Here is a 115011-nt window from a genome sequence, read left to right on the forward strand (position 1 = left end):
CAGCCCAGCGTCTGCGTGTCGAGCTGCGGCACGCCGTAGTCGAAGCGCGTGTACGACAGGCCGTGGCCGAACGGATACAGCGCGGCGTGGGTGACCTCGCGCCAGCGCGTCTGGAAGAAGCGCGGCGTGCCTGGCACGTTGGGACGGCCGCTGGCGGGATGGTTATAGAAGTACGGCTGCTGGCCGGCGTCCTGCGGGAAACTCACCGGCAGGCGCGCGGACGGGTTGTAGTCGCCAAACACCACGTCGGCGATCGCCGGGCCGGTCTGCGTGCCGAGGAACCAGCCCACCAGGATCGCCTGCGCATCGCGCATCGCACCATCCAGCGCCAGCGCGCGGCCGTTGCGCAGCACCACGACGACCGGCGTGCCGGTGGCGGCGACCGCCTCGGCCAGCGCCTGCTGCGCGGCGGGCAGCACGATCTGCGTGCGCGACTGCGCCTCGCCGGAAAACTCGTGCGGTTCGCCCACGGCGAGCAGCACCACATCGGCCGCGCGCGCGGCGGCGACCGCAGCGTCGATGCCGCCCTCAAGCGCTTCTTCGATGCCGCTACCCGGCACCACGACCAGTGCGGACGGATCGTCCAGCGCGGCGCGTACGCCGGTCTCCACGGCCACCATGCGCGAGGCGTCGCCGAAGATGTTCCAGCAACCGCCGAGGTTGGCGGTGTCCTGCGCGAACGGCCCGATCAGCGCGATGCGCTGGCCGGCCTTCTTCAGCGGCAGCAGGTCGCCGTCGTTCTTCAGCAGCACGATGGAGCGGCGCGCGCAGTCGCGGGCCAGCGCATCGTGCGCCGGGATGTGCGACTGGTCGGCTTCACGCTCGGCATCGAGGCAGCGGTAGGGATCGTCGAACAGGCCGATGGCGGCCTTCACGTGCAGCACGCGGCGCACGGCTTCGTCGACCTCGTCCATGCTCAGCCGGCCTTCGGCGACCAGCGTTGCGACATGGCCGGCGTAGATGCCGCTCTGCAGGCTCATGTCGAGACCGGCGGAGAGCGCTTTCTGCGCAGCATCGGCTTCGTCGCTGGCGTAGCCGTGCGCGATCAGTTCCAGATCGGAGGTGTAGTCGGAGACGACGAAGCCTTCGAACTTCCACTCGCCGCGCAGGATGTCGGTCAGCAGCTCGCGGTTGGCCGAAGCCGGCACGCCATTGATGTCGTTGAACGAACTCATCAGCGTCAGCGCGCCGGCGTCGATGGCGGCCTTGAACGGCGGCAGGTGCACGTCGCGCAGCGTCTGCGGCGCCATGTCCACGAAGTTGTAGTCCAGGCCCGCGGAGATCGCGCCATAGGCGGCGAAGTGCTTTGGGGTGGTCAACAGCGAATCGGCGGCCGTGAGGTCCTGGCCCTGGAAGCCGCGCACGCGGGCAGCGGCGAATTCGCAGGACAGATGGACGTCTTCGCCGGAGGTCTCCGCCACGCGGCCCCAGCGCTGGTCGCGCGCGATGTCGACCATCGGCGCGAACGTCCAGTGGATGCCGGTCGCGGTGGCTTCCTTCGCGGTGGCGCGCGCGGTGCGCTCGGCGAGGTCGGGTTCGAAGCTGGCGGCTTCGCCCAGCGGGATCGGGAACACCGTGCGCATGCCGTGGATCACGTCGGCGCCCAGCAGCAGCGGGATGCCAAGCCGGCTCTCCTCCACTGCGATGCGCTGCGCCTCGCGGCCTTCCGCCGCGCCCACGCCGTTGAACAGCGCGCCGACCCGCCCACTGCGGATCTGCTCGCGTACCTGCTCGGCATCGCGCGCGAAGGTCTCCGGATTGACCTCGAAGGCGAACGGCCGCAGCGCATCGGCGAAGGCGCCGAGCTGGCCGATCTTTTCCTCCAGCGTCATCCCGGCGATCAGGCCCTCGATCCTTCGCTGATGCGGCATGTAAACGATCCTCCCGGGAACGCGGGTATTACGGGGCAGTCATTATGAAAACGTTTACAGTCACGGTCAAACCCGCCCGAACTCCACCTCGCCCATCGTCCTGGGACCCGCGCCGGCGGTCATCCGGCCATGCCCGAATGGCGCAGCAGCGCGTCGATCCGCGGGGCACGACCGCGGAAGGCGCGGAAGTTCTCCGCCGCGCCGCGACTGCCTCCGCGTGCCAGTACTTCACGACGGAAACGCGCACCGGTGCCGGCGACCTCGGCGGGCGCTTCCTCGAAGGCCGCATAGGCGTCTGCGCTGAGCACCTCGGCCCACTTGTAGCTGTAGTACCCCGCCCCGTAGCCCCCGGCGAAGATATGGCTGAACTGGTGCGGGAAGCGGTTGAACTCGGGCGGGAAGTTCACCGCCACCTCGGCGCGCACGCGGTCCAGCAGCGCCAGCACGCTGTCGGCGGCGGGATCGAAGCCACTGTGCAGCTGCATGTCGAACAGGCCGAATTCGAGCTGGCGCACCGTGGTCATGCCGCTCTGGTAGTTCTTGGCCGCCACCATCCGGTCGAACAGGGCGCGCGGCAGCGGTTCGCCGGTGTCGACATGCGCGGTCATCGCCTGCACGCGCGCCCACTCCCAGCAGAAGTTCTCCATGAACTGGCTGGGCAGTTCCACCGCATCCCATTCCACGCCGCTGATGCCGGCCACACCCAGTTCACCGACCTGCGTCAGCAACTGGTGCAGGCCGTGGCCCATCTCGTGGAACAGCGTCGTCACGTCGCTGTGGCTGAAGGTGGCCGGCTTGCCGTCCATGCCTTTGCCGAAATTGCAGACCAGATAGACCAGCGGCGTCTGCGTACCGCGCGCGGTGTCGCGGCGGTTGCGGCAGTCGTCCATCCAGGCACCGCCGCGCTTGCCTTCGCGCGCGTACAGGTCGAGGTAGAACTGCCCGACCAGCGCGCCGTCGCCATCCACCAGGCGGTAGAAGCGCACGTCGGGATGCCACGTCGGCGCCGCGTCCTGCTCCACGCGCAGGCCGTAGAGATCGCCGATCACGCCGAACAGGCCCGTCAGCACCGCCGGCTCGGTGAAGTACTGCTTCACGTCCTGGGCGGAGAAGCTGTAACGCGCCTGCTTGAGCTTTTCACTGGCGTAGGCGAGATCCCAGGCTTCGAGCGTTTCCAGGCCGAGCTGTTCGCGGGCGAAGGCTTCCAGTTCCGCGCGGTCGCGCTGCGCATGCGGCCTGGCGCGCGCGGCGAGATCGCGCAGGAACGCCAGCACCTCGTCCGGCGTGTCGGCCATCTTGGTGGCCAGCGAATACTCCGCGTAGCTGGCGAAGCCGAGCAGCGTGGCGAGCTCGGCACGCAGCGCGAGGATGCGGTCGATCAGCGCGGAGTTGTCGAGCGCCTCATTGTCGGCGAGTTCGGACGCGCGCACCGCGTTGGCGTGGTACAGCGTCTCGCGCAGCGCGCGGTCGTCCGCGTACGTCTGCACCGGCAGGTAGCACGGCATTTGCAGGGTGAACTTCCAGCCCGGCTCGTCGTCGGTCTTGGCCGCGGCTCGCGCCGCCGACACCACGTCGGCCGGCAGGCCACCGAGATGCTGCTTGTCCTTGATCCAGAACTCGCATTCGTCGGTCGCGTCGAGCACGTTCTGCGAGAACTTCGCCGAGAGTCCGGCGAGTTCCTCCTTCACCGCGGCGAAGCGCGACTTCTGTTCGTCCGGCAACTCGGCACCGCCAAGGCGGAAATCGCGCAGCGCGTTGTCCAGCACCTTGCGGCGCGCGTCGTCGTACTGCGCCGCCTCGGGCGCATCGGCCAGCGCACGGTACTGGCGGTACAGCGCGAGGTTCTGCCCCAGCGCGCTCCAGAAGCGCGTCACCTTCGGCAGCTGCGCGTTGTAGGCAGCACGGAGCGCCGGCGTGTTCGCCACGGCCTCCAGGTGGGCGACCTGATTCCAGCCCCGCGCCAGTCGCTCGGTGGCATCGTCCAGCGGCACGACGAAGCCATCCCACGTGACCGGTGCGACGGCTTCTGCCGCCTTCACCGCTGCCTCGGCTTCCGCCAGCAGTTGATCGATGGCGGGCGCGATGTGCTCGGGGCGGATCGCGTCGAAACGCGGCAGGCCGGAGAAGTCGAGCAGCGGATTGGTCATGGGGCGCCTCGTTGAAAAAAGGGGTTCAGTTCGGCCGGTCGGCCTGGGCCAGCGCGGGCAGCCCGTGCCCGGCGACCGCCGTGGCGATGGCGTCGTCGCTTTCCACGATGGGGATGCCGCGCCGCAGATACCAGTCCCGGTTGTAGTAGCTGTGCGCATAGCGTTCACCGCTGTCGCACAGGATGCTGACGATGGAGCCGGCCTGTCCTTCCTCGCGCATGCGCGTGGCCGCCGCCAGGATGCCGACGAAATTGGTGCCGGTCGAGCCGCCTACCCGCCGCCCCAGTATCGCGCTCACATGCCGCATGGCGCCCAAACTGAGCGCATCCGGGACCTTCACCATCGCATCGATGCAGGCCGGGATGAAGCTGGGCTCGCAGTGTGGACGCCCGATGCCCTCGATGACGGAGCCTCGCGAACAGGTCAGCGTGGTGTCTTCGCAGCCGTCGCAGGCGCCCCGGAACCGGTCGAAGAACACCGAATGCTCCGGATCCGCGCACAGCACGCGCGTCGGATGCCGGCGGTAACGCACATAGCGTCCCAGGGTGGCGCTGGTACCGCCGGTGCCCGGACTGCAGACGATCCACGTCGGCACCGGATGCGGCTCGGCCTCCATCTGCTTGAAGATGGATTCGGCGATGTTGTTGTTCGCGCGCCAGTCGGTGGCGCGCTCCGCGTAGGTGAACTGGTCCATGAAATGGCCCCCGCTCTCCTGCGCCAGACGCCGGGAGACCTCATTGATCTCCGCCGCCTGCTCGACGAGATGGCAGCGCCCACCCTGGAACTGGATCGCGGCGATCTTGTCCGGCGACGTCGACGACGGCATCACCGCGATGAAGGGCAATCCGAGCAGGCGCGCGAAATAGGCTTCGGACACCGCGGTGGACCCGCTGGACGCCTCGATGACCGGCGCCCCCTCGCGCAGCCAGCCGTTCGCCAGCGCGTACAGGAACAGCGAACGCGCGAGCCGGTGCTTCAGGCTGCCGGTCGGGTGGCTGGATTCGTCTTTGAGGTAGACGTCGATGCCGGGAAAGCCGGGCAGCGGCAGCGGGATCAGGTGGGTGTCCGCGGACCGGTTGTAGTCCGCTTCGATGCGCTGGATCGCCTGCGCCGTCCAGTCACGCGCTGCCGTGGTCACGCCGCTTCCTTTTCCGCACCGCCTGGATCCGGCGCCGAGTGCGTCAGTTTAGCAAGCCGCGACCGAGCCGACGCCTTCCATGTCGCTGGCAATGCGGACGGGGACGCGCTGTCGCGTCCCCGTCCGATGCATCACGAACGATCCCGGTCGATCAGCTGGTTGTACTGGCGGACCATCTCATCGAACTGGCTGGCATCACCGCCCGCCTTGATCTGCCGGTAAGTGCCGAGCAGCGACATCATGTCTTCGTAGGCACCCATTTCTTCATACTGCTGCTCGCCATCGGCCTTCGCGTCGAGCTGCGCCTTGATGCTGGTCGCGCTGTCCTCGATCTGCTTGGCCAAGGCATCGGCCTGCGCCATCTTGCCTGCGTCCTTGAAGTCGGAGGCCTTCTCAAACAGCGCTAGCAGGTCATTGGCCGCGTAGGTGCCCTGCTTGATGTCGACCCAGACGGTATCGCCGTCGGCCTTCAGGCGGGCCAGCACCTTGGTCCGGTTGGCGCGCTCGATCGCGTCCAGTTCGTCGGAAAGCGCATCGAAATCACGGTTGAGCTGCGTCCAGCGCTGGACGAACTCCGGCTCCATCGCCTTGCCCTTCGCCAGGTTGTCCTCGAGATACTTCTTCGAGTCGATGTAGCCATCGAGATCCGTGGCCTGCTTGAAGAGCGCTTCACCGTTGGCCACCATCCGCTTGACGACGTCGTCGACCTTCGCGGTATCCGCACCGCCAGACAGCGCGAGCCCCTTCTTCAAGTTGCCGAGGCTGTTGCGCAGCATGCTGGTATTCAAGTAGACGACCAGCCGGGTATCGGCGCCGACCGACGTCATGCCCGCGATGTTCTGCGCCTTGTACGCCTCCAGCAGATTGTCCAGGCCCTTGGTGCTGCCATAGAACATGCCCACCATGTCGTTGTAGGCCTTGGTATAGGCGTTGATCTTCTCCGCACCCTGCTGGTCTGCATCGGGCGCGTCGACGCTGGCGTTGTCGCCTACGACTGCCGCGCCCCTGTCCGTGCCAGTCCCCGTCTTGCCGCACGCAGCCAACGCCATTGCCGTGACGACGGCCACGGCCAACACTTTCCTAGCACTCATCCTTTGCTCCTTGACGTGTAGATCTACCGACGCATCGTGTCCGCTGCATCGCACTCGACATCGCACCTGCGTTAACCGGCGAAAATGTGAACCGAGATAGCCGGATAACCATGCACAGGCTACCCGTTTATCACGAAGGGGAATGCAGGATTGCCGGCCCATATGCATCACATTAGCGGCCTTCCGAGCCGCGTGGGCGCGAACGAACCAGCGCCTGCTCGACAGCGCAGTACACATGCCGGATCCCACCCGTGTCTCGACAGCAGCCTGACGAACCATCGTCACGCGTTATCGGCAATGCGAACCGTCGTGACGGCATTGATACGGAACGACTGGCGAGTTGTCGCATGGCACAGCTAGTGCGTCGTCGCTTGGAATCGTATTCCTGGCCAACACGCATCGGGTGCGTCCTGGCATCTGGATGCGTGATGCGTGATGGAGTCCAAGTGGTGGGCCGTGAAGGATTCGAACCTTCGACCAAAAGATTAAAAGTCTTCTGCTCTACCGACTGAGCTAACGGCCCGGAAACGCATCCCGGCCTTGCACCGGGACGCGCATTCTACCCCAACGCTCGTGATGGGGCGAAGCCCGCGCGATCAGGCGTAGCGCGTGGGATCCACAACACCGGCATCGGCGAAGCCGGCGGCCCGCAGCCGGCAGGCATCGCAATGCCCGCAGGCGCGGCCCTGTTCGTCTGCCTGGTAGCAGGAGACGGTCTGTCCGAAATCGACGCCCAGGCGCACGCCTTCGCGCACGATGTCGGCCTTGCTCATGCGCAGCAACGGCGCCTGGATGCGCAGCCCTGCGCCTTCCACTCCGGCCTTGGTCGCCAGATTGGCGAGCGTCTCGAAGGCCTCGATGAACTCGGGACGACAATCGGGATAGCCGGAATAGTCGACGGCGTTGACGCCACAGAAGATGTCGTTGGCGCCCAGCACTTCGGCCCAACCCAGCGCGACCGACAGCATGATGGTGTTGCGCGCCGGCACGTAGGTCACCGGGATGCCTGGCCCGCCGGCCTCCGGCACGTCGATGTCGTCCGTCAGCGCGGAGCCGCCGATGCTGCGCAGGTCCACGTGCACGGTCTTGTGCGCGGCGGCGCCGAGCGTGGTGGCGACGCGCGCGGCAGCATCGAGTTCGGAGGTGTGGCGTTGGCCATAGCGCACGCTGAGTGCGTGCACGGCGAAGCCCTGCTCGCGGGCGATGGCGACGACGACGGCGGAGTCCATGCCTCCGGACAGGAGGACGACGGCGTTCTTCATGGGGCGATGGTTCGTGGGGTGAGGGGTAGGCTACCGCAGGCGCCAGGTCAGCGGCCCGGCTCGTCGTTCCACAGCAGCTTGTGCAGCTGCATCTGGAAGCGCACCGGCAGGCGGTCCTCGACGATCCAGTCCGCCAGGTCGCGCGGCGACAGTTCGGATTTGCTGGGCGAGAACAGCACGTCGCAGCGTTCGGCCAGGCGGTGCTCGGCGAGCATGCCGCGCGCCCACTCGTAGTCGGCACGGCCGCACAGGACGAACTTCACCTGGTCGCGCGCGGTGAGCAACGGCAGGTTCTCCAGCCGATTTCTGGACACTTCATTCGAGCCGGGCGTCTTCAGATCGACCACGCGCGACACGCGCGGATCGACATCGGCGATATCGAGCGCGCCGGAGGTTTCCAGCGACACATCGAAACCGGCGTCGCACAGCTTCCGCAGCAGCACCACGCTGCGCTTCTGCGACAGCGGTTCGCCGCCGGTGACGCAGACGTGGCGGACACCCTGGCGGGCGACTTCGGCGACGATGTCGTCGATCTCACGCCACTCGCCACCGTGGAAGGCGTAGGCGGTGTCGCAATACTGGCAGCGCAGCGGGCAGCCGGTCAGGCGGACGAAGACCGTGGGCCAGCCGACCGCATTCGCCTCGCCCTGCAGGGACAGGAAGATCTCGGTGATCTTGAGGCGTTCCAGTGGGGACTGGACGATCTCGCTGGGGCGGGCGGCGTCATTCATGGGGTGCGCATGATACGCCCTGGCGGCCCGGCGTCTCCGCCAGGCGTGCCGGACGTGGCCGGCTCAGCGCAGGCGGCCGAGCTGGATGGCGCGCAGACGGTCGTCGGCCGTGCGGGCGACGTCGGTGCCGGGATACTTGGCGATGACCTCGCCCAGGGTGCGCTCGGCTTCGGGCAGCTTGCCCAGTCCGTAGTCGCACAGGCCGATCTTCAGCAGGGCGCCGGGCGCCTTGTCATGGGTCGGGTATTGCGCCAGCAGCGCGCGGAACTGCTCCGCGGCCAGTGCGTAATTCTGGGTGACGTAATAGCTTTCGCCCAGCCAGTAGAGCGCGTTGGGCGCGTACACGCCACTGGGGTACAGCTGGAGGAAGCTGGTGAACAGCTGCGCCGCATCGGCGTATTCGCCCGCCTTCAACCGGTCGAAGGCGACGTTGTAGGCGGTGCGTTCGTCGCCCGTGGCGGACAACGCACCCATGTCGCCATGGACGCTGGGCGAGCGCTCGGCCGTGGCGGCCACAACGGGCGCCGGCGTGGTGGCCGGCGCGGCGACAGGGGCAGCATTGCCAAGCGGCGGACTGGCGGGCGCCGTACCGACCGGGGCTGGCGTCGCGCCGCCTTCAAGGCGGTTGAGACGACCATCCAGGTCGAGGTACTGGTCGCGGCCACGCTGCTTGAGCTGCTCGTTCTCGTTCTGCAGCTGCTCCAGCTGGGCACGCAGCTCACGCAGCTCCGCTTCCTGCTGGGAGACCTTGTTGAGCAGGTCGAGGTTCTGCTGCGGATTGTTGGCCTTCGCTTCCAGCGCCGCCACGCGGTCAGCCAGGCTGACGCGCTGCGCGTACGCGGGAGCGGCGACCACGAGGGCCGCCGCCAGGACCAGCAGATACGTCTTCTTCGCGATCATCGTGACGGCGACGGCTTACTTCGCCGTGTAGACGATCTCGACGCGACGGTTCTGCGACCAGGAAGCCTCGTCCGACCCCGTGGCAACCGGACGCTCTTCGCCGTAGCTGACCACGGTCAGCTGGCTGGCCGAACCGCCGCTCGCCTGCAGGGCCGAATTCACGGCATTGCCGCGACGCTCGCCCAGACCCAGGTTGTACTCGCGGCTGCCGCGCTCGTCAGCATGGCCTTCCAGCGTGATGCGCGAGGACGGACGGTCACGCAGGTACTTGGCGTGGCAACCCATGATGGCCTGGAACTCCGGCTTCAGGGAATCCTGATCCAGATCGAAGTACACCACGCGCTGGCGCAGGCAGGCATCGGTGTCGAGGTCGTTCGGACCGTACACGCCCGACGTGGTCGGGGTGGTCGGGGTGGTGGGCGTCGTCGTGGCGGTGTCGGTCGGCGCTTCCGGCTTGGTGCTCTTGGTCTTGCAGCCAGCCAGCACGGCGACGGACATCATGGAGAGCAGCAGAACACGGGTGGTGTTGTTCATGGTCATTCCTTGCGTCGTTGAACGGGGGATCGGTGGATCAGGGGGTCACATTGTAGACGTAAAATTAACGAGCAGTGCGGTAGGGCGACCACGCCGGCTCGCGAACGTCCGCATTGGCGACGACCAGACGCTGGCGCACGCGCGCATCGGCCGAGACCGCATACAGCACGCCCCGCCCGCCTTCGCGCGCGGCGTACAGCACCATGCTGGCGTTGGGAGCGAAGCTCGGCGACTCATCCAGCGAACCGGGCGACAGCGAGGACCAGCGGGCGCCGCCCAGGCTGCTGTCCATCAGCGCAATGCGGTAATTGTTGCCGCCGCCCTGCACCACCGCGATCTTCTTGCCGTCGTAGGACATGCTCGCGGTCGCGTTGTAGTTGCCTTCGAACGTCACCCGGCTGGCGCTGCCGCCGGCGGCCGGCACGCGGTAGATCTGCGGGCGACCGCCACGATCCGAGGTGAAGTAGATGCTGCCGCCATCCGGACTCCACACCGGCTCGGTGTCGATCGCCGAGGTCGTGGTCAGCTGGCGCAGCGAGCGGCTGCCCAGGTCCATGACGTAGATTTCGGGGTTGCCGCTGCGCGACAGCGTCAGCGCCAACTGGCGGCCGTCCGGTGAGAACGAGGGGGCGCCATTGATGCCGCGGAAGCTCGCCACCTTCTCGCGTGCGCCGGTCGAGATGTCCTGGAGGTAGATCGCCGAGTTACCGCTCTCGAAGCTGACGTAGGCCAGCTTGCGGCCATCCGGGCTCCACGACGGCGACAGCAGTGGCTCGGCCGAACGCACCACGGTCTGCGGATTGAAGCCATCCGAGTCCGCCACCATCAGCGCGTAGCGCGTCGCCTTGCCGGTGCCGGCGGCGGTGATGTACGCGATGCGGGTCCAGAACGCGCCGCGCACGCCCAGGATCTTTTCGTAGATCGCGTCCGCCATCTGGTGGGCGACATCACGCAGGGAGTTCGAACGTGCGGTCATCGCCAGGCCGAGCATGCGCTCCTGCTTGGCGACATCGAACAGTTCGTACTCCACCCGGTAGCTCCCGTCGCCGGCATCGGCGACGCGCCCGACGACCAGGTAGTCCTGGCGCAGCGCACGCCACGTGGGGTACTGGATCTCGCCACCGCGGGTCGGGCGCTCGGTGATGCGCGCTTCCGGCAGCGTGCGGAATGCACCGGAGCGCTCCAGGTCCGCACGGACCACGGCCGACACGTCGGTCGGCGGGGCGACAGCGCTGCCTTGGTAGGGCATCGGGACCACGGTGATCGGCAGCGCGGAAGCGTTGCCGCCGATGATGTCGATCTCCAGACCCTGTTGCTGGGCAGCCGCCAGCATGGGCAGCAGGGAGAGGGCGAACAGGGCGAACCAGCGCAGCGGTTTCTTCATGGGCGGGAACTACTCGCGGTTGGGCGGAGCGGCAAAGGGATACCAGCCCCGGCGTGAACGTTTTAACAATTGTGAACGACATCCGCCGAAATGCGGCGTGAAGTCAGCGATCCCGAGCCTCGAAATTGAGGGTCAGGGTCCTGGCGAACACCGACTCGAAGCCCCGATACGGCAACGGCCGCGCCTTGAGTACCGCGCGCTCGATCGAGTCCTGCCCAGCCGGGTCCATCGCGCAACCCGGCTGCACCTCGGCGCTGACGACGTCGCCCCCGGGCAGCTGGCGGATCACCACGCGGCAGCGCGTACCGACGGGCACCGACTCCGGCCGCGTCCATTGGCGAAGGACCGCCTCCTGGATCGCGGCGGCGTAGCGGCCGCGCAGATCCTCGTCGGTACCGCCCGCGCCCGCCGGACCCTGCGCTGGCGCAGGGGTGGACGCTGCTGCGCTGGCCGCCTGGCGCGACCGCGCATCCGCGAGCTGGCGCAGTTTCTGTTCGGCGAGCTGGGCTTCGCGTGCCGCCTGGGCGCGCTGGCGGCGGATCTCTTCCAGACGCTTCTTGTCGGCTTCCGCCTTCTGCTGCGCCTCGGCGGCCACACGCTTCTGCTGATCCGCTTCCTGCTGTGCCGCCAACCGGCGCTGCTGCTCGGCCTGCTCCTGGCGCTTGCGCTCGGTGAGGTCGATCTGCTCCTGTCGGCGCTTGGCTTCCTGCTCCTGAAGCGCCTTCTCCTGCGAGATCGCATCACGGCGCGCTTCGTCCTGGTCCACGTCGTCGGGCACCGGCACGCGCTCCTGGGCATTGGCCTGGCGCTCGACCGGCGCATCCTGCGGCGCCGGTTCGGGGATCGGCTGCGGCGGCGGGATGGTGTCTTCCGGTGCAGGGTCCTGCACGGGCTCGGGCATTGGCGCCGGCTGGAAGTCGAGGGCGCGCTCGACGGCGCGCTGGTCGCTGGCGGATACGTCCAGCGTCGCTTCCATCGCCTGTGAGCCAGCGGCGTTGAGTCGATCCCTGTCCCACTTGAAGTAGGGCGACACCAGCAACAGTGCGAGCAGCAGCACGTGCAGGCCGACGGCCCATGCCACCGCCCGGCCCAGCCCCTCTTCATGCGGGGGCTGCTGGCGCTGGAGCACCTCAGCGTGCATTGCCACCCGCGTTGGTCATCAGGCTGACATTGCTGACCTTGGCCCGGCGCAGCACGTCCATGGCATCGAGCACCTTCTGGTACGGCGCGTCACCCTCGGCGGCAACCATGATGCGAAGCTCGCTGCCCTGTTCGGCGCGGATCGCCGCGACCTGCGCCTCGAGCGCGGCCGCATCCAGTACGTCAGGCTGCTTGGCGTCTGGCAGCTTCAGGCCATAACGTCCATCCGGATAGGCGATGACGATGACAGGCTCGTCGCGGGTCTCCACCGCCTTCGCGTTGGACGACGGCAGCTTCACGTCCACGCTCAGCGTGAGCAGGGGCGCGGTCACCATGAAGATGATCAGCAGCACCAGCATCACGTCGATGTAGGGCACGACGTTGATCTCGGACTTCAGCTTGCGCCGCTTGCGATGGATGATGCTTCCGGCCATGGCGTGCCCCGCTTACTCGCCGGAGTTCTGGCGCTGGAGGATCGAGCTGAACTCCTCGGCGAAGCTCTCATAGCGAACCGCCAGACGCTCGACGCGCGTGGTGAAGCGGTTGTAGGCCCACACCGCAGGAATCGCGACGAACAGGCCGATCGCGGTGGCGAAGAGCGCCTCTGAAATGCCCGGTGCGACGGCGGCGATACCCGCCTGCTCGCCGCTGTTGAGCATGTCGTGCATGGTGACCATGATGCCGAACACGGTACCGACCAGGCCCACGTAGGGCGCGGTGGAGCCGATGTTGGCCAGCAGTTCCAGGTTGCGCTCGAGCTGGTCGACTTCGCGCGTATAGGTCACGCGCATGGCGCGCTGCGCGCCTTCGAGTTGGGCCCGGCCGTCGAGGCCACGCTTGTCGCGCAGGCGGGTGAATTCGCGGAAGCCGGCTTCGAAGATCGCCTCCAGGCCCGTGACCACGCGGTTGCGGTCGGCGGCACCGGCGTACAGCTTGTGCAGTTCGGCGCCGGACCAGAAGCGGCCTTCGAACTCGTCGGCGTCGCGATTGGCGAGCTTGAACACCCGCGCCTTGCGGAAAATGATCACCCAGCTGATCACCGATCCGGCCAGCAGCAGCAGCACGATCAACTTGACCGGCAGGCTCGCCTTGAGCATCAGGTCGATGTAGTTGATGCCGCTCTGCACGGTCGCGGCAGTGGCCTCGGCGGCGGCAGCGGCGGTCTCGGGCGGCAATGCCTCGACCACGGTGTCCTGGAAGGCCAGCAGCGTTGCGATCATCCGTCGTTCCTCGATTCTCGGTTCGTGTTGCGTGTCGGGTTACAGCGGCCGGCCCGGGGTTTCGAGCCGACGGAACGCCTGATACAACGCCTCGGGCAGCCCAACGGGCCTGAATCCCGACGCGGTCAGCGCCGCGACCTTCACCTCGGCGGTCAGCAAGATCTCGCCATTCCGTTCGATGGACTGCGCGAAGACCACGCTGGCCCGCTTGCACTGGTGGATGTGCGCGCTGACCTGAAGCAGATCGTCCAGCCGTGCGGGGCGCAGGAAATCCAGGCGCATCGAACGGACGGCGAACACCAGGTCATGGGTCTGGCGCAGTCGCTCCTGGGCGTAGCCGCGGGCCCGTAACCACTCGGTGCGGGTCCGCTCCAGGAATGCCACGTACTGCGCGTGGTACACCACGCCACCGGCGTCGGTATCTTCCCAATAGACGCGTGTCGGAAAGATGAATGGAGCCGCATCCACGGCGATCGTCGGGGAATCAGTCGTCAAAGCATACGCTCCCGCACGTTGTCGTGCATACCAACCTGTGACCGACCGCAATCAGAAAAGCTCGGCCGACGCATCGCTCGCGTCGGGTGCCCTGCCCTTCGGCGCCAGCCCGAGGTGCAGATAGGCCTTGCGGGTGGCCATGCGGCCGCGGGCGGTACGGATCAGGAAGCCCTGCTGGATCAGATAGGGCTCGATGACATCCTCCAGCGTGCCACGCTCCTCGCTGAGTGCGGCCGCCAGCGACTCCACGCCCACCGGGCCGCCATCGAAGCTGTCGATGATGGTCCGTAGCATGCGGCGGTCGAGTTCGTCGAAACCTTCCGGATCCACCTTCAGCATCTGCATGGCCGCCTGCGCCACCCCCATGTCGATATGGCCGTCCGCCTTGACCTGGGCGTAGTCGCGCACGCGCCGCAGCAACCGGTTGGCGATGCGCGGCGTGCCGCGTGCACGGCGGGCGATCTCGGCAGCGCCTTCCGGCACGCAGTCCATGCCGAGGATGCGGGCCGAGCGCTGCACGATGCGGGTGAGCTCCTCGGGCGAGTAGAACTCCAGTCGCTGCACGATGCCGAAGCGGTCGCGCAGCGGCGCGGTCAGCAGGCCGGCGCGCGTGGTGGCGCCGATCAGGGTGAACGGCGGCAGGTCGAGCTTGATCGAGCGCGCGGCCGGACCTTCGCCGATCATGATGTCGATCTGGAAATCCTCCATCGCCGGGTACAGCACTTCCTCGACCACGGGCGACAGGCGATGGATCTCGTCGACGAACAACACATCGTGCGGCTGCAGGTTGGTCAGCAGCGCCGCCAGGTCACCGGCCTTCTCGATCACCGGGCCGGAGGTCACGCGCAGGTTCACGCCCAGTTCGTTGGCGATGACATGGCTCAGCGTGGTCTTGCCCAGTCCCGGCGGCCCGAAGATCAGCACATGGTCGAGCGCCTCGCCGCGCCCCTTCGCCGCCTGGATGTAGATGTCCAGCTGCTCGCGGACCGGCTTCTGGCCCAGGTACTCGTCCAGCCGCTTGGGGCGGATGCTGGCCTCGATGGCGTCGTCTTCGCGGGTGGCGGACGAGTCGATGATGCGGTCGGCGGTCATGGCGGCATTATGACGGACGGATCCGGCCTGCGGCCGCGACATCAAGCCTCGACGGCGACTTTGGTCCGAGCTCCGCGCGTCAATCGCAGGTAGGACACGTGCCACAGCCACTCCAGCGGCCCGCGCTTCGCGCGCCGCTGCCAGACATGGGCGAACAGCATCACGCAGGCCGCCACCAGCGCGTAGACGGCGATGGTGGCCGGCACCGCCCAGGCGTCCGGGACGCGTCGCGCCAGGCCCAGCCCCCAGTCGTAGCAGAGCGCCGATGCGATGAGGTTCTGCAGCACGTAACCACTCAGTGCCATGCGCCCGACTTCGGCGAACCGCCGCCCGATGACACCCGGTTGCGGACGACGGTGGAAGGCCTCGGCCACCGCGGCGAGCAAACCCATGGCCACCAGCGGTGCGGTGCCGTAGCGGCCCGCCATGATGCCGGCATCGCCGCCAAAGACACCCAGCGCCATGTCGATCGGCCACGCCACGCCCAGTCCCGCCGCCATCAAGCATCGGCGCAACGATGCGCCGCGAGCCTCGAACACGCCCGCCTCCAGCAGCCGTGCGCCGAGCAGGAACAGGGCCACGCTCATCGGCGCGATGAAGATCATCTCCTCGCGGAATAGCCAGACGTGCTCGATGCGCGACAGCACCATGTCCCACCATCCCGAGGGTGCGGCGGCGGACGTGCCGGTCGACAGCTCACCGCCCAGGAAGGCCAGCGCAAGCACGACCAGCCCCAGCATCATCAGGTGCATGCCGGCAGCGACCACCAGCCACACCGCCCTGCCGCGCGCACCCGCCTTCAGCAGGAAGGCGACGACCACCGAGGTCAGCGCGTAACCCATCAGCACATCGAACTCGACGACGAACAGGTAGTTCAGTACGCCATCGACGAACAGCAGCGCGGCGCGCACCAGATACGGTCCGGGCCAGCGGATGCCCGCCGCGATCGCGGATCGCTGCTGCAGGGCGATGCCCATGCCGAACATCAGCGCCAAAAGGCCGAGGAACTTGCCCTGCGTCAGCTGCTGCAGCGCGAGTACGCCCCAATGCATGCCATCCGACTGGCCCCAGCCGGTATCGAGATAGCCCAGCAGGCCGCCCGGATACATGAAGATCCAGATGTTGGTGCCCAGCGTGCCGAGGATGGCGATGCCCCGCAGCACGTCGAGTACGGTGAGGCGGTCCTGCGATGGCATCCGGCGTCCCTGCGTGGGGTCGTCCGAGTGTACGGCACCCCCCGCACCGCGCCGTGCGGTCAGATCTCGACCTGCGCGCCCAGTTCGACCAACCGGTTACCCGGGATGCGGAAGAAGCCCGTCGCCGGCGCGGCATTGCGATGCATGGCGGCGAACAGCTTGTCGCGCCAGATCGGCATGCCGCCGTGGCGCGCGGCCACGATGGTTTCGCGGCTGGCGAAATACGTGGTTTCCATCGGGTCGAAATAGACGCCGCCCTGGTCGCAGGAACCCATCAGCGCCTGTGGCACGTCCGGCGTCTCGGCGAAACCGTAGCTGATCAGCACGCGATAGAAGTCGTCGCCGATGGGCTCGATCTTCAGCCGCTTCTTCTTCGGCGCGTAAGGCACCGTCAGCGTCTCGACGGTAAGGAACACGTTGCGCTCGTGCAGCACCTTGTTGTGCTTGAGGTTGTGCAGCATCGCGTGCGGCACCACGCCCTTGTCGGCGGTCAGGAAGATCGCCGTGCCCGGCACGCGTACCGGCGGCGCCAGCATCAAGCCGGGCAGGAACGTATCCAGGCGGATGCCCTCCTTCTGCACTTCACCATGCAGCAGCTCGCGGCCACGGCGCCAGGTACGCATCATGGTGAAGGCGGAAATGCCGATGAACAGCGGCACCCACGCGCCGATGCCCGTGACCAGCTTGGCGCCGTTGGCGAACAGGAAGGCCAGGTCGATGACCAGGAAGACACCACACAACGGCAGCACCCACTTGCGCGAGTCCGGCCAGCGCGTATACGCCACGATCGCCAGCAGCAACGTGTCGATCAGCATCGTGCCGGTCACCGACAGGCCGTAGGCGGTGGCCAGCGCGCCGGAACTCTGGAAACTCAGCACCAGCACGATCACTGCGAGGTACAGCATCCAGTTGATCGACGGCACGTAGATCTGGCCGATGGTGTCCTTGGAGGTGTATTTGATGTGCAGGCGCGGCAGGTAGCCCAGCTGGATGGCCTGGCGCGTCACCGAGAACGCGCCGGTGATGACGGCCTGCGAAGCGACCGCCGCGGCGGTCGTCGCCAACACCAGCATCGGGATCTGCGCCCAGCCCGGGATCGACATGTAGAACGGATTCGCCACCGCCTCGGGATGGCGCAGCAGCACGGCGCCCTGGCCGTAGTAGTTCAACACCAGCGCCGGCAGCACGAAAGCAAACCAGCCCCAACGGATCGGCCGCTTGCCGAAATGGCCCATGTCGGCGTACAGCGCTTCGCCACCGGTCACGGTCAGCACCACCGCGCCGAGGATCAACACCGCGTGCCAGTCGTGGGTCACGAAGAAATGCCACGCCCAGTACGGATTCAGCGCCGCCAGCACCGACGGGTTGTGCGCGATGTTGTAGATGCCGAAGCCGGCCAGCACGATGAACCAGGTGATCATCACCGGGCCGAACGCCTTGCCGACCTTCGCCGTGCCGAAACGTTGCACCGCGAACAGGCCGGTCAGGATGACCAGGCTGATCGGCATCACCCATTGCTTGAAGACCGGCGATACCACTTCCAGGCCTTCCACCGCACCCAGCACGGTGATCGGCGGCGTGATCATGCCGTCGCCGAAGAACAGCGCCGCGCCGAAGATGCCGAGGATGCCGACCGTGTAGCTCATCCGCGAGCCCTTGGCCAGGCTGCGCTGCGCCAGCGCGGTCAACGCCATGATGCCGCCCTCGCCATCGTTGTCGGCGCGCATGATGACGATGACGTACTTCAGCGTCACCACCAGCAACAGCGACCAGAAACCCAGCGACAGGAGTCCGCGCACCGTGTCCGGGTCCGGCGTCAGCCCGAAATGCGGGTGGAACATCTCCTTGATCGTGTAGAGCGGACTGGTGCCGATGTCGCCGAACACCACGCCGACCGCACCGGCGACCAGGGCGACCATGCCCGCCTGCGAATGACCGTGCTGCCCGCTGTTGCCGGCATCGGCGTGGGAAGAAGATGGGGTGGACATGGCGGCCGGAAGGGTAGCGCTGTGGAAGTGAAGGGATGCTCTAGGCCGACGATCAGCGCAGCGCGGCCTGCAGGGCCTTGCGGATGATCATCGCCGCATCGTCGCCAGGGGCGGTGGCGTCGCGCGCCATCCGCGTGGCTTCGGCCGGCTTGTAGCCCAGCTGCTGCAGGGCGATGGTCGCTTCGGACTGCGGATCGACCGGCAAGGCGCTGATACCGCCCACGCCCGTCGCCATCAGGTCCGCGGCGCGATCGCGCAGCTCCACCACCATGCGCTCGGCGGTCTTCTTGCCGATACCGGGAATGCGCGTCAGCGCGGTGATGTCGCCGGCCTGCACCATGCGCGCGAACTCGTCCACGCTGGCGCCGGACAGCACCGCCAGCGCGATCTTCGCGCCGATGCCGGTGACCTTCTGCACGTCGCGGAACAGCCTGCGCTCGCCTTCGCGCAGGAAGCCGTACAGCGACACACTGTCTTCCTTCTGCGCGTAGTGGGTGAACAGCAGCACTTCGCGACCGACGTCCGGCAGGTCGTAGAAGGTGCTCATCGGCGCTTCCAGCTCGTAGCCCACGCCACCGACGTCGATCACCAGCCAGGGCGGCGACTTGTACGCCAGGATGCCGCGCAGACGTCCGATCATTTCCTGCTCCAGGCCAGTTGCGAACTCACGCCCAGCCGCTTGGCGGTGGCGCGTACGTGTGCGTGGGTGATGGCCACGGCCAGCGCGTCGGCGGCGTCGGCCTGCAGCTTGCCCTGCAGGTTCAGCATCAGGCCGACCATGTGCTGGATCTGCGCCTTTTCTGCGCTGCCGCGACCGACCACGGCCAGCTTCACTTCCGTGGCCGCGTATTCGTGCACCGGCAGGTCGCGCAGGACGACCGCGCTGATGGCGGCGCCGCGCGCCTGTCCCAGCTTCAGTGCCGAATCCGGATTGCGTGCCATGAAGACTTTTTCGATGGCCACTTCATCCGGCTGCCACGTGGTGATCGCATCACCCAGCCCATCCAGCAGCCTTCGCAGCCGCTGCGGAAAGTCATCGGCACCCAGCAGCACCAGCGGTGCATGGTAGACGTGCGTGGTCTTGCCGGCGGCATCGACATCGATGATGCCAATGCCGGTGCGCTGCGAACCGGGGTCGATGCCGAGGATGCGGGTCACTCGGTCAGCCCCATCGATTCGGCGGGGATCCACTTGTTGAAGAAACCCTCGGTGCGGTAGAACTGCATAAAGCTCCCGGATGATCCGGACGCATCACTTACGCTGCCGCTCACCGTCAACTGGGCGTCGGCGCAATCCGACCATTGACCACGGAAGATGGTCTGCAGGCGAATCCTTGAGACGGCCTTGTTGCTGACTAAACGCTCGGGTATGCCCAACTGCGCCAACCAAGACTCCTCGCTCGTGCGCTCAATGCGCACGAGATAGTTCTCGCCATGGGGGAGGATGCGAGTCTCCCACCCATCAGGAATGGACGTGACCCCTCCGATGCCCATGCAGGTGAATTCGAGTTCGACCTTGCTGATGACTGCGTTCTTCGAAGAGTAGTCGCTGAAATCCGGCAAACGCAGCTGCCCTCCTCGATCCAGGATCTCGCCATGCACCGTGCCGGTTAACAGCAGGAGCAAGATCGACAGTCCGGCTGCCCAGGTTTTCTTAGACGTAAGCATCCGCGCCCAGGTCGGCGTTGGAATAAACGTCCTGCACGTCGTCCAGGTCTTCCAGCATGTCCAGCAGCTTCTTCACCTGCAGGGCGGTGTCGCCCTCCACGCTGATGTCGTTGTCGGCGCGGTAGGTGGTCTCGGCATGGTCCGGCGCCAGGCCGGCGGCGGTCATGGCGTCCTTCACGGACTGGAACGCATCGGGCGAAGTAACCACGTCGATCGAGCCGTCGTCCGGGTAGACGACGATGTCGTCGGCTCCCGCCTCGATCGCGGCTTCCGTGATCTTCTCTTCGTCGGCGCCGGGCGCGTAGCTCAGCACGCCCAGGCGCTTGAACATGAAGGCCACCGAGCCCTCGGTGCCCATGTTGCCACCGTGCTTGCCGAAGGCGTGGCGCACCTCGGCCACCGTGCGCACGCGGTTGTCGGTCAGGCAGTCGACGATCACGGCGACGCCGCCGGGCGCATAGCCTTCGTAGCGGATCTCCTCGAAGACCACGCCTTCCAGTTCACCGGTCGCCTTCTTGATGGCGCGCTCGATGACGTCCTTCGACATGTTGGCGGACAGGCCCTTGTCGACGGCGACGCGCAGGCGCGGGTTGTTGGCGGGATCACCACCGCCGGCCCGGGCCGCCACGCCGATCTCGCGGATGATCTTGGTGAAGATCTTGCCGCGCTTGGCGTCGGTGGCGTTCTTGCGGGCTTCGATGGAAGGGCCTCTGCCCATGGTGACGTCCGGAGTGCACTGACAAGGGCGCGGATTATACGCGTCCCGTGCGGACGTCAGTCCCGCTCATCGAAACGCCCGTCGCGCAGGAAGCGGGCGGCCTGGCGGGCGGCGGCGGCGGAGAACACCAGGCCGGTGTGGCTGGCCGGCACCACGCAGTGGGCGGCCAGCCCGGGCAGGCGTGTCTCGGCCAACCCGACCGTGCCGTCCGATTCGCCATCGAAGCGCGCGATCAGGCGGCCGATGCCGCGGGCGACATTGCCCGCGACCATGCCGACCGGCGTCCGCCCTTGCCAGTCGGGGCAACCGGCCTGCAGCAGCGCGCCACTGCGCCCCAACACGGGCGCGGTCCATCGGCGTTGTCCCAGGTTGCGCGCCGCACGACTGCCGCGCAGGGGCGACCCGAGGCAGACGGCGCGCTGCACCGGCAGGTCGGGCGCACGGCGAAGCGCTTCCAGCACGATCATGCCGCCCAGGCTGTGGCCGACCAGATGCACCGGCGGGCCGCCTCGCAAACGTTCGACAAGTACGGCGATGGCAGGCTCGGGACCGCCGACGATGCTCGGATAACCGAAGACATCGACCTCGAAGCCCTCATCGCGCAAACGCCGTGCCAGCGGCATCAACCATGACTTTGCATTCCAGATGCCATGCACCAGCACGATGCGCGTCGCGGGTTTCGTGGAGTCGTCCATGTCGCCAGTGTCGGCCAGGCGGGCCACTCCCGCCAACCGCCGCCGCAGATGCGCCCGCGGCGCAGGTTCGCCCCGGCGCCGCGCCGGTGTTGCACACTGGGGCACCGCCCATGGCACGCATGTACTGGTCACTTCTACCATGATGGGAAAATGCTTTACCGCCGCGTGGTGGTTCCTCGCCTGCCTGTCATCTGCCGCAGCCGAGGAACCGGCTGCAAACACCCACGCCGCCGCCGACGATGGTCCCTACATCATCCAGCTCACCCCGCGCCGCTACGAGGCGCTGTGGGTCTGCGACGGCAAGGTCGAGCGCGAGGAACACCGCACGCGACGCAAGACCATCACGATCGCGCCGCGCTGTGGCTACGAACGGCCCGCGGTGCTGCCGGCGCATCTTGCCGATGCCGAATCCGTGCCGTACGACGGTGGCCGCATCGTGGCGCTGTCCGACATCCACGGCCAGTACGCGTTGATGGTGAAGCTGCTCCGCGCGCACCGCGTGATCGACGGCAACGACGACTGGGCACTGGGGCGCGACCACCTGGTCATCACCGGCGACGTGTTCGACCGTGGCGACAAGGTCAACGAGGTGTTCTGGCTGTTGTTCCAGCTGCAGCAGCAGGCGGATGCCGCCGGCGGCGCCGTGCACTTCCTGCTCGGCAACCACGAAACCATGGTGCTGTACGACGACCTGCGCTACGTCAACCCGAAGTACGTCGAGGTCGCGCGCCTGCTCGGACGCCCGTACTCCGCACTATACGGCGCCGACACCGTGATCGGCGGCTGGCTGCGCACGCGGCCTGTGATGTTGAAGCTGGGCGACACGCTGTTCCTGCATGGCGGCATCGCGCCGGAGAATCTCGACCTGGTCACCGGCATCCACGCCACCAACGCCGCGTATCGCGGCTCGCTCGGCACCGCCAAGGACACGGTGAAGGCGGACCCGGCGACCTCGCGTCTCTACGACGGCAAGCGCAGTCCGATCTGGTACCGCGGCTATTTCAACGGCGAACTCGCCACGCCGGACGTGCAGACGCTGGTCGACCGTCTGGGCCTGGCGCGCATCGTCGTCGGGCACACGACGATGGACGAAGTGGTGAGCTTCCACGATGGCCGCATCATCGCCATCGACAGCGGCATCAAGCGCGGCGAATCCGGGCAGCTGCTCTTCATCGAGAACGGCAGGCTCACGCGTGGCCTGCTGGACGGCACGCGCGAAGCGCTGCCGGAGCGCCAGGTGGCACCCGCGGACAACGACTGATGGGCTACGCCGCCGCGTGCTGCCGTTTCCACTCGCGCGGCGACACGCCGCTGTGCGCCTTGAAAGCGCGCGACAGCGCCGCTTCGCTGCCGTAGCCCACGTCCGACGCCACCACCTTCAATGGCTTGCCGTGCCGTAGCGCCTGTTGCGCCAGGCCCACGCGCCAGCCCTGCAGGTACTGGCCCGGCGTGATGCCGAGCGCTTCGCGGAAATGCGTCGCGAACACGCTGCGCGACATGCCGGCGACGCGCGCCAGTTCCTCCAGCGTCCAGTCCTTCGCCGGCGCTTCATGCATCGCCACGATCGCGTTGCGCAGGCGCGGATGCGACAGCCCTGCCAGCATGCCGCCCTTCACCTCGCCGGTTTCCATCACCTGGCGCAGCACCTGGATCATCACCACCTCGAACAGGCGGTTGACCAGCGCCGCGCGCCCGCAACGCTGGGTGAAGGCTTCTTCGAACAGCAGTGCCAGCACGTCCTGCGCACCATGGAGACTGGTCAGCGGCACGCAGACCACATCGGGCAACGCCGCGCTGATCGGGTTCTGTGCACCCCCCTCGAACCGCAGGCTGGCGCAGGCCATCTCGGCGCCTTGCACCTCGTCGCTGACGAAACGGTGCGTCATCGCACGCGGATAGAGCAGCAGGCTGGGCGTGTCGATGCGCAGCGACGTCGTGCCATGGAACACCTCCAGCGGTCCGCGCTGGATCAGGTGCAACTGGCCAATGCCGGGCTCGGCCTCCAGCGTGTTGACGCCACACAACGCACCGGCATGGAACATATGCGCGCTCACGGAGAAGCGCTCCAGCAGGACGGCAAGCCGATCGACCATGACGGAACTTCCGATCAAGTTTTCAGGATTCTACATCACCATTCGTATCGCACAGCGGCGCAAAGTACACCTCACCGGACGGCCACCCGCCGGGCCACCACCCCACTCTCCAAGGAAACCGCCATGTCCATCGAAAAGATCCTCTACACCGCCACCGCCACCGCCACCGGCGGTCGTGAAGGCCAGGCCACCTCGTCCGACGGCGTGCTGGACGTCAAGCTGACCACCCCGCGCGAGCTGGGCGGCGCCGGCGGCGACGGCACCAACCCGGAGCAGCTGTTCGCCGCGGGTTATTCGGCCTGCTTCCTGGGCGCACTGAAGTTCGTCGCCGGCAAGCAGCAGGTCGCCCTGCCGGACTCCACCACCGTCACCGGCAAGGTCGGCATCGGCCAGATCCCGACCGGCTTCGGCATCCAGGCCGAACTGACCATCGCCGCCCCGGGCGTGAACCGCGAGCAGCTGCAGGCCCTCGTCGACGCCGCCCACATCGTCTGCCCGTACTCCAACGCCACGCGCGGCAACATCGACGTGACGCTGGTGCTCGCCGACTGACCTCTTTCCTGACCCACCACCTTTCGCAGGAACCGAACCCATGAACGCTGTCACCCGCACCATCGCCGCCACGCTGCTGGCCGTCGCCACCCAGGCCAGCTTCGCCGCGCAGCCCACCACCGCCCCGGTCGCCGTCGAACGCACCGCCAGCACACTGACCACCGCCGACGGCGTGCAGCTCTACTACAAGGACTGGGGCCCGAAGAACGGCCCGGTCGTCACCTTCAGCCACGGCTGGCCGCTGTCCTCGGACAGCTGGGAATCGCAGATGATCTTCCTGGCCTCGAAGGGCTACCGCGTGGTCGCCCATGACCGCCGCGGCCATGGCCGCTCGAGCCAGCCGTGGGACGGCAACGACATGGATCACTACGCCGACGACCTGGCCACCGTGATCAACACGCTGAACCTGAAGGACGTGACCCTGGTCGGCTTCTCCACCGGCGGTGGCGAAGTGGCGCGCTACATCGGCCGCCACGGCACCAGCCGTGTCAAGAAGGCCGTGCTGATCAGCGCCGTGCCGCCGCTGATGCTGAAGACCGCCAACAACCCGGGCGGCCTGCCGATCGAAGTCTTCGACGGCATCCGCAAGGGCTCGCTGGACAACCGCGCGCAGCTCTACAAGGACATCGCCTCGGGCCCGTTCTACGGCTACAACCGCCCCGGTGCGAAGCCCTCGCAGGGCCTGATCGACAGCTGGTGGGCGCAGGGCATGCAGGCCGGCCACAAGAACACGTACGACTCGATCGCCGCGTTCTCCGCCACCGACTTCCGCGCCGACCTGAAGAAGTTCGACATCCCCACCCTCGTCATCCACGGCGACGACGACCAGATCGTCCCCATCGACGCCGCCGGCAAGGCCTCCGCCGCGCAGATCAAGAACGCCAAGCTGATCGTCTATCCCGGCGCTCCGCACGGACTGACCGACACCCACAAGGATCGCGTCAACCAGGACCTGCTCGACTTCCTGCAGAAGTAAAGCCAGAGCCGCACAAACAGCAACGGCCGCATCAGCGGCCGTTTGCTTTTGTTCTGGCTTGTCCCGATGCGCCAGCGAGCCCACCAGACCCGGAGGGCGGCGGAAAAGGATGTCCGCCGTTTTCCGCCTCGCCAGGATGGCGAGTCGGAAAATCCCGATAGCCATCAAATCATGGGATTGCTTCGTCGGGGATTGGCCTTTCTTTTGGTGACTTTTCTTTGGCCAGACAAAGAAAAGTTACCCGCTGGCCCGAAGGGCAAGCGGAACGCTCCTATCAGTCAGACATCGACAGAAGCCGCACGCCTCAGGATGAACTCGTCGTCCAGCGTCTTCCCCACCGCAAACTTGTACCCACCAACGCGCGCGAACCCCTGCCGTTCATAGAACCGCTGCGCGCCAAAATTCTCCGACCACACCCCGATCCACAGCGTCCGCGGCCCATCCCTCAACAGCCAGCGCTCCACCTCGGCGAACAGCTTCCCGCCCCAGCCGCCATTCTGGTGCGACGCGAGCACGTACAACCGCTTCAGCTCGCCATCGCCCTGCACCACGTCCACGTGCGGCAACCCGCACGGCCCGGCCGCCGCATGGCCCACGGCCACGCCATCATCTTCCAGGAACCACACCGCGTAATCCGGGTGCGCGAGGATGACGCGCTGTTTGTCGACGTCATAGGCATCGGCGAGGAAAGCCGAGAGGTCCTCGGCCGGATACAGATGCCCGAAGGTTTCGATGAAGGTACGCGACGCCAGGTCCGACAGGACCATGGCGTCATCGACGGTGGCGCGACGGATCCGCACGCTTACGCGTCCTCTTCTTCCTCGTCGTCTTCCTCGTCCGCCTCGTCTTGCTCGTCGGCGTCCTCGTCTTCTTCCTCTTCGTACTCTTCTTCGTCTTCTTCTTCGTAATCGTCCTCGCCGAAGTCCTCGCCATCCCAGCGGCCCTGGCCATCCGGCAGGAAGGTCACCGCCATCGACGTCGGCGACGTACCCACGCGCACCAGCCAGCCACCGAACACGCGCGCGCGTTCCGTCACCAGGCCCGCATCGGCGCCTTCATTGCCCAGGCGTTCCCACTCCAGCGAAAAAGCATGTTCCGTCATTGCGTGGTTCTCTCTCAGTCTTTCTTCGGACGTACTTGAATGTGGACTTCCGCCAGCTGCTCGTCCGGGATCGGCGACGGCGCACCGGTCATCAGGCACTGCGCGCTGGTGGTCTTCGGGAACGGGATGACGTCACGGATCGACTCGGTGCCCGCCATCAGTGCGGCGATGCGGTCGATGCCGAACGCGATGCCGCCGTGCGGCGGTGCGCCGAAGCGCAGCGCATCGAGCAGGAAGCCGAACTTGGCTTCCGCCTCTTCCGCACCGATGCCGAGCAGCTCGAACACCGCGCTCTGCATGTCGGGGCGGTGGATACGGATCGAACCACCGCCGATCTCGTTGCCGTTCAACACCATGTCGTAACCGCGCGACACCGCCGTCTTGGCATTGGCGCGCAGGTCGCCGATGTCGTCGACCGCGGGCGCGGTGAAGGGATGATGCAGGGCGACGTAGCGCTGCGCTTCGTCGTCGTACTCGAACATCGGGAAATCGGTGACCCACAGCGGCGTCCAGCCGTCCTGGACGAGGCCGAAGTCCTTGCCGGCCTTCAGGCGCAGCGCGCCCATGAAGTCGGAGACCTTGTTGTAGCTGCCGGCACCGAAGAACACGATGTCGCCGGTGCCGGCGCCCACATGCTTCAGCAGCGCAGCGAACGCGTCCTCGGCGAAGAACTTCTGGATCGGCGAGCTGATCGCGCCGGCCTCATCGATCTTGATGTAGGCCAGCCCCTTCGCGCCGTACTTGGCGGCGTGGGCGGCGTACTCGTCGATCTGCTTGCGGCTCAGCGATGCACCGCCGGGGATGCGCAGCGCGGCGACGCGGCCGTCAGGATCGTTGGCGGCACCGGTGAACACCGCGAACTCGCTGGCCTTCACCAGCTCCGCCACGTCGACCAGTTCCAGCGCGATGCGCAGGTCCGGCTTGTCCGAGCCGTAGCGACGCATCGCCTCGGCCCAGGTCATGCGCGGGAACGGGTTGGCCAGTTCCACGTCCATCACCTCCTTGAAGATGTCGCGGATCATGCCCTCGACGGCGTCCTGCACGTCGCGCTCGCGCACGAAGGCGAACTCCATGTCGAGCTGGGTGAACTCCAGCTGGCGGTCGGCGCGCAGGGCTTCGTCGCGGAAGCAGCGCGCGATCTGGTAGTAGCGGTCGAAGCCGGCCACCATCAGGATCTGCTTGAACAGCTGCGGCGACTGCGGCAGCGCGTAGAACTCGCCCGGGTGCATGCGCGCCGGCACCAGGAAGTCGCGCGCGCCTTCCGGCGTGGCCTTGGTGAGGATCGGCGTTTCGATGTCCTGGAAACCACGCGCATCCAGCCAGCGGCGCAATGCCTGCACCAACCGGATGCGGGTGCGCTGCTTGCGCTGCATGTCGGCGCTGCGCAGGTCCAGGTAACGGTACTTGAGGCGCGTTTCCTCGCCGGGGTTCTCGTGGTGGTGGAACGGCAGCGGTTCGGCCTTGTTGAGCACGGTGATGCTGGTGGCGATCACTTCCACCTGGCCGGTACGGATCTTGGTGTTGACAGCCTCACGCGCACGCACGACGCCCTCGACCTGCAGCACGTCCTCGTACCCCAGCGACGCGGCGACCTTGAACACCTCGGCGTTGGACGGATCCACCGTCACCTGCACGATGCCCTCGTGGTCGCGCAGGTCGATGAAGCAGACGCCGCCGAGATTGCGGGCGACGTCGGTCCAGCCGCAGAGGGTCACGGTCTGGCCGATCATGGCCTCGTCGACGAGGCCGCAGAAATGGGTACGCATGGGAACTCCAGAGGGTCGTCCGGACGGTGCCGGAAGGGGTACGACGACCATCGGCCGTCCTAGTCCGCTAGTTTACCCGGTCCCCCGGCCGGCCTCCGCCCAGGATTAACATTCGCGGCGTATGCTGGCGCCTCCCCAGGAGGGTGCCACCATGAAGAAGCCGTTGTTGCAGTCGGTGCTCGTACTGTTGCTGGCCTTCGTGGCCGGCAGCGCCGTCGCCCAGGTCGGTACGCGGGCCTACGCTCCCGAGAACCTGCGCACGCTGTCGGTGCAGGACCAGACGCGGGTGATCAGCCTGGAGTATTCCGAGCAGTCCCGCGGTCGCCGCATTCCGGACGACCAGCTGCGGTTCTACCTCGACCAGGTCAACCGATCCAACTGGACCTTCAGCCAGATCAAGCAGGACATCGCCCAGTCGCTCGGCGGCAACAATGGCGGCTGGAACCCCGATCCGCCGCCGGTCAGCGGACAGACCTTCCTCTGCGAAAGCAAGAGTGGCGACGCCAAACGTTGCACGCCACCGTGGCGCGGCCCGTCGCGGCTGGTGCGGCAGCTCTCGAACAGCCGCTGCATCGAGAACACCACCTGGAATTCGCAGGACGGACTGATCACGGTCTGGAAGGGCTGCCGGGGCGAATTCGCCGCCGCCACTTCGTCGTCGACCGGCACGATCCGCTGCGAAAGCACGGATGGACGCGGCCGCACCTGCCGCACGCCGTGGAGCGGCCATTCGCGCCTGACCCGGCAACTGTCCAGCGCGGGCTGCGTCGAAGGCCGGAGCTGGCAGTCGCAGCAGGGCCAGGTCTACGTGGGCAATGGCTGTCGTGCCGAGTTCGCCGCCCGCGACGGTGGCTGGAGCGGCGGCAACAGTGGCTACAGCGTTACCTGCAACAGCGAGGACAACCGCCGCAGGAGCTGCGCCTACGACGCCCGCCAGGGCCGTCCGATCCTGCTGCAGCAGGTGTCCAACACCAGCTGCCGCGAAGGCTACAACTGGGGCTACGCCGGCAACCAGGTGTGGGTGGACCGCGGTTGCCGGGGCCGTTTCGGACCGCGCTGAACGCCGCGATCAACCCTCGTCGTCGGCGCCCCAGGGCGCCGGCGGCAACGCGACCGGCGTGGTGAGATCGAACTCCACCCGGAACAGCCGTCCGCTCGGCCGGCTCAGCTCGTAGACGAACGTCTTCGCCGGCACCAGCTCCATCGCCCAGGTGTTGGTCACCGACGCCGCCAGTCCTTCGCGCTCGAACATCGCGATCGACTCCGCATCCACCGGGAACGCCTGTCGCTGCGTCGTGCCCGCCTCAGCGGTGTCGCCGCCGTACATCGTCACCGCGTCCGGGCTGCCGTCCTCATGGCGATGGTCGTGCTTGAGCCGCAGACCGCTCGCCGTGCGCGTGAGGACCCACGTGCGCGAATGGTCGTCGCCGACATGGAAGGGAATGCGGATCTCGCGCAGTGCGTCGTCACAGCCGCGCACATGCATCACCAGCGGCTTGCCCTCGAACGGATCGGGCGTGGTCGATGCGGGCTGGTTGGCGGTGATGCGACCGGCGTAGGCCTTGCCGCAATGCTGCGCCAGCGACGCGAGGAACGTGTCGGCCGGCGTTGGCGCGGTCGCGATCGCGGGCGGTACAGCCACGCCGGTGACGATGAACGCCACAAGCGCGATGAGGGTCTTCTTCATGGCATCCCTTCGTTGCAGGAAGGGAAGCACCTTACACCGCCGACCTCAGGACGAGGACGTCGAGGGCGGCGTCGCCGGTTTGGTTTCCGTCTTCGCGGGCGCGCTTTCGGTCTTCGCCGGTGCCGTCTCGGCGGGCTTGGAGTCGCTGGATGGCTTCGCGGCTTCGCCACCGTCAGCGAGGTTGCGCTTCTTGTCGCCGTCCTTCTTGAAGTCGGTCTCGTACCAGCCGCTGCCGGCCAGGCGGAACGACGGCGCGGTCAACTGCCGTTTCACCGCCTGCGCGCTGCACGCCGGGCAGGTATCGGGATCCGGGTCGGACAGCTTCTGCAGGCGGTCGAAACTGTGGCCACAGTGGGTGCATTCGAAAGCGTAGATGGGCATGGCGGGCGATCAGGCAACGGATTGAACGTGGGGTGTTGTGGGGATGACAGGCGCGCGGATCAAGCCTCGTCGTACAACGACGACCACGCTTCCTCGGCCTTGGCGAGCTGCTGTTGCAGCGCTTCGCGATCGCGGCCAAGGCGGGCGGCGAGGTCGGCATCGGCGTAGCTGTCCGGGTCCGCGAGCTGCGCATCCACGTCGGCCAGCCTGCCTTCCAGCTCGGCGACCTTGGCTTCCGCGGCGGCCAGCTTCACCGGATTCACCTTGCGCGCAGGGGCTGGCGCGGTCTTCGGTGCCGGCGCCGGTTCGCTGCGCAGCGGTTTGCTGCCCTGCGCGGAGGCGCGCGTGCGCAGCCAGGCGGCGTATTCGTCGAGGTCGCCGTCGAACGGCTCGACCACGCCGTCGGCCACGCGCCAGAACGTGTCGCAGACCAGGCCGATCAGGTGGCGGTCGTGCGACACCATGACGATGGCGCCGTCGAAATCGCTGAGCGCTTCGGCCAGGGCTTCGCGCATTTCGAGGTCGAGGTGGTTGGTCGGTTCGTCGAGCAACAGCACGTTCGGCTGCTGCCACGCGATCAGGGCCAGCGCGAGACGTGCACGCTCGCCACCGGAGAAGCCGTCGACCGGCTCGAACGCGCGGTCACCGGGGAAGTTCCACTTGCCCAGGAAGTCGCGGAAGGACTGGTTGCTCGCGTCCGGCGAGAGGTCGCGGAAATGGTCCATCGGCGACTGGCCCTCATGCAGCGACTCCACCGTGTGCTGCGCGAAGTAGCCGATGCGCAGATCCGGATGGGCCATGCGATCACCCTCCATCACCGCCAGTTCGCCCACCAGCGTCTTCACCAGCGTGGTCTTGCCGGCGCCGTTGGGGCCGAGCAGGCCGATGCGCTGTCCCGCTTCCAGGCCGAAGCCGACGTTGTGCAGGATCGTCGCACCGGGACCGTAGCCGGCTTCGACATGGTTCAACCGGATCAGCGAGAACGGCAGCTTGGCCGGCTCGGCGAACTCGATGCGGAATTCGCGCTCGGCGCGTACCGCCTCGGTACCGGCGAGCTTGGCCAGGCGCTTCATGCGGCTCTGCGCCTGCGCCGCCTTCGAGGCCTTGGCCTTGAAGCGGTCGATGAAGCTCTGCAGGTGCGCGCGTTCGGCCTGTTCCTTCTCGTGCGCGATCTGCTGCTGGCGCAACTGTTCGGCGCGCTGGCGTTCGAAGTCGGTGTAGCCGCCGGTATAGAGCTTGGCGCCACCGCCGTGCAGGTGCAGCGTATGCGTGGCGACGTTGTCGAGGAACTCGCGGTCGTGCGAGATCAGCAGCAGCGTGCCGGGATACTTCAGCAACCACTGCTCCAGCCAGAGCACCGCGTCCATGTCGAGGTGGTTGGTGGGCTCGTCGAGCAGCAGCAGGTCGCTGGGCATCATCAGCGCGCGCGCCAGGTTCAGGCGCACGCGCCAGCCGCCGGAGAACGACGACACCGCGCGATGGTGCGTATCGGCCGGGAAGCCCAGGCCGTGCAGCAGCTTGCCTGCGCGCGCTTCGGCGTCGTAGGCACCGAGTTCGGCCATCCGCTGGTGCGCGTTGGCGACCGCTTCCCAGTCTTCGCGCGCGCTGGCATCGGCTTCGGCCTGCAGCACCGCGGCGACCTCGGTATCGCCACCGAGCACGAACGTCAGGGCCGGATCGGGCAGCGACGGGGTTTCCTGCGCCACGCTGGCGATGCGCACCTTGCCGGGCAGGTCGAGGTCGCCCTTGTCGGCTTCCAGTTCGCCCTGGACGGCGGCGAACAGGCTGGATTTGCCCGCGCCGTTGCGACCGACCACGCCCACGCGATAGCCGGCGTGCAGGGTCAGGTCGACGTTGGACAGCAGCAGGCGCTCGCCGCGGCGGAGCGCGAAATTACGAAGGGCAATCAAGAAACAACCTACGGGGATTTGGGGGGACGCGGCCGCGTAGTTTATCGATAGCGCACCTGCTCACACTTGTTAACAAAGCATTGACATGCCCTTTCCACCCCTGTAACCAGAACAGGTAGCACCTAAGTCCATGGTTTCAAAGGAAACTTTGCAAGCCCTGATTCACTTGAAGTCGCACTTCGCTGTCCTTCCCGGAGCTCCCCAATGACCCGCACGCTGTCGCCCCTGACCCTCGCCATCAGCCTGGCCCTGGTCGCCCCCACCACGTTCGCGCAGGCATCGGCCCCCGCCGAGGCCCGCACGCTGGACACCCTGATCGTCACCGGCACCCGCGTCTCCGACCGCACGGTCGCCGAGTCCCAGTCGCCCATCGACATCATCACGCCGGAGGCCCTGCAGGCCACTGGCACCACCGAACTGGCCACCGCCCTCGCGCGCGCCCTGCCCTCGCTGAACTTCCCGCGCCCGGCCGTGACCGACGGCACCAGCGGCGTGCGACCGGCGCAGCTGCGCGGCCTGTCGCCCGACCAGGTGCTGATCCTGGTCAACGGCAAGCGCCGCCACATCTCGGCGCTGGTCAACGTCAACGGCAGCATCGGCCGCGGTTCGTCGGCGGTGGACCTCAACGCGATCCCGGTGTCGGCGATCGAGCGCGTGGAAGTGCTGCGCGACGGCGCGTCCGCGCAGTACGGTTCCGACGCCATCGCCGGTGTGGTCAACATCGTGCTGAAGGGTTCCGGCAAGGGCGGCAGCCTGGTCGTGGATGCCGGCGGTTACTCCGCCGGTGACGGCCGCAGCACCCAGCTGTCCGGCGACACCGGCGTGTCCTTCGGCGATGGCCGCGGCTTCGTGCACGTCGCGGGCCAGCTGACCCAGCAGGACGAAACCGACCGCGCCGGTCCTTACCAGGGCACGGCGCCGAATACCGGCAACAATCCGGCCATCGGCCGCGTCGCCTTCGTCTATGGCGACCCGAAGGTGGACGCCGGTGCCGTGTCGGCGAACGCCGGCTTCGCGTTCAGCGACAACGTCAGCGCCTACGCCACCGCCATCGCCAGCAACCGCGACATCACTTCGTTCGCCTTCTTCCGCTCGATCGGCCACAACGCGCTGGTGCCGCAGGTGTATCCGAACGGCTACGTGCCGGAGATCAACCAGCTCTCGCAGGACCGCTCGCTGGTGGCCGGCGTGAAGGGCGACACCGAAAGCGGCTGGAAGTGGGACGTCAGCTACAACTACGGCTACAACAACCTGAAGTTCTATACCCAGAACAGCGTCAACTACAGCCTGGGCGCGAACAGCCCGCGTCGTTTCTACGACGGCGCGCTGGAGTACACCCAGAACCTGTTGAACGCCGACATCAGCAAGCCGCTGGAGATCGGCCTGGCGTATCCGGCCACGCTGTCGTTCGGTGCCGAGTACCGCGAAGAGAAGTGGAACCAGTCGCCGGGCGAGCTGAACTCGTATACGGGCAGCGGCGCGCAGGGGTTCGGCGGCTTCACGCCCGCCAACGCCGTGCACTCCAGCCGTGACAGCTACGCCGCCTATGCGGGCCTGGAAGCCGACCTGACCGAGAAATTCTCGGCCGGCATCGCCGGGCGCTACGAGGACTATTCCGACTTCGGCAGCGAAGTGTCGGGCAAGCTGTCCGCGCGCTATGCCTTCACCGATGCGGTGGCGCTGCGCGCGACGGTGGCCAGCGGCTTCCGCGCGCCCGCGCTGGCGCAGCAGAACTACCAGGTGGTGACCTCCCAGTACAACGCCACGCTGGACCGTTTCTTCGAATCGGGCACGTTCCCCGCCACCGGCCCCGTCGCGCAGGCGCTGGGCGCGGAAGCGCTGACGGCGGAAACCTCGCTGTCGTACGGCCTGGGCCTGGTGCTGCAGCCGGTGGATCGCCTGTACGTCACCATCGATGCGTACCAGATCGATATCGATGACCGCGTCGTGCTGTCCTCCAACCTGCTGCTGGGCGGCAACGCGGCGGCCCAGGCCCTGCTGGCCAGCCTGGGCGTCAACGGCGTCACCAGCGCGCGCTACTTCACCAATGCGGCCGATACCCGCACGCGCGGCGTCGACGTCATCGCGCAATACACGGTGCCGTTCGAGAACAGCAGCCTCGACCTGACTGCCGGCTACAACTACAACAAGACCGAGATCCAGCGCATCGCACCGAATCCGCCGGAGCTGACGGCACTCGGCGCCAACCTGTGGCGCATCGGCCGCGACGAACAGGGCCGCATCGAGGAAGGCTACCCGCGCGACAAGGCCACGCTGACCGCGGCCTGGAAACTGGCGCACTGGGGCTTCACCTTCGGCGCCACCCGGTACGGCGAATTCACCACCCGCGTCAGCGAAACCGGCAATCCGGCCAACGACCAGACCTATGGCGCGACGTGGATCCTGGATGCATCGACCAGCTATCGCCCGAGCGAGAACTGGACGCTGACGCTGGGTGCGGACAACCTGCTGGACAAGTATCCGGACCGCACCATCTTCCCGAACTCGAACAGCGGCCAGTTCCCCTACAGCAGCCAGTCGCCGGGCGGCTTCAATGGTGCGTATGTCTACGGTCGCATCGCGTACACGTGGTAGGACGCCTCGACGCTTGACGGCCCCGGAACGCCCCGCCCCGTGCGGGGCGTTTCCGTTTCGGCGATGCCGGAATGCGGGGGCTCCGTCGACGCGCAAGCACGGCGCGCGTTTGCCGCAGGGCGTCCGCATCGGCGACACTCGACCCTCATGCAGAGGAAAAACACCCGTCGATGCACAACGACACCGACCTGATCAACCTCATCGCGGTGGGCCTGGCCCTGGCCTTCGTGCTTGGGGCGATCGCCCACAAGCTGCGCTTTTCGCCGCTGGTCGGTTACCTCGTTGCAGGCATCTTCGTCGGTCCGTTCACCCCCGGCTTCGTCGCCGACCAGGAACTCGCCACCCAGCTGTCCGAACTGGGCGTGATGCTGCTGATGTTCGGCGTAGGCCTGCACTTCTCGCTGGAAGACCTGCTGGAAGTGAAGGCGATCGCCATCCCGGGCGCGATCGTGCAGATCGTGGTCGCCACCGGCCTGGGCTGGGCGCTGGCCTGGGGCATGGGCTGGACCCCGCTCAACGGCTTCGTGTTCGGCCTGGCGCTGTCGGTGGCGAGTACGGTGGTGCTGCTGCGCGCGATGGAGGAACGGCGCCTGCTGGAAACCAAGCGCGGCCGCATCGCGGTGGGTTGGCTGATCGTCGAAGACCTGGTGATGGTGCTGGCGCTGGTGATGCTGCCGGTACTGGCGTCCACCTTCGGCCCGGACAACGGCGGCGAGAAGGCGACCTTCGGCCGCTTCGCCGTGGAGATCGCCTGGACCTTCATCAAACTGGGCGCATTCGTGGCCTTCATGCTGATCGTGGGCCGGCGGGCGATCCCGTGGACGCTGGAGAAGATCGCGGCGACCGGTTCTCGCGAACTGTTCACCCTCTCGGTGCTGGCCATCGCGCTGGGCGTGGCCTTCGGCTCCGCGATGCTGTTCGGCGTGTCGTTCGCGCTGGGCGCGTTCTTCGCCGGCATGCTGCTGAACGAGTCGGAGCTGAGCCACAAGGCCGCGAACGACTCGCTGCCGCTGCGCGACGCGTTCGCGGTGCTGTTCTTCGTCTCGGTGGGCATGCTGTTCAACCCGGCGATCGTGGTGGCGCATCCGTGGCAGGTGCTGGCCACGTTCGGCATCATCGTGATCGGCAAGTCGGTGGCGGCGTACTACATCGTCAAGGCGTTCAAGCACCCCACCGGCACCGCGCTGACGATCTCGGTCAGCCTGGCGCAGATCGGCGAGTTCTCCTTCATCCTGGCCGCGCTCGGTGTGGCGCTGAAGATCCTGCCGCCGGAAGGGCGCGACCTGATCCTGGCCGGTTCACTGCTGTCGATCATCGCCAATCCGTTCCTGTTCACCTGGCTGGACCACTGGCAGAAGAAGCAGGAGGCGCTGGCACCGGTGCCGCTGGAGCCGGAAGTTCCGCCAGGCCCGTCGCTGGACGTCACCGACCACGCCATCATCATCGGTTACGGCCGCGTGGGCAGCGAACTGGCGCGTGTGCTGCGCGACCGTGGCGTGCCCCTGATCGTCATCGACGACAACGGCGACCACGTCGCCCGCGCGCACGACGCCGGCATCCCGGCGATCCGTGGCAGTGCGGCGGCCGACCGCGTGCTGGCCGAAGCGCACCCCGAGCGCGCCAAGATCGCCGTGCTGGCGATTCCGCAACCGCTCGAGGCAGGCGAAGCACTGGCCAAACTGCGCGCGATCAACCCGGGCCTGACGCTGCTCGCCCGTGCGCACAGCGAGGGCGAGGTGAAGCACCTGCTCGGACACGGCGCCGATGGCGCGGTGCTGGCCGAGCGCGAACTGGCGTTCTCGCTGGCGGAGATGGTGATGTCCACGCCGCCCTACCGCCCGCAGCGCACACCGGCTTGATCCCCTGATTCAGTCGCGGGCGGCCGGCGCTTCGGCCACCACTTCCGCCAGCACCTCGGCCAGCGGCCGCGGCGCGCCATAGAGATAGCCCTGCACGCGGTGCACGCCCAGGCGACGCAGGCAGAACTCCGTATCTTCGTCCTCGACGAACTCGGCCACCGTGGTCGCGCCGAACGCTTTCGCCACCGCCACCGACGCCTGCACGACGGCGTAATCCTTGCCGAGCTGCGCGACGTTGCGGACGAACGAACCGTCGATCTTGATCACGTCGACCGGCAATTCCCGCAGGCGCGCGAAGCTCTGCATGCCGGTGCCGAAATCATCGATGGCGATGTGGCAACCCAGCGCGCGCAGGTCGGCCAGCAGGTGGCTGGCCGCCGCGGTATTGGAGATGGCGGCGGTCTCGGTGACCTCGAAGCACAGCGCGCTCATCGGCAATGGCGATCCCGCCAGCAACGTGCGCAGTTCAACCTGGAAACTCATCGAGGCCAGGCTTTGGCCGGTGAGGTTGACCGCGATCTCGCGACAGTGCGGGATCGCAGCGGGCGACTTTCGCAGCAGCCGGAACAGCGCGCGCATGACCGCAAGGTCGAGTTCGGCGCCGCGGCCGGCCGCTTCGAGCGGCGCCATGAACCGTGCGGGCGACATGATCTCGCCCTTCTCGTCCAGCAGCCGGCACAGCACTTCGCCCGCCAGCTCGCGCGGCTCGTGGTGCATGTCGGGCAACAGGTCGCGGATCGGCTGGAAGTACAGCGCCACGCGCTCGCTGCGCAGGCTGGCCAGCGCCTCGGTCGCGTCGTGCAACTGGCGGCGGTGCGTGCGCCGCACCTGGGTGTCACCGATGTCGCTGTAGCGCGGCCGCAATTCGCCATGCTGGCGCGCCTCGAACGCCAGGTGCGAGGCCGTCAGCACGGCACCGTCGACCACACTCGCATGGGTCCCGTTGAAGGCGGCAACGCCAAGGTACGGCAGCAGCCTGATCGGCTCGCCACCGACATCGATTTCCGCGTGCTCCACGCGCGCCATCACGCGCTCCCACAGGTCGGCGTCGCGCCGGGGCCGGGGCAGCAGCGCGAACTGGCCCGTGCCCACGTAGAACGTCTCGACCAGGTCATCCAATCGCCGCGCCGTGGCGTTCATCGCCTGTGCCTGCGTATCCAGGCCGAAGCCGGCCACCAGCGTGTCGGTCTGGTCTAGCAGCAGGTAGCCCAGCTCCGCACGCTGCATGGGCCGCGCCACGCGTTCGCGCAATGCCTTGAGGTTGGGCAGCCCGGTCACCTGGTCGCGCAGCGTTTCTTCCGACAGCTGTCCGGCCAGCGCGGAGCGGTCGCGGTTGGTCAGCCACAGGTAGAGCATCGCCAGCAGCAGGATGTTCATCTCCACCGTGATGTGCAGCAGGTTGAAGAAGCCCACCGGGGTGTTGGCGTATTCGGCCGTGCCCGCCACCATGCCGATCAGCAGCAGCAGGGTCAGCGACAGCGACAGCATGGCCCAGCGCGGCGGCAGCCGCAGCATGCACCAGGCCAGCACGACCAGCACGGCGAACCGGTAGTCCATCAGCACCGGCCCGGTCAGCAGGATGGCCAACCCGTTGAAGGCGTGCCGCACCTGCACGGCGGCCCACAGGCTGACCGCCAGGCCCAGGCCCAATGCCACCGGCCACAGCCAATGCGTGGCCACATCGGAACGCGGTGACGGCGTCGCGCGCTCCTGCCAGCCGATCACCAGGGGCAGGGTCACGACCGCGACACCGAACTGCTTGGCGAAGAACATCTGGAAGGCCGTGCTCGTTGCGCCTGCCGGCGAGGTCACCAGCACGATGCTGAGCCCCAGCAGCGCCAACACCAGGGGGTAAAGCAACAGGCCGATCGCGGCGAACCGCAGCAGGTCGCTGCGTTGCAGGCGTGCGCCCGAGGCGCGTGGCCACCCCATCCAGCGCGCGCACGCCATGGTCCATGCGTACTGGAGCAGATAACCCGACACGCCCCATGCCAGCATCACGGTGGGGCGCCCGCCATCGAACAGGTACGTCTGCCGGAACATCCAGCCTGCGCACGCCAACGCGAAGCAACCGGCGACCACGCGCCAGTCGCGCACCAGCATCGCGATGGCCAGCAGCAGGCCGGTATGCAGGTGGATCAGCGAGGCGTCGACCACCTCGCCGAAGAAGTCGATGCGGTAACGGATCGGGATCTGCTGCAGCAGCACGCACAGGCCGCCGAGCAGGAGCACCTGCATGCTCCCGCCGAGGCCACGTGGCGGCTGTCCTGCATGATCAGCCATCAATCCGTCCTTGCCCCTTGCCAGGTCCGCATCGTCAGGGCATGCGTCGGCGACCGGCCCACCCACTGCGGGCCGCCCCATAACGTACTACCACGTGATGACAGACGGAAGCAGGACATGCCTGCGCCGACCGTCCGTCAGTGCGTGGCGTCGAACACCAGTTGGCCGCCGTCGGCACGCACGCGCACCGTGTCGCCGGCACCGAATGCACCGGACAGGATCTTCTGCGCCAGGGGATTTTCCAGTTGCGCCTGGATGGTGCGTTTCAGCGGGCGTGCACCGTAGACGGGATCGAAACCGACGTCGCCCAGCAGCAGCAGCGCCGAATCATCGAGTTCCAGCGTGATCTGCCGCTCGGCCAGCCGCTTGGCCAGGTAACGCGTCTGGATGCGCGCGATCTCGCGGATCTGCGCCTTGTCCAGCGGATGGAACACGACGATGTCGTCCAGCCGGTTGATGAATTCCGGACGGAAATGCGCCTGCACCACGCCCATCACCGCGGCCTTCATCTGCGTGTAGCTTTCCGGGCTGTCGGTGGACTCGCCATGGTCGGACAGGTCCTGGATCACGCCTGAGCCGAGGTTCGAGGTCATCACGATGACCGTATTGCGGAAATCCACCGTGCGGCCCTGTCCATCGGTCAGGCGACCGTCGTCCAGCACCTGCAGCAGGATGTTGAACACGTCGGGATGCGCCTTCTCCACTTCGTCCAGCAGGATCACGCTGTAGGGACGACGACGCACCGCCTCGGTCAGGTAGCCGCCCTCTTCGTAACCCACGTAGCCCGGCGGCGCGCCGACCAGCCGGCTGACCGCATGCTTCTCCATGAACTCGCTCATGTCGATGCGGATCATCGCGTCGCGGCTGTCGAACAGGAACTCGGCCAGCGCCTTGCACAGCTCGGTCTTGCCGACGCCGGTAGGGCCGAGGAACAGGAACGAACCACTCGGCCGGTCGGGATCGGACAAGCCGGCGCGCGAACGGCGCACGGCATCGGAGACGACCTTGATCGCTTCCTCTTGCCCGATCACGCGACCACGCAGCGACTGCTCCATCTGCAGCAGCTTCTCGCGCTCGCCCTCCAGCATCTTGCTGACCGGAATGCCGGTCCAGCGGCTGACGACCTCGGCGATCTCTTCGTCGGTGACCTTGTCCTGCAGCAGCCTGAAGCCCTTCTGCTCGGCTTCTTGCGCGGCGGACAGCTGCTTCTCCAGTTCCGGCAGCTGGCCGTACTGCAACTCGCTCATGCGCGCGTAATCCTGGCGACGCTGCGCGGCTTCCAGTTCCAGCTTCACCCGCTCGATCTGCTCCTTCACCTTGGTCACGCCGGTCAGCGTGGCCTTTTCGGCCTTCCAGATCTCTTCCAGGTCGTTGAACGCGCGCTGCAGCGCTTCCATCTCCGTTTCGAGATCGGTCAGGCGCTGCTTCGACTGCGCATCCTTCTCCTTCTTCAGCGCCTCGCGCTGGATCCTCAGCTGGATCAGCCGGCGCTCCATGCGGTCCATCTCTTCCGGCTTGGAATCGATCTCCATGCGGATGCGGCTGGCGGCTTCGTCCATCAGGTCGATGGCCTTGTCCGGCAGCTGGCGGTCGGCGATGTAGCGGTGGCTCAGCTGCGCGGCGGCGACGATGGCGGGATCGGTGATCTCGACGCCATGGTGCACGGCGTACTTTTCCTTCAGCCCGCGCAGGATGGCGATCGTGTCCTCGACGCTGGGTTCGCCCACGAACACTTTCTGGAACCGGCGCTCCAGGGCAGCGTCCTTCTCCACGTACTTGCGGTACTCGTCCAGCGTGGTCGCACCGATGCAGTGCAGTTCGCCGCGCGCCAGCGCCGGCTTCAGCATGTTGCCGGCGTCCATCGAGCCTTCGGCCTTGCCCGCGCCCACCATGGTGTGCAGCTCGTCGATGAAGAGGATGATCTGGCCTTCGTTCTTCGCCAGGTCGTTCAGCACGCCCTTCAGGCGCTCCTCGAACTCGCCGCGGAACTTGGCGCCGGCGATCAGCGCGCCCATGTCCAGCGACAGCACGCGCTTGCCGCGCAGACCCTCGGGCACTTCGCCGTTGACGATGCGCTGGGCCAGGCCTTCGACGATGGCGGTCTTGCCTACGCCGGGTTCGCCGATCAGTACGGGATTGTTCTTGGTGCGCCGCTGCAGGACCTGGATGGTGCGCCTGATCTCCTCGTCGCGGCCGATCACCGGATCCAGCTTGCCGATCTCGGCGCGCTCGGTGAGATCGATGGTGTACTTCTCCAGCGCCTGGCGCTGGTCCTCGGCGTTCTCCGACTGCACCTTTTCGCCGCCGCGCAGGCGGTCGATGGCGGTGCGCAGTTTCTGCTTGTCGGCGCCGCTCGCCTTCAGTTCCTGGCCGGCGGCACCGCTGTCGTCGAGCGCGGCCAGCAGGAACCACTCGCTGGCGATGTAGGTATCGCCGCTGTCCTGCGCCAGCTTGTCGGTGACGTTGAGCAGGCGCGACAGGTCGTTGCCGATCGACAGGTTGCCGGCCTGGCCGGTGACCTTCGGCAGCTTGTCCAGCGCTTCGGTCAGCCGCTCGCGCAGCACGGGGACGTTGGTGCCGGCCTGCGCCAGCAACGGGCGCGTGCTGGCGCCCTGCTGCTCGAGCAGCGCGGTCAGCACGTGGACGGGTTCGATCATGGTGTGGTCGCGACCCACGGCCAGCGACTGTGCGTCGGCCAGCGCCTGCTGGAAACGCGAGGTCAGTTTGTCCATCCGCATCGGAGGAACCTCTCGGGAAGTCGGGGGCCGGCGAACGCCAGCCGATGCTACCCAGATGCGGTTAAGCGCCGGTGTTTCAAGACCGGCTGAGACCCGGATTCACGTAGGGTGGGCCTTGGCCCACCGTCTTCGCGCCTCTCGAACCGGCGGACCAAGGCCCGCCCTACGGCTTCTTCTGCAGCGACAGCAGACCCAGCAACACCGCCAGCGCCGCATACGCACCGGCGAACTGCCACAGGATGGTCGCGCGCAGGCCTTCGACGTCCCACGGCAGGTAGATGCCGCCGCGCGGATCGACCGAGTGGATGACGCCGAACAGCGTCAGCACCGCGCCGACCAGCAGCGCGACGACCGCGCGGCCGTTGCGTCCGTCGATCATCGCCACCAGCGCGGTGGTCCAGATCATCGCGGTGATGATGAAGCCGTTGCCGAGCGTGACGATGGTGGCCAGGTCCGGCAGGCCATGGCCGTCGACGCCTTCGTACAGACCGGCGAAACGGTCCGGCGCGATCCACGCCGGATTGCCGAACTTGATCGTCAGCAGGTAGGCGACCGACGGCAGGAAGCCGAGCGCCACCGCGATGGCGTGCTTGCGCGGCGTTTCGGTGAACGCCTGCACGGTGATGTCCAGGCCGACGTAGACGATGATCGGCGCCAGCACCGCGACCGGCAGCCACTGCACCAGGCCCGATACGTAGCCGAGCACGCCACCGAGTCCGATGAAAAGGCCGGTCAGCAGCGTATAGCCCTTGCGCGCGCCCATGTGTTTGTAAGCCGGCTGGCCGATGTAGGGCGTGGTCTGCGCGACGCCGCCGCAGAAACCGGCGACCAGTGTCGACACCGCTTCGGCCAGCAGCACGTCGCGCGTGCGGTAGTCGTCACCGGCCGCGCGCGCGCTTTCGCTGACGTTGATGCCGCCCACCACCATCAGCAGGCCGAACGGCAGCAGCAGCGGCAGGTAAGGCACGGTGTAGGCCTCCGGCACTTTGAAGCCGGGTGCGCCCAAGCCCGAGAGGCCGAGCGCGTAGTACAGCGCGGTGCCGACGACGAACGCCAGCAGCACGCCGGGGATCTTCACCGGCAGCTTGCCCTTCGCCACCAGCACGTACAGCAGCAGGCCGAAGGTAACGAAACCGACGATGGGCTGGCGCAGCGTTTCGATCAGCGGCAGGAAGCCGAGCAGCGTCAGCGCCGCGCCACCGATGGAGCCGAGCAGACCGGCGCGCGGCACCGCACGCGTGACCGCATCGCCGAAGAACGACAGCACCAGCTTCAGCACGCCCATCACCACCAGCGAGGCCATGCCGAGCTGCCAGGTGGCGGTCGCCGCCGCCTGTTCGTCCATGCCCGCCTGCTTGAAACCGATGAACGCCGGACCCAGCACCAGCAACGCCATGCCGATGCTGGTCGGTGCATCCAGACCCAACGGCATCGCGGTGACGTCGTCGCGACCGGTCTTCGCCGACAGGCGATGCGCCATCCACGTGTAGATCAAGTTGCCGACCAGCACACCCAGCGCGGTGCCGGGGAACATGCGGGTGAACACCACTTCGGCCGGGAACTGGAAGATGCCGATCAGCGCGGCGGCGATGAAGCCGAGGATGGACAGGTTGTCCACCACCAGGCCGAAGAAACCGTTGAGGTCGCCGGGAACGAACCAGCGGCGCACGGAGGGAACCGATGCGGTCATGGAGTCGGGAGTCAGTGGGAAAGGCAGCGGGCCGCCAGCATAAACGCCCGCACCATCGGCGGGCGCGCCGGGTTCAGAACGATACGTCCACCGCGTGGCGCGACCACAGCACCGACTGGTGGCCGGTCGCCTGCTTCCACGCGAGGCGGATGGCCTCGATGTCGGCACGACGCTGCGGCGTGTCTTCGTGCAGCACGACGATGACCTTGGTCTTCAGACGATTCGGCTCCGCAGCTCCGCGGAACAGCCACTGGCCGTAGGCATCGAACACAGTCAGGCCGTCGGGGAAGCGCGAGGTCACTTCCTTGTCGAGGAAGGCGCGCCAGGTGTCCTCGGTGATGGTCTCGGCCTGCGGACGGTCGGCGGGACCCGTCTCTTTCCCCACACCGAAATACAGTTCGCTGCGCACCCAGCCGGTAGCCTGCCCGGGACGCAGGGCATCGCCCTGCAGTGATGACGTGGTGGTCGATGGTGCCTCGGCACTGCGGACGCTGGCGCATCCGGACACGACCAGCAACGCGGTGGCCAGGAAAAGACTTCTCAACGGCATGGGGAACTCCAACGGGGACGCGTACTGTCGGCGCACATCATCAGGCATCGAAATAACCACTGGTTATAAGCACATGGGATCACGCCATGGCCCCGCTCGGTCATGCAGGGGAACCGGCGCGTTAAGGTGCCGTCACCCCGGCGCATGCAGCAGACCGGGGACGACGACCCACACGACACGCCTTGTCCCGATGCCGACCGCACGACCCGCCGCCCACGTCCTTCATGGTCTCTCCCCCCGAGGGGCGGGCGGCTGCGGTTGTCGTTGCCCCTGAGTCCGGCCTCCGTCGTCCGCGTCCCTTTCTCGTACCCACCCGTCAGGAGTTTCCATGTCCCGCCCCACCGTGGCGCCGCTCGGCGCTGCCATCACGCTTGCCCTCGCCTTCCCCGCGTTCGCCCAGCAATCGCCCGCCGGCACCACCGACCTCGACGCGGTGATCGTCACCGGCACGCGCGCCAGCGACCGCACGGCGCTGGAGTCGACCTCGCCGATCGACGTGCTGACGGCCGAGGACATCCGCAAGGCCGGCGTGCTCAACGGTGAGCTGGGCAGCGCGCTGCAGGCGCTGCTGCCCTCGTTCAACTTCCCGCGCCAGTCCAATTCCGGCGGCGCCGACCACGTGCGCGCCGCGCAGTTGCGCGGCCTGGCCCCCGACCAGGTCCTGGTGCTGGTCAACGGCAAGCGTCGCCACACCAGCGCACTGGTGTCGACCGGCTCGAAGATCGGCCGCGGCACCACCCCGGTGGACTTCAACGCGATCCCGGTCACCGCCATCAAGCGCATCGAAGTGCTGCGCGATGGCGCCGGTGCACAGTACGGCTCCGACGCCGTCGCCGGCGTCATCAACATCATCCTCGACGACGCACCCGAGGGCGGCGCGTGGGAAGGCAGCTTCGGCCTGCACCGCACCGACGTCGAGCCGATCAACCGGACGCTCACCGACGGCCAGACCAGCTTCCTGTCGGGCAAGGTCGGCACCGCGATCGGCGATGGCGGTTTCTTCCGCGTCGGTTTCGAACTGAAGAACCGCGAGGCCACCAACCGCGCCGGTTTCGACCAGGTGCCGCCGTGGGACCAGTCGCCGGCCAACCTGGCCGTGCAGGGCCAGCGCAACTACCACCTGGGCGATGGCGCCTCGAAGGACATCAACGCCTGGGTCAACGCCGGCCTGCCGCTGGGTGAGGCCTCCGAGTTCTACGTCTTCGGCACGTACAACAAGCGCGACACCGTCGGCGCCAACTACTTCCGCTATCCGGACGGCGTGTCCAACTGGCCCGAGGTGTATCCGAACGGCTACCGCCCGGTGTCGCTGGGCGAAAACCAGGATGTCGCCATCGTCGGTGGCGTGCGCGGGCAATGGGGCAGCTGGGATTACGACGCCAGCGTCAACTACGGCGGCAACCGCTTCACCTACCGCCTGCGCGACTCGCTCAACGCCTCGCTCGGGCCGACCAGCCCGACGCGCTTCAAGACCGGCGACTACGAGTCGTCGCAGACGCTGGCCAACCTCGACCTGAGCCGCGGCTTCGGCAGCGGCGACACCACGCACGACGTCGCCTTCGGCGCGGAGTTCCGCTTCGAGGCGTACGAAACCGGCGCCGGCGATCCCGCCAGCTACGCCGCCGGCCCGTACATCGACCGACCGACCGGCTCGCAGGCCGGTGGCGGCCTGACCCCGCAGGACGTGGCCAACCTCGACCGCGACGTCGCCAGCGTCTACGCCGCGCTGTCCAGCAGCTTCGGCGAGAAGCTGACCACCGACGTCGCCGTGCGCTACGAGCGCTACAGCGATTTCGGCGGCGAGCTGACCGGCAAGCTGGCCGCGCGCTACGAGTTCGCGCCGGCGTTCGCCCTGCGCGGCGCGCTGTCTAACAACTTCCGTGCCCCGTCGCTGGCGCAGATCGGCTACGAATCCACCTCGACCGGCTACAGCGCCGCCGGCCAGCTGACCCAGGGCCGCCTGCTGTCGGTCAACAACCCGATCGCCCGTGCGCTCGGTGCGCAGGCGCTGGACCCGGAAAAGTCGATCAACGCCAGCCTCGGCTTCACCAGCCGGATCGGCGAGCACTTCGACCTGTCGCTGGACGTGTTCCACATCGAGATCGACGACCGCGTGGCGCTGTCCGAGAGCATCACCGGCGATGCGCTGACCGATTTCGTCGAGGGCGAGTTCGGCGTGCGCGGCGTGCAGAGCGTCAACTTCTTCACCAATGCGGCGGATACGCGTACGCAGGGCGTGGAACTGGTGACCAACTGGCGGCAGGCGCTGGCCGGCGGCAACCTGCTGCTCACCGGCACCTACAGCTACGCCAAGACGGAGCTGAAGAACATCGTCGCCACGCCGGCGCAGCTGCTGGCGCTGGACCCGTCCTACCAGTTGTTCGGCGTGGAAGAGAGCAACACGCTGACCGACGCCGCGCCGCGCACCCGTGCGCAGTTCACCGCCAACTGGAACAACGACCGCTGGAACTTGTTGAGTCGCGTCAGCCGCCACGGCAGCGCCAAGCGCGTGTTCAACTTCGGTGGCGGCTTCGAGCCGGAGCAGCGCTACGGCGCGGAGTGGCAGCTCGATGCGGAAGTCGAGTATCGGCTGTCGTCGAAGTGGAGCGTGGCGCTGGGTGGCCTGAACCTGACCGACGAGTACCCGGACCTGTCGAACCAGGACATCTACTACTTCGGCAACCTGCCCTACGACGTGCTGTCGCCGATCGGCAGCAATGGCGCGTACTACTACTCGCGGGTGCGTTACACGTTCTGAGCTGCACGGGTATCGCCGCCTCCACCCAGGAGGCGGCCACGAACTGATCGGACGGGCGCCGCGGCACGGGAACGGGCGGGCAACCGTCGCGCGCAGCGGCTGGCTGGCCACCTGCGCGCCGACGCCCGGACGATCAGACCGCGCAGCAAGAAGAATGCGGCATGCAAGGAGAGGAACGCGTCGCCACGCGCCCGGATGAGGAACAACCGGGACACTGCTTTATCCGACGTCGCCGAACGCATCGCAATGCGCGCACACGGTGAACCGCGTGGACACCGCCTTGCGGCAGGGCATGGAGCACGCTAGCCGGGTGCGAGGATCCATCTGACACCACGGTCGCGACCGACGTCGCTCCTACAGGAATCGCGCCCGCTCCTCGTCCGTCGGCACCCGGCATGCCGTGGTGCCGAACCACCGGTACCGATTCCGCGCGATCAAGCGATACAGCGGATCGCGCACGAAACGCGGCACCACGGCGATCACCGCCGCCAGCCGCCACACGCCACCCAGGCCGGTCAGCACGCGACGGATCGCGTCGCTGTCCGTCCATGACCGCGCGCCGTCCACCAGCAGGAACGAGGCCGGATCGTCGGGATCCAGACCGTGCATCGCGAGCAACGCGCGACCGGCGTCCGATTGCATCGCGGCGAAGCGGTAGCGCCCCACGCGATCGTGCTTCAGCAGGAAACGCACCCAGCCGTTGCACAGCACGCAGACACCATCGAAGACGATCACCGGTCCGCCACGCTGCGGGAGCTCATCCGACATCCAGCCATCCCCGGTAGTGCACCAGCAAACCCGCGATCGGCAATGATGCCCACACGTCGAACCGGTAGCGTCCGTCCTCGGCGGATTCGCGCGCGCCCACGCCCGTGAACCAGCGCGACGGCAGCGACACCCCGAACACGCGGACACGGACAACGCGCCAGGCGATGGCGCCGTCGATGACTTCCAGCCGGAAGCCGAACGTCGCCAGTCCCAGCCGTTCACACAGCACGTCACCCTCGCGCCACAGGCGCGACGGCATCGCACGACCGCCGATGAAGCGCGTCCAGCGCTCGGCGTGCGGCGACGCACCGATCTCCACGCAGAGCGGACCGCGACCGGCGGGCGGCAGCCGCGTCACGGCTCCGGTACCACGGTCCACCTCGACATCGCCGCGATACCGGTGCAGTCCCTGCGCGACATGCAGCGCATGCAACGGCGCCGGCAGCGCATCGAAGGCCGGGCCCAGCACCTGCGCGAACAGCGACCTTACGGCTGCATCCATGCCAGTGTGGCGATGCGTCCGCTGCGGCCGTCGCGGCGATGCGAAAAGAAACGGTCGGGCTCGGCGATCGTGCAGAGATCGCCGCCGTGGACATCAGCGGGCGACACGCCGCGCGCCACCAATCGTCGGCGTGCCAGGGCAGGCAGATCCGCCAGCCAGTGGTCCGGGCGGGTTGGAACGAAGCACGTGACGGCACCGGCATCGTGGGCGACGAAGACATCGAATACGTCCCTGCCCACTTCGTAACGCGCCGGCCCCGCGGCTGGACCGATCCACGCCACCACCTCGGCCGCAGGCGTCTTCATCGCGGCGAGCGTGGCTTCCAGCATGCCTTTCGACAGGCCGGGCCAGCCGGCATGCGCGGCGGCGACCTCGCGGCCGTCCTTCGCGGCGAACACCACCGGCAGGCAATCGGCGGTCAGGATGGCCAGCACCACGCCGGGCACAGAGGTCACCAGCGCATCGGCGACGGGCTCGGCGGCATCGGGGTCGGCGGGCGTCTCCACGCGCAGCACGTCGGTGCCATGCACCTGCTTCAACCAGTGCGGCGCCGATGGCAGGCCGGCGAGGTCGACCAGCAGCGCGCGGTTGCTCGCCACGGTGGCCGGATCATCACCGTCGGCCGCGTACCGGTTGCCCAGGTTGAACGTGTCGAACGGCGCCGCGGAAAAGCCGGCACCGCGCCGCAACGTGGTGAACGCACGCACGCCGGCAGGTGCAGGCCAGTCCGCCGCCGCCACCGGTGCGCGATTCATCCGCGCTGCGTCTTGCTGTCCGCACGCAGCGCCGCCAGCAGCGCCACCATGTCGGCCGGCACCGGCGCGGTGACGCGGACCGGCTCGCCGCTGACCGGGTGGGCGAACTCCAGCGTTTCGGCATGCAGCGCCTGCCGGCGGAAGCTGCGCAGCACCGCGATCAGTTCGTCGCTGGCGCCCTTCGGCAATCGCAGCGGCCCGCCATACAGCGGGTCGCCAATGATCGGGTACCGGATGTGGGCCATGTGCACGCGGATCTGGTGCGTGCGGCCGGTTTCCAGCCGGCATTCCAGCGCGGTATGTGCGCGGAAGCGTTCGCGCAGCCGGTAGTGGGTGACGGCGTCGCGGCCATCCTCGCGCACCGCCATCTTCAGGCGATCGCGCGGATGGCGGTCGATCGGGGCGTTGGCCGTGCCGCCGGACACCATCGCGCCGACCACGACGGCGAGGTACTGGCGGTGCACGTCGCGCGAGGCCAGCTGCGCCACCAGCGAGGTGTGCGCCGGCAGCGTGCGCGCCACCACCATGACGCCGGACGTGTCCTTGTCGAGCCGGTGCACGATGCCCGCGCGCGGCAGCGCCGACAGCGACGGATCGCGGAACAGCAGCGCGTTGACCAGGGTGCCGGTCGGATTGCCCGCGCCGGGGTGCACGACCAGGCCCGCCGGCTTGTCCAGCACGAAGACGTGCTCGTCCTCGTACAGGATGTCCAGCGGGATGTCTTCCGGCTCGGCATGGGTCTGGGTGTCCAGCACCACGTCCAGGCTGGCGGTTTCGCCACCGCGCACGGGGTCGCGTGGGCGTACCACCTGGCCGTCCAGCAGCGCATTGCCGGACTTGATCCATTCGGTCAGGCGCGAGCGGGAGAACTCGGGAAACAGCTCGGCCAAGGCGGCGTCGAAGCGCCGGCCGGCGGCGCTGGCGGGCACGACGGCCGTGCGGAGGGTGTCGGGGGAATCGGGTTCGGTCATGCGGAAAGACGTCCAGGGAGGCCAGGATCCGGTCCGTATTGGCCGAATGTTCATGGCGAAGGCGGCGCCTAGGCTATCATCGACGGCCTGTTTCCCTGCCGCGGCCTGCCGCCAGCCCATGACCCAGCGTGCCTTTCCCCGCTCTGCCCGTCGTTCCGCGACCGCCCGTTTCGTCCTGCTGGCCCTCGTCGTCGCCTTCACCGGCACCGGCTGCGGCAAGATCTTCAAGAAGAAGGAAGCGCCCGAGAACCAGCCCGTCGAGGTGATGTACGAGGAAGGCCACAAGGCGATGGTCAACAACAACTGGGACCGTGGCGTGTTGAACTTCCGCCGCCTGATCGCCCAGTACCCGTACGGTCCGTACACCGAGCAGGCGCTGATGGAGACGGCCTATGCCGAGTACAAGTCCGGCAAGCTGGACGACGCGGTCACCACGGTAGACCGCTTCATCCGCACCTACCCGACCCACCGCAACATCCCGTACATGTATTACCTGCGCGGGCTGGCCAATTCCAACCGCGATACGGTGTTCCTGCAGAAGGTGTGGCGCCTCGACGCCAGCCGCCGCGACCTGGCCACGCCGATGCAGGGCTACAACGACTTCGCCCGCGTCGCCGAGAACTATCCCAACAGCCGCTACGCCGCCGACGCGCGCCTGCACATGATCAGCCTGCGCGACCAGTTCGCGCTGCACGAGCTGGACACCGCGATCTACTACCTGCGCCGCGATGCGTGGGTGTCGGCCGCCAGCCGCGCCCGTTACCTGCTGGAAACCTACCCGCAGAGCAGCTACCAGTACGACGCCGTCGCCGTGCTCGCCGAGGCCTACACCCATCTGGGCAACCAGACGCTGGCCGCCGACGCCAAGCGCGTGCTGGAACTCAACGATCCGAAGCATCCGTGGCTGGCAGGCCACTTTCCGAAGTATCCGTGGATGGTGCGCCGCCTGAATCCGTTCGCCGGCGAGAAGTCGAGCAACACGGTGGAACAGCGCAAGCACGACTGACGCATCCGTCCGGTAGCACCATGACGAAAAAGGGCCGCAAGGCCCTTTTTCCTTGTCCGGCCTTCCTGCGTCCCGCTCAGTCGGTCGCGCCGGCCTTGTCCCAGTCGAAGCGCGTCAGCACCGCCAGCTGTTGCGGCGCCATCACGCCCTGGTGCTCGATGCCATCGATCACCCACGTGGGGAACACGGTGACACCGGCAGACGCACAAGTGGAGGTCATCGGCGAACTGCGCCCGCCGGGCGCGCATTCCACATACGGCAAACGGTCCGCGGCATGCCCGAACTCCCGCTTCTGCCGACTGCATTCCGTGCACCACGACGCGCCGTAGAACTTGGCGCCATAGTCGGACAGGTGCTGCGCCAGCGCGGCGGCACGGCGGCTTTCCGGCCGCTGGTGCAGCAAGCCGCTCTGCTGCACATGCAGGAGTGCGACGACCAGCAGCACCGGCACCGCCTGCACGGCCCACCACCGTCCCCAGGGCTGCGCGGGCGCGGAGGCAGGACGACGCAGCTGCAGCCACACGAACATGGCCGCCAAGACCGCCAGCGAGGCGAGGCACCCCACACAGAATGCATCGAGCACGAATGCGCCCACCGCGGTCAGGTACACGCTGATCGCCAATCCGAGCAGCACCAGCCGCCACTGCCGTTGCCAGCGCAGCAGCGGCGACGCCTTGGGCGCCAGCGACACGAGTACGACGACGGCGTAGAGGCCGAAACCCCACAGCGCCATCGGCAGGCCCAGCAGCGTGGACCAGCCACTGCGCTGGATGGCATCGCAGCCGCCGTCACCGGTGCAGAAGGCCGAGGGCGAGTCACTGCCTGCCGTCCATGCCAGGTAGCCGGTGATCAGCAGGCCCAGCACCGCCAGTGCCAGCATCACCCGGTCCGGCGGCGTCGCCGGACGTGGCGCGGGCGATGCCGGACGGTCGCGGTGCGCCGTGCGCTTCTTCTTCCTTGTCATGCAGGTCTCCGTGTTGCGTCGCGCGCGAACATGCTCACAGCGCGTACTTGTTGGTGATCGGGTAGCGGCGCTCGCGGCCGAACGCGCGGCGCGAGACCTTCGGCCCTGGCGCGGCCTGGTGGCGCTTCCACTCGTTGATGCGTACCAGCCGCAGCATGCGGTCGACGGTGGCGGCGTCGAAGCCGGCGGCGACGATCTCGTCGCGCGACTGCTCCAGGTCCACGTAGCGGAACAGGATCGCGTCCAGCACGTCGTACGGCGGCAGCGAATCCTGGTCCTTCTGGTTGTCGCGCAGTTCCGCGGAAGGCGGCCGGTCGATGACCGCCGGCGGAATCACCGGCGCGCCGCCCACCGTGTTGCGCCAGCGCGCCAGCGCGAACACCTCGGTCTTGTACAGGTCTTTGATCGGCGCGTAGCCGCCGCACATGTCGCCGTAGATGGTGGCGTAGCCGACGGCGTATTCGCTCTTGTTGCCGGTGGTCAGCAGCAGGCCACCGAACTTGTTGCTCAGCGCCATCAGGATCACGCCGCGGCTGCGCGACTGCAGGTTCTCTTCGGTGGTGTCGGCGGGCATGTCGCCAAACAGCGGCCCCAGCGCCTCAAGGAAGCCCTTGAACGGCGCCTCGATCGACACGGCCTCGAGCTTCACGCCCATTGCCGCGCACTGTTCAGCGGCAAGGTCGTTGGACAAGCCTGCGGTGTAGCGCGACGGCAAGCGCACCGCGGTGACGTTGTCCGGCCCCAGCGCATCCGCCGCCAGCGCCAGCACGATGGCCGAATCGATACCACCGGACAGCCCCAGCCACACCTTGGAGAACCCGTTCTTGCCGCAGTAGTCGCGGATGCCGCGCACGATCGCCCGCCATGCCAGTGCGTCGCGACTCTCGTCGCCATCGTCCATCCAGACCACCGGACTGAACTTCCGCGTCGCCACGTCGAAGTCGACCACCAGCCACTGGTCGGTGAACGCGGCAGCCGCCGGGTGCACCGTGCCGTCGCCGTCAGCGACGACGGACGCGCCATCGAAGACCACCGCATCCTGTCCGCCGACCACGTTGAGGTAGGCCAGCGCCATGCCGGTCTCGCGCGTGCGCTCGGCGATCAGCGCATCACGCTGCGCATGCTTGTCGCGGTCGAACGGCGAGGCATTCGGCACCAGCGTCAGCACGGCGCCCGCCTCCGCCGTGTCCGCCAGCGGCTCGGGAAACCACAGGTCTTCGCAGATCACCAGGCCCACCGGCACGCCGTTCACCTCGAACGTGCAGGCGCCGCCGTCCGGATCCACGTCGAAGTAGCGACGCTCGTCGAACACCGCGTAGTTGGGCAGTTCGCGCTTGCGGTAGGTCGTTTCGACCACACCGTCGCGCAGCACGCTGGCCGCGTTGTAGACCACGCTGCCGGCGCTCTGCGGCCAGCCGACCACCGCGACGATGCCGTGCGTGCTGGCCGCGATCTCCGTCAGCGCCGTCTCGCAGTCGGCCAGGAAGCGCGGCCGCAGCAGCAGGTCTTCCGGCGGATAGCCACTGACCGCCAGTTCGGGGAACAGCACCACGTCCGCCCCGTACTCGTCGCGCGCCTCGGCGATCATGCGCCGGATGCTGTCGCGGTTCTGCGCTACGCCGCCGACCGGGAAATCGAACTGCGCCATGGCGATGCGAAGCGAGGAACCCATACCGTCTCCAGAAAAGCGAAAGGCCGCACGCGGCGGCCTTTCGTGTGCCTCAGGCGATTCTACTTACTTCTTCAGGCGCGCCGCGATGGCCGCACCCAGGTCGCCCGGCGAACGCACCGTGGTGACGCCTGCGGCTTCCATCGCCGCGAACTTGCCCTCGGCCGTGCCCTTGCCGCCGCTGGCGATCGCGCCGGCGTGGCCCATGCGCTTGCCGGCCGGGGCCGACGCACCGGCGATGAAGCCGACGACCGGCTTCTTCACGTGGTTCTTGATGTACTCGGCGCCGGCTTCCTCGGCGTCGCCGCCGATCTCGCCGACCATGATGATGCCTTCGGTCTGCGGGTCTTCGTTGAACAGCTTCAGGCAGTCGACGAAGTTCAGGCCGTTGATCGGGTCGCCGCCGATGCCGATGCAGGTCGACTGGCCCAGGCCCACTTCGGTGGTCTGCTTGACCGCTTCATAGGTCAGCGTGCCCGAGCGCGACACGATGCCGATCTTGCCCGGCATGTGGATGTGGCCCGGCATGATGCCGATCTTGCACTCGCCCGGGGTGATGACGCCGGGGCAGTTCGGACCGACCAGCACGGTGTCCGGATGGGCGCGGGTCAGCACGTTCTTGACGCGCAGCATGTCCAGCACCGGGATGCCTTCGGTAATGCAGACGATGACCTTGATGCCGGCCGCGGCCGCTTCAAGGATGGCGTCGGCCGCGAACGGCGGCGGCACGTAGATGACGGAGGCATCGGCGCCGGTGCTCTTGACGGCATCGGCGACGGTGTCGAACACCGGCAGGTCGATGTGGGTGGTGCCGCCCTTGCCCGGGGTGACGCCGCCGACGACCTGGGTGCCGTACTCGATCATCTGGGTGGCGTGGAAGGTGCCCTGCTGGCCGGTGAAGCCCTGCACGATCACCTTCGTCTTCTTGTTGATCAAAACGCTCATGGAGATTTCCTGGTTCGGTGACGTGGGTTAGGCGGCGGCCTTGACCGCTTCAACGACCTTCTTGGCGCCGTCGTTGATGTTGTCGGCCGGGATGATGGCCATGCCGCTGTCGCGCAGCAGCTGCTTGCCTTCTTCCACGTTGGTGCCTTCCAGGCGAACGACCACGGGCACCTTGACGCCCACTTCCTTCACCGCGGCGATGATGCCCTCGGCGATCATGTCGCAGCGGACGATGCCGCCGAAGATGTTGACGAAGATGCCTTCGACCTTGTCCGAGGACAGGATCAGCTTGAACGCCTCGATCACGCGCTGCTTGTTGGCACCACCGCCCACGTCGAGGAAGTTCGCCGGCTCGCCGCCGTTGAGCTTGATGACGTCCATGGTGGCCATCGCCAGGCCCGCGCCGTTGACCATGCAGCCGATGTTGCCGTCCATGGTCACGTAGTTGATGTCCATCTCCGAGGCCAGCACTTCGGTCTCGTCTTCCTGGCTGGTATCGCGCATCGCGACCAGGGCCTTGTGGCGGAAGTTGGCGTTGTCGTCGCTGTTGAACTTGCCGTCCAGCGCGTACAGGTTGCCGTCGTCCAGGATGGCGAGCGGGTTGATCTCGACCAGCGCCAGGTCCTTCTCGTTGAAGATGCGGTACAGGTTCACCATGATGGTGGCGAACTGGCCGGCCTGCTTGGCGTTCAGGCCCATCTTGAAGCCGAACTCGCGGCCCTGGTACGGCTGCACGCCTTCGACGAAGTCGACGTTGAGCGTGTGGATCTTGTCCGGCGTCTCGGCCGCGACCTGCTCGATCTCCATGCCGCCTTCGGACGAGGCGATATAGGTGATGGTGCGGGTGCCGCGGTCGACGAGGACCGACAGGTACAGCTCCTTGACGATCTCGCCGGCGGTGGTCACCAGCACCAGGTTGACCGGCAGCTCGACGCCGGCGGTCTGGTAGGTGGCCATCTTGGTGCCGAGCATCTTGCCGGCAGCGGCCTTCACATCATCGACGGTCTTGCAGAACTTGACGCCGCCGGCCTTGCCGCGGCCGCCCGCGTGGATCTGGGCCTTGACCATCCAGGGTCCGTTGCCGAGGGACTGCGCGACCGTAACCGCTTCGTCCGCCGTGGAGGCGACTTTGCCGGCCGGGACCGGGATGCCGTACTCGGCCAGCAGCTGCTTGGCCTGATATTCGTGGAAATTCATGCGTCACCGTGGGTAGGGAACAGAAGACACCGCCCGGACCGGGGCCACGGGGGCCAGCGGCCGGGCAAGCCCCCTATTGTCGCCGACGCGGCCGGGGGGCGCAAAACCCGGGGCCTAAGTCTTTGGTGGCAAAGGAACGGCTGGGCCATCCGGCGGCCCGCATGCCTATACTGTCGCCCTCGCTACAGGGGAAGTACGCGTTTGCGCCAGGCCCAGTCGCTCCTGTCCCGCATTGAATCGGTACCGCGCCGCGAACTGTACTTCTTCGCGCTGTACCGCATTCTGGAAGCCGGGATCCTGGCCGCGCTGATGTTCAGCCCGCTGGGCGAAGTGCTGGGCCAGCCGCGCCACGAAGACCTGGGCATGGCTGTGGCGGTGGGCTACTTGGTGCTCGCGCTGGTGCTGTTCTTTGTCGGCCGCAGCGTGCAATGGCTGGTCTGGATCGTGTTCTTCAGCGTCTGCATCGACATCCTGGTCGCCGCACTGATCACCCACGCCCTGCCCGGCGCCACCGCTGGCGTGGCGATGATGCTGCTGTTCAACGTCTCCGCCGCGGCGCTGCTGCTGCCGCGCACCCGGATGGCGCTGGCGGTGGCCCTGCTGGCCATTGGCGCGCTGTTCGGCGAGTACGTGTTCGCCCAGTTCCACGATGGCGACATCTCCCGCTCCGCCGCCGAGGTCATCATGTTCGCGGTGAGCTACCTGGCGCTGGCCTACCTCGCACACCAGGTCGGCCAGAAGGCGCGCGCCAGCCAGGCGCTGGCGGACAAGCGTGGCGAGGAAGTCGCCAACCTGTTCGAAGTCAACGAGCTGATCATCCGGCGCATGCGCACCGGCGTACTGGTGGTGGATGCGGACAACCACATCAAGCTGGCGAACGAGGCGGCCAGCCTGTTGCTCGGCGATGGCGGCGACGGCCAGGGCGCCGATGGCAAGGGCGCGTCGCTGCTGCATGCCGCACCGGAACTGGCCCGCCGCCTGCAGCGCTGGCGCAATGGCTGGCAGACCGACGAGACACCAATGCAGTTCTCGCCCGACCAGCCCGAAGTCCAGCCGCGCTTCGCCCGCCTGCTGGCCGACAGCGAGACCTCGCTGATCTTCCTGGACGACGCCACGGTGGTCTCTCGCCGGGCCGAATCGCTGACGCTGGCCGCACTCGGTCGCTTCTCCGCCAGCCTGGCGCACGAGATCCGCAACCCGTTGGCGGCCATCAACTACGCGGTGCAGCTGCTGGAGGAATCCCAACAGGTCACCGACGGCGACCGCAGGCTGCTGCAGATCATCCATCAGCAGTGCCAGCGCACCAACGGCATCGTCGAAAGCGTCCTCGGCCTGGCCCGGCGCGAGCGCGCCACGCCCGAGCACGTGGACCTCAACAGCTTTACCCGCCGCTTCGTCGACGACTACCAGCAGACGATGTCGATCGAGACCGACACGCTGGAAACCATCATCGGCGCCAAGCCAGTACCCGCGCTGGTCGACCCGCGCCACCTGCAGCAGGTGGTGACGGTACTGGTGCAGAACGCGCTGAACTACGGCCGCCTGCCCGGCGAATCCGCGCGCATCCGGGTCCGCGTCTTCACTGCCGAAGGCCGTCCGACGCTCGATGTGATGGACCGCGGCCCGGGCATTCCCGAAGCCGTGGCCGCGCAACTGTTCCGTCCGTTCTTCACCACGTCCGAGCACGGCACCGGCCTGGGCCTGTATATCGCCCGCGAACTGTGCCGGGCCAACCAGGCCACGCTGGAGTTCGTGCCCGTCCCCGGCGGCGGCAGTTGCTTCCGCGTCACCCTCCCCGGCCCGCACGCCCTGCTGCCCGCATGAAGGCATCCGGATCGGTTGACCTTGTCCCGATCCGCAGCACCTCGCGTACCATGATTCACATTCAGCCGGTACACTGGCTGCACAGGGGTTCGAGGGGAGATGCATGAATCAAAACCGTAGCGCCCTGATCGTCGACGACGAACGCGACATCCGTGAACTGCTGACGCTGACGCTGGGCCGCATGGGCCTGCGCATCGACACCGCCGCCAACCTCGGCGAGGCCCGCGAACTGCTGGGCCGCAACACTTACGACCTGTGCTTTACCGACATGCGCCTGCCGGACGGCAACGGCATCGACCTGGTCAGCGAGATTTCGCGCAACCATCCCAGCACGCCGGTGGCCATGATCACCGCGTTCGGCAACATCGAACTGGCGGTGGAAGCGCTGAAGGCCGGTGCCTTCGACTTCGTCAGCAAGCCTGTGGATCTCACGGTCCTGCGCGGGCTGGTGAAGCACGCGCTGGAATTGAACAACAGCGAACGCGCTCCGCCCCCGCCCCCGCCGCCGGAACAGGCCAGTCGCCTGCTGGGCTCGTCGGCGGCGATGGATGGCCTGCGCGAGACCATCGGCAAGGTCGCCCGCAGCCAGGCGCCGGTCTACATCATGGGTGAGTCCGGCACCGGCAAGGAGCTGGTCGCCCGCACCATCCACGAACAAGGCGCCCGCGCGCCGGGCCCGTTCATTCCGGTCAACTGCGGTGCGATTCCCGCCGAGCTGATGGAAAGCGAATTCTTTGGCCACAAGAAAGGCAGCTTCACCGGTGCACACGCCGACAAGCTGGGCCTGTTCCAGGCGGCCAGCGGCGGCACGCTGTTCCTCGATGAGGTCGCCGAGCTGCCATTGCCGATGCAGGTGAAGCTGCTGCGCGCCATCCAGGAGAAAGCGGTGCGTCCGGTCGGCGCCGCCGGCGAAGTGCCGGTCGACGTGCGTATCCTGTCGGCCACCCACAAGGACCTGGGCGAACTGGCCGCCGATGGCCGCTTCCGCCACGACCTGTACTACCGCATCAACGTGATCGAGCTGCGCGTGCCGCCGCTGCGCGAGCGCACCGGCGACCTGGCCCAGCTGACCACCGCCATCCTGGAGCGCCTGGCCGCCCAGCACGGCCGGATGGCGCCGTCGGTATCGCCGGAAGCGATGGAGGCATTGGGGCGCTATCCGTTCCCGGGCAACGTGCGCGAGCTGGAGAACATCCTCGAGCGCGCACTGGCCATGTCGGAAGGCCACAGCATCGAGATCGACGACCTCTACCTGCCGCAGGCCCCGACCGGCAGGAAATTCGGCGGCGACTTCAGCCCCGGCGAAGTGGTGCGTGACGCACCCGGCGCGGTGGACGTGGACCCGGCGGCCGGCGGTGCCCTGCCCGACTACATCGAGCAGCTCGAGCGCGCCGCCATCCAGAAAGCGCTGGAAGACAACCGCTGGAACAAGACCAAGGCGGCCGCGCAGTTGGGGATCACCTTCCGTGCTCTGCGCTACAAGCTCAAGAAGCTGGGGATGGAGTAGGCCGGTCGAGGCCTTACGCCACACCTATATATATGTCTCGATGCAAACGTGCGCGGCATCGCACAGTGACCCGAGTGACGCGAAGCGTCACTTTCTGACGCAAGCAGTCATCTCACCAAGGGAGCGTCAGCGGATTGGCGGAGAGCGACCAGAAACGATCCATCGCTCAATGTGTGACACGAGCCGGGATTGGCGGCACTTCCCTGTACACAACGCAAAAGAATGATGCGATAGTCACGCCCGACTTCGGTGTCAGGGCTTCTTCCCGGGGAAACGTGGGGGAATCGCTGGGGGTATCAGAAGTTGGCACGCATCCTGCTCCACATCACCTGCACGCGTCGTATGTTGTACGCGGCGCCCACGGTCCACGTAGGGACACGGGGCTTGTGTCCCTAACCATCAAGCCAATCCTGAAAGGGGAAATACCATGAAGAAGAACGCCCAGGGCTTCACCCTGATCGAACTGATGATCGTCGTCGCCATCATCGCCATCCTGGCCGCCATCGCGCTGCCGGCGTACCAGAACTACACCCGCAAGTCGGCCAACCGCGCTTGCTTGGCAGAAGCCAAGGCCTACTCGAACACCGTGCTTGCCGACTTGAACGACGGCAAGGTTCCCTCGGCACCCAACTCTGGCGCCAATGCCGCTTGCACCGCACTGACGACCGGCGTTGGCCAGACGCTGTCGGCTCTCGGCACCCTGTCGGGCACCCCGCGCGCTCCGGGTGACGGCGCCATCAGCTGCAACCTGGCGACCGGCGGCAACTGCTCCATCACCGGCGGCACCAACTGAGCCACCGTCCACTTGGTCCTCGATAGTTACTCGACGACTTCGTAACAACGACCGTTGCACTCAAACCCCGGCGCAGGCCGGGGTTTGTTTTTTCCGCCTTGTACAGCAGCGCGTAGCATGGCTGCGCCGTGCCACGTCCTACATGCTCGGCCCCGCATCCGTGACAGTGCGCCTACTTCGTCCTAAATCCGGTTCCGCATGAGCAAAGTTTCCAAGCAGTCCGTCATCCGCACCTACGGCCGTTACGCCCCGATCTACGACGTTCTGTTCGGCGCTATCCAGCGCACGGGATGCCGGAAGATGGCAGATGTCGTCTCCAGCCTGGAGGCCATGCGCGTCTTAGAAGTGGGAGTAGGCACTGGCCTCACCCTGAAGCTCTACCCTGAGGCCACTCACATTACGGGCATCGATCTGTCCGCCGAGATGCTTGAGCACGCGAGGCTGCGCGCCACCTCGCTACCCAAGCATTGCATTACGCTAGAAGTCATGGACGCGGAAAAGATGCAATTCGAAGACAATGCGTTCGATTGCGTCACCGTGCCGTATGTCCTGTCAGTCACTCCAAATCCGGACCAGCTTACAACTGAAATTCGGCGCGTTTGCCGTCCTGGCGGACATATTCTCATCGTCAACCACTTCAGCGGCAGCCGCATCTGGTGGTTAGCGGAACGACTGGTGCGATCTGTTGCCGACCGTATCGGATTCCGCTCCGATTTCGATTACTCGCACCATATCCTGCAGCAGGATTGGACAGTCCTTTCCACACGGCCCGTCAGCCTGTTCGGCCTCTATCGACTCGTGGTGATCCGCAATGACTGAGATGCCGAAGCGTTCGCTCGCTTGGCGATTATTGATTGAAGCATTCGCCTGGCTGGTTCCGGCCAGCACGTTCCTTACAGCCTACACTTGGCATTTTGGCAACAATACGGCAGTCATCGCGCCACACTTATTCATAGTCTCCGCGCTGTGGGCAGGTAGCATCGGGCTGCGGGCGCTCGCAACAGGACTGATCCGCACGCGCCGTTGGACACCATACTTGGCCGTCGCGCTGGCTTTCACGCCTTGGGTGGTATTGATGGCCTGGTATGTGACGGCACTTGTGGGATTGTCGTCGTGGGGAAGAGTTACGACGCTACCAATTTTCAAGACATATGCAGGCCAGTATTCCTTCTTGCTGAACTCTCTGGGACTGCCCGGATGGCTGGCGTGGATGCCCCCGATGCTGCTGATTGCGGCTGTAGCATTGCTCGGCATGTCTCCGCTCATGCGCCCCGACTGGAGTCGCGTGCTGTTCGATGCGACCACACGCGGAAAAGCTATGGCGCTCGCTCTGATGCTCGCTGCGTTCCCCTGGATTCTGTTCAGCATGATTCACCTGACTGAGCCACTGCATCCGGAGGAGCCGATCGCGCTCAGTCTGTATCCGCAACTAGGCGCCATGAAAGAGAGTATTGCTTTCTCGTCGTCACCCGCGGTGAATGCGGCAGAAGCCAATGTATGGCGCACCTATGCTGCGGCGCCGAACAGCAGGCCGCGCAACGTAATCTTGATCGTGGGAGACGCACTGCGCGCTGACCACATGGGCGTATACGGTTATCCTCGCGACACCACGCCCTACCTGTCGTCGCTGGCCGAGAAGGGGACGCTGCAAGCCGTCGCGGGCACGCGCGCCGTCTGCTCCGAATCCATGTGCGGATTTATGGCGATGGCTGCGTCTCGCCCCATCCACACGATGCCTACCAAGCCTTTTACGCTTCACCAAGCATTGCGCAGGAACGGTTACACCGTACGAATGGTGCTGAGCGGCGACCACACCAACTTCTATGGCCTGCGTGATCTCTATGGCGAAGTTGACAGCTACGTGGACGGTAGCGCCCAACCTGTCGGCTGGGGCGGCGACGGAGAATCGCTGGTCCGTTACATCAATGACGACCAATTGGTTCTAGATGAGGTGGGCAAACTGCCCGCCGCTGACACGGCCCATCCTTTGATGCTGCAAATTGTGCTGATGTCCACCCACGGATTGGGACCGCGCCACCCAGAGAACGTCCGTTTCAAGCCCTTCTTCAACTACTACGCTTGGTTCGGAAAGCAGGTACCGAAGTTGGGACCCACTCAACGGCAAGCAATCGTTAACTTCTACGACAATGGCGTCTACCAGTTCGACCATTACGTCAGGCTGCTAATGGAGCAGCTCCGCGCAAAGGGCTACCTCGACAACACGGTCGTAGTAATCACCGGCGATCATGGCGAAATGCTTGGTGAGAGCAATCTCGTTTCGCACGGTTTGGGGGTGCACGAGCCGACTCTACACATACCTCTCCTAATAGCTCGTTTCGGCTACGAGGCGCCCATCCTTCCTCGGCACCTGCTCACCTCGCAGATCGACATCGCGCCGACGATCATGGACGAACTGTCGATCACTGCCCCCTCGACCTGGGAAGGACTGCCGCTGCAGGCTACCCGGGAGACGCGCACTGCTTATTTCCAGCAGGCTGCGGAGGCGGGCATCTACGAGCAAGGTACCGATGGCCGCGTCTATAAGTACTGGCGTGATTTCCGCGCAGATATGGATTTCGTCTTCGACATCGGTCACGATCCGGGTGAAAAGAGGAACATGGCACGTGAGTTCCCTGAAGAGCAGCTGGCCTACTGGCGCGCCAAAGTCGCGCACGGTGGATTGCAGGTGGGGAGAAACGATGCGATCTCAATCGTAGTCCCTCTATTCAAACCAGACTCCACTCCAGCCCAGTCCACCCAAAAGAATTAGGCGTGAAGTGACGATGATCACGTAATCGCGAGGCGTGCGATCTGGATGGCATGTTCCTTGCTTTAGATTTCGCGGGAAATCGACTTGCGGGCTAGGACTATGTCAAGAACGTCACGGGGTTTCACGCTCATCGAGCTTATGATCGTTGTCGCAATCATAGGAATTCTTAGCGCCATCGCATTTCCGGCTTACCAGAATTACAGCATCCGCTCTGCAAATCGCGCGTGCATGATGGAAGCCAAATCTTATGCAAACGTCGCCCTGGCGAATCTTTACCTACAGGAAGCGGTACCTGCCCCTGCAAATAGCGCCTGCGCCGGGACCAGCACACCAGCAACGACCAGCGATACGGTCACTGCTACCGCGAAAGGCTCGGGCGACGCCGCAGTATCCTGTCCGCTAAGCGCTGGTGCCACCTGTACCTATACGTCAGCGTCCGGAAACTGACGCCGTATACTCCCAAGACGATCCCGCATCTCCGGCACCTTTTTCGACCGGAACGAACCGACAGGACTATCGAACCATGAGCGCAGTGCCGACAACAAACCTCGTTGGCATCACCGGCCTGGCCAGGCGCTTGGTGCAGGATGGCGCCCTGGAAGAGTCCATCGCTCGATCCGCGATGACCAATGCCTCCGAGGCAAAGGTGCCTCTACCGCAGTGGATTGCCGAAAAACGGCTCGTCACCGCGCCGCAACTAGCTGCTGCCAATGCCATGGAGTTTGGCGTGCCGCTACTGGACGCACAGGCCTTCGACCCGACGCATGCCGCTCTCAAGCTAGTCAGCGAAGAGCTGATCTTGAAGCACCAAGTGCTTCCTCTTTTCAAACGTGGCGGCAAACTTTTCGTAGGCGTGGCGGATCCAACGCGGAGTCATGGTGCGCTGGACGAGATCAAGTTTCACACCAACCTCATCGTCGAGCCTGTGCTGGTGGATGAAGACCAGCTGCGCCGCACTCTCGATCAATGGCAAAGCTCCGCCAACAGCCTTTCCACCAACTTTGGCGATGACGATGATGGACTGGACAGCCTCGATGTTGATTCGACCGATGAGGATGGCGGCAATGATAGCGCCGTCGACGCTAAGGGCGATGACACGCCAGTGGTGAAGTTCGTCAACAAGGTTTTGGTGGATGCCATCAAGCGCGGCGCGTCGGACATCCACTTCGAACCCTACGAAACCGACTATCGTGTCCGTTTGCGCGTGGACGGCATCCTGAAGCAGGTGGCCAAGGCACCGACAAAATTAAAAGATCGCATTGCAGCGCGCATCAAAGTGATGGCGCAACTTGATATCGCTGAGAAGCGGGTGCCGCAGGACGGTCGCATCAAGCTGAACCTTTCCAAGACTAAACAGATGGACTTCCGCGTCAGCACACTGCCCACCCTATTCGGCGAGAAGGTGGTGCTGCGCATCCTAGACGGCAGCGCCGCCAAACTGGGCATTGACAAGCTCGGTTACGAACCGGACCAACAGAAGCTGTTCGAGGACGCCATTCACAAGCCGTATGGGATGGTCTTGGTGACCGGCCCTACTGGCTCGGGCAAGACCGTGAGCTTGTACACAGCGCTGGGCATTCTCAACGACGAAACGCGCAATATCTCAACTGCGGAAGACCCGGTGGAAATCCGTCTGCCCGGCGTCAATCAGGTGCAGCAGAACAGTCGTCGCGGCATGACCTTCGCCACTGCGCTGCGCAGCTTCCTGCGCCAGGATCCGGACATCATCATGGTCGGCGAAATCCGCGATCTGGAAACGGCGGAAATCGCCATCAAGGCAGCTCAGACCGGTCATATGGTCTTGTCGACCTTGCATACGAACGACGCGCCGCAGACCATCGCTCGCCTGATGAACATGGGAATCGCACCCTACAACATCACCAGCTCCGTGACATTGGTGATCGCCCAGCGGTTGGCCCGGCGACTATGCAGCAAGTGCAAGCGCCCCGTGGACCTACCACCCAATGCGCTGGTCGCGGAGGGCTTCAATGAGGCAGAGGTACAGGCTGGCTTTACCACTTACGAGGCTGTCGGTTGTGACGAGTGCACAAGCGGCTACAAGGGCCGCACGGGTATCTACCAGGTGATGCCGATGAGCGAGGCCATTCAGGAAATTGTATTGGAGGGCGGCAATGCCTTGCAGATCGCCGAGGCGGCCAACAAGGTGGGTATCCGCGACCTACGCCAATCCGCACTATTGAAGGTCCGCAACGGCATCACCAGCCTGGCGGAGATCAATCGCGTCACCAAAGATTGATCGCGATCGCCGCCCGCCACGCTTTGCCCGGCGGGACCAGCAATTCGTCATCATTTAACGGCGTTTCAAGTCGCCATCTCACCGAAACCCGGCCGCCGTCACAGGCGCAGTGCTTCCATTGGCCGTATAACCGGCTACCATGCAGCTCTGACAGTCCGGGTGGGGAAATCCGGACAGGGGACTACCGATGGCCGTGACCCGTTCCGCTGCGAAAACCGCCTCCGCGCCCGTGCGCGAGAACCCCCTGAACCTGTTCGTCTGGGAGGGCACCGACAAGCGCGGCGTCAAGATGAAGGGCGAGCAGCAGTCTAAGAATGCCAACTTCCTGCGGGCCGAGCTGCGCAAGCAGGGCATTACGCCGACAGTCGTCAAGGTCAAGCCGAAGCCGCTGTTCGGCGCGGCAGGAAAGACCGTCTCCGCTAAGGAGATCGCGTTCTTTAGCCGACAGCTAGCTACGATGATGAAGTCGGGCGTACCGATGGTTTCCTCTCTGGAGATCATCGAGGGTGGACAGAAAAATCCGCGGATGAGCAAGATGGTGCAGCAGATCCGCTTCGATATCGAGGGTGGCTCCTCGCTGTATGAGGCTATTAGCAAGCACCCGGTGCAGTTCGATGAGCTATATCGCAACTTGGTGCGCGCTGGCGAGTCTGCAGGCGTGCTTGAGACTGTGCTCGACACCATCGCCAGTTACAAGGAGAACCTGGAAGCCCTGAAGGGCAAGATAAAGAAAGCGCTCTTCTATCCCACAGCGGTTATGGCAGTCGCAATTCTGGTGTGCGCCGTCATTCTTATCTACGTAGTGCCCGTATTTGAAGATACCTTCAAAGGGTTCGGCACCGAGCTCCCTGCATTTACACAGCTCGTAGTGAATATGTCCCGCTTCATGGTCAGCTGGTGGTGGGCATTGTTGATTCTTGTTGTGGGTGCTGGTTTTCTAGGAGTATCTCTTTTCAAGCGCTCGCCAGCGTTCCAGCATGCCGTTGATCGCTTCATTCTCAAAGTGCCCGTGATCGGTCAGATCATGCACAACTCGTCGATAGCGCGCTTCGCGCGCACGACGGCGGTAACGTTCAAAGCTGGCGTGCCATTGGTTGAGGCGTTGGACACGGTAGCAGGCGCAACGGGCAACACTGTCTACGAGAAAGCCGTTCATCGCATGCGCGACGACGTTTCGGTAGGCTATCCGCTGAACATGGCAATGAAGCAGACACAGCAGTTTCCACACATGGTCGTTCAGATGACGGCCATCGGCGAAGAAGCGGGTGCGTTGGATACGATGCTTTTCAAAGTGGCCGATTACTTTGAGCAAGAGGTAAACAATGCGGTTGATGCATTGTCCAGCTTGCTGGAACCATTCATCATGGTCATCATCGGCGTGCTTGTAGGCGGCATGGTAATCGCAATGTATCTGCCCATCTTCAAGATCGCAGCGACAGCCGGCTGATTCGTGGCATTCCTCGATCAGCACCCCGAACTGGGGTTCCCGGTAGTCGCAGGCCTCGGCCTGCTGGTAGGCAGCTTCCTCAACGTGGTCATCCTGCGGCTGCCGCGGCGGCTCGAATGGGAGTGGAAGCGCGACGCGCGCGAGGTGCTGGAGGAGCCGGAGCTCTACGACCCACCGCCCCCGGGCATCGTGGTCGAGCGCTCGCACTGCCCGCATTGCAAGACGGCGCTGTCCTGGTACGAGAACATCCCGCTGTTCAGCTGGCTGGCCCTGCGTGGCAAGTGTCGGCACTGCAAGACACCGATCTCGCCGCAATACCCGCTGGTCGAACTGCTTACCGCCGTGCTGGCCGTGGCATCGGTATGGCGCTTCGGCTTCGGCTGGCAAGGTTTCGGCGCGGCCCTGCTGAGTTGCTATCTGGTGGCGCTGAGCGGGATCGACCTGCGCACGCGGTTGTTGCCGGACCAGCTGACCCTGCCGCTGATGTGGCTGGGGCTGATTGGCAGCCTCGACAATCTCTACATGCCTGCCAAGCCCGCCTTGCTGGGCGCGATCGCGGGCTATGCCTCGCTGTGGCTGGTGTGGTGGATCTTCAAGCAGGTCACCGGCAAGGAAGGCATGGGCCGCGGCGATTTCAAGCTGCTGGCAGCGCTGGGCGCGTGGGTGGGGTTGAGCGGCGTGTTGCCCATCATCCTGTTCTCCTCGCTGGTGGGCGCCGTGGTTGGCTCGGTCTGGCTGGCCATGAAAGGGCGCGACCGCGCCACGCCGATCCCGTTCGGACCCTATCTGGCGATCGCAGGCTGGATCGTCTTCTTCTGGGGCCAGCAGATCGTCGATGCGTACCTGCAGTTCGCGGGCTTGAAGTAACCCGGCCGCGGGCTCAGGCCTGTGCGCGTGGCCGCATACTCTGCCCATGAGCGAGTACTTCATCGGAATGACCGGCGGCATCGCCTCGGGCAAGAGCGCGCTGGAGAAGGCGTTCGCGGCGCACGGCATCGTCGTGGCCGATGCCGACCTGCTGGCCCGCGAGGTGGTGCAACCGGGCACATCTGCACTGGCCGCCGTGGTGGAACGATTCGGACGCGACGTGCTGCTGCCGGATGGCCAGTTGGACCGTACCGCCCTGCGCCAGCGGGTGTTCGGCAACGACGGGGAACGGCGGGCGCTGGAAGCCATCCTGCATCCCGCCATCCGCGCGCGCCTGCTGGAGATCTGCCAGCGTGCTGTCAGCCCGTATGCGATCGCGGTGATCCCGCTGTTGACCGAAGGTGGTGGCCGGAGGACCTATCCCTGGCTGCGCCGCATCCTCGTGGTCGATACGCCAGCCGCGGTGCAGAAGGCGCGGCTGATGCAGCGCGACGGCATCGACGAGGCATTGGCGGAGAAGATGATGGCGGCCCAGGCATCCCGGGCCGACCGGCTGGCGTTGGCCGACGACATTGTGGTGAACGATGGCGGCATCGGCCATTTGCTAGATGCCGCGGATGCGCTGCATGCGCGCTATCTGGCGCTGGCCGCGGCAGCGTCCGCCACCTGATCGAGCGTCAGGCGCCCCACAGGCTGCGGATGGCGGCGATGCCCTGCGCACCGTGTCGACGCGCTTCGCTGATGTCGACCGGCGTCATGCCGCCGATGGCATAGATCGGCAGTGAAACCCCCTCGCGCAGGCTGGCAAAGCCGGTCCATCCCAGCGGCGTGACGCCGGGATGGCTCTGGGTGGGATAGACGCTGCCGACCACGGCGAAGTCGCAGGCCAGCGCTTCGGCGCGCCGCAGATCCTCAGAGGTGTGGCAGGAGGCGCCGACGGGCTGGCCGGGTGGCAGTGGACGCCCCGTCAACTCCGCCAACTGGCCCGACCGCAGGTGTACGCCGACGCCCAATTCGCTGGCCAGCGCTACGTCGCCATTGAGCAGCACCTCGGCGCCCGCCTCACGGCACCGCGCTACACCCTGCCGGGCCAGCGCCCGCCACGCTTCGTCGTCCGATTGGCGCGCACGCAGCTGGATGCGACGAATGCCCTGCGCCAACGCCTGCTCCAGCGCGGACAGCCAGTGCGTGACCTCGCCGGGGTCGGGAGTGACGAGATAGCGGTCCGGCTGCAACAGCGCCGCGACGACCGGGCGGTCGGCAGGCGGCATGTCGTAACGCATCAGTTTGTCGGGGGCGACCCAGGCCAGTGCCTGCCCTTCATGCCCGCGCGGCGTACCGGTCCAGCCCGTCAGGTGCCGCACCTCCAGGCACAGCCGCTTGTCGGGGTACTGCTGCGGGACGCTGATGAGGTGCTCGCCCACCCGCGCCTCTATGCCGAGTTCCTCGCGCAACTCCCGCACCAGCGCGTCTTCGGGCCGCTCCCCGGGTTCCTGTTTGCCGCCGGGAAACTCCCAGCGCCCGGCCAGGTCGCGCCCTTCCGTACGGCGGGCCAGCAGGATGCGGCCGCGCGCGTCGGTGATGACGGCAGCCATGACGTGGATGGAGCGCAGGGGCGTGAGCATGGAAGCAGCTTGCCGGGAACCGGCGGGTAGACGCAAATAGTCACCGACCCGACCCAAAGAAAAAGCCGCGCAGTGCGCGGCCTTTTCCTTCAATCGAAGCGGTGATGCCTCAGGCCAACTGACCGTGGCAGTGCTTGAACTTCTTGCCGCTGCCGCAGGGGCACGGATCGTTGCGGCCCACCTTCGGCGCATCACGGTGCGCCGGCATCGGGCCGGACTGCATGTAGCCGCCTTGCGTCGCGGCGATCTGCCGTGCCTGTTCGGCTTCCTCGTCGGCGCCGTAGCCGCCGGCATCCTGATGCTGGAACTGCATCTGCCGGGCCTGCGCCTCGGCCGCAGCGCGTTCCTGCGCCTCCAGTGCGGCGACTTCCTCTTCGCTGCGGATGCGCACGCGCGACAAGAGCGTGACGACTTCGCTTTTCACCCGCTCCAGCATGCTGGAAAACAGTTCGAAGGCTTCCTTCTTGTACTCCTGCTTCGGCTGCTTCTGCGCGTAGCCACGCAGGTGGATGCCCTGGCGCAGATAGTCCATGCGCGCCAGATGCTCCTTCCAGTTCTTGTCGAGCACGGTAAGCATGATGTGCTTTTCGAGTGCACGCATGGTCTCGCCACCGATCACCGCTTCCTTGTCGGCGAAGTGCTGGTCCATCGCGTCCTGCACGCGCCGTTCGATGGTCTCGGCGTCGAGGTCGTCGGCCTCTTCGCGCCAGCGGGTCACAGGCACTTGCGCGCCCATCTCCTCGCCCAGCTCGCTTTCCAGACCACGCAGGTCCCACTGCTCGTCCACCGAGTTCAGCGGCACGAAGCGGGCCACCGTCTCGGCCACCACGTCGCCGCGGATGCCGTCGATGTTGTCCTTCACCGATTCGGCATCGAGCAGCTCGTCGCGCTGCGCGTAGATGACCTTGCGCTGGTCGTTGTTGACGTCGTCGAAGTCCAGCAGGTTCTTGCGGATGTCGAAGTTGTGCGCTTCCACCTTGCGCTGCGCCTTCTCGATCTGCCGGCTGACCAGCTTGTCCTCGATGACGTCGTCTTCCTTCATGCCGATCAGCTTCATCGCCTTCTGGACCCAGTCCGAGGCGAAGATGCGCATCAGGTTGTCTTCCAGCGACAGGTAGAAACGCGACGAGCCCGGGTCGCCCTGGCGACCGGAACGGCCGCGCAGCTGGTTGTCGATGCGGCGCGATTCGTGGCGTTCGGTGCCGACGATGTGCAGGCCGCCCGAGGCCTTCACTTCGTCGTGGCGCTTCTGCCACTCGGCCTTCACCGCCGCGCGGTCGGCGTCGCTGGCGTCCTCCGGCAGTGTTTCGTATTCGGCTTCCAGCGAACCGCCCAGCACGATGTCGGTACCGCGACCGGCCATGTTGGTGGCGATGGTGATCGCGCCCGGACGACCGGCCTGCGCAACGATGTGCGCTTCGCGCTCATGCTGCTTGGCGTTGAGCACTTCGTGCGGCACGCCGGCCTTGTTGAGGAAGTCGGACAGCATTTCCGACGTCTCGATCGAAGTGGTACCCACCAGCACCGGCTGGCCGCGCTGGTAGCACTCCTGGATGTCGGCCAGCACCGCCTTGAACTTGCCCTGGCGGTTGAGGAACACCTGGTCGGGCGAATCCTTGCGCACGGTCGGGCGGTTGGTCGGGATGACGATGACTTCCAGGCCGTAGATGCTCTGGAACTCGAAGGCTTCGGTATCGGCCGTACCGGTCATGCCGGACAGCTTGTTGTACATGCGGAACAGGTTCTGGAACGTCACGCTGGCCAGCGTCTGGTTCTCGCGCTGGACCGGCACGCCTTCCTTCGCCTCGACCGCCTGGTGCAGGCCGTCGGACCAGCGGCGGCCCGTCAGCGTGCGGCCGGTGAACTCGTCGACGATGACCACTTCGCCGTCGCGCACGATGTAATCGACGTCCCGCTGGTAGATGGCATGCGCGCGCAGCGCGGCATTGAGGTGGTGCACGACCGACAGGTTGTTGGCGCCGTACAGCGGTTCTTCCTCGCTGATGATGCCGGCCTGCAACAGCAGTTCCTCGGCGTGCTCCATGCCCGCCTCCGACAGGTGCACCTGCTTGCCCTTCTCGTCGACCCAGTAGTCGCCCTCGCCTTCCTCGTCCGCCTGCTTGATCAGCTGGGGCACGATGCGGTTGACACGGATGTACAGCTCGGGCGACTCGTCGGCCGGGCCGGAGATGATCAACGGCGTGCGCGCTTCGTCGATCAGGATGGAGTCGACTTCGTCGACGATGGCGTAGTGCAGGCCACGCTGGAAGCGGTCGGCGCGCGACATCGCCATGTTGTCGCGCAGGTAGTCGAAGCCGAATTCGTTGTTGGTGCCGTAGGTGATGTCGGCCGCGTAGGCAGCGCTCTTGTCGCCATGCGGCATGCCCGGGTACACCACGCCGACCGTCAGGCCCAGCCAGTTGTACAGGCGGCCCATCCAGGCCGAGTCGCGGCGGGCCAGGTAGTCGTTCACGGTGACGACGTGCACGCCCTTGCCTTCCAGCGCATTGAGGTAGGTCGGCAGGGTGGCGACCAGCGTCTTGCCTTCGCCGGTGCGCATTTCGGCGATCTTGCCCAGGTGCAGCACCATGCCGCCGATCAGCTGCACGTCGTAGTGGCGCATGCCCAGCACGCGACGGCTGGCCTCGCGGCAGACGGCGAACGCTTCTGGCAGGACCTTGTCGAGCGCTTCCCCGCCGGCGATGCGCTGCTGGAACTCCGGCGTTTTGGCCTTCAGCTGCTCATCGGTGAGCTTCTGCAGCTCCGCTTCCAGCGCATTGATCTTGTCGACGGAGCGGTGAAGCTGCTTGAGCAGGCGCTCGTTGCGGCTGCCGAAGACACGGGTAAGCAGGTTGTTGATCATGTAGGGAACCGGAAAGGAAAAGGACGCCGGGGCGGCGCAGCGTGTGCGGGCCCAAAACGAAACAGGGCGCAAGGCGCCCTGTCTGGCAACACCGTATTGTAGCTTGGGGCGCCGCCCGGGGAATCAAGGCGGGCCGTCAGACCACCCTGCCTCCGATTGGTTCCGCACGGCTCAGCCGCGGGTGACCTGCCCCACCGGCGTCGGGCCTTCGCCCAGGAACTTGCGCGGATTGACCACGCGCCCGTCTTCCCACACTTCGAAGTGCACATGCGCACCGGTCGAGCGTCCGGTCGAACCGGCCTTGGCCACTTCCTGGCCCACGCGGACCAGATCGCCGGCCCGCACGCTGAGGCGCGAGTTGTGCGCGTAGCGGGTGACGTAGCCGTTGCCGTGGTCGATGTCGATGACATTGCCGTAGCCACCCTTCACACCGGCGAAGCTGACCACGCCGTCGGCCACCGACAGCACGGGATCGCCCACACGGGCCTTGAAATCGATGCCCTTGTGGTTCTGCCCGCCGCCGCCGAACGGATCGGCGCGACCGCCGAAGCCGGAGGTGATGTAGCTGTTGGCGATCGGCAAGCGGCCGGGCGTCGCGTTCTTGTCCAGTTCGCGGTTGAACAGCAGCGCTTCCAGCACGGACAGCTGGCGGCCGGACGCGGCGAACTGCTGCTCCAGCTTGTCCACGCCATCCTTCAGGTCGGCGGGCTTCATGTCGAAAGATACGTCGTTACCGCCGACGCCTACCGGCTCGTTGAAGTCGAATTCGCCGTCCTGCAACTGACCCACGCGGGTCAGGCGCTCACCCAGCGCGTTCAGGCGATTGGCCTGCGCCTGCAGTTCGCCCAGGCGCGCGGCCATGGCGTTGATTTCCTGCTGGGCACCGCGACGGACCTGGTCCAGTTCGCCATCACGCTGCTCGGCCTTGGCCTGCAGCAACGACACCTGCGCCATGCCAGCAGCACTGCGGCCACCCACGCCAACCAGCAGACCGGCAGCGACCAGCACCGCGGCGCTGGCCAGCGGACGTGCATGGAACGCGAGGCGGATGCGATAGGCACCATGGGCGGACGCGTGGGCCCACCAGGTGCGCGAATTGTTTACGATGGTCTTAAAGCTCATAAATTCCGATGTCTGATTCGAAGCCCAAGCCGCGCCGTACCGGCACCGCGCAACCCGCACTCCAGGCTGCCATGACGGATGCCGCTACCGACCCGGTGCGTCGTGCCCTATGGCTCGACGCCTTGGAACAGCAGCTTCGCCCCTGCCTTCCGCCTGCCCTCGCGCCGCATTGCCGATTGGCGAACGTGGCTGGCAAGCGGCTCGTTTTTATCGTCGATTCCCCGGTGTGGAACGCCCGGCTTCGCCTGGCGGCACCCGAATTGATCAACGTGGCCCAATCCATCGGACTGGCGGTCACCGAAGTCACCACCAAGACAAGCCTCGCGCCGCCCCTAAAGCCTGCGCAGAACCCGGTCTTACCCGTATCGGAGGCATCCCGCAAAGGGCTGCAAGCGGCCCTCGACCTCCTGTCGGTCCCGGACTCCGCCGGCACCACTACCCCGAAGGGCGGTCATCGGAAACGGCGCTGAATTTGACTCGGCCATCACGAAGGACGGGGCATGGTACCGGCCGCCACCGGTCGGGACGTTAGTCAAAAGTTAATAATTCGTTATGATTCAGGCCTAAATCCGACTCGCGTCACACTTTCGCACAAGCGTAACCATTTGCGCGCCACCGCGTGATGCCGGTAGGAAACCGGTCGACAGCGTGATCACCGTCCTGTCCGGACGGGCGTCTCAGACCGCCAGTGCAGGCGTCGCGTAGGTGACCGGGGACGGCATGGCGCGGTCCTCGAAGGTCACTTCTTCCCAGGCCGAGGTCTCGGCCAACAGGGCGCGGACCAGCTTGTTGTTCAGTGCATGGCCCGACTTGAAGCCCTCATAGGCGCCCAGAATGGGCTTGCCGGCGAGGTAGAGGTCGCCGATGGCGTCGAGGATCTTGTGGCGGACGAATTCGTCCGCGTAGCGCAGGCCGTCTTCGTTCAGCACGCGGAACTCGTCCAGCACGATCGCGTTGTCCATGGAGCCGCCCAAGCCCAGGTTGCGCTCGCGCATGTATTCGAGGTCGCGCATGAAGCCGAACGTACGTGCGCGCGCGACTTCCTTGATGTAGGCGCCGGTGGAGAAATCCACTTCCGCGCGCGATTGCGAGGCCGGGATCATCGGATGGTCGAACTTGACGGTAAAGCCCAGTTTGAAGCCGTCGTAGGGCTCGAAGCGCGCCACCTTGTCGCCGTCGGTGACTTCCACCGGACGGAGGATGCGGATGAAGCGCTTCGGTGCGTCCTGCTCGGCGATGCCGGCGGACTGGATCAGGAACACGAACGGACCCGCGGAGCCGTCCATGATCGGCAGCTCGGCCGAGGACAGTTCCACATAGGCGTTGTCGACGCCGAGGCCGGCCATCGCCGACATCAGGTGCTCGACGGTCTGCACCTTGGCGCCTTCGCAGGTCAGGCCGGTGCACAGGGTGGTCTCGGTGACCAGCTCCGCACTCGCGGGAATCTCCACCACCGGCGCCAGATCGATGCGCCGGAACACGATGCCGGTATCCACGGGCGCCGGGCGCAGGGTCATGTAGACCTTTTCACCACTGTGCAGCCCCACGCCCGTCGCGCGGATCACGTTCTTGAGGGTGCGTTGCTGGGCCATGGGAGGAATCGCAGGTGGGGGGAACCTGAGCGGGCAGCGAGAATATCACGCAGACCACTGAATCTTAACGGAAGAACCGGTCTGTCCCACCCCTGCAACAACGGTCTGCTAAGGCCGTCGGGAAAGGACTGCCGGGCCGGCGAAGGCCCGGCAGCGAAGGGACATGGCGATGGAACGGCACATCGTTTACCCCCTCCCCTGTTTACGGGGGAGGGTTGGGGTGGGGGCAGGCCGAAGACCCGATTTCCGGTCCTTCGATGCGTTGCCAAAGATGTCGGCTCCGCTCGCCCCCATCCCAGCCTTCCCCCGCAAGCGGGGGAAGGAACACATCACATCAGTCCGCCTGGCGGCGCAGGAACGCCGGGATGTCCAGGTAGTCCGACGGCAGCTCGGCCGACACCGGCGCGGACGCCGGGGCCGACGGCGCGGGCGAGGCCGAACCGCGGCGCAGGCCCAGGCCGCTGGTGGCGGCGCTGATCGGATCCATCGAGAAACCGTCGTCGATCGGCATGCCGGTGGTGGCGTCGCGGACCAGCTTGATCGGCGCACGCATGGGCTCGCGCAGGTCGCCGCCACGGCCGACCGGCTGGCGGGCGGCGTTGCGGTTCAGGCCGGTGGCCACCACGGTCACGCGCACTTCGTCCTGCATGTCCGGATCCAGCACGGTGCCGACGACCACGGTCGCGTCTTCGGAGGCGAAGCCCTCGATGGTGCGGCCCACTTCGTCGAACTCGGCCATGGTGAAGTCCGGGCCGGCGGTGATGTTGACCAGGATGCCGTTGGCACCGTTGAGGTTGACGTCGTCCAGCAGCGGGTTCTGGATGGCGGCCTCGGCAGCGGCCTGCGCGCGGTCGTCGCCGCGGGCGGAGCCGGTGCCCATCATGGCCAGGCCCATTTCGCTCATCACGGTGCGCACGTCGGCGAAGTCGACGTTGATCAGGCCCGGACGCACGATCAGGTCGGCGATTCCCTGCACCGCGCCGAGCAGCACGTCGTTGGCGGCGCGGAACGCCTGGATCATGGTGGCGTTACGGCCCAGCACGGTGATCAGCTTTTCATTCGGAATGGTGATCAGCGAGTCGCAGTGGTGGCTCAGTTCTTCGATGCCCTTCAGCGCGACCTGCATGCGGCGACGGCCTTCGAACGGGAACGGCTTGGTGACCACGGCGACGGTCAGGATGCCCATCTCCTTGGCGAGCTGCGCCACGACCGGCGCGGCGCCGGTACCGGTGCCGCCGCCCATGCCGGCGGTGATGAACACCATGTCGGCGCCGTCGAGGGCGTCGATGATGCGCTCGCGGTCCTCCAGAGCTGCTTGACGACCAACCTCCGGATTCGCGCCTGCGCCCAAGCCCTTGGTGACGTTGCTGCCCAGCTGCAGCTGCAGCTTGGCGCCGCAGTTCTTGATCGCCTGCGAATCGGTGTTGGCGGTGATGAACTCCACGCCGTCCACGCTGCCGTTGACCATGTGCGCCACGGCGTTGCCGCCGCCGCCGCCCACGCCCACGACCTTGATCACCGCATTCGGGGCCATCTTTTCAACCAGTTCGAAATGTGCCATGTCCTTGTCCTCGTTTATTTAGTTATGTGGTGCTTGTTGGAACGAACGTCGTGACGCCTTCAACTTCGCGGTAGGTGTCGCCTCACTCAGAACTCGCCGCGATACCAGTTCTGCAGTTTCTTGAACCAGCTGCCCGCCTTGCCCGTGGGCAGCGAGGGACGCCGGGGATGTTCGATCTGGCTGCCCATCAGCAGCAGGCCGACGCCGGTGGCATGCACCGGGTTGCCGACCACTTCGCCCAAGCCGGTGACGTGCTGCGGAATGCCGACGCGCACGGGCATCTGCAGCATCTCTTCGGCCAGCTCGACCACGCCTTCCATCTTCGCGGCGCCGCCGGTGAGCACCATGCCGGCGCGCACGCGCTCCTCGAAGCCGGAGCGGCGCAGTTCCGCCTGCACCATCTCGAAGATTTCCTCGTAGCGCTGCTGCACGGCCTGCGCCAGCGCATGGCGCGGCAGGCGGCGCGGCGGACGGTCGCCGACGCTCGGCACCTGGATGCTTTCTTCCGCCGTGGCCAGCTGCGCGAGTGCGCAGGCGTAGCGCACCTTGATCTGCTCGGCTTCCGGCGTCGGCGTGCGCAGCATGTGCGCGATGTCGTTGGTCACCTGGTCGCCGGCGATCGGCAGCGAGGCCGTATGGCAGATCGCGCCCTGCACGAACACCGCCAGGTCGGTGGTACCGGCGCCCATGTCGACCAGCACCACGCCGAGCTCGCGCTCGTCGCTGGTGAGCACGGCGACGCTGGAGGCCAGCGACGAGAAGATCAGGTCGTCGATCTGCAGGCCGCAGCGCTGCACGCACTTGCTGATGTTGGCGGCGGCGGACTGCGCACAGAACACCAGGTGCGCATCGACTTCCAGGCGCACGCCGGTCATGCCGACCGGATTGCGGATGCCTTCCTGCGAATTGTCCAGCTTGTACTCGCGCGGAATGGCGTGGAGGATCTTCTGGTCGGCCGGGATCGCGACCGCCTTCGCCGCTTCCAGCACGCGGTCCAGGTCGCCCCAGGTCACCTCGCCGTCGCGGATCGGCACGATGCCGGGCGAGTTGCGGCATTGCACGTGGTTGCCGGAGATCGAGGCGTACACCGATCGGATCTCGCAGCCGGCCATCAGCTCGGCTTCCTCGATCGCGCGCTGGATCGACTGCACGGTGGACTCGATATCGACCACGACGCCGCGCTTGAGGCCACGCGACTCGTGCGAGCCGATGCCGATCACTTCGATCGGATTGCCCGGTGCGTACTCGCCGACCAGCGCCGTCACCTTGGAGGTGCCGATGTCCAGCCCCACGATCAGCGATTTGTCACCCTTGCGATTCATGTAATGCCCTGCAGAAGACGACCTGCGACCGCGATCGGCGCAGGCAATGGAGTCGGTGTGGCGGCCGGCGGCGGCGCTTTCGGTGCCTCGCCCCAGCTGAGGGCGAAGCCGTTGGTGTAACGCAGGTCCGCGCGCACCAGCGGCTGCGGCTGCGCGGCGAGCAGCTGCGGCAGCATCCGTGCGAAGCGGCCCAGGCGCGGACGCGCATCGGTACGCCCGACCACGACCTGCGTGCCATTGCCCAGCAGCAGCGACCAGCTGCCGCGGGCGTCCATCACCAGCGTGGTGACGTCCAGGCCCATCGGGGCGAACAACTGGCGCGATTCGTTGTAGAGCGCGGTCACTTCCTGCACCTGCGACTCCGGGCCGCCCAGCTGCGGCAGGTCCAGGCCGACGAGCTCCTTCGGCATCGGGAACAGGCGGCCGTGCTCGGACAGCAGCTTGTCGTTGCCCCAGCGCGCAAACGGCTTGTGTTCGGTGATGCGGACTTCCAGCACGTCCGGCCAGCGCTTGCGCACGTCGGCACGCTCCACCCACGCCAGCTGCTCGACCGCATGCTTGGCGTCATCCAGCTGCACGGCGAAGAAGCCGCGGCGTGCGTACGGCAGCACCGTCGCCTGCAACTGCGCGGGATCCACGCGCGCCAGTTCGCCCTGCACGCGCAGGCGCGACAGCGGCCAGCGATCCGCGCCGATCCAGCCGTTGACCACGGCCACGACCGGCAGCGCCACCAGCGCCAGCGCGATCAGCCAGGTCAGGATGCGCAGGGCGGCGTTCATCAGCCCGCCACCTCCGGCACCGTCTGTTCGAGGATGCGCCAGCACAGTTCTTCGAAACCGATGCCGACCTGCGCCGCTTCCTTCGGCACCAGGGAATGGCTGGTCATGCCCGGCGCGGTGTTGACTTCCATCAGCAGGAAGCGGCCGTCGGCATGTCGCATCACATCGACGCGACCCCAGCCGCTGCAACCCGCGGCGCGGAAGCCATCCAGCGCCAGCGCACGGATCCGCGCTTCGTCGCCGGCATCGTCCAGGCCCGGGCACAGGTACTGCGTGTCCTCGGCGATGTACTTGGCGTGGTAGTCGTACCAGCCCGTCGCCGGCACGATGCGCACCGACGGCAGCGCCAGGTCGCCGAGGATCGCGACGGTGAACTCGCCACCGGTCAGCATCTGCTCGGCCAGCAGCTCGCCGGGATACGACGAGGCGAACGCGACGGCCGGTGCCAGGTCGTCTTCGCCCTGGATCTGGAATACGCCGACGCTGGAGCCTTCCGCCGACGGCTTCACGAACACCGGAAAGCCCAGCGTGCGCACCGCCGCGACCAGGTCGCCACCGGCAGGAATGCGCACGAAGCTCGCGGTGGGAAGACCCGCGGCCTGCCACACCTGCTTGGTGCGGATCTTGTCCATCGTCAGTGCGGAGCCCAGCACGCCGGGGCCGGTATACGGCACGCCGAGCGACTGCAGCAGGCCCTGCAGCACGCCGTTCTCGCCATCGCCGCCATGCATGATGTTGAACACGCGGTCGACCTTGCCTGCGCGGATCGCCTCGACCAGCGCCGGCACGCCGTCCACGGCGAAGGCCTGCACGCCACGCGCACGCAACGCATCGAGCACGTTCTGCCCGGAGTTCAGCGATACCTCGCGCTCGCTGGACACGCCACCCAGCAACACGGCGACGCGGCCGAATCGCGAGGCGTCGGTAACGCGCAGCGGCGGCACGGTCACGGCACTCATGCCGGATCCTTCGCGGAGAAGCCGTGCGACGCCAGGTGCTGCGACATATGGCCGATGTCGCCGGCGCCCATCAGCAGCAGCAGGTCGCCGTCCTGCAGGACATCCGGCAGCACGTCGACCAGGTCGCTGACCTGGCTGACCACGACGGGTTCGTTGCGGCCACGCGCACGGATCGCGCGCGCCAGCGACTTGGAATCCGCACCGGCGATCGGCTGTTCGCCGGCCGGATACACCTCGCTCAGCACCAGCGCATCGGCCTCGGACAGCACGGCGGCGAAGGCATCGAACTGGTCGCGCGTACGGCTGTAGCGGTGCGGCTGGAAGGCGACCACGAGACGCTTGTGCGGCCAGCCGCCGCGCGCCGCCGCGAACACCGCGGCCAGCTCTTTCGGATGGTGACCGTAGTCGTCGACCAGTTGCACGCGCGCGCCCTGCGGGGTGGCGATCTCGCCGAGGTCGTTGAAGCGGCGGCCAATGCCGGCGAACTTCTCCAGCGCGGCGCCGATGTTCTCCGGCGACACACCGAGCTGCCAACCGATCGCGGCGGCGGCCAGCGCGTTCTGCACGTTGTGGCGACCCGGCAGCGCGAGCGTGACGCGGATGCTGGCGTCTTCCGGCAGGCGCAGCGTGAAGTGCATGCGGCCGCCTTCCTGCTCGACATCCTCGGCGCGCACGTCGGCGTTCTCGGCGAAGCCGTAGCTCATCACGTGGCGCGGCGTGTCCGCAGCGATCGCGGCGACTTCCGGATCATCGATGCACAGCACGGCCAGGCCGTAGAACGGCAGGCGCTGCAGGAATTCGGCGAACGCGGCTTTCACGCGTTCGAAATCGTTGCCGTAGTTCTCCAGGTGATCGGCATCGATGTTGGTGACGATGGAGATCAGCGGATTCAGGCGCAGGAAGCTGCCGTCGCTTTCGTCGGCCTCGGCCACCAGCCACTGGCCATCGCCGAGTTTGGCGTTGGCGCCGGCGGCGAGCAGCTGCCCACCGATGACGAAGGTCGGGTCCAGTCCGCCTTCGCTCAGCACGGCGGCGACGAGGCTGGTGGTGGTGGTCTTGCCATGCGTACCGGCCACGGCGATGCCGCGACGGAAGCGCATCAGTTCGGCCAGCATCGCGGCGCGCGGCACGATCGGGATGCGCTGGCTGCGCGCTTCCATCAGCTCGGGGTTGTCGTGCTTGATCGCGCTGGACACCACCACGCAGTCGGTGCCCAACACATTCGAGGCATTGTGGCCACGCATCACGCGCGCGCCGAGCGATGTCAATCGACGGGTGGCCGCGTTGTCGGCATTGTCCGAACCCGACACTTCGTAGCCGAGCGTGCACAGCACTTCGGCGATGCCGCTCATGCCGGAGCCGCCGATGCCGACGAAGTGCACCCGGCGGAATGCCTGGGCCAGGTTGCCGGTGTGCTGCAGGCGGCGCTCGCGTGCGGCGGCCATCATCATGCCTGCGTCCTCATTGTTACTGCTTCCTCAAGAATGATGTCGGCGATGCGGTCGGCCGCATCGGTCTTCGCCAGCGCGCGCGCGGCCTGCGCCATCGCGAGGCGCTTCCCGCTGTCTGCGTCGAGCTGGCGCAGCGTGGTCGCGAGCGTGTCGGCGAGCATGCCGTCCTGCTTCAACAGCACGGCGGCGCCACGCTCGACCAGGTATTCGGCATTGCGGGTCTGGTGGTCGTCGACCGCTTGCGCGAACGGCACCAGCACGCTGCCCACGCCGACCGCACACAGTTCGGCCAGCGTCGACGCGCCGGAGCGACAGACCACGAGGTCGGCCCACGCATAGGCGGCGGCCATGTCGGTGATGAAGGCTTCGACGCTGGCGCTCACGCCCGCGTCGGCGTAGGCCTTGGCCGCTTCGTCGCGCAGCTTCTCGCCGCACTGGTGGCGCAGTTCGACGCTGCCGGCGGGCAGCATCGCGGCCGCCTTGGGAACGGCCAGGTTCAATGCGCGCGCGCCCTGGCTGCCGCCCAGCACCAGCACGCGCAGCGGGCCGCTGCGGTCCTGCAGTCGTGCGTCGGGCGACGGCAGTGCGGCGATCTCGTCGCGCACCGGGTTGCCGACCACCACTTCGCGAGCCGGGAAGGCGCCGGGGAAGCCCGACATGATCTTTCGCGCCACCTTGGCCAGCACGCGGTTGGTGAAGCCGGCCGCGCGGTTCTGTTCGTGCACCAGCAGTGGCAGACCCAGCAGCTTCGCCGCGACACCGCCCGGGCCCGACGCGAAACCGCCGAAGCTGACCACCGCGCGCGGCGCGCGGCGGCGAAGGACGAAGCCCGCGGAACGGATCGCGCGCAGCACGCGGACGGGGGCACCCAGCAATGCCAGCGTGCCCTTGCCACGCAGCCCGGTGATGGCCAGCGTGTCCAGCGGGATATCGTGCTGCGGCACCAGGCGTGTTTCCATCGCGCCGTCCGCGCCCAGCCAGACGACCGGGACGCCGCGCGCACGCAGTACCTTCGCCACCGCCAGCGCGGGGAAGATGTGGCCGCCGGTCCCCCCGGCCATGATCATCACGGGCGCCGCCATCGTCGCGCTCATGCCAGCCTCTCGAAGGTCGGCTCGACACGCGGCTGCAGGCGGCTGGTACCGCGCAACGTCTGCGAGAGCGACATCGCGGGCGCCGCAGGCGCAGGTGCGGGTGACGTCGGACGCGCATCTGTCGATGCACGCGGCGGCTCGTTGTTGCCCTGGATGGCCTCGCCACGCAGCGCGACCTGGCGCTGCGTGCGCTCCAGTTCGTACGACACGCGCAGCAGCAGGCCCATCGCCACGCAGGTCATCAGGATGCTGGAACCGCCCGAGGAGATCAGCGGCAACGTCAGACCCTTGGTTGGCAACAGGCCCAGGTTGACGCCCATCGACACGAAGCTCTGCATGCCGATCCACAGCGCCACGCCGAACGCGACGTAACCGGCGAAGTGGCGGCGCATCTCGACGCAGCGCAGGCCGATGACGAACGCGCGGCCGACCAGCAGCGCGTACAGCGCCACCACCAGGCAGACGCCGGCGAAGCCGAGTTCCTCGCCGATCACCGAAAAGATGAAGTCGGTATGCACTTCCGGCAAGTAGTTGAGCTTCAGCACCGAACCGCCCAGGCCGATGCCGCCCCACTCGCCGCGGCCGATCGCCATCAGCGCGTTGGTCAACTGGTAGCCGCTGCCGAACGGATCGGCCCACGGATCCGAGAACGACGTCAGGCGACGCATGCGGTAAGGCTCCGCGATCGCGACGATGGCGAGGATCGGCAGTCCGACCAGCACCGGGCCGAACATGCGCGGCATGTTCACGCCACCCAGCACCAGCATGCCGGCGGTGATCGCCAGCAGCAGCGAAGACGAACCGAAGTCGGGCTGCAGCAACAGCAGCACGACCAGCACCACCACCACGCCCAATGGCTTCAGCATCGCCGCCCAGGTGGCGTTGACCTCGTCGCGGAAGCGCACCAGGTAGCTGGCCAGCCAGACGATGAAGAACACCTTCACCACCTCGACCACCTGGAAGTTCGACACACCCAGGTTGATCCAGCGGTGCGCGCCCTTGACGCTCACGCCCAGGCCCGGCACGAACACCATCAACAGCAGCACCACGCAGCCGAGCAGCAGCAGGTGGTTGCGCGCCTCGATGCTCTTCAGCTCGGTGCGCGTCACCCACCACGCCAAGCCGGCGCCGGCCACCAGGAACATGCCATGGCGGATCAGGTAGTAGAACGGGTTGCCGTGCTGGTAGATCGACGCCGACGCCACCATCACCACGCCGAGCGAGGCCAGCGCCAGCATGGCGCCGAGCAACCAGGGGTCGAAGCGGCCCCCGATGGCTTCCAGTCGCGTGGCCTGGCGCGGCGTGTCGTTCATCAGCGCACCTTCAACGTGGCCAGACCGACCAGGACCAGCACGACGGAGATGATCCAGAAGCGCACGATCACGCGCGGCTCCGGCCAACCCTTCAGTTCGAAGTGGTGGTGGATCGGCGCCATGCGGAACACGCGCTTGCCGGTCAGCTTGAACGACGCCACCTGGATCATCACCGACAGCGTCTCGATGACGAAGATGCCGCCCATGATCACCAGCACCAGTTCCTGGCGCACGATCACCGCGATGGTGCCCAGCACAGCGCCCAGCGCCAGCGCGCCGATGTCGCCCATGAACACCATCGCCGGATACGTGTTGAACCACAGGAACCCGAGGCCCGCGCCGGCGATGGCCGCGCAGATGATGGTCAGTTCACCCGCACCCGGCACCGGCGGGATCTGCAGGTAGTTGGAGAACACCGCATTGCCCGAGGCGTAGGCGAACACGCCCAGCGCGCACGCGACGAGCACGGTCGGCATGATCGCCAGGCCATCCAGGCCGTCGGTCAGGTTGACCGCGTTGGAGAAGCCGACGATCCAGAAGTAGGCAATGGCGACGAAGCCGAAGCCCGCGAGCGGCAGCGCGATCGACTTGAAGAACGGCACGTAGAAGGTCGTCGCCGCCGGCACGTCGGCGTACAGGTACAGGTACAGGCCGGCGGCCAGGCCGAAGATCGACTGCAGCAGGTACTTCCAGCGCGACTTCAGGCCATTCGGATCGCGCTTGACGATCTTGATCCAGTCGTCGTACCAGCCGATGGCGCCGAACGTCAGCATCACCAGCAGCACTACCCACACGTACTTGTTGCGCAGGTCGCCCCACAGCAGCACCGACAGCAGCACCGTCATCAGGATCAGCGCGCCACCCATCGTCGGCGTGCCAGCCTTGGAGAAGTGCGACTGTGGGCCGTCCTTGCGGATCGGCTGGCCGCCCTTCAGCTGGCCGAGCTTGCGGATCACCGCCGGGCCCAGCCACAACGACAACGCCAGCGACGTCAGCGCGGCCAGGATGCCGCGGAACGTCAGGTAGCCGAACAGGCCGAAGAAGTTTTCCAGGCTCTGCAGCCAGCGAGCCAGTTCAAGCAACATGCGAGGTGTCCTCCCCGGTGGACAGCAGAGCGGCGACGATCCGGTCCATCGCGCTGCCGCGCGACCCCTTGACCAGACAGCGCACGCCGGCCCGCAGGTCGGCGCGCAACGCGGCCGCCAGCGAGGCGTGGTCTTGGAATGGATGCGCGCCTTCGCCGAAGGCGGCGGCGGCGGCGGCGCTGAGCGGGCCCAGCGTGTAGAGGCGACGCAGGCCGGCCGTTTTCGCGCGCATGCCCATGTCGGCATGCAGCGCCTGTTCGTCCGCGCCCAGCTCGCGCATGTCGCCGAGCACCAGCCAGCCCTCGCCGCCCGCCTGCCTGCTGGCGGCCGCGAGCGTGTCGATGGCCGCGACCAGCGAACCGGGGTTGGCGTTGTAGCTGTCGTCGATCACCACCGCGCCGTTCGGCAGCGCGTGCGCGACCTGGCGGCCGGCGACGGGCTGCGCGGCCGACAGGCCGTCGGCGATGATCGCCAGCGACACGCCGCAGGCCATCGCGATGCCGGCCGCGGCCAATGCATTGAGTACGTTGTGGCGGCCCGGCAGGTGCAGTTCGACCGCGACTTCGCCATGTGGTGCCACCAGCACGAAGTCCGAACCGTCCGCGGTCGCGCGGATGTCGCGCGCGGTCAGGTCGGCGGTCGCCTCCAGGCCGAAGCGCAGGATGCGGCGGTCGGGCACGCGGCCGGCGAAGTATTCGGCGAAGGCGTCGTCGGCGTTGATCACCGCGGTGCCATCGGCCGGCAATGCGTCGTAGATCGCGCCCTTGGTCTCGGCCACGCCCATCAGCGAGCCCATGCGCTCCAGGTGCGCGGCGGCGATGTTGTTCACCAGCGCGACTTCCGGGGTGACGATGTCGGTCAGGTAGGCGATGTCGCCCGGCTTGCCCGCGCCCATCTCGTACACCGAGAAGTCGGCATCGTCCGGCCCGTCGATGACGGCCATCGGCAGGCCGATCTCGTTGTTGCGGTTGCCGGGATTGAAGTAGGTGACGCCGGCGCGCTGCAGGATGGACACCACCAGCGTCTTCACCGACGTCTTGCCGTTGCTGCCGGTGATAGCGACCGCCTTCTCCACGCGGTCGCGCTGCAGGCCGGCGGCGATGCGCGCCAGTGCCAGCAGCGTGTCGGGTACCACGACCTGCGGCACGTCGACCTTCACTTCGTGGTCGACCAGCACCGCGGCGGCACCGCGCATGGAGGCGTCGTAGGCGAAATCGTGGCCGTCGAAGCGCTCGCCGCGCAGCGCCACATACAGGCTGCCGGGCACCAGCGTGCGGGTGTCGTGCGTCAACGAGCCGATCACCAGATCGTCGCCGATCAGCTCGCCGCCCGCCCAGTGCGCCAGCAGGGAAAGGGGAAGCCGCTTCATCGACGGTCCTCCAGTGCCTGCCGGGCGACGGCGGTGTCGTCGAACGGGTGCTTCACGCCGTGGATTTCCTGGTACGGCTCGTGACCCTTGCCGGCCACCAGCACGATGTCATCGGGTCCAGCCTGCGCCACTGCCAGCGCGATCGCCTGCGCGCGGTCGCGCTGCACGATCACCGCATCCGGCTTCGCGAAGCCGGCCATGATGTCGGCCACGATGCGGTCGCCATCCTCGGTACGCGGATTGTCGTCGGTGACCAGCACGACGTCCGCCAGGCGCTCGGCGATGGCGGCCATCTGCGGCCGCTTGCCGGTATCGCGGTCGCCACCGCAGCCGAACACGCAGACCAGCCGTCCCTGCACGTGGTCACGCAGGCTCGCAAGCGCCTGTTCCAGCGCGTCCGGCGTATGTGCGTAGTCGATGACGACCAGCGGCCGCCGGTTGCCCGCCGCATCGCAGTCGCCGCCGAGCCGGTTCATCCGGCCATGGATCGGTGCCAGCCGCGACAGCGTGCGGGCGATCTCGGCTGTCGTATCGCCCAGCGCATGCAGCACGCCCGCCACCGCCAGCAGGTTGTCCACGTTGAAGCGGCCCAGCAGGCGCGACTGCACCGGCTGCGTGTCGTCGCCAGCGATCAGGTCGAAGGCGATGCCGTTGCCGTCCAGCCGCAGCGCATCCGCGCGCACGACCGCATCCTGGTGTCCGCGCGAGCTCACGCCGATGCGCTGCAGCCCGTGCGGCAGGCGCGCGAACAGCTCGCGCCCGTAGGCATCGTCGAGATTGATGACGCCGGCCTTCAGGCCGTCGCGCGCGAACAGCAGCGACTTGGCCGCGCCATAGCGCTCCATGTCGCCGTGGTAGTCGAGATGGTCGCGGGTGAGGTTGGTGAACACGCCGACATCGAAATGCACCGCGTCCACGCGCCCCTGGTCGAGCGCATGCGAGCTGACTTCCATCGCCACGGCCTTGGCGCCCGCATCGCGGAACTGCGCCAGCAGCGCGTGCATCTGCAGCACCAGCGGCGTGGTGAACCCGGTCGGCACCACTTCGCCGTACATGCCGGCGCCGAGCGTACCGACGGTCGCGCAGCGCACGCCGCGCAGGTGCCAGGCCTGCGCCAGCAACTGCACGGTCGAGGTCTTGCCGTTGGTGCCGGTGACGCCGACCATCTTCATGTCGTGCGACGGCGCGGCATGGAACCGATCCGCCATCGCGCCCATGCGCGCGCGCAGGCCCGGGACCGCAATCGCATCGCGCGGCGCTTCCAGTCCGTCCGGCACCGGCGCCTCGAACAGGATCGCGCTGGCGCCGTTCTCCTTCGCCTGCGTGGCGAAGTTCAGACCATGCGCACCGAAGCCGGCGATGGCGACGAAGGCATCGCCCGACTGCACGCTGCGGCTGTCCAGCGTCAGCCCGCGCACGACGATGTCGCGCGGTACGTCGACGTCGGGCAGCAGTTCGGCGAGGGCCATCATCCGCCTCATCGCGTCGCCCCCGTCGCCGGCAGTGCGGCCTGCGGCGCATCGAACGCGGACGGATCCGTCGTGTCGATGACGTCATCGGCGATGGGGGTCGGCGCGGCCGCCGGCGCAGCCGCGCCGGGCTTGTGCGTGTTCTTGGCCTGTGCGGCGAGCCAGGACTCGATGTCGTCCGGCGGCACGTCCATCAGGCGCAGCGTTCCGTCCATCACGTCATGGAACACGGGGGCCGCCACCAGGCCACCGTAGTAGCCGCCTTCCTGCGAATCGTTGATCACCACGACCGCGGCGAAGCGCGGATTGCTGGCAGGCACCAGGCCGGCGAAGAACGAGGCGTAGCGGCCCTTCGCGTAGCCACCACCCGAGGCGATGCGCGCGGTGCCCGTCTTGCCCGCCACGCGGTAACCGAGCACGCCGGCGCGCTTGGCGCCACCCTGCGTCACCACGGTTTCCATCATGCCGACGACTTCGTGCGCGATCGCCGGATCCAGCACCTGCGGCGCTTCGCCGCGCTGGCCCTTCACGAACGTCGGCGTCACCAGCTTGCCGCCGTTGCCCAGCGCCGAGTAGGCACGCGCGATCTGCAGCGGCGTCACCGCCAGCCCATAGCCGTACGACATCGTCGCCTTCTGCAGTCCGTTCCAGCGATCCGGCGGTGCCAGCATGCCGGCGGATTCGCCCGGAAAGCCGCTGCCTGGCTTCTGGCCGTAGCCGAAGCTGTGGATGCTCTCGTAGAAGTAGGCGTTCGGCAGCTTCTCGGCGATCTTGATCGAGCCGATGTTCGAGCTCTTGGTGATGACGCCGGTGACGGTCAGCACGCCATTGTTCCGCGGCACGTCGCGGATGGTGTAGCGGCTGTTCAACGCCATGTAGCCGGGATTGGTATTGACCAGCGTCGATGGCGTGACCACGCCGGCCTTCAATGCCGTCGATACCGTCAGCGGCTTCATGGTCGAGCCCGGCTCGATCATGTCGGTCAGCGCGCGGTTGCGGCGCGCATCCGGCTTCACCCGGTCGATCGCATTGGGGTTGTAGGTCGGCAGGTTGACCATCGCCAGCACTTCGCCCGTGGCGACGTCCATGATCACGATGGAGCCGCTGCTGGCCTGGTGCTCGAGCAGCGCATTGCGCAGCTCGCGGTGCGCCAGGTACTGGATGCGGCGGTCGATGCTGAGCGTCAGGTCCTTGCCCGGCTGCGCGGAGCGGATCAGGTCGACGTTCTCGACGATGCGGCCGCGGTTGTCGCGGATCACCTTCTGCGCGCCCGGCGTGCCGCTGAGCCATTCGTCGAAGGCCAGCTCCAGCCCTTCCTGGCCGCGGTCGTCGATGTTGGTGAAGCCCAGCACGTGGGCCATCGCCGGACCTTGGGGATAGAAACGGCGGAACTCGCGCTGCGAGAACACGCCGGGAATCTTGTGCGCGAGGATCTTCTGCGCCTCGTCCGGATTGATCCGGCGCTTGAGGTACAGGAATTCCTTGTCGGCCTTCTGCGACAGGCGGTTGGTCAGGTGGTCGAGCGGCACGCCCAGCGCCTGCGCCAGCTCGGGCAGGCGATCGGGCGTCTTCAACAGCTCCTGCGGGTTGCCCCACACCGATTCCACCGGCGACGACACCGCCACCGGCTCGCCATTGCGGTCGGTGATCATGCCGCGCGAGGTCGGGATGGGAATCTCGCGCAGGAAACGCGCATCACCCTGCCGCTGGTAGAAGTCGTGGTTGATCAGCTGCACATAGGCCGCACGACCGACCAGGCTGACCGAGCACAAGCCCATCGCGCCGAGTACCAGCGCCAGGCGGCCGCGCAGGTTGAAGCGGGCGCGGTTGCGGTTCTTGGTGGACGTGGCGTTCATGGGCGGATCACCACCACGTCGGCCGCTTCCGGGGACTTCATGCCCAGGCGCACGCGCGCGACCTGGTCGATGCGCGTCGCCTCGGCGACCGTGGCCTGTTCGAGCTGCAGGCGACCGAACTCGACATTCAGTTCGTCGCGCGCGCGTTCCAGCCGCGTCACCTCGTCGAACAGCACGCGATGACGATGGCGCGCGTAGACCACGCCGATCGCCGAGGCGATGTTGGCCAGCACCAGCACGATGATCAGGAAGCGGCTCATGCGGCCACCTCCAGCTTTTCCGCCACGCGCAGCACGGCGCTGCGGGCGCGCGGGTTGGAAGACACTTCGTCCGCTTCGCCCTTCTGCCCGCTGCCGATGGCGCGCAGCGAGGGAACGAAGTCCACCGCCACCGGGAACCGGCGGTTGGCCGGCGGCGCCTTGGCATGCCGGTTGATGAACTGCTTGACGATGCGGTCTTCCAGCGAGTGGAAGCTGATCACCGCCAGCCGGCCGCCGACCTTGAGCCGCGCCAGCGCCGCGTCCAGGCCGGCTTCCAGGTCCGCCAGTTCGCGGTTGATGTGGATGCGGATGGCCTGGAAGCTGCGCGTGGCCGGATGGATCTTCTCGCCGCGCGGCATCACCGCCGCGATCGCGGCCGCCAGGTCCGCGGTGCGGGTGAACGGCTGGTCGGCGCGACGGGCGACGATGGCGCGCGCGATCCGACGGCTCTGCTTCTCCTCGCCGTAGGTCCACAGCACGTCGGCGATGTCGCGCTCGTCGGCACGGTTGATCCAGGCGGCCGCGCTCTCGCCGGACTCCGGATCCATGCGCATGTCCAGCGGACCATCCTTGCCGAAGCTGAAGCCGCGCTCGGCCACGTCCAGCTGCGGCGACGACACGCCCAGATCCAGCAGTACGCCATCCAGACCGGCGGCGGTTTCATTCCACTGCGCGAGCGAGGCGAAGCTGCCACGGAAGATCGACACGCGCGCATCGCCCGCGAACGTCTGTTCGGCATGCGCGATCGCGTCGGGATCCTTGTCCATCAACAGCAGCCGGCCTCCCGGGCCGAGTCGTTGCAGCACGCCGCGCGCGTGGCCTCCGCGCCCGAAGGTGCCGTCCAGGTATGTTCCGTCCTCTTTCACCTGCAGCCCTTCCATGACCTGCGTGTACAACACCGGCAAGTGCAGCGCTGGGAGGTGACCGGCCGGCGCGGACTGCCGCTTGCCGTCACCGGTGCTCACAAGCGCAGCTCGAGCATGTGTGCGCTCAGATCGTCGTCAGTGAGGGTCTGACGGATCTGCGCGTGATGCGCCTGTTCGCTCCAGAGTTCGAATTTCTCGCCCATGCCCAGCAGCACGGCCTTCTTCTCGATGCCCACCGCGCTGCGATGGCTCGCCGGGATGCTGATGCGGCCATTGCCGTCCAGCTCCACCGGCGACGCGGCACCGATCAGCTTCAACTGCAGGCTGCGGTGCGCTTTCTGGGTGCTGGGCAGCTTGCTGACGTCATCGCGGACGCGCTGCCAGACCCTCTCGGGGTACAGGTACAGGCTGCCGCCTTCGAACGGGTTGTAGGTGATCACCAGGCGATTGCCACACTCGCGCGCGACGAGGTCGCGGTACGCGGTGGGCACCGCGAGCCGTCCCTTGTCGTCCACTGTGATGGCGGTCTCACCCTGAAACACAGCCCCTGCCTTCCCGACGCGCTAATGAGCGATCAATTGAACCACGAAAAACCACAAGAAACCCGGTTTTCCCTCTGTTGCCCACCTTAGCAGCGCGCACAGGGTTGTCAACAGGAAGAACAAGCTGAAATCACTCGGCGGATCAATGGCTTGCAATGAACTTCAGAGACTTGCTCAAGCCTTATCCACAAGTTGCTGTTTCGTCTCAAATTTTGAGATTGAGGGAAGATTCAGTGAGGTGATCGTCGTTTCACATGAAGGCCGATGCCGACCTCTCGGCACGAGTGGAACTGCGCAAACCAGGGGGCCAGAATCGGCCCATGTGCCTCGTTGCCCTTGCTTGGAAAGTCCACCCGCGCTGGCGGCTGCTGCTGGCCGGCAACCGCGACGAGTTCCACGCCCGCCCCACGGCGTCGCTGGCCCGCTGGGCCGCATCACCGCAGGTGTTGGCCGGGCAGGACCTGCAATCAGGCGGAACCTGGGCGGGGACCGACGCCGGCGGACGGATGGCGGTGGTCACCAACGTGCGCGACCCGGCGATCCAGGTGCCGGGCGCCCCTTCACGCGGCCAGTTGACCGCGGGCTTCCTGCAGTCGCCCGATAGTGCCGACCACCGCGCCACGGGACTGCTGGTGGCCGCGGAGGTGTTCGCACCCTTCAACGTACTTCTGGCCGACGAGACCGACTGCGAATACGTCAGCAACTACCCCACGCCCCGCCGGATCACGCTCGCGCCCGGACTGCATGGTCTGTCCAATGGCGACCTCGACGAGCCCTGGCCGAAGACGATGGCCCTGAAGCAACGTCTGGCCGCCTGGGTGGCCTCGGACGAAGACGATGTGTCGCCCCTGTGGCAGGCGCTGGCGGACGAGTCGCACCCGTCCGATGAACGCCTACCTGACACCGGCGTAGGCATCGAACTGGAACGTATGCTGTCCCCCGCTTTCATACGCGGCGACCGCTACGGCACTCGCGCCAGCACCCTGATCGCCATCGACCATGCTGGCCACGGTTGGATCAGTGAGCGCCGGTTCGGGCCGGCCGGCCTATTCGAGGGGGAGACGACGCTGCGGATCGGGCCTGGTGCGTAGCCGCCACCACGCCTGACAGCGCGCGGTCGCGACTTGCGTCGCTCCTACAAGAGGCCAGTTGAACCCTGCTTCATCAGCCCCCTGGGCCAGGGGGCGGCGAGCGCGGAGTGCGAGCGCGGTATGGAGGCCAATGGCCTGGGGCCCGAGGTTCGCGGCGCGAACCTCGGGGCTTTCCAAAGCGCCGGTGGCGCTTTGGAAAGCGGCGGAGCCGGCCGGTAAGCCGGGTTCTGTCGTGGACAGTCATTCCTCTAGGCGCAACGTCACCGTTACGCTCAAGCAACCTACCCGGAGACACTGCGGGCCGCAGCATAGCCTCCCTATTTGGTCTTGCTCCCGGTGGGGTTTGCCGTGCCGGTCCGTTGCCGGACTCGCGGTGCGCTCTTACCGCACCATTTCACCCTTGCCGTCCTGCCGAAGCAGTCTTAGGCGGTATCTTTCTGTTGCACTTTCCGTCGGCTCGCGCCGCCCAGGCGTTACCTGGCACCGTACCCTGTGGAGCCCGGACTTTCCTCGGCATTGTTTCCAATGACGCGACTGTCTGGCCGACTCCGCCGTGCGTATTGTCGCACGCACAAGCCATGGAACGGGATCAACTGCCGTACAACGCCTTCCTCGGGGCACCGGTGATCTCGGCGGCGAGCTTGGCGGCGGCCGACGGCGGCAGGTGCTCGTTGAGCAACGCATACACGCGACGCCCTTCTACCAGGCGAGCGTCTAGGTCGTCGCCCGCGCCCTGCACCATCACCACGAACTCGCCCTTGCGCTGGTTGTCGTCGGCATCGACGCGCTGCTGCAGGTCCGCCAGCGTGCCATCGAGGACGGTCTCGAACAGCTTGGTCAGCTCGCGTGCCAGTACGGCCGGGCGGTCGTCGCCAAACGCCATACGCATGTCGGCCAGCGATTCAGCGATGCGGTGCGAGGACTCGTAGAACACCAGCGTGCGCGTCTCGCCGGCCAGGCGCTGCAACTGTTCCCGCCGCGCGGAGGCCTTCGCAGGCAGGAAGCCTTCGAAGGTGAACCGGTCACTGGGCAGCCCGGCCACGCTGAGCGCCGCGATGGCCGCGCAGGCGCCTGGCAGCGGGCTGACCTTGATGCCCGCCGCGCGCGCCGCACGAACCAGGCGGAAACCGGGATCACTGACCAGCGGCGTGCCCGCATCGCTGACCAGCGCCAGCGAGTCGCCCGCCAGCAGGCGATCGACCACGCGCTGCGACAGCGCGTCCTCGTTGTGCTCGTGAAGGGCGATCAGCGGTGTCGAGACCCCGAAGTGCGAGAGCAGCTGGCCGCTCCGGCGCGTGTCTTCGGCACAGATCGCCGTCACGCTGCGCAGCGTCTCCAGCGCACGCGGCGTCAGGTCACCGAGGTTGCCGATCGGGGTGGCGACGATGAACAGGGTTCCGGCAGGCATTCCAGTGAGGCTCGATGGCTGAGGGTAGAATCGTAGCCGGTTACCCTGCCCGAACGTCGACGATGTCCATGGACCTGCCTGTTGCAAGCACGCTTTCTGGAAGCCTCCGTCCCGCACGGACCCTGGTTGTTCTGCTATTCGCGGCGCTGCTGGCCAGTTGCGCCACCACCCCGGGTGCAGGCCCCGCCGCATCGGCATCGCGCCTCGCCCCCGCTTTCAGCAACGCCGCGACGCTGGCCCGCCAGGACGCCACGCTGACCGGACAGGCGCGCAGCGACAACGCGCGTGAGATCGATCGCCTGCTGGCCACGCTGGACGACGCCACGCTCGCCCGTGATGCCGCTGCCCTGCTGGCGGGCGACCCGCTGTACAACTTCGCCGGTCGCGCCCTGCAGCGCCGCGGCCTGCCGCTGCCGCGCCCGTTCGATCGTGGCGCGCAGTGGCGCTTCGATGCAGGCAACCGTCCGCCTGCCGAGTCCGACGGCTACCGGCCGCCGGTGAAGCTGGCCGTGCTGCTGCCGCTGTCGGGCACCCTCGCCACCGCCGCCGCGCCTGTGCGCGACGGCCTGCTCGCGGGCTACTACGGCGAACGCCGCCGCCGCCCCGACATCCAGTTCTACGACACCACCGGTACCGCTGCCGGTGCGACGGCCGCCTATGCGCGCGCCACCGCGGAGGGCGCGGATTTCGTGGTCGGCCCGCTGGGCCGCGATGAAGTCAGCGCGCTCTTCCAGCAGCCCGAACTCGCCACGCCGTTGCTGGTACTCAACCGTGGCACCGTCGCGCCGCCGGACGGCAACGCCGGCTTTTCGCTGGCGCCGGAAGACGATGGCCTGGCCGCGGCGGAGTACCTGTTCGCACGCGAGCGTCGTACCGCCTTGATCATCGAAGGCGGCGACGACAACGGTCGACGCGCGTCGCAGGCGTTCGCCGAGCGGTTCGCCGAGCGCGGCGGCAAGGTCACGCGCGTGATCAAGGTGTCGGACGTGCCGGGCGACCTGTCGGTGGCGCTCGCCACGGCCGCGAAGGAAGGCCCCGATGCGGTGTTCCTGGCGGTGCGCGGTGGCACGGCGCGCGCGCTGACGCCGCAACTGGCGCTGGCGGGCCTGGGCGGCAAGAGTCGCGTGGGTACCTCGCAGCTCACCTCGGGCACCGGCAAGCCGGAAGAAGACATGGCACTGGACGGCATCGCGTTCCCGACCGACGCCTGGACCTCGCGCGGCGTGCCGGCCCTGCCTGCCGCCAGCGTCACCGGCGAACGCGTACCGACCGCACGCGGCCCGGCCGCCCGCCTGTTCGCGTTCGGCTACGACGCCTGGCTACTGACGGCATACCTGGAAAAGCTGGCGCTGGGCGCGAATACCGATCTGCGCGGCGCGACCGGCCGTCTGCAGCTGGACGGGTTCGGTAACGTGGTACGCACACCCTCGTGGTCGACCTTCACCGGTGGCCGTCCCGCACCGATCGCGGATGGGGGTTGACCGCCGGGCACGCGGACACGCCGTCGAAGTCGCGGCGCGCGAGCTGCTGCGGCGCGCCGGATTGACCGAACTCGCCGTCAATGCGAACTACCGCGGCGGCGAACTGGATCTGGTAATGCAGGACGCCACCCGCCCCGGCACGCCATCGGTGGTGTTCGTTGAAGTGCGCTACCGCCAGTCGCAGGCCTTCGGTGGGGGCGCAGCATCCGTCGACATCGGCAAGCGACGCCGGCTGGTGCATGCGGCGCACCGTTTCCTGCAGGACCATCCCGCGCTCGCCGACGCGCCGTGCCGCTTCGACGTGGTCGATGCGCGGGGCGATCCCGCCTCGCCCCGGCTCGAATGGATCCGCGACGCCTTCCGCGCGGACGAGGTGTGACCGCTACAGCCCGGCCGACAACAGCAGTTCGCGCGCCAGGCCTTCGCCATTTCCCCGCACCGTGGTTGAGGTCCGTGCACGCAGCGTGGTCGCCAGCCCCGCCGCCGCCGTGCGCAGTTCGGGGACGGCGGTGATTTCCCACGCGTGGCCGCGCAGCAGCGGGCCCAGGCAATAGAGTCCAGGCACCGGCGCGCCATGACGGTCGCGCACCTGCAGGTCGTCGCCGACCTCCATGCCCAGGCCGTGCCGGTCCGGCACGATCAAGCCGGCGTCGACCAGATGCGATACCAGCGGGTGCGTGGTACGCACGATGTCGGTGTCCAGGCCGGTGGCGCGGATCACGTAATCGTATTGCGCCACGTCGGCCTGCTGCCGGCCTCGGCCACGCGACAGCACCTCCGCTCCCTGTGCCCGCAGGCCGGCACGCAGCAGCCGCGCTGCACGCACCTGCAGTTGCCCGCTTGCCTGCGCGGTGTCCAGCACCTCGGCCACGCGTGGCGCGATGCGGTGCCGCGCCACTTCCCAATGCGAGCGCACATGACGGAGGAAGCGCGCACGCTGGGCCTCCGGCAGGCTGCGCCAGAACGCCTGCGTGTGTGGTCGCAACCCATCCACCACGCTGCGCCAGTCCGGCGCCACGTGCACCAGCGAGCGCACCGCAGCCACCAATCTGCGTATGTCGCGTCCACCCAGCGCCTGGCGCACGCTCGGCGCCAGTTCGATCGTCGGCCCCGGTACCGCGGCGTGCGGACGTGGCAACAACCCATGACGCGAGATGGCGGTCAGCCGGCCACGATGCCCACGCGCGACCAGCGTCGACACCACGTCCGCCATGGTCAGCCCGGTCCCGACGATCAGCACGCGCGCATCGGCCTCGATGCGCTCCAGCGCATCGTCCTGCCACGGCCAGCCGATGTAGCGCTGGCTCTGCGCGAGCCGCGGCCCGATGCCGGCCAGTCGCTGCGGCGGCAGCGCGCCGAGCGCCAGCACCACGCGATCGCTGGCGAAGTAGCCACCATCATCCAGGTGCACGCGATAGCCTTCGCCCACGCGACTGATCGCAATGGCCTCCTGCCGCACCAGCGACAGGTTGCCGGCCGCTTCGTGCGCTTCGCGCAAGCGTTCGGCGAGATAGTCGCCATAGGCGACGCGCGGCAGGAACTCGTCTCGGCCGCGCGGCCCGAGGCTGAGCCACGTGGCGAAGTCGTCCGGCGCGTCGGGACGCGCACCCAGTTGACCCGCGCGCACGTTCAACAGGTGTTCCGGGCGTGCCTGCCCGTAAGCCACGCCGCGCGCAAAGGTATCGCCCACACCCACCAGGCAGATCTCCGGCGCGCCTTCTTCAGTCGCGGCCAGTTGTGTCGCCAGCACGCTGCCGCTGAAACCCGCTCCCACGATGGTGATGCGCATGTATGTCCTCCGGTCGGTTCGGCCGGGCGATTTCTAACAGCCGCCGACCCTGCGGATGTAAGGAATCGGTTAGCGCATCCCGTCGGTTAGCGACCTGATGATCGCGTTGCGCGCGAAGACGTTGATTTGCGGGTACTGACACGGCATCGCGCATGAACATGGCGATCCGGCATTACTACATGCCGGCGCAACATCAGTGCAGAACAGCGCGCACCCGAGCCGTACAATGCCCGCATGGATGGAACAATGCCCCGTGCGCTGCATGACGCGATGTCGATCCGCCTCGGCGACGGCTGGCTGACCGGTGATGCGTGCCGTCCATTCGGTGGCGACGACTCGCGGCGATGGGCAATGCCGGCAGCGGTCGCGCTGCCGCAGACGCAGGACGATGTCGTCGCGCTGGTACGCGCCTGCCGTGCGCATCGCGTGCCGATCGTCGCGCGCGGCGCAGGCACCGGCACGACCGGCGCCGCCGTACCGACGCAGGGTGGCGTGGTGGTGTCGTTCACGCGCATGGACCGGATCGTCGACATCCGTGCAGCAGACCGCTGCGTGGTCGTACAGCCAGGCGTGTTGAATGGCGAACTGCAACAGGCGCTCGCGCCGCACGGCCTGTTCTGGCCACCGGATCCTTCCAGTGCCGATGCCTGCAGCGTCGGCGGCAATCTCGCCACCAATGCCGGCGGCCCGCGCGCGGTGAAGTACGGCACCGCGCGCGACAACGTGCTGGGACTGGTCGCCGTGACCGGGACGGGCGAGCTGATCCGCTGCGGTGGCGCGTACACGAAGGACGCGACCGGCTACGACCTCACGCATTTGATCGTCGGCAGCGAAGGCACGCTGGCGCTGATCGTCGAAGCCACACTGAAACTCGCGCCGCGGCCGCGCGCGCAAGCCGGACTGCGCGTGCTGTATCGCGATGCCGCGACCGCGGCCGCGGCGGTGTCGAGGATCATGACGCGCCCGGCGACGCCGGCGATGCTCGAGTTCATGGATCGCAGTGCCATTGCACTGATACGCCGCAACGGCAGCGACGTGCCCGACGCCGGCGCCATGCTGCTGGTCGAAGCCGATGGCGACGACGACACCCTGCCTTCCGCCTTGCACGCATTGGCGGAAGCGGCGGAAGGCGACGGCATGCTCTCGCTGGACGTCGCCACCGACGGCAGCGCGCGCGACCGGTTGTGGGCGGCACGACGCGCCTTGTCGCCGGCATTGCGCACGATCAAGCCCGGCAAGATCAACGAGGATGTGGTCGTGCCGGTCTCGCGCATCCCGGATCTCGTCGCCGCGATGGAAGTGCTCGCCATCGAAGCCGCGCTGCCGATCGTGGTGTTCGGCCACGCCGGCAACGGCAACCTGCATGTCAACATCATGTACGACGATGGCGATGCGGATGAAACCGCGCGGGCGCACGCCGCGCTGCCCAATCTATTCGCACGGGTGATCGCGCTCGGCGGCACGTTGTCGGGCGAACATGGCATCGGCCTGAGCAAGCGCGACTACATGGCCGATGCGTTCTCACCGTCCACGTTGTCGACGATGCGTGCCATCAAGGCGGCGCTCGACCCGGACGGCATCCTCAATCCGGGCAAGCTGCTGCCGCCCTGACGGCGCCTGACGTCGTCAGCGCAATGGCACGCGCAGTCGCGACGGCGCACCGGCGGGCGACGAGAACGTCACTGTGCCGCCCAGCCCTGCCGCTTCCGTGTAGCGCGGATCGTGGGTGTCGATCACCAGCACCAGGCGATGGCCGGCGGGAACACGCGCCGCGTTCGCCTCAAGCGTCACCTCGATCGTGCGTGCCTGGCCGGCCACGGCACCGCGCAGGCTGTAGGGCTTGTGCGTGATCAGCGTGCCGATGCCCCACGCATCCATGCTGTAGAGGTAGGCGATCAGGGTGACGTTGCGCTGGCTGGGCGTCGCCGTCACGCGCAGCGCCGACGATCCGGCCAGCGTACGCTCGCCCGCCATCGCCGGACCCACCCATACGCCGGCGCCGGCGCGATTCACCAACGGCACCGACGCGGTCGTCGGTGCGCCGAGCCCCTGCAGCAATCCACTGAGCAGGACCACACCGGAATCGGCAACCGTCGGCACACCGGTGGCGATGCGATGGCTCCAGCCCGTCGACACGCCGCTCACCAGCGCACCCGTGGGTGCGAGCCAGCCGGTGGGCGCCGCCAGTCCGTACTCGGTGGACGCGGCCTGCACCGCGTTCCAGTCCGCGTACGACAGCCAGCGGCCTTCGCGCGTGGCGAGGCGTACCGCGGCTTCGCCATCCACGCCGGTCATCCGGCCCTTGAGATGCCGGTCGAACCAGCGCGTCGTCGCGTCGTAGACCTGGTTCGGCAGGCCCAGCGCACCCGGCAGTTCCGCGGTGGCGTGGTCGCCCTGGCTGAAGATCAACTGCTTGGGGCCGCGCAGGCGGTTGTAGAAGTCCACGTACTGGTTTGGCGGGAACAGGCCGTCGTTGAATGCGTTGGCGAGCAACACCGCCGTGCCCTGGCGATTCAGCGCCTCCACTTCGTGCGCCACGCCGCGGCTGGTCGCCTGCGGCAGGAAGCCCTGCACGGCGCCGTCGAAATCGCCGATCACCGCGCGCGCGGTGATCCGCGCCAGGTCCGGTCCCGGACGGCCGGTCGCCACGCCCGCAGCGACCAGCAGGGTCACGCCCTGCTCGCTGACGGTCTGGTTCGCGTAGAGCGAGGTTTCCAGGTTCGCCCAGCCGCTGAGCGCCGCCACCGCTTTGATGCGAGGATCGCGCGCCGCCGCCAGCAGGCTGGTGCCTGCGCCGTAGGAAATGCCGGACGCGCCAATCGCATTCGGATTCGCCGGCGTGTTGGCCAGCGCCCAGTCGATGACCGCGCTGAGGTCCTCCACCGTCGCCGGCCCGGCGATGTCGATCTGTCCTGCCGAGTCCCAGAAGCCGCGCGACGTGTAGCTGACGACGACATAGCCGTTCGATGCGAGCTGGCTGGCGCGGCCGACATATTCCAGGTTGGGCAACGCCCAGCTCGCGGGCATCACGATCAGCGGGAACGGGCCGCTGCCCTGGCCCTGCGGCACCAGCACCAGCGCACCGAGTTCGGTGCCGTCCCAACTGCGGATGCGTTCGTAGGTCTTGCTGTAGCCGGCGGCGAAGGCCACCGAGGAGAACACCAGCAACACGACGGCCAGCAGGCCGCGACAGACGGATCGGGTCATGCGAAGGCTCCTCACAGGCGTCGCCGGGCCGGACGGCCGGGCGGGAAAGCGATGCGATGGAACCCGTCGGGGGGGAACGAGCGCAGCGACCATACCATCAGGTATGGGCTTGGCCACGCTGCGCTGCAGCGCGGAGTCGGACGGTCAGCCGAAGTGGTCGTAGCCCGTGCGCGGCGGCCGCCAGGGCGCACCTGCCGCATCCACGGCAATGACGCCGTCACCGCCGGTGATGCGGCCGATGCGGGTGATGCGCAGATCGAACGAAGACGCGAGTCGCGCGATGGCGTCACGCGACGACACCTCCGCGGTGAAACACAGTTCGTAGTCGTCGCCGCCGCTGGCCTGCAGCGCCGCGCGTTCGATGTCGTCGAACGACCCTCGCAGGTCGTCCGAAGCGGGCAACGCCTGCATCTCGACCTGGGCGCCGACGCCGCTGCGCGCGCAGACGTGGCCCAGGTCGGCCAGCAGGCCGTCGGACACGTCGACGCAGGCGTTCGCCAGACCGACCAGCGCGAGACCCGCACTCACGCGCGGCGTGGGCCGGTCCAGGCGCGCGCGCAACACGTGGGTCGGATCGCGTTCCAGCAGCGCCAGCGCACCCGCTGCGTCGCCGAGCGTGCCGGTCACCCACACGTCGTCACCGACCCGCGCGCCATCTCGGCGCAGCGCGCCGCCCGCCGCCACAAAACCCATCGCGGTGACCGACAACGACAGCGGACCGCGCGTGGTGTCGCCGCCGACCAGCGCGAGGCCGTGGCGCTCCGCGAGAGAGAGGAAGCCATCCAGGAAACCATCGATCCACACGGCATCGGATTGCGGCAACGACAGCGAGAGCGTGCACCAGGCAGGGTCGGCGCCCATCGACGCGAGGTCGGACAGGTTCACGGCCAACGCCTTCCAGCCGATGTCGGCCGGCGACGTGCCATGCGGGAAATGGACGCCGTCGTTCAAGGTGTCGGCGGTAACCACCAGATGCCGGCCGGGCGGCGGCGCCAGCAGCGCGGCATCGTCGCCGATGCCGAGCACGATGTCCCCGCGCGTGCCCGCACGTGCGCGGATGCGCGCGATCAGGTCGAATTCGCCGATGCCCATATCGCGAACCACCGCGCCGATGTATCAGCGCCGCGCCTGCGCCTCGGCGGGACGCCACTCGACGGCAGCGTGGTCGAGCACGCCATTGATGTAGGTGTGCCCGTGTTCGGAGCCGAAGCGCTTGGCGGTCTCGATCGCTTCGTTCAACACCACGCGGTACGGCACGTCGAGGCGATGGATCAGTTCGTAGGCGGCGATGCGCAGCACGGCGCGCTCGATGGGATCGACTTCCTCCACCGTGCGGTCGAGGAACGGCAGCAGGGCTTCGTCGAGCGAGGCACGATGCCGGACGACGCCGCGCACCAGGTCTTCGAAGTACTCGAGATCGGCGATCTCGTGCGCCTGCTCATGCGCGAATTGCGCGATCACCTGGCCCACTTCGCCGCCCGACATCTGCCACGCGTAGACGGCCTGCAGCGCACGGCGGCGCGCGCGGGCGCGCGTGACCGGATCGACGCCGTCCTTGCGCTGGGGATGTTGTTGTCGGCTCACGTCAGCTCCTGCAATTCTTGGGTTACGGCAACTGTTCCAGCAGCTGGGCCATCTCGATGGCGGCCAGCGCGGCTTCCTCGCCCTTGTTGCCATGACTGCCGCCGGCACGGGCTTCCGCATCTTCGATGCGTTCCACCGCCAGCACGCCGTTCAGCACCGGCACGCCGGTGTCCAGCTGCACGCGCATCAGGCCTTCGGCGCAACGGTCGGCGACATGCTCATAGTGGCGGGTGTCGCCGCGGATCACGCAGCCCAGGGTAATCAGCGCCGCGTGATCGCCGGCCGCCGCCAGGCGCGCCGCGACCAGCGGGATCTCCCACGCGCCGGGTACCCGCACCACGTCGATCGCGTCCTCGCCCACGCCGTTGCCGGCCAAGCTCTGCCGCGCGCCAGCCACCAGCACATCGGTGATGCGCGGATTCCAGCGGCTCGCGATGATCGCAAAGCGGGCGCCGACGGGCGCGCGCAGATCGCCTTCGAAGTGGGACATGGCGGGTTCCTTGGGGGTGGGGAAGTCTACCAGCCGGGGCGACCGGCCGGTCTGCCGGAAGACTCAGGGCTGGACGTACTCGACCACGTCCAGGCCGAAGCCGGCCAGGCCGACCTGCCGGCGCGGCGTACCCAGCACCCGCAGCTGGCCGAGGCCAAGGTCGGCCAGGATCTGCGCGCCGGCACCGTTGCGGCGCCACTGCCCCACATCCTTGGCATTGGCCTGTACCTCGGGTTGCTTGCGCAGGCGAGCCAACAGCGCATCCGCGCTACGAGGTTCGGCCAGCACCACCATCACGCCCTGCCCTTCCGCCGCGATGGCGCGCAATGCATCGGTGGCGTGCACGCCGAAATCGTCGCGCCGCCAGTGCAACAGGTCACTCAACGGGTTCTCGACCTGCACGCGCACCAGCGTGGGCGTGGCCTTGTCCGGCGTACCGCGAACCAGCGCGAAGTGCAGGTCGTGCGCGATGCGGTCGCGGTAGGTGACCAGTTGGAACGGGCCGAACTCCGTCTCGATATCGCGCGCATCGATGCGCTCGACCGTGTGCTCGGTCGCCAGCCGGTAGGCGATCAGGTCGGCGATGGAGCCCATCTTCAGGCCGTGCTCGCGCGCGAACACTTCCAGTTGCGGGCGCCGCGCCATGCTGCCATCGGGATTCAGCACTTCCACCAGCACGCCCGCCGGCTCCAGCCCGGCCAGCAGCGGCAGGTCGCTGGCCGCTTCGGTATGGCCAGCGCGCGTCAGCACGCCGCCCGGCTGGGCGATCAGCGGGAAGATGTGCCCGGGCTGGCTGAGGTCGGTCGGCTTCGCATCCGGCCGCACCGCGGTGCGCACGGTGTGCGCGCGGTCGTAGGCGGAAATGCCGGTGGTGACGCCCTCGGCCGCCTCGATGCTGACCGTGAAATTGGTGTGGAACTGCGCGGTGTTGGTCTGCACCATCGGCGCCAGGCCCAGCTGCGTGCAGCGCTCGCGCGTCAGCGACAGGCAGACCAGGCCGCGGGCGTGCGTGACCATGAAGTTGATGTCCGATGGCTTGACCAGCTCGGCGGCCATGATCAGGTCGCCTTCGTTTTCGCGGTCCTCGTCGTCGACGATGACGACCATGCGGCCCTGGCGGATCTCTTCCAGCAGCTCGGGAATCGGGGCGAAGTTCATGCGCCGTTCCTCTCGCCCAGCAGGCGCTCGACATAGCGCGCCACCAGGTCGATCTCCAGGTTCACCGCATCGCCGACCGCGGTGGCGGCGAATGCCGTGTTCGCGACGGTGTGGGGAATCAGCGCGACCTCGAAGCCTTCGGCATCGACCTCGTTGACGGTGAGGCTGACGCCATCCACGCAGATCGACCCCTTCTTGGCGATGTACTTCAGCAGCGCCACCGGCGCGGCGAAACGCCAGCGCTGCGCGCGCGCATCGTCGTGTACGGACAGCACGCGACCCACGCCATCCACGTGACCGCTGACCAGATGTCCGCCCAGGCGATCGGTCGGGCGCATCGCGCGCTCCAGGTTCACGACCGCAGCTTCCTTCAGGCCACCCAGGGTGGTCAGCGACAGCGTCTCGGTGGAGGCGTCGGCCTGGAAGCTGCCAGCGTCGAACGCGATCACGGTCAGGCACACACCGTTCACCGCGATGCTCTCGCCCCGTTGCACGGCGTCGAACGGCAGCGAGCCGACGGCCACGGTCAGGCGGACGTCACCGCCCACGGATTCCAGCGCGGCGATGCGGCCGACGCCCTCGATGATGCCGGTGAACATCAGTGCACCTCCGGACGAGGGACGACACGGATGGCGGAAAAGAGCTGGGACATGGGACGTCTCTCGCGGTAACGAAGCGAAGACGCCTCCGGGCGCGAAGGCAGGCGCACGGCACCACGCTGGCGCGCGGTTCGGCGGTGCCGTCTTCTTTCATCCGGACTATGACCGTCGGCTCCGGCATCGGACCGGATCTGCTGACCCTCCGGCAGGCCGAAGGCGCTCGCGGGCTTGTCGCTGGGCGACCTACCGCCGGTGGGGAATCTCGCCCCGCCCTGAAGACGTCGTTGGTGGTGTACCGGCGAACCGGCCGGCGCATTCTACACCTCGCCTTTCCGGACGAGCCCCGAACGCTGCGTTCCGCCGGGAGATCAGGCCTCGGCAGGCTTGCGGCGCAGGTGCAGGATCAGCGGCCAGCGCATGGTGCGCGCCCGCTGCGGATCGCCCCAGACCTCGGCCAGTGCCGGCGTGTGGGCGTAAACGGGATCTTCGCCGGTGGCGGCGCGATAACTGCCGGTCGCCGACAGGCTGCCGAAGTAGCCCAGCAGCGTGGGCAGGTTCCACTCGGCGGTCAGCCACAACCGCGGTGTCGGGATGACGTCGAACGGCCATACATAGTCGCCATAGCCCATGTCCACGTCGGCGCGCTCGGGCGGCCAGTACGGGTCGATGTCGTCGCGGACCTTCTCGGCCACCTCGGCCAGGTCGTCCTCGAAAATGATGTCCTGGTAGGTCCAGGCGGCCAGCACGCCGCCCGGGCGCAGCACGCGTTCGCAGGTGTCGAAGAAGCGGTAACGGTCGAACCAGTGCAAGGCCTGCGCGACGGCGACGAGGTCGACGCTGTGGTCCGCCAGCGCCGTCGTTTCGGCCGGCTCGGTCGCCAGGCTGACGTTGATGCCGTCCCCGCCCTGCGCCCAATGGCGCGCGATCTGCGCGGCGCTGGGATCCGTCGCGTGCACATGGGCGAAGCGTGCGGCCAGCCCGCGCGTCGCCTGGCCACTGCCGCACCCGGGCTCCCAGACCTGCGCGGTGGCCGGCACGACCGACGCGATCACGTCGTAGAGCGCGTCCGGATACGTGGGGCGCGAGGCGAGGTAGACGTCGGCGACGCCGGAAAAATGATCCTTGAAGGCAGCCATGGCGTGCGGTCAGCGGGCAGGTTGCAGCAGAAGGCGCTGATCTTCGCCAATCATGCGACTGTCCACAATCTCCAGCTTCAGCCGGTCGGCCATCGCCTGGATGCCCAGGCCACCGAAGAGCGGTCGCGCCTGGTCGCCCAGCAACACCGGCGCGACGTACAGCAGCACTTCGTCGGCCAGGCCCGTGGCCAGGAATGCGCCCGCCAAGGTGGCGCCGGCTTCGGCATGGACTTCGTTGATGCCACGCGTGGCCAGCAGTTCCAGCACGGCCTTCAGATCGAAATTGCTGCCGATCGCCGGCGCGATCGCGCGCTGCACATCGACATCGCGCGGCGGCTTTGCATCGGCGGTATGGATATAGAGCGTCGGCGCTTCGCCCTGGCGCACGTTGCCGCGCGCGACGGTGGCCAGGCCGGGATCGAGCACCACGCGCAGCGGCGGCTCGAACGCCGTGTCGTCGCCAAACCGCACCGTCAGCGACGGATCGTCGGCCAGCACCGTACCGGCACCGGTCAGGATGGCGCCGGCGCGCGCGCGCCAGCGCATCACGTCACGGCGCGATGCGTCGCCGCTGATCCACTTCGAGTCGCCGTTCGCCATCGCGGTGCGGCCGTCAAGGCTGGTGGCCAGCTTCACCCGCATCCACGGTCGTCCGCGTTCGATGCGCGAGAGGAATCCGCGATTCAACCGGCGCGCCTGCGCTTCCATCAATCCCGACTGCACGGCGATGCCGGCCGCGCGCAGCCGGTCGAAGCCCGCGCCATCGACCTGCGGGAACGGATCGCGCATCGCCGCAACCACGCGAACGACACCCGCAGCAACGAGGGCCTCGGCGCATGGCCCTGTGCGTCCGGTATGCGCACAGGGCTCCAGCGTGACGTACGCGGTCGCGCCCTGCGCGCGATCGCCTGCGGCCTGCAGCGCGAACACCTCGGCATGGGGCTCGCCAGCCTTGCGGTGCCAGCCCTCGCCGACGATTTCGTCGCCGTGCACGATCACGCAGCCCACCATCGGATTCGGACGCGTGGTGTACGCGCCACGCTCGGCCAGGCGCAGCGCGCGCGCCATGCAGGCATGGTCAAACGCGGAAAAGTCAGTCACGGGAATAGCGCCCTCGTTCATCGCCATCGGGCCACGTGGGGATCAGCCAGCCGGCATCGATCCGCAGTTCCATCTGCTCGAATGCGGGACCGCTCAACACCTGGGTTTCGAGTTCAACCTGCATCAGCGGACGCGCGTTCTCCGCCACTTCCAGGCGCAGCACGGGCACGCCCGCCTCCATCGCCCGTTCGATGCCAAGCGCGATCGCCACGGGCATTGCGCCAGCATCGGCGGCGAAGGCATAGCCACCCGCGCGCGTGGTCACCGGCTCCTCGCGTCCATCAGCGTAGATGAAGGTCACCGCGACGCCGTTGAAATACGCACCCTGGTCATCGTCGTGCACGAGCACCGCCGCACGCGGCTGCCAGTCCGCTGGATCGCTGTCGCGCACCGGTTCGGACGGGGCGATGCATTCGGCCGGCAGCGAGAGTGTGGCGTAGCGCGGCGGCGGCTCGGGCAGCTTCCAGTACAGGTCTTTCAGCGCGTACTGCTCGCGCCAGTAGTCGGCCATCGCCTGGGTCGCCACCTGCATCGCCGCCGATTGCGCGGCGCCTTCCGCCGACATCGCAGCCGCCGCCGTCTCTTCGGCGCGCCGCACGGACGCGGCCAGCCGCGCCTGCTGTGCGGCGACCTCGCGACGCAGCGCGGCCTCGTCGATCTCTCCGTCTCCTGCCACGAGTGGCATGGCGGCAGGGGCCGACGCGCCTTGCAGGAACGGGCATCGTGCACTGATCTCGGCCAACGTCGCCTCATGCCTCTGGCGCCGCCACGAATACTCCGCCGCGGCATCCCAGTCGCGGGCTTCCTTCACGTACGCCCATCCCTTGCCTTCGGGGACCGGGTCGGTGCGCAGCACCACCTTGTCACCCGCCCGCTTCCATGCCCCTTCGGCCTGCTGGTCCATCGCTCCATAGCTCAGGTACCACTGGAAGCGCCCCTCCGGCTTGAGCAGCAGCTCAGAGCCCACTTCCCTCACGCCGTTGAGGTAGTAATGGCCGGCGAGATCGTCGGCGGCGCGCGCGCTCGCGGGAGTGGCCAGCAGCAGGGCGGACAGCGCCAGCGCTTCCACGTGGGGTGTCATGTGGCGCTTCCGGTATCGAGCGCGAGAGTATGCGCCACGCGCTGCGCGGGCGTGATCGACATGATGACCACCGGCGTGCCGTGCAGGGAGGTGCGCTCCTCAAACCGCCACCCAAGGGACGCATAGAAATCCTCGTGCCACAGCGTGAACAGGCGTAACAAGGCGACGCCTTCGCGCGCCGCATGCGCAACGGCGGCGTCCACCAGGATCCGACCGCCACCGCGACCACGCGCATCAGGCAGCACGAACAGGCTACCCAACCAGGGACTGCCGCGATCCTGCAGGGCGGGCGCGTCTTCGATCAGCAGGCTGACCGAGCCCAGCAGGTGGCCATCGTCCATCAGCAGCAGCGTGGTCGGAAGCGACGTGCGCATGGCGTGGTCAGCCAATTCTTCGGTCGCGACGTCCAGGGTCCAGTCGTCGTACAGCGCGCCCCATTCCCGGTGATGCCAGCGGGCAAGCGGCTCGATGCACGCGGGGTGCCGCCCGATCGCGTCGATGCGCACGGCTCAGCGCTTCTTGTTCTTGTCCGCGTGCTTGTCGAAGGCCACGACGTCCCCACCCAACAGGGACAGCTGGCCGGCGCCGGCGGGCAACTCTCGCTCGAGCTTCTCGATTTCCTCGCGGAAATCGGCCACGTCCTCAAAGCTGCGGTAGACCGAGGCGAAGCGGACGTAGCCGACGTGGTCGAGCTTGCGCAGTTCGCCCATCACCAGTTCCCCGATCTTGCGCGAGGCTATTTCGCGTTCGCCGCTCATGCGAATCGCATGGATCACCGCACGCACGGCGGCCTCGATCTGTTCTTCCGACACCGGACGCTTCTGCAGCGCACGGTCGAAGCCGGCACGCAGCTTGCGTGCATCGAAGGTATCCCGACGTCCATCGCCCTTGATGACCGCCGGCAGCTTGATCTCGATGTTTTCCAGCGTCGAGAAGCGCTCCCCGCAGGCCTCGCACTCGCGACGGCGCCGGATCGTCGCGCCGTCTTCAGAGACGCGCGAATCGATGACGCGGGTGTCAGTGTGCTGGCAGAAGGGGCAGTGCATGTCAGCCCCCGAACTCCACGGGCATCAACGTGGTGAGACCCCGACCCCTGTAGCGCGACGGCTCGAAACGGAATCCATCCAAAAGGGCCATCAACTGGGCGTTGTAGGCGGGCGCCGTGCTGCAGGTCACCACTTTATCTAGGATCCGTCCCTCGCCATCCACCAATACATAGGCTTGAGCCTTGAAACCACGCCTCGCCTTGCCCGCAAACCCGAAGTCGACGCGGGGCGCATGAATGACACGGCCCGCAGACCATGAGGCACGTGACAGATCCACGCCATCCTCCTGAGGCCAGACTTCGTTGCGGAAGGCGAACTTCCGGAACTCGGCATGCGTCATCTGTGGCTCCAAGCCCTTCCGGCAAGGGAAGAAGCCTTCGGGCACAGCGTCCATGTAGTCCGGAGGCGCGGAGAACACGGGTTCTTTAGGCGGCACCTCACCAGCCGCCGCAGAGCCGCACGCGAACGCCATCACGAACAGCACCAACGTTATCGACCGCATGACGGTTGCCTCCCATGCCGAATGGCGCTCGCGAGTTCGCACGCTCTGCCCGCTCCCGGGTCAGCTGCCGTAGACCGGGTACTTCCGGCACTGCGCAGTGACAGCATCACGCACCTTCGCCAGCACGGCCTCGTCGCTCGGCGCATCCAGCACGTCGCAGATCCAGTTGGCCAGGTCGATGCAGTCCTGCTCACCGTAGCCGCGCGTGGTGACGGCGGGCGTGCCGATGCGCAGGCCGGAGGTCACGAAAGGCTTGCGCGGGTCATTCGGCACGGAGTTCTTGTTGACGGTGATGTGCGCCTTGCCCAGCGCTTCTTCCGCATCCTTGCCGCTGACATCCTTGCCGATCATGTCGACCAGCATCAGGTGGTTCTCGGTACCACCGGACACGATCTTGTAACCGCGTGCGATGATCGTCTTCGCCATCGCCTGTGCGTTCTTCACGACCTGTGCCTGGTAATCCTTGAAGCCAGGCTCAAGCGCTTCCTTGAACGCCACGGCCTTGGCCGCGATGACGTGCATCAGCGGACCGCCCTGGATGCCCGGGAAGACGATGCTCTGCAGCTTCTTCTCGATCTCTTCACCCGCGCCCTTGGCCACGATGATGCCGCCGCGCGGGCCGCGCAACGTCTTGTGGGTGGTCGAGGTGACCACGTGCGCGTGCGGCAGCGGGTTCGGGTAGACGCCGGCCGCGACCAGCCCGGCGACATGCGCCATGTCGACGAACAGGTAGGCACCGACCTTGTCGGCAATGGCGCGGAAGCGCGCCCAGTCGACAACCTGCGAATAGGCCGAGAAACCGGCCACGACCATTTTCGGCTTGTGTTCCAGCGCGAGTTTTTCCACTTCGTCGTAGTCGATCAGGCCCTGGTCGTTCACGCCGTACTGGACGGCATTGAAGATCTTGCCCGAGGCATTCACCTTGGCGCCGTGGGTCAGGTGGCCGCCATGGGCCAGCGACATGCCCAGGATGGTGTCGCCCGGCTGGAGCAGGGCGAAATACACGGCCTGGTTGGCCTGCGAGCCGGAATGCGGCTGCACGTTGGCGTAGTCGGCGCCGAACAGCTGCTTCACGCGATCGATGGCCAGCTGCTCGGCCACGTCGACGTACTCGCAGCCGCCGTAATAGCGCTTGTGCGGATAGCCTTCGGCGTACTTGTTGGTCAGCACGCTGCCCTGGGCTTCCAGCACGCGCGGGCTGGCGTAGTTCTCGCTGGCGATCAGCTCGACGTGATCCTCCTGTCGGCGCGCCTCGTGGGCGATGGCCTGGGCCAGTTCGGGATCGTAGGTTTCGATGCGGGCGTCGCGCGGGAACATCGGGTCTCCGGGGCATGGCAGGGCGGGGATGCCGATTGTAGCCCGCCCTGCACCCGGCCACCCCGCGCTTAAAAGGAAAAGCGCGCCGGAGCGCGCTTTTCGGAGCATCGGGGCTACTGGCTCAGTGGCGCAGCATCAAGTCCGCGATGACGCCGGTGGCGATGGCGACCATCAGCAGGTTGCCGCGGTCGTCGCGCACCCAGTGGTAGCCCCGGGGAGGATGACGCACCTGGTAACGGTTGTAGTCGTTCACTACGTACACCGGGCCGCCGTAGTAGTCACGGTACCGCTGCCCCTTGGCCCACCGGTGGTAGCCGGGGGCGGGACGGTACGTGACGCGCGGCGGCGCGTAGTACCGGCGATCGTCGTAGTGCCGATTGTCGTAGCGGCGGTCATCCCGACGGCCCTCGCTGTAGCCGTGGCCGTATGCCTGCCGCCGGTTGTGGTCATTGCGACGATCGTCCCGACGGTCATCACGGCGATCGTAGTGACTGGAACGGTCCCGATCGCGTCCACGATGATCGTTCTCGCGCGCCAGTACGGGGGCGGTGACGGCGAAGGCCAGGACGGCGCAGGCCATGCTCTGGAAAAGACGCTTGGTATTCATGGAAACCCCTCTGTGTGGCACGTGAGTCCATCATGCCGATCACATCTGAACCGATTCCGGCTGGAAAACGGTTACGGCCACGTCAACGCCATGTCGGTCTGCGGCATTCAGCGGGCGGTCGGTCCCGCGGGAGCGGCTATAATCGCCGCCTTCCCATGTGCCTCCCCGCCCGCCGTCCCGGCCGGGCGCCGGGGCCTGCGTACCGGAGCCTGCATGTCCTCGCAATACATCTACACCATGAACCGGGTCAGCAAGGTGGTTCCGCCCAAGCGGCAGATCATCAAGGACATCTCGCTGTCGTTCTACCCGGGCGCGAAGATCGGCCTGCTGGGCCTGAACGGCGCCGGCAAGTCCACGGTGCTGAAGATCATGGCCGGCGTGGACAAGGATTTCGAGGGCGAAGCCCGCCCGCAGCCCGGCATCAAGGTCGGCTACCTGGCGCAGGAGCCGGAACTCAACCCGGAGCACACCGTCCGCCAGGCCGTCGAGGAAGGCGTGGGCGACGTGCTGCAGGCCCAGGCCGCGCTGGAAGCGGTCTACGCCGCCTATGCCGAGGAAGGCGCCGACTTCGACGCCCTCGCCAAGGAGCAGGAACGACTGGAGGCCATCCTGGCCGCCGGTGACGCCCACACGCTCGAGAACCAGCTGGACGTGGCCGCGGACGCCCTGCGCCTGCCGCCGTGGGATGCCATCGTCGGCAAGCTGTCCGGCGGCGAGAAGCGCCGCGTGGCGCTGTGCCGCCTGCTGCTGCAGAAGCCGGACATGCTGCTGCTCGACGAACCGACCAACCACCTGGACGCCGAATCGGTCGAATGGCTGGAACAGTTCCTCGCCCGCTATACCGGCACCGTGGTGGCCGTCACCCACGACCGCTACTTCCTCGACAACGCCGCCGAGTGGATCCTCGAACTCGACCGTGGTCGCGGCATTCCGTGGAAGGGCAACTACACCGACTGGCTGGTGCAGAAGGACGAGCGCCTGAAGCAGGAGGACAACCAGGAAAAGGCCCGCCAGAAAGCCATCCAGAAGGAACTGGAGTGGTCGCGGCAGAATGCCAAGGGCGGGCGTTCGAAGGGCAAGGCGCGCCTGGCGCGCCTGGAAGAGCTGCAGTCGGTCGACTACCAGCGCCGCAACGAGACCAACGAGATCTTCATTCCGCCGGGCGAGCGCCTGGGCAACAACGTCATCGAGTTCAAGAACGTCTCGAAGAAATTCGGCGACCGCCTGCTGATCGACAACCTGAGCTTCCTCGTGCCCGGCGGTGCCATCGTCGGCATCATCGGCCCGAACGGCGCCGGCAAGTCGACGCTGTTCAAGATGATCACCGGGCAGGAGAAGCCGGATTCAGGCACGATCACCACCGGTCCGACCGTACAACTGGCCTACGTCGACCAGAGCCGCGAGAAGCTGGAGGGCAACCACAACGTGTTCCAGGAAATTTCCGGCGGCCTGGACATCCTCAACATCAATGGCGTCGAGATCCAGTCCCGCGCCTACATCGGCCGCTTCAACTTCAAGGGCCAGGACCAGCAGAAGATGGTCGGCTCGCTCTCCGGCGGTGAGCGCGGCCGCCTGCACATGGCCAAGACGCTGCTGCAGGGCGGCAATGTGCTGCTGCTCGACGAACCGTCCAACGACCTGGATATCGAAACCCTGCGTGCGCTGGAGGACGCGCTGCTCGAGTTTCCCGGCAACACGTTCGTCATTTCGCACGATCGCTGGTTCCTGGACCGCATCGCCACGCACATCCTCGCCTTCGAAGGCGATTCGCACGTGGAGTTCTTCCAGGGCAACTACCGCGAGTACGAGGAAGACAAGAAGCGGCGCCTTGGTGAAGACGGTGCGCGTCCGCACCGTCTGCGCTTCAAGGCATTGAAGTAAGGCCTGCAGCGCCCGCGGGCGCTGCGCTTACGCAGCAACCAGGAAGCGCCGGCCTACGTCGGCGCTTTTTTTCTTCTTCGCGATCAACCCAGGCTGGCTGACAGCAGCAGGACGGCGACGATCGCGCCTGTCACCAGGCTTTGGGCGAGCAGGAACATCGCCAGACCCAGGGCGGTGCGCAGGGCCGTCGTCCAGCGGGAGTGGCTCTGGAACATCTGGATCAACGAAAAGACGACGTACGTGCAGACGAACAACATGGACCATGCCTGCGCACTCGGTAGCCAGCGTTGCAGCACCACCGCAAACGCCATGAAGACGAATGTCTGGACCGTCAGGAACGCCGACACCACCAGCCACTCGGGGTAGTTCAAACCCCGCCCACGGAAGGCCAGCCAGAACGCCGCGGCCTCCAATGGCAGGCACAGCAGCGTGAATGCCGTCAGGTGTGTGTTGATCCAATCCCTTGCTGCCGCGAACGACCGGGTCACCACGGCAGGATCGGCAACGTCGTTGCCTCCCATGGCGCGTCCCTGGGAGTAGCCGGCCTGCATCGCCGACCCCACCAGATCGCCTCCCAGCAGGTACTTGCCCAGCAACACGACTGCCGCCGCCGTGATCATCAGCAGCAACAACGGCTTGACCTGCTTCGCACGCTGACCGTCGAGGTAGGCACGCATCAGGTGCCCCGGCCGCAGCATCAGCTCCTTCAACGAGTACAGGATGCCCCGGTCCATGTGGAGCACGCTGTGCTCCAGCTCATGGCCGAGGAAATGCCAGTCGATGCGGTGCGCCGGCGTCGGCTGGCCGCAGGCGGGGCAGAACTTCTGTTCGGGACCATCCGTCACGCGCGCGCAGTTGGCGCACTTCCCCCTATCCGACATCGCCATCCCCATGGCATGAAAGCGTCGCATTCTAGAGCGGAGCCCCTGTGTTTGGAAAAGCGGCGACCGCCCTCACTCCATCGGCAGTCCGAACACCTTGCGCAGGTAGGCCACGAAATCGGGGTCGTCACTCATGCCCTTGCCGGGCGTGTCGCTGACCTTCGCCACCGGCTGGCCTTGGCAGCGCACCATCTTCAGCACCAGTTGCAGGGGCTTGGGGCCCAGGTCGTTGGTCAGGTTGGTGCCGATGCCGAAGCCCACCTTGCAGCGGCCATGGAAATGCGCGTGGATCCGCAGCACCGCTTCCACGTCGAGGCCATCGCTGAACACCAGCGTCTTGCTGCGTGGATCGATCCGCTGCGACTCCAGGTGCGCGATGACGCGATCGCCCCACACCAGCGGATCGCCCGAGTCGTGGCGCATACCGTCGAACAGCTTGCCGAAATAGAGGTCGAAGTCGCGCAGGAAGGCGTCCAGCCCCACGACGTCCGACAGCGCAATGCCGAGGTCTCCGCGGTACTCCTGCGCCCAGGCCTCGAAGGCGGCGCGTTGCGAATCGCGCAGGCGCGGCCCCAATTGCTGGAACGCCTGCAGCCACTCGTGCGCCATCGTGCCGTGTGGCGTCATGCCGTAAAGACGCGCGAAATGCACGTTGCTGGTGCCGACGAACTGGCCGCCCAGCAGCTGCTGGCAGATCGGCAGCAGCCGCGCATGCCAGTCGTGCGAGTAGCGGCGCCGCGTGCCGAAGTCGGTGATCGTGCAGTCCGGCGCGGCATCGCGCAGGCGCTCCAGCTTGCTGCGCAGGCGATGCTCGCCCTCCCGCTCGTCGCCGCCGGGCTGCGCGCGCATCCATGTCTCGCTGATGATGGCCAGCACCGGCACTTCGAACAGGATGGTCTGCAGCCATGGCCCCTCGATGGTCAGGTCGAGCTCGCCGGGCACCTGCTGCGAGGGTACGAGCCGCACGTGCCGCCGGCGCAGCTGGAACTGCTCCAGGAAATCGACGAAATCCGGCTTGATGTAGCGCAGAGAACTCAGGAACCGTAGTTCGTCCTCGCTGAAACGCAGCGTGCACAGCTGGTCGATCTCGGCCGAAATCGCCTCCAGGTGCCGGACCAGGTCCACGCCCGGTGTCCGGCACTTGAAGCGGTACAGGACCTGCGCCCCGGGATGCTGGTGCAGTACCGCCTGCATCATCGTCAGCTTGTAGAGGTCGGTATCCAGCAGCGAGGGGATCATCATGCCGGTCGCGCACCGTACGGTCGGGGACGACCATGGTCGCATGATCGACTGCTGCCATTGCGCATGAGGTTGCTGCATCGCCCCATCGCGGGGAAACCGCGCACCTCGAGGGTGCCGATTAAAGCGCCCCACCCATGCGCCGATAGCGCCTCAACACCGGGACCGTTCGCACGCTTGACTACGCCGACGTCGTGCCGCCCCGTCCTTTCCCACTAGGAGCTTCATGAACGCATGCGCTGCGGACCCCGTGTCTGATGCCGGCATCGACGACCACATCCAGTCCGTGTCCGGATTGTCGGATTCGCTGCTGAAGCAGCTGCGCCAGTCGCTGCAGAAGATCGACGAAATCAACCGCGTCACCCGCATCATCTCGATGAATGCACGCATCGAAGCGGTCCGCATCGGCACGGCCGGGCGCAGCTTCGGCGTGATCGCGGAAGAGATGGATACGCTGTCGCGGCGGGTCAGCGATACGGCGCGCGAGATCGACCAGATGGCGGGCCGCACCAGCACCGACCTGCGCGAACGGCTGGACGAGCTGCAGACCAATGTCCGCCGCACCCGCCTGACCGATCTGGCGTTGGCGAACATCGACCTGATCGACCGCAACCTGTACGAGCGCAGCTGCGACGTGCGCTGGTGGGCGACCGATGCCGCGATGGTGGCCGCCCTGCAGGATCCGCAACCGGCGGCACTCGCCCACGCCAGCCAGCGCCTCGGCCAGATCCTCGATTCGTACACCGTTTATTTCGATCTGGTGCTCGCCGACCTGCACGGCAACGTCATCGCCAACGGCCGGCCGCGCCGGTACCGCTCGGCGGGACAGTCGGTGGCGCAACAGGCCTGGTTCCAGTCGGCGATGGCCACCGCCAGTGGCGAGGCGTTCGGCTTCCAGTCGATGCACGCCAGCCCGCTGGCCGGCGGCGAACGCGTGCTGGTCTACGCCTGCACGGTACGCGAGGGCGGCCGCGTGACGGGCCGGCCGCTCGGCGTGCTCGGCATCGTATTCCGCTGGGACGCGCTCGCGCAGACCATCGTCGAACGCACGCCGCTGTCGGAGGCCGAGTGGCGCCGCAGCCGGGTCTGCATCGTCGATGGACACGGGCACGTGCTGGCCGATACCGCGGGCGGCGACGCGGCGTCACCGCGACTGGATTTCCCCGGCCGTGCCGCTTTGTTCGCGCAGTCGCGCGCGGCGGTCGACCTGGTCATCGATGGCCGTGCGCACTGCATTGCGCATGCCGCGTCACCGGGCTACGAGACTTACCGCACCGGCTGGCATTGCGTGATCGTGCAGGGCATCGACTGAGGCTGCCGCTCAGGCCAGCCAGACGCCGTCGTCGCGCACCTGCACGGCGACCGCACGCAGCGAGTCCCCGCGGCAGGGCCCGGCCACGCAATCGCCCCGCACGAGTTCGAACGAGGCACCGTGGGCGGCACAGACCAGATAGCCCTCCTTGCTCTTGAGGAACTGGCCCGGTGCCCAGTCGAGTCGACGGCCGGCATGCGGACAGACATTCAGCCAGGCGCGGACTTCGCCACCATCCCGGAAGAGGATCAATGACTCGGCATCATCGCCGATCGTGGCCTCTACCTCGGCAAAGCCGCCATCGGCGATGTCATTCAGTGCACCCAGTCGCATGTCGTTTAACGAAGTCCTCACACGGTCACGTAACGGTCATCCGATACTGCGGCACCGGCCCCCGCCGCATTCTGTCACGACGCAACGCCATGTACGCACGCCACTTCCAGTTCAACGCCTTCCGCCACGCCTTCGCTCCGCGCAAGCCGCGCCATCCGCTGCTGCGGGTCGGCCTGGGCTTGCTGGGCG

101 protein-coding genes, 1 tRNA gene, 1 other RNA gene, 2 pseudogenes and 1 riboswitch (2 of these 106 running past the window's edge) are annotated in these 115011 nt (G+C 67.1%); of the genes and pseudogenes, 26 read left to right on the forward strand and 79 right to left on the reverse strand.

The features are described from left to right. From AX730_RS14285 to AX730_RS14390, 22 genes are all read right to left on the reverse strand, one after another. Window positions 1-1871: the 5' portion of a glycoside hydrolase family 3 N-terminal domain-containing protein gene (locus tag AX730_RS14285; RefSeq protein ID WP_062357630.1), read on the reverse strand. 310 nt of this gene lie to the left of the window's left edge; the window shows 1871 of its 2181 coding nt (coding positions 1-1871); its start codon is at window positions 1869-1871; its stop codon lies off the left edge, out of view. A 119-nt stretch (window positions 1872-1990) separates the two neighbouring features. Further along, complete coding sequence (locus AX730_RS14290; protein WP_062357632.1) at window positions 1991-4018, reverse strand: M3 family metallopeptidase; 2028 nt, start codon at window positions 4016-4018, stop codon at window positions 1991-1993. Between the two features lie 25 nt (window positions 4019-4043). Further along, window positions 4044-5156 carry a PLP-dependent cysteine synthase family protein gene (locus AX730_RS14295; protein WP_062357634.1) on the reverse strand — a complete coding sequence of 371 codons (1113 nt, stop codon included), beginning with the start codon at window positions 5154-5156 and terminating at the stop codon, window positions 4044-4046. A gap of 131 nt (window positions 5157-5287) precedes the next feature. Beyond that, window positions 5288-6247 (reverse strand): DUF3829 domain-containing protein, encoded by a 960-nt coding sequence (locus AX730_RS14300; protein ID WP_198147208.1) that lies wholly within the window; start codon window positions 6245-6247, stop codon window positions 5288-5290. Window positions 6248-6694: 447 nt separating this feature from the next. After that, window positions 6695-6770: transfer RNA gene (locus tag AX730_RS14305), tRNA-Lys, on the reverse strand. A 73-nt stretch (window positions 6771-6843) separates the two neighbouring features. Further along, window positions 6844-7509 (reverse strand): 7-cyano-7-deazaguanine synthase QueC, encoded by a 666-nt coding sequence (gene queC / locus AX730_RS14310; protein WP_062357638.1) that lies wholly within the window; start codon window positions 7507-7509, stop codon window positions 6844-6846. Window positions 7510-7556: 47 nt separating this feature from the next. Continuing rightward, a complete protein-coding gene (gene queE / locus AX730_RS14315; protein WP_062357640.1) occupies window positions 7557-8240 on the reverse strand; it encodes a 7-carboxy-7-deazaguanine synthase QueE in 684 nt (227 codons plus the stop codon). Window positions 8241-8303: 63 nt separating this feature from the next. Then, the gene (gene ybgF, locus AX730_RS14320) at window positions 8304-9140 is read right to left on the reverse strand and encodes a tol-pal system protein YbgF (protein WP_083537929.1); all 837 of its coding nucleotides are present in this window, start codon (window positions 9138-9140) and stop codon (window positions 8304-8306) included. Between the two features lie 15 nt (window positions 9141-9155). Then, complete coding sequence (gene pal, locus AX730_RS14325) at window positions 9156-9674, reverse strand: peptidoglycan-associated lipoprotein Pal (protein WP_062357863.1); 519 nt, start codon at window positions 9672-9674, stop codon at window positions 9156-9158. Window positions 9675-9738: 64 nt separating this feature from the next. Next, window positions 9739-11058 (reverse strand): Tol-Pal system beta propeller repeat protein TolB, encoded by a 1320-nt coding sequence (gene tolB / locus AX730_RS14330; protein WP_062357641.1) that lies wholly within the window; start codon window positions 11056-11058, stop codon window positions 9739-9741. Window positions 11059-11161: 103 nt separating this feature from the next. Then, window positions 11162-12199 carry a cell envelope integrity protein TolA gene (gene tolA, locus AX730_RS14335; protein ID WP_062357643.1) on the reverse strand — a complete coding sequence of 346 codons (1038 nt, stop codon included), beginning with the start codon at window positions 12197-12199 and terminating at the stop codon, window positions 11162-11164. Further along, window positions 12189-12632 carry an ExbD/TolR family protein gene (locus AX730_RS14340; RefSeq protein WP_062357645.1) on the reverse strand — a complete coding sequence of 148 codons (444 nt, stop codon included), beginning with the start codon at window positions 12630-12632 and terminating at the stop codon, window positions 12189-12191. The genes tolA and AX730_RS14340 overlap by 11 nt, the downstream gene beginning before the upstream one ends. A gap of 12 nt (window positions 12633-12644) precedes the next feature. Further along, window positions 12645-13418 carry a protein TolQ gene (tolQ, locus tag AX730_RS14345; protein ID WP_062357647.1) on the reverse strand — a complete coding sequence of 258 codons (774 nt, stop codon included), beginning with the start codon at window positions 13416-13418 and terminating at the stop codon, window positions 12645-12647. A 39-nt stretch (window positions 13419-13457) separates the two neighbouring features. Next, window positions 13458-13913 (reverse strand): tol-pal system-associated acyl-CoA thioesterase, encoded by a 456-nt coding sequence (ybgC, locus tag AX730_RS14350; protein ID WP_062357649.1) that lies wholly within the window; start codon window positions 13911-13913, stop codon window positions 13458-13460. 51 nt (window positions 13914-13964) lie between these two features. After that, window positions 13965-15005, reverse strand: coding sequence for a Holliday junction branch migration DNA helicase RuvB (ruvB, locus tag AX730_RS14355; RefSeq protein ID WP_062357651.1), 1041 nt, complete (start codon window positions 15003-15005; stop codon window positions 13965-13967). A 41-nt stretch (window positions 15006-15046) separates the two neighbouring features. Beyond that, window positions 15047-16201: a DUF418 domain-containing protein gene (locus AX730_RS14360; RefSeq protein ID WP_062357652.1), complete on the reverse strand. Its 1155-nt coding sequence runs from the start codon at window positions 16199-16201 to the stop codon at window positions 15047-15049. Window positions 16202-16260: 59 nt separating this feature from the next. Further along, window positions 16261-18189, reverse strand: a complete 1929-nt coding sequence (locus tag AX730_RS14365; RefSeq protein ID WP_062357654.1) for a potassium transporter Kup — start codon at window positions 18187-18189, stop codon at window positions 16261-16263. 52 nt (window positions 18190-18241) lie between these two features. Next, entirely contained in the window at window positions 18242-18829 is a 588-nt protein-coding gene (ruvA, locus tag AX730_RS14370) for a Holliday junction branch migration protein RuvA (protein WP_062357656.1), read from the reverse strand. Next, window positions 18826-19347: a crossover junction endodeoxyribonuclease RuvC gene (ruvC, locus tag AX730_RS14375; protein ID WP_062357658.1), complete on the reverse strand. Its 522-nt coding sequence runs from the start codon at window positions 19345-19347 to the stop codon at window positions 18826-18828. The genes ruvA and ruvC overlap by 4 nt, the downstream gene beginning before the upstream one ends. After that, complete coding sequence (locus AX730_RS14380; protein ID WP_157074269.1) at window positions 19344-19814, reverse strand: hypothetical protein; 471 nt, start codon at window positions 19812-19814, stop codon at window positions 19344-19346. Before AX730_RS14380 ends, ruvC begins: the two co-directional genes overlap by 4 nt. A gap of 28 nt (window positions 19815-19842) precedes the next feature. After that, window positions 19843-20574, reverse strand: coding sequence for a YebC/PmpR family DNA-binding transcriptional regulator (locus tag AX730_RS14385; protein WP_062357662.1), 732 nt, complete (start codon window positions 20572-20574; stop codon window positions 19843-19845). A 56-nt stretch (window positions 20575-20630) separates the two neighbouring features. After that, on the reverse strand, window positions 20631-21269 hold the full coding sequence (locus AX730_RS14390) for an esterase/lipase family protein (protein ID WP_062357865.1): 639 nt from the start codon (window positions 21267-21269) through the stop codon (window positions 20631-20633). A gap of 139 nt (window positions 21270-21408) precedes the next feature. Between AX730_RS14390 and AX730_RS14395 the strand changes: the two genes are divergently transcribed. Beyond that, the gene (locus tag AX730_RS14395; protein ID WP_157074270.1) at window positions 21409-22530 is read left to right on the forward strand and encodes a metallophosphoesterase; all 1122 of its coding nucleotides are present in this window, start codon (window positions 21409-21411) and stop codon (window positions 22528-22530) included. 4 nt (window positions 22531-22534) lie between these two features. On the opposite strand, the gene AX730_RS14400 is transcribed toward AX730_RS14395, so the two are convergent. Further along, complete coding sequence (locus tag AX730_RS14400) at window positions 22535-23362, reverse strand: AraC family transcriptional regulator (protein WP_062357664.1); 828 nt, start codon at window positions 23360-23362, stop codon at window positions 22535-22537. A gap of 123 nt (window positions 23363-23485) precedes the next feature. Here AX730_RS14400 and AX730_RS14405 point away from each other — a divergent pair, with 123 nt between their 5' ends. Both AX730_RS14405 and AX730_RS14410 read left to right on the forward strand, forming a co-directional pair. Further along, a complete protein-coding gene (locus AX730_RS14405) occupies window positions 23486-23914 on the forward strand; it encodes an organic hydroperoxide resistance protein (RefSeq protein ID WP_062357666.1) in 429 nt (142 codons plus the stop codon). A 40-nt stretch (window positions 23915-23954) separates the two neighbouring features. Continuing rightward, window positions 23955-24890, forward strand: a complete 936-nt coding sequence (locus AX730_RS14410) for an alpha/beta fold hydrolase (protein ID WP_062357668.1) — start codon at window positions 23955-23957, stop codon at window positions 24888-24890. A gap of 278 nt (window positions 24891-25168) precedes the next feature. Here the strand turns inward: AX730_RS14410 and AX730_RS14415 are convergent, their stop codons facing one another. From AX730_RS14415 to aspS, 3 genes are read right to left on the reverse strand one after another with little or no spacing between them, the layout of a single operon-like run. Beyond that, on the reverse strand, window positions 25169-25657 hold the full coding sequence (locus AX730_RS14415) for a GNAT family N-acetyltransferase (protein WP_062357868.1): 489 nt from the start codon (window positions 25655-25657) through the stop codon (window positions 25169-25171). Between the two features lie 35 nt (window positions 25658-25692). Then, a complete protein-coding gene (locus AX730_RS19180) occupies window positions 25693-25992 on the reverse strand; it encodes a hypothetical protein (protein ID WP_062357669.1) in 300 nt (99 codons plus the stop codon). Window positions 25993-26006: 14 nt separating this feature from the next. Next, window positions 26007-27758 carry an aspartate--tRNA ligase gene (aspS, locus tag AX730_RS14425; RefSeq protein ID WP_062357671.1) on the reverse strand — a complete coding sequence of 584 codons (1752 nt, stop codon included), beginning with the start codon at window positions 27756-27758 and terminating at the stop codon, window positions 26007-26009. 151 nt (window positions 27759-27909) lie between these two features. Between aspS and AX730_RS14430 the strand changes: the two genes are divergently transcribed. Further along, window positions 27910-28818, forward strand: coding sequence for a DUF3011 domain-containing protein (locus tag AX730_RS14430; RefSeq protein WP_062357870.1), 909 nt, complete (start codon window positions 27910-27912; stop codon window positions 28816-28818). Between the two features lie 9 nt (window positions 28819-28827). On the opposite strand, the gene AX730_RS14435 is transcribed toward AX730_RS14430, so the two are convergent. From AX730_RS14435 to AX730_RS14445, 3 genes are read right to left on the reverse strand one after another with little or no spacing between them, the layout of a single operon-like run. Continuing rightward, window positions 28828-29445 (reverse strand): hypothetical protein, encoded by a 618-nt coding sequence (locus AX730_RS14435; protein WP_062357673.1) that lies wholly within the window; start codon window positions 29443-29445, stop codon window positions 28828-28830. 45 nt (window positions 29446-29490) lie between these two features. Then, window positions 29491-29826: an FmdB family zinc ribbon protein gene (locus tag AX730_RS14440; RefSeq protein WP_062357675.1), complete on the reverse strand. Its 336-nt coding sequence runs from the start codon at window positions 29824-29826 to the stop codon at window positions 29491-29493. A 59-nt stretch (window positions 29827-29885) separates the two neighbouring features. After that, a complete protein-coding gene (locus AX730_RS14445; protein WP_062357677.1) occupies window positions 29886-31736 on the reverse strand; it encodes an ABC-F family ATP-binding cassette domain-containing protein in 1851 nt (616 codons plus the stop codon). A gap of 204 nt (window positions 31737-31940) precedes the next feature. Here AX730_RS14445 and AX730_RS14450 point away from each other — a divergent pair, with 204 nt between their 5' ends. Next, window positions 31941-34331 carry a TonB-dependent receptor plug domain-containing protein gene (locus tag AX730_RS14450; protein WP_062357679.1) on the forward strand — a complete coding sequence of 797 codons (2391 nt, stop codon included), beginning with the start codon at window positions 31941-31943 and terminating at the stop codon, window positions 34329-34331. Between the two features lie 170 nt (window positions 34332-34501). Beyond that, window positions 34502-36190 (forward strand): cation:proton antiporter domain-containing protein, encoded by a 1689-nt coding sequence (locus AX730_RS14455; RefSeq protein WP_062357680.1) that lies wholly within the window; start codon window positions 34502-34504, stop codon window positions 36188-36190. Between the two features lie 9 nt (window positions 36191-36199). On the opposite strand, the gene AX730_RS14460 is transcribed toward AX730_RS14455, so the two are convergent. The 4 genes from AX730_RS14460 to AX730_RS14475 form a co-directional block, all read right to left on the reverse strand. After that, window positions 36200-38473, reverse strand: coding sequence for an EAL domain-containing protein (locus tag AX730_RS14460; RefSeq protein ID WP_198147209.1), 2274 nt, complete (start codon window positions 38471-38473; stop codon window positions 36200-36202). Between the two features lie 137 nt (window positions 38474-38610). Beyond that, window positions 38611-41211 (reverse strand): ATP-dependent chaperone ClpB, encoded by a 2601-nt coding sequence (clpB, locus tag AX730_RS14465; RefSeq protein ID WP_062357684.1) that lies wholly within the window; start codon window positions 41209-41211, stop codon window positions 38611-38613. A gap of 163 nt (window positions 41212-41374) precedes the next feature. Further along, window positions 41375-42901, reverse strand: coding sequence for a SulP family inorganic anion transporter (locus AX730_RS14470; RefSeq protein ID WP_062357686.1), 1527 nt, complete (start codon window positions 42899-42901; stop codon window positions 41375-41377). A 73-nt stretch (window positions 42902-42974) separates the two neighbouring features. Beyond that, window positions 42975-43451, reverse strand: a complete 477-nt coding sequence (locus AX730_RS14475; RefSeq protein ID WP_062357687.1) for a DUF3574 domain-containing protein — start codon at window positions 43449-43451, stop codon at window positions 42975-42977. 328 nt (window positions 43452-43779) lie between these two features. On the opposite strand from AX730_RS14475, the gene AX730_RS14480 reads away from it, so the two are divergent. Beyond that, entirely contained in the window at window positions 43780-46209 is a 2430-nt protein-coding gene (locus tag AX730_RS14480) for a TonB-dependent receptor plug domain-containing protein (protein WP_062357689.1), read from the forward strand. Window positions 46210-46563: 354 nt separating this feature from the next. On the opposite strand, the gene AX730_RS14485 is transcribed toward AX730_RS14480, so the two are convergent. The 4 genes from AX730_RS14485 to rluD are packed head-to-tail and all read right to left on the reverse strand — an operon-like array spanning window position 46564 to window position 49205. Next, window positions 46564-46977, reverse strand: a complete 414-nt coding sequence (locus AX730_RS14485; RefSeq protein WP_062357691.1) for a thiol-disulfide oxidoreductase DCC family protein — start codon at window positions 46975-46977, stop codon at window positions 46564-46566. Continuing rightward, the gene (locus AX730_RS14490) at window positions 46967-47479 is read right to left on the reverse strand and encodes a DUF4166 domain-containing protein (RefSeq protein WP_062357693.1); all 513 of its coding nucleotides are present in this window, start codon (window positions 47477-47479) and stop codon (window positions 46967-46969) included. The genes AX730_RS14485 and AX730_RS14490 overlap by 11 nt, the downstream gene beginning before the upstream one ends. Next, window positions 47464-48234 carry a peptidoglycan editing factor PgeF gene (pgeF, locus tag AX730_RS14495; RefSeq protein ID WP_062357695.1) on the reverse strand — a complete coding sequence of 257 codons (771 nt, stop codon included), beginning with the start codon at window positions 48232-48234 and terminating at the stop codon, window positions 47464-47466. The genes AX730_RS14490 and pgeF overlap by 16 nt, the downstream gene beginning before the upstream one ends. Beyond that, on the reverse strand, window positions 48231-49205 hold the full coding sequence (gene rluD, locus AX730_RS14500; RefSeq protein ID WP_062357696.1) for a 23S rRNA pseudouridine(1911/1915/1917) synthase RluD: 975 nt from the start codon (window positions 49203-49205) through the stop codon (window positions 48231-48233). Before rluD ends, pgeF begins: the two co-directional genes overlap by 4 nt. A gap of 118 nt (window positions 49206-49323) precedes the next feature. Here rluD and AX730_RS14505 point away from each other — a divergent pair, with 118 nt between their 5' ends. Further along, window positions 49324-50211: an outer membrane protein assembly factor BamD gene (locus tag AX730_RS14505; RefSeq protein ID WP_062357698.1), complete on the forward strand. Its 888-nt coding sequence runs from the start codon at window positions 49324-49326 to the stop codon at window positions 50209-50211. A 76-nt stretch (window positions 50212-50287) separates the two neighbouring features. Here the strand turns inward: AX730_RS14505 and AX730_RS14510 are convergent, their stop codons facing one another. From AX730_RS14510 to sucC, 4 genes are all read right to left on the reverse strand, one after another. Next, on the reverse strand, window positions 50288-51175 hold the full coding sequence (locus AX730_RS14510; protein WP_083537932.1) for a vitamin K epoxide reductase family protein: 888 nt from the start codon (window positions 51173-51175) through the stop codon (window positions 50288-50290). A gap of 34 nt (window positions 51176-51209) precedes the next feature. Beyond that, window positions 51210-52847: an NAD+ synthase gene (locus tag AX730_RS14515; protein WP_062357700.1), complete on the reverse strand. Its 1638-nt coding sequence runs from the start codon at window positions 52845-52847 to the stop codon at window positions 51210-51212. A 63-nt stretch (window positions 52848-52910) separates the two neighbouring features. Further along, window positions 52911-53789, reverse strand: coding sequence for a succinate--CoA ligase subunit alpha (gene sucD / locus AX730_RS14520; RefSeq protein ID WP_062357701.1), 879 nt, complete (start codon window positions 53787-53789; stop codon window positions 52911-52913). A gap of 27 nt (window positions 53790-53816) precedes the next feature. Further along, on the reverse strand, window positions 53817-54986 hold the full coding sequence (sucC, locus tag AX730_RS14525) for an ADP-forming succinate--CoA ligase subunit beta (RefSeq protein ID WP_062357703.1): 1170 nt from the start codon (window positions 54984-54986) through the stop codon (window positions 53817-53819). Between the two features lie 201 nt (window positions 54987-55187). Between sucC and AX730_RS14530 the strand changes: the two genes are divergently transcribed. The 10 genes and pseudogenes from AX730_RS14530 to coaE all read left to right on the forward strand — a co-directional run bounded on the left by AX730_RS14530 (window position 55188) and on the right by coaE (window position 67121). Then, a complete protein-coding gene (locus AX730_RS14530; RefSeq protein WP_062357705.1) occupies window positions 55188-56810 on the forward strand; it encodes a sensor histidine kinase in 1623 nt (540 codons plus the stop codon). Between the two features lie 103 nt (window positions 56811-56913). After that, window positions 56914-58317 carry a sigma-54-dependent transcriptional regulator gene (locus AX730_RS14535; RefSeq protein WP_062357707.1) on the forward strand — a complete coding sequence of 468 codons (1404 nt, stop codon included), beginning with the start codon at window positions 56914-56916 and terminating at the stop codon, window positions 58315-58317. Window positions 58318-58744: 427 nt separating this feature from the next. Continuing rightward, window positions 58745-59110 carry a prepilin-type N-terminal cleavage/methylation domain-containing protein gene (locus AX730_RS19575; RefSeq protein WP_062357708.1) on the forward strand — a complete coding sequence of 122 codons (366 nt, stop codon included), beginning with the start codon at window positions 58745-58747 and terminating at the stop codon, window positions 59108-59110. A gap of 198 nt (window positions 59111-59308) precedes the next feature. Beyond that, complete coding sequence (locus AX730_RS14545; protein ID WP_062357710.1) at window positions 59309-59929, forward strand: class I SAM-dependent methyltransferase; 621 nt, start codon at window positions 59309-59311, stop codon at window positions 59927-59929. Continuing rightward, window positions 59922-61880: a sulfatase-like hydrolase/transferase gene (locus tag AX730_RS14550; protein WP_083537934.1), complete on the forward strand. Its 1959-nt coding sequence runs from the start codon at window positions 59922-59924 to the stop codon at window positions 61878-61880. Before AX730_RS14545 ends, AX730_RS14550 begins: the two co-directional genes overlap by 8 nt. A 99-nt stretch (window positions 61881-61979) precedes the next feature. Beyond that, window positions 61980-62097: pseudogene (locus AX730_RS19190) on the forward strand (pilin); the annotation flags it as partial. Window positions 62098-62403: 306 nt separating this feature from the next. Further along, window positions 62404-64137: a type IV-A pilus assembly ATPase PilB gene (pilB, locus tag AX730_RS14555; RefSeq protein WP_062357713.1), complete on the forward strand. Its 1734-nt coding sequence runs from the start codon at window positions 62404-62406 to the stop codon at window positions 64135-64137. 187 nt (window positions 64138-64324) lie between these two features. After that, complete coding sequence (locus tag AX730_RS14560) at window positions 64325-65584, forward strand: type II secretion system F family protein (RefSeq protein ID WP_062357715.1); 1260 nt, start codon at window positions 64325-64327, stop codon at window positions 65582-65584. 3 nt (window positions 65585-65587) lie between these two features. Continuing rightward, entirely contained in the window at window positions 65588-66451 is an 864-nt protein-coding gene (locus tag AX730_RS14565) for a prepilin peptidase (RefSeq protein ID WP_062357717.1), read from the forward strand. Between the two features lie 46 nt (window positions 66452-66497). Continuing rightward, the gene (coaE, locus tag AX730_RS14570; protein WP_062357722.1) at window positions 66498-67121 is read left to right on the forward strand and encodes a dephospho-CoA kinase; all 624 of its coding nucleotides are present in this window, start codon (window positions 66498-66500) and stop codon (window positions 67119-67121) included. A 7-nt stretch (window positions 67122-67128) separates the two neighbouring features. Here the strand turns inward: coaE and AX730_RS14575 are convergent, their stop codons facing one another. The 3 genes from AX730_RS14575 to AX730_RS14585 form a co-directional block, all read right to left on the reverse strand. Further along, entirely contained in the window at window positions 67129-68076 is a 948-nt protein-coding gene (locus AX730_RS14575) for a Nudix family hydrolase (RefSeq protein WP_062357723.1), read from the reverse strand. A 109-nt stretch (window positions 68077-68185) separates the two neighbouring features. Then, a complete protein-coding gene (secA, locus tag AX730_RS14580; protein ID WP_062357725.1) occupies window positions 68186-70939 on the reverse strand; it encodes a preprotein translocase subunit SecA in 2754 nt (917 codons plus the stop codon). 171 nt (window positions 70940-71110) lie between these two features. Beyond that, on the reverse strand, window positions 71111-72061 hold the full coding sequence (locus AX730_RS14585) for a M23 family metallopeptidase (protein WP_062357727.1): 951 nt from the start codon (window positions 72059-72061) through the stop codon (window positions 71111-71113). An 8-nt stretch (window positions 72062-72069) separates the two neighbouring features. On the opposite strand from AX730_RS14585, the gene AX730_RS14590 reads away from it, so the two are divergent. After that, the gene (locus tag AX730_RS14590; protein WP_062357729.1) at window positions 72070-72531 is read left to right on the forward strand and encodes a DciA family protein; all 462 of its coding nucleotides are present in this window, start codon (window positions 72070-72072) and stop codon (window positions 72529-72531) included. 207 nt (window positions 72532-72738) lie between these two features. On the opposite strand, the gene lpxC is transcribed toward AX730_RS14590, so the two are convergent. From lpxC to mraZ, 15 genes are all read right to left on the reverse strand, one after another. After that, window positions 72739-73653 carry a UDP-3-O-acyl-N-acetylglucosamine deacetylase gene (gene lpxC, locus AX730_RS14595; protein ID WP_062357730.1) on the reverse strand — a complete coding sequence of 305 codons (915 nt, stop codon included), beginning with the start codon at window positions 73651-73653 and terminating at the stop codon, window positions 72739-72741. A 334-nt stretch (window positions 73654-73987) separates the two neighbouring features. Beyond that, entirely contained in the window at window positions 73988-75214 is a 1227-nt protein-coding gene (gene ftsZ, locus AX730_RS14600) for a cell division protein FtsZ (RefSeq protein WP_062357732.1), read from the reverse strand. Window positions 75215-75300: 86 nt separating this feature from the next. Beyond that, entirely contained in the window at window positions 75301-76536 is a 1236-nt protein-coding gene (gene ftsA, locus AX730_RS14605) for a cell division protein FtsA (protein ID WP_055940270.1), read from the reverse strand. Next, on the reverse strand, window positions 76533-77315 hold the full coding sequence (locus AX730_RS14610; RefSeq protein ID WP_062357734.1) for a cell division protein FtsQ/DivIB: 783 nt from the start codon (window positions 77313-77315) through the stop codon (window positions 76533-76535). Before AX730_RS14610 ends, ftsA begins: the two co-directional genes overlap by 4 nt. Beyond that, window positions 77315-78274, reverse strand: coding sequence for a D-alanine--D-alanine ligase (locus AX730_RS14615; RefSeq protein WP_062357736.1), 960 nt, complete (start codon window positions 78272-78274; stop codon window positions 77315-77317). Before AX730_RS14615 ends, AX730_RS14610 begins: the two co-directional genes overlap by 1 nt. Then, window positions 78271-79722, reverse strand: a complete 1452-nt coding sequence (gene murC / locus AX730_RS14620; protein ID WP_083537947.1) for a UDP-N-acetylmuramate--L-alanine ligase — start codon at window positions 79720-79722, stop codon at window positions 78271-78273. Before murC ends, AX730_RS14615 begins: the two co-directional genes overlap by 4 nt. Beyond that, window positions 79722-80819 carry an undecaprenyldiphospho-muramoylpentapeptide beta-N-acetylglucosaminyltransferase gene (gene murG, locus AX730_RS14625; RefSeq protein ID WP_062357738.1) on the reverse strand — a complete coding sequence of 366 codons (1098 nt, stop codon included), beginning with the start codon at window positions 80817-80819 and terminating at the stop codon, window positions 79722-79724. Before murG ends, murC begins: the two co-directional genes overlap by 1 nt. Beyond that, a complete protein-coding gene (gene ftsW / locus AX730_RS14630) occupies window positions 80816-82132 on the reverse strand; it encodes a putative lipid II flippase FtsW (RefSeq protein WP_062357740.1) in 1317 nt (438 codons plus the stop codon). Before ftsW ends, murG begins: the two co-directional genes overlap by 4 nt. Continuing rightward, on the reverse strand, window positions 82132-83217 hold the full coding sequence (mraY, locus tag AX730_RS14635; RefSeq protein ID WP_062357742.1) for a phospho-N-acetylmuramoyl-pentapeptide-transferase: 1086 nt from the start codon (window positions 83215-83217) through the stop codon (window positions 82132-82134). The genes ftsW and mraY overlap by 1 nt, the downstream gene beginning before the upstream one ends. Beyond that, entirely contained in the window at window positions 83207-84586 is a 1380-nt protein-coding gene (locus tag AX730_RS14640) for a UDP-N-acetylmuramoyl-tripeptide--D-alanyl-D-alanine ligase (RefSeq protein ID WP_062357744.1), read from the reverse strand. Before AX730_RS14640 ends, mraY begins: the two co-directional genes overlap by 11 nt. Continuing rightward, on the reverse strand, window positions 84583-86067 hold the full coding sequence (locus AX730_RS14645; RefSeq protein ID WP_062357745.1) for a UDP-N-acetylmuramoyl-L-alanyl-D-glutamate--2,6-diaminopimelate ligase: 1485 nt from the start codon (window positions 86065-86067) through the stop codon (window positions 84583-84585). Before AX730_RS14645 ends, AX730_RS14640 begins: the two co-directional genes overlap by 4 nt. Continuing rightward, window positions 86064-87911, reverse strand: a complete 1848-nt coding sequence (locus AX730_RS14650; protein ID WP_062357747.1) for a peptidoglycan D,D-transpeptidase FtsI family protein — start codon at window positions 87909-87911, stop codon at window positions 86064-86066. Before AX730_RS14650 ends, AX730_RS14645 begins: the two co-directional genes overlap by 4 nt. Continuing rightward, window positions 87908-88171, reverse strand: a complete 264-nt coding sequence (ftsL, locus tag AX730_RS14655; RefSeq protein ID WP_062357749.1) for a cell division protein FtsL — start codon at window positions 88169-88171, stop codon at window positions 87908-87910. Before ftsL ends, AX730_RS14650 begins: the two co-directional genes overlap by 4 nt. Further along, window positions 88168-89136 (reverse strand): 16S rRNA (cytosine(1402)-N(4))-methyltransferase RsmH, encoded by a 969-nt coding sequence (gene rsmH / locus AX730_RS14660; RefSeq protein ID WP_062357751.1) that lies wholly within the window; start codon window positions 89134-89136, stop codon window positions 88168-88170. The genes ftsL and rsmH overlap by 4 nt, the downstream gene beginning before the upstream one ends. Then, window positions 89133-89579, reverse strand: a complete 447-nt coding sequence (mraZ, locus tag AX730_RS14665; protein WP_062357753.1) for a division/cell wall cluster transcriptional repressor MraZ — start codon at window positions 89577-89579, stop codon at window positions 89133-89135. The genes rsmH and mraZ overlap by 4 nt, the downstream gene beginning before the upstream one ends. A 320-nt stretch (window positions 89580-89899) precedes the next feature. On the opposite strand from mraZ, the gene AX730_RS14670 reads away from it, so the two are divergent. Further along, window positions 89900-90670: an NRDE family protein gene (locus AX730_RS14670; protein ID WP_062357875.1), complete on the forward strand. Its 771-nt coding sequence runs from the start codon at window positions 89900-89902 to the stop codon at window positions 90668-90670. A gap of 200 nt (window positions 90671-90870) precedes the next feature. On the opposite strand, the gene rnpB is transcribed toward AX730_RS14670, so the two are convergent. Both rnpB and rsmI read right to left on the reverse strand, forming a co-directional pair. After that, an RNA gene (gene rnpB, locus AX730_RS14675) (RNase P RNA component class A) lies at window positions 90871-91220 on the reverse strand. Between the two features lie 39 nt (window positions 91221-91259). After that, window positions 91260-92078 (reverse strand): 16S rRNA (cytidine(1402)-2'-O)-methyltransferase, encoded by an 819-nt coding sequence (gene rsmI / locus AX730_RS14680; protein ID WP_062357754.1) that lies wholly within the window; start codon window positions 92076-92078, stop codon window positions 91260-91262. Window positions 92079-92263: 185 nt separating this feature from the next. Here rsmI and AX730_RS14685 point away from each other — a divergent pair. After that, a pseudogene (locus tag AX730_RS14685) lies at window positions 92264-93559 on the forward strand (penicillin-binding protein activator); the annotation flags it as partial. Continuing rightward, window positions 93549-93938 carry a YraN family protein gene (locus tag AX730_RS14690; RefSeq protein ID WP_062357755.1) on the forward strand — a complete coding sequence of 130 codons (390 nt, stop codon included), beginning with the start codon at window positions 93549-93551 and terminating at the stop codon, window positions 93936-93938. The pseudogene AX730_RS14685 and the gene AX730_RS14690, both read left to right, overlap by 11 nt. Before the next feature lie 3 nt (window positions 93939-93941). Here AX730_RS14690 and AX730_RS14695 read toward each other — a convergent pair whose 3' ends face one another. Further along, window positions 93942-95348 (reverse strand): FAD/NAD(P)-binding protein, encoded by a 1407-nt coding sequence (locus tag AX730_RS14695; RefSeq protein ID WP_062357756.1) that lies wholly within the window; start codon window positions 95346-95348, stop codon window positions 93942-93944. 234 nt (window positions 95349-95582) lie between these two features. Here AX730_RS14695 and AX730_RS14700 point away from each other — a divergent pair, with 234 nt between their 5' ends. Further along, window positions 95583-96959 carry an FAD-binding oxidoreductase gene (locus tag AX730_RS14700; RefSeq protein WP_062357757.1) on the forward strand — a complete coding sequence of 459 codons (1377 nt, stop codon included), beginning with the start codon at window positions 95583-95585 and terminating at the stop codon, window positions 96957-96959. 15 nt (window positions 96960-96974) lie between these two features. On the opposite strand, the gene AX730_RS14705 is transcribed toward AX730_RS14700, so the two are convergent. From AX730_RS14705 to AX730_RS14770, 14 genes are all read right to left on the reverse strand, one after another. Continuing rightward, entirely contained in the window at window positions 96975-98555 is a 1581-nt protein-coding gene (locus AX730_RS14705) for a CocE/NonD family hydrolase (protein ID WP_062357758.1), read from the reverse strand. 144 nt (window positions 98556-98699) lie between these two features. Continuing rightward, window positions 98700-99641, reverse strand: coding sequence for a thiamine-phosphate kinase (gene thiL / locus AX730_RS14710; RefSeq protein ID WP_062357878.1), 942 nt, complete (start codon window positions 99639-99641; stop codon window positions 98700-98702). 30 nt (window positions 99642-99671) lie between these two features. Further along, complete coding sequence (gene nusB, locus AX730_RS14715) at window positions 99672-100139, reverse strand: transcription antitermination factor NusB (protein ID WP_062357759.1); 468 nt, start codon at window positions 100137-100139, stop codon at window positions 99672-99674. A 22-nt stretch (window positions 100140-100161) separates the two neighbouring features. Next, entirely contained in the window at window positions 100162-100629 is a 468-nt protein-coding gene (ribH, locus tag AX730_RS14720) for a 6,7-dimethyl-8-ribityllumazine synthase (protein ID WP_062357761.1), read from the reverse strand. 63 nt (window positions 100630-100692) lie between these two features. Next, complete coding sequence (ribB, locus tag AX730_RS14725) at window positions 100693-101787, reverse strand: 3,4-dihydroxy-2-butanone-4-phosphate synthase (protein WP_062357763.1); 1095 nt, start codon at window positions 101785-101787, stop codon at window positions 100693-100695. Further along, window positions 101784-102386 carry a riboflavin synthase gene (locus AX730_RS14730; protein WP_062357764.1) on the reverse strand — a complete coding sequence of 201 codons (603 nt, stop codon included), beginning with the start codon at window positions 102384-102386 and terminating at the stop codon, window positions 101784-101786. The genes ribB and AX730_RS14730 overlap by 4 nt, the downstream gene beginning before the upstream one ends. A 138-nt stretch (window positions 102387-102524) precedes the next feature. Then, a riboswitch (FMN riboswitch) is annotated at window positions 102525-102670 on the reverse strand. An 84-nt stretch (window positions 102671-102754) separates the two neighbouring features. Beyond that, a complete protein-coding gene (locus AX730_RS14735) occupies window positions 102755-103522 on the reverse strand; it encodes a class I SAM-dependent methyltransferase (RefSeq protein ID WP_062357766.1) in 768 nt (255 codons plus the stop codon). 9 nt (window positions 103523-103531) lie between these two features. After that, window positions 103532-104590, reverse strand: coding sequence for a bifunctional diaminohydroxyphosphoribosylaminopyrimidine deaminase/5-amino-6-(5-phosphoribosylamino)uracil reductase RibD (gene ribD / locus AX730_RS14740; RefSeq protein WP_232310272.1), 1059 nt, complete (start codon window positions 104588-104590; stop codon window positions 103532-103534). A gap of 25 nt (window positions 104591-104615) precedes the next feature. Continuing rightward, window positions 104616-105704 carry a hypothetical protein gene (locus tag AX730_RS14745; protein ID WP_157074272.1) on the reverse strand — a complete coding sequence of 363 codons (1089 nt, stop codon included), beginning with the start codon at window positions 105702-105704 and terminating at the stop codon, window positions 104616-104618. Continuing rightward, window positions 105701-106210, reverse strand: a complete 510-nt coding sequence (locus AX730_RS14750; RefSeq protein ID WP_062357769.1) for a GNAT family N-acetyltransferase — start codon at window positions 106208-106210, stop codon at window positions 105701-105703. The genes AX730_RS14745 and AX730_RS14750 overlap by 4 nt, the downstream gene beginning before the upstream one ends. 3 nt (window positions 106211-106213) lie before the next feature. Continuing rightward, window positions 106214-106750 carry a transcriptional regulator NrdR gene (nrdR, locus tag AX730_RS14755; protein ID WP_062357771.1) on the reverse strand — a complete coding sequence of 179 codons (537 nt, stop codon included), beginning with the start codon at window positions 106748-106750 and terminating at the stop codon, window positions 106214-106216. A gap of 1 nt (window position 106751) precedes the next feature. Further along, on the reverse strand, window positions 106752-107234 hold the full coding sequence (locus tag AX730_RS14760; RefSeq protein ID WP_157074273.1) for a hypothetical protein: 483 nt from the start codon (window positions 107232-107234) through the stop codon (window positions 106752-106754). Window positions 107235-107312: 78 nt separating this feature from the next. After that, window positions 107313-108569 (reverse strand): serine hydroxymethyltransferase, encoded by a 1257-nt coding sequence (glyA, locus tag AX730_RS14765; RefSeq protein ID WP_062357774.1) that lies wholly within the window; start codon window positions 108567-108569, stop codon window positions 107313-107315. Window positions 108570-108690: 121 nt separating this feature from the next. After that, window positions 108691-109176, reverse strand: coding sequence for an RcnB family protein (locus tag AX730_RS14770; RefSeq protein WP_062357776.1), 486 nt, complete (start codon window positions 109174-109176; stop codon window positions 108691-108693). Between the two features lie 213 nt (window positions 109177-109389). Between AX730_RS14770 and ettA the strand changes: the two genes are divergently transcribed. Continuing rightward, window positions 109390-111057 carry an energy-dependent translational throttle protein EttA gene (ettA, locus tag AX730_RS14775; RefSeq protein ID WP_062357777.1) on the forward strand — a complete coding sequence of 556 codons (1668 nt, stop codon included), beginning with the start codon at window positions 109390-109392 and terminating at the stop codon, window positions 111055-111057. An 83-nt stretch (window positions 111058-111140) separates the two neighbouring features. On the opposite strand, the gene AX730_RS14780 is transcribed toward ettA, so the two are convergent. Then, the gene (locus AX730_RS14780) at window positions 111141-111902 is read right to left on the reverse strand and encodes a DUF3667 domain-containing protein (RefSeq protein ID WP_198147210.1); all 762 of its coding nucleotides are present in this window, start codon (window positions 111900-111902) and stop codon (window positions 111141-111143) included. Between the two features lie 108 nt (window positions 111903-112010). Continuing rightward, window positions 112011-113180: a nicotinate phosphoribosyltransferase gene (gene pncB / locus AX730_RS14785; RefSeq protein ID WP_062357781.1), complete on the reverse strand. Its 1170-nt coding sequence runs from the start codon at window positions 113178-113180 to the stop codon at window positions 112011-112013. Between the two features lie 223 nt (window positions 113181-113403). Here pncB and AX730_RS14790 point away from each other — a divergent pair, with 223 nt between their 5' ends. Further along, on the forward strand, window positions 113404-114489 hold the full coding sequence (locus AX730_RS14790) for a methyl-accepting chemotaxis protein (protein WP_062357783.1): 1086 nt from the start codon (window positions 113404-113406) through the stop codon (window positions 114487-114489). Window positions 114490-114498: 9 nt separating this feature from the next. Here AX730_RS14790 and AX730_RS14795 read toward each other — a convergent pair whose 3' ends face one another. Next, window positions 114499-114822 (reverse strand): Rieske (2Fe-2S) protein, encoded by a 324-nt coding sequence (locus tag AX730_RS14795; RefSeq protein WP_062357785.1) that lies wholly within the window; start codon window positions 114820-114822, stop codon window positions 114499-114501. Between the two features lie 89 nt (window positions 114823-114911). On the opposite strand from AX730_RS14795, the gene AX730_RS14800 reads away from it, so the two are divergent. After that, a protein-coding gene (locus tag AX730_RS14800) for a hypothetical protein (RefSeq protein ID WP_062357787.1) crosses the window boundary here: on the forward strand, window positions 114912-115011 show its 5' portion. 176 nt of this gene lie beyond the right edge of the window; only the first 100 of its 276 coding nucleotides appear in the window; the start codon lies at window positions 114912-114914; its stop codon lies off the right edge, out of view.

The sequence above is a fragment of the Pseudoxanthomonas mexicana genome (assembly GCF_001556105.1).
Classification (GTDB): Bacteria; Pseudomonadota; Gammaproteobacteria; order Xanthomonadales; family Xanthomonadaceae; genus Pseudoxanthomonas_A; species Pseudoxanthomonas_A mexicana_A.

Bases quoted from the DNA above. Each gene is read 5' to 3' on its own strand.
- AX730_RS14290 (WP_062357632.1), bottom strand. From the start codon at position 4,018: ATGACCAATCCGCTGCTCGACTTCTCCGGCCTGCCGCGTTTCGACGCG.
- AX730_RS14300 (WP_198147208.1), bottom strand. From the start codon at position 6,247: ATGAGTGCTAGGAAAGTGTTGGCCGTGGCCGTCGTCACGGCAATGGCG.
- queC (WP_062357638.1), bottom strand. From the start codon at position 7,509: ATGAAGAACGCCGTCGTCCTCCTGTCCGGAGGCATGGACTCCGCCGTC.
- queE (WP_062357640.1), bottom strand. From the start codon at position 8,240: ATGAATGACGCCGCCCGCCCCAGCGAGATCGTCCAGTCCCCACTGGAA.
- ybgF (WP_083537929.1), bottom strand. From the start codon at position 9,140: ATGATCGCGAAGAAGACGTATCTGCTGGTCCTGGCGGCGGCCCTCGTG.
- pal (WP_062357863.1), bottom strand. From the start codon at position 9,674: ATGAACAACACCACCCGTGTTCTGCTGCTCTCCATGATGTCCGTCGCC.
- tolB (WP_062357641.1), bottom strand. From the start codon at position 11,058: ATGAAGAAACCGCTGCGCTGGTTCGCCCTGTTCGCCCTCTCCCTGCTG.
- tolA (WP_062357643.1), bottom strand. From the start codon at position 12,199: ATGCACGCTGAGGTGCTCCAGCGCCAGCAGCCCCCGCATGAAGAGGGG.
- AX730_RS14340 (WP_062357645.1), bottom strand. From the start codon at position 12,632: ATGGCCGGAAGCATCATCCATCGCAAGCGGCGCAAGCTGAAGTCCGAG.
- tolQ (WP_062357647.1), bottom strand. From the start codon at position 13,418: ATGATCGCAACGCTGCTGGCCTTCCAGGACACCGTGGTCGAGGCATTG.
- ruvB (WP_062357651.1), bottom strand. From the start codon at position 15,005: ATGACCGCCGACCGCATCATCGACTCGTCCGCCACCCGCGAAGACGAC.
- AX730_RS14360 (WP_062357652.1), bottom strand. From the start codon at position 16,201: ATGCCATCGCAGGACCGCCTCACCGTACTCGACGTGCTGCGGGGCATC.
- AX730_RS14365 (WP_062357654.1), bottom strand. From the start codon at position 18,189: ATGTCCACCCCATCTTCTTCCCACGCCGATGCCGGCAACAGCGGGCAG.
- ruvA (WP_062357656.1), bottom strand. From the start codon at position 18,829: ATGATCGGACGTCTGCGCGGCATCCTGGCGTACAAGTCGCCGCCCTGG.
- AX730_RS14385 (WP_062357662.1), bottom strand. From the start codon at position 20,574: ATGGGCAGAGGCCCTTCCATCGAAGCCCGCAAGAACGCCACCGACGCC.
- AX730_RS14390 (WP_062357865.1), bottom strand. From the start codon at position 21,269: ATGGACGACTCCACGAAACCCGCGACGCGCATCGTGCTGGTGCATGGC.
- AX730_RS14395 (WP_157074270.1), top strand. From the start codon at position 21,409: ATGATGGGAAAATGCTTTACCGCCGCGTGGTGGTTCCTCGCCTGCCTG.
- AX730_RS14400 (WP_062357664.1), bottom strand. From the start codon at position 23,362: ATGGTCGATCGGCTTGCCGTCCTGCTGGAGCGCTTCTCCGTGAGCGCG.
- AX730_RS14405 (WP_062357666.1), top strand. From the start codon at position 23,486: ATGTCCATCGAAAAGATCCTCTACACCGCCACCGCCACCGCCACCGGC.
- AX730_RS14410 (WP_062357668.1), top strand. From the start codon at position 23,955: ATGAACGCTGTCACCCGCACCATCGCCGCCACGCTGCTGGCCGTCGCC.
- AX730_RS14415 (WP_062357868.1), bottom strand. From the start codon at position 25,657: ATGGTCCTGTCGGACCTGGCGTCGCGTACCTTCATCGAAACCTTCGGG.
- AX730_RS19180 (WP_062357669.1), bottom strand. From the start codon at position 25,992: ATGACGGAACATGCTTTTTCGCTGGAGTGGGAACGCCTGGGCAATGAA.
- aspS (WP_062357671.1), bottom strand. From the start codon at position 27,758: ATGCGTACCCATTTCTGCGGCCTCGTCGACGAGGCCATGATCGGCCAG.
- AX730_RS14430 (WP_062357870.1), top strand. From the start codon at position 27,910: ATGAAGAAGCCGTTGTTGCAGTCGGTGCTCGTACTGTTGCTGGCCTTC.
- AX730_RS14435 (WP_062357673.1), bottom strand. From the start codon at position 29,445: ATGAAGAAGACCCTCATCGCGCTTGTGGCGTTCATCGTCACCGGCGTG.
- AX730_RS14440 (WP_062357675.1), bottom strand. From the start codon at position 29,826: ATGCCCATCTACGCTTTCGAATGCACCCACTGTGGCCACAGTTTCGAC.
- AX730_RS14450 (WP_062357679.1), top strand. From the start codon at position 31,941: ATGACCCGCACGCTGTCGCCCCTGACCCTCGCCATCAGCCTGGCCCTG.
- AX730_RS14455 (WP_062357680.1), top strand. From the start codon at position 34,502: ATGCACAACGACACCGACCTGATCAACCTCATCGCGGTGGGCCTGGCC.
- AX730_RS14460 (WP_198147209.1), bottom strand. From the start codon at position 38,473: ATGGCTGATCATGCAGGACAGCCGCCACGTGGCCTCGGCGGGAGCATG.
- clpB (WP_062357684.1), bottom strand. From the start codon at position 41,211: ATGCGGATGGACAAACTGACCTCGCGTTTCCAGCAGGCGCTGGCCGAC.
- AX730_RS14470 (WP_062357686.1), bottom strand. From the start codon at position 42,901: ATGACCGCATCGGTTCCCTCCGTGCGCCGCTGGTTCGTTCCCGGCGAC.
- AX730_RS14475 (WP_062357687.1), bottom strand. From the start codon at position 43,451: ATGCCGTTGAGAAGTCTTTTCCTGGCCACCGCGTTGCTGGTCGTGTCC.
- AX730_RS14480 (WP_062357689.1), top strand. From the start codon at position 43,780: ATGTCCCGCCCCACCGTGGCGCCGCTCGGCGCTGCCATCACGCTTGCC.
- AX730_RS14485 (WP_062357691.1), bottom strand. From the start codon at position 46,977: ATGTCGGATGAGCTCCCGCAGCGTGGCGGACCGGTGATCGTCTTCGAT.
- AX730_RS14490 (WP_062357693.1), bottom strand. From the start codon at position 47,479: ATGGATGCAGCCGTAAGGTCGCTGTTCGCGCAGGTGCTGGGCCCGGCC.
- pgeF (WP_062357695.1), bottom strand. From the start codon at position 48,234: ATGAATCGCGCACCGGTGGCGGCGGCGGACTGGCCTGCACCTGCCGGC.
- rluD (WP_062357696.1), bottom strand. From the start codon at position 49,205: ATGACCGAACCCGATTCCCCCGACACCCTCCGCACGGCCGTCGTGCCC.
- AX730_RS14505 (WP_062357698.1), top strand. From the start codon at position 49,324: ATGACCCAGCGTGCCTTTCCCCGCTCTGCCCGTCGTTCCGCGACCGCC.
- AX730_RS14510 (WP_083537932.1), bottom strand. From the start codon at position 51,175: ATGACAAGGAAGAAGAAGCGCACGGCGCACCGCGACCGTCCGGCATCG.
- AX730_RS14515 (WP_062357700.1), bottom strand. From the start codon at position 52,847: ATGGGTTCCTCGCTTCGCATCGCCATGGCGCAGTTCGATTTCCCGGTC.
- sucD (WP_062357701.1), bottom strand. From the start codon at position 53,789: ATGAGCGTTTTGATCAACAAGAAGACGAAGGTGATCGTGCAGGGCTTC.
- sucC (WP_062357703.1), bottom strand. From the start codon at position 54,986: ATGAATTTCCACGAATATCAGGCCAAGCAGCTGCTGGCCGAGTACGGC.
- AX730_RS14535 (WP_062357707.1), top strand. From the start codon at position 56,914: ATGAATCAAAACCGTAGCGCCCTGATCGTCGACGACGAACGCGACATC.
- AX730_RS19575 (WP_062357708.1), top strand. From the start codon at position 58,745: ATGAAGAAGAACGCCCAGGGCTTCACCCTGATCGAACTGATGATCGTC.
- AX730_RS14545 (WP_062357710.1), top strand. From the start codon at position 59,309: ATGAGCAAAGTTTCCAAGCAGTCCGTCATCCGCACCTACGGCCGTTAC.
- AX730_RS14550 (WP_083537934.1), top strand. From the start codon at position 59,922: ATGACTGAGATGCCGAAGCGTTCGCTCGCTTGGCGATTATTGATTGAA.
- pilB (WP_062357713.1), top strand. From the start codon at position 62,404: ATGAGCGCAGTGCCGACAACAAACCTCGTTGGCATCACCGGCCTGGCC.
- AX730_RS14560 (WP_062357715.1), top strand. From the start codon at position 64,325: ATGGCCGTGACCCGTTCCGCTGCGAAAACCGCCTCCGCGCCCGTGCGC.
- coaE (WP_062357722.1), top strand. From the start codon at position 66,498: ATGAGCGAGTACTTCATCGGAATGACCGGCGGCATCGCCTCGGGCAAG.
- AX730_RS14575 (WP_062357723.1), bottom strand. From the start codon at position 68,076: ATGCTCACGCCCCTGCGCTCCATCCACGTCATGGCTGCCGTCATCACC.
- secA (WP_062357725.1), bottom strand. From the start codon at position 70,939: ATGATCAACAACCTGCTTACCCGTGTCTTCGGCAGCCGCAACGAGCGC.
- AX730_RS14585 (WP_062357727.1), bottom strand. From the start codon at position 72,061: ATGAGCTTTAAGACCATCGTAAACAATTCGCGCACCTGGTGGGCCCAC.
- AX730_RS14590 (WP_062357729.1), top strand. From the start codon at position 72,070: ATGTCTGATTCGAAGCCCAAGCCGCGCCGTACCGGCACCGCGCAACCC.
- lpxC (WP_062357730.1), bottom strand. From the start codon at position 73,653: ATGGCCCAGCAACGCACCCTCAAGAACGTGATCCGCGCGACGGGCGTG.
- ftsZ (WP_062357732.1), bottom strand. From the start codon at position 75,214: ATGGCACATTTCGAACTGGTTGAAAAGATGGCCCCGAATGCGGTGATC.
- ftsA (WP_055940270.1), bottom strand. From the start codon at position 76,536: ATGAATCGCAAGGGTGACAAATCGCTGATCGTGGGGCTGGACATCGGC.
- AX730_RS14610 (WP_062357734.1), bottom strand. From the start codon at position 77,315: ATGAACGCCGCCCTGCGCATCCTGACCTGGCTGATCGCGCTGGCGCTG.
- AX730_RS14615 (WP_062357736.1), bottom strand. From the start codon at position 78,274: ATGAGTGCCGTGACCGTGCCGCCGCTGCGCGTTACCGACGCCTCGCGA.
- murC (WP_083537947.1), bottom strand. From the start codon at position 79,722: ATGATGGCCGCCGCACGCGAGCGCCGCCTGCAGCACACCGGCAACCTG.
- murG (WP_062357738.1), bottom strand. From the start codon at position 80,819: ATGAGCGCGACGATGGCGGCGCCCGTGATGATCATGGCCGGGGGGACC.
- ftsW (WP_062357740.1), bottom strand. From the start codon at position 82,132: ATGAACGACACGCCGCGCCAGGCCACGCGACTGGAAGCCATCGGGGGC.
- mraY (WP_062357742.1), bottom strand. From the start codon at position 83,217: ATGTTGCTTGAACTGGCTCGCTGGCTGCAGAGCCTGGAAAACTTCTTC.
- AX730_RS14640 (WP_062357744.1), bottom strand. From the start codon at position 84,586: ATGAAGCGGCTTCCCCTTTCCCTGCTGGCGCACTGGGCGGGCGGCGAG.
- AX730_RS14645 (WP_062357745.1), bottom strand. From the start codon at position 86,067: ATGAGGCGGATGATGGCCCTCGCCGAACTGCTGCCCGACGTCGACGTA.
- AX730_RS14650 (WP_062357747.1), bottom strand. From the start codon at position 87,911: ATGAACGCCACGTCCACCAAGAACCGCAACCGCGCCCGCTTCAACCTG.
- ftsL (WP_062357749.1), bottom strand. From the start codon at position 88,171: ATGAGCCGCTTCCTGATCATCGTGCTGGTGCTGGCCAACATCGCCTCG.
- AX730_RS14670 (WP_062357875.1), top strand. From the start codon at position 89,900: ATGTGCCTCGTTGCCCTTGCTTGGAAAGTCCACCCGCGCTGGCGGCTG.
- rsmI (WP_062357754.1), bottom strand. From the start codon at position 92,078: ATGCCTGCCGGAACCCTGTTCATCGTCGCCACCCCGATCGGCAACCTC.
- AX730_RS14690 (WP_062357755.1), top strand. From the start codon at position 93,549: ATGGGGGTTGACCGCCGGGCACGCGGACACGCCGTCGAAGTCGCGGCG.
- AX730_RS14695 (WP_062357756.1), bottom strand. From the start codon at position 95,348: ATGCGCATCACCATCGTGGGAGCGGGTTTCAGCGGCAGCGTGCTGGCG.
- AX730_RS14700 (WP_062357757.1), top strand. From the start codon at position 95,583: ATGGATGGAACAATGCCCCGTGCGCTGCATGACGCGATGTCGATCCGC.
- AX730_RS14705 (WP_062357758.1), bottom strand. From the start codon at position 98,555: ATGACCCGATCCGTCTGTCGCGGCCTGCTGGCCGTCGTGTTGCTGGTG.
- ribH (WP_062357761.1), bottom strand. From the start codon at position 100,629: ATGTCCCACTTCGAAGGCGATCTGCGCGCGCCCGTCGGCGCCCGCTTT.
- ribB (WP_062357763.1), bottom strand. From the start codon at position 101,787: ATGAACTTCGCCCCGATTCCCGAGCTGCTGGAAGAGATCCGCCAGGGC.
- AX730_RS14730 (WP_062357764.1), bottom strand. From the start codon at position 102,386: ATGTTCACCGGCATCATCGAGGGCGTCGGCCGCATCGCCGCGCTGGAA.
- AX730_RS14735 (WP_062357766.1), bottom strand. From the start codon at position 103,522: ATGGCTGCCTTCAAGGATCATTTTTCCGGCGTCGCCGACGTCTACCTC.
- ribD (WP_232310272.1), bottom strand. From the start codon at position 104,590: ATGGCGCGCGCGCTGCGCCTGGCCGAGCGTGGCGCGTACACCACGCGT.
- AX730_RS14745 (WP_157074272.1), bottom strand. From the start codon at position 105,704: ATGACACCCCACGTGGAAGCGCTGGCGCTGTCCGCCCTGCTGCTGGCC.
- nrdR (WP_062357771.1), bottom strand. From the start codon at position 106,750: ATGCACTGCCCCTTCTGCCAGCACACTGACACCCGCGTCATCGATTCG.
- glyA (WP_062357774.1), bottom strand. From the start codon at position 108,569: ATGTTCCCGCGCGACGCCCGCATCGAAACCTACGATCCCGAACTGGCC.
- AX730_RS14770 (WP_062357776.1), bottom strand. From the start codon at position 109,176: ATGAATACCAAGCGTCTTTTCCAGAGCATGGCCTGCGCCGTCCTGGCC.
- ettA (WP_062357777.1), top strand. From the start codon at position 109,390: ATGTCCTCGCAATACATCTACACCATGAACCGGGTCAGCAAGGTGGTT.
- pncB (WP_062357781.1), bottom strand. From the start codon at position 113,180: ATGATGATCCCCTCGCTGCTGGATACCGACCTCTACAAGCTGACGATG.
- AX730_RS14790 (WP_062357783.1), top strand. From the start codon at position 113,404: ATGAACGCATGCGCTGCGGACCCCGTGTCTGATGCCGGCATCGACGAC.
- AX730_RS14795 (WP_062357785.1), bottom strand. From the start codon at position 114,822: ATGCGACTGGGTGCACTGAATGACATCGCCGATGGCGGCTTTGCCGAG.